Source organism: Phenylobacterium sp. (genome assembly GCF_041913825.1).
Classification (GTDB): domain Bacteria; phylum Pseudomonadota; class Alphaproteobacteria; order Caulobacterales; family Caulobacteraceae; genus Phenylobacterium.
Window position 1 is genome coordinate 1 of record NZ_JAYSEO010000012.1, and the last position, 110,619, is coordinate 110,619.

The 110,619-nt window shown below is 71.2% G+C and carries 110 protein-coding genes and 5 tRNA genes (1 of these 115 only partly in view); 64 read left to right on the forward strand and 51 right to left on the reverse strand.

Features of this window, described 5'->3' with window-relative positions; genetic code table 11:
- Positions 1-750: sodium/proton-translocating pyrophosphatase (locus ACE3Q8_RS11645; RefSeq protein ID WP_374470440.1), on the forward strand; the 750-nt coding region annotated here is incomplete at its 5' end.
- Between the two features lie 78 nt (positions 751-828).
- Here the strand turns inward: ACE3Q8_RS11645 and ACE3Q8_RS11650 are convergent.
- Positions 829-1,314: an outer membrane protein assembly factor BamE gene (locus ACE3Q8_RS11650; RefSeq protein ID WP_374470441.1), complete on the reverse strand. Its 486-nt coding sequence runs from the start codon at positions 1,312-1,314 to the stop codon at positions 829-831.
- Between the two features lie 106 nt (positions 1,315-1,420).
- Here ACE3Q8_RS11650 and ACE3Q8_RS11655 point away from each other — a divergent pair, with 106 nt between their 5' ends.
- From ACE3Q8_RS11655 to ACE3Q8_RS11680, 6 genes are all read left to right on the forward strand, one after another.
- Entirely contained in the window at positions 1,421-1,948 is a 528-nt protein-coding gene (locus ACE3Q8_RS11655) for a ubiquinol-cytochrome C chaperone family protein (RefSeq protein ID WP_374470442.1), read from the forward strand.
- A complete protein-coding gene (locus ACE3Q8_RS11660; RefSeq protein ID WP_374470443.1) occupies positions 1,945-2,466 on the forward strand; it encodes a DUF177 domain-containing protein in 522 nt (173 codons plus the stop codon). Before ACE3Q8_RS11655 ends, ACE3Q8_RS11660 begins: the two co-directional genes overlap by 4 nt.
- Before the next feature lie 78 nt (positions 2,467-2,544).
- A complete protein-coding gene (gene plsX, locus ACE3Q8_RS11665) occupies positions 2,545-3,603 on the forward strand; it encodes a phosphate acyltransferase PlsX (protein WP_374470444.1) in 1,059 nt (352 codons plus the stop codon).
- Complete coding sequence (locus tag ACE3Q8_RS11670; protein ID WP_374470445.1) at positions 3,604-4,584, forward strand: beta-ketoacyl-ACP synthase III; 981 nt, start codon at positions 3,604-3,606, stop codon at positions 4,582-4,584.
- Between the two features lie 103 nt (positions 4,585-4,687).
- On the forward strand, positions 4,688-4,990 hold the full coding sequence (locus ACE3Q8_RS11675; RefSeq protein WP_374470446.1) for an integration host factor subunit alpha: 303 nt from the start codon (positions 4,688-4,690) through the stop codon (positions 4,988-4,990).
- 31 nt (positions 4,991-5,021) lie between these two features.
- A complete protein-coding gene (locus ACE3Q8_RS11680) occupies positions 5,022-5,438 on the forward strand; it encodes a MerR family transcriptional regulator (RefSeq protein WP_374470447.1) in 417 nt (138 codons plus the stop codon).
- Positions 5,439-5,617: 179 nt separating this feature from the next.
- On the opposite strand, the gene ACE3Q8_RS11685 is transcribed toward ACE3Q8_RS11680, so the two are convergent.
- Together ACE3Q8_RS11685 and ACE3Q8_RS11690 are read right to left on the reverse strand one after the other, a co-directional pair.
- Positions 5,618-5,694 (reverse strand) — tRNA-Pro (locus ACE3Q8_RS11685).
- Between the two features lie 87 nt (positions 5,695-5,781).
- Positions 5,782-5,985, reverse strand: coding sequence for a DUF2842 domain-containing protein (locus ACE3Q8_RS11690; RefSeq protein WP_374470448.1), 204 nt, complete (start codon positions 5,983-5,985; stop codon positions 5,782-5,784).
- Between the two features lie 97 nt (positions 5,986-6,082).
- Here ACE3Q8_RS11690 and ACE3Q8_RS11695 point away from each other — a divergent pair, with 97 nt between their 5' ends.
- The 4 genes from ACE3Q8_RS11695 (at position 6,083) to argC (ending at position 9,302) form a co-directional block, all read left to right on the forward strand.
- Positions 6,083-7,114 (forward strand): COX15/CtaA family protein, encoded by a 1,032-nt coding sequence (locus ACE3Q8_RS11695; RefSeq protein ID WP_374470449.1) that lies wholly within the window; start codon positions 6,083-6,085, stop codon positions 7,112-7,114.
- 164 nt (positions 7,115-7,278) lie between these two features.
- Positions 7,279-7,752, forward strand: a complete 474-nt coding sequence (gene rplM, locus ACE3Q8_RS11700) for a 50S ribosomal protein L13 (RefSeq protein WP_374470608.1) — start codon at positions 7,279-7,281, stop codon at positions 7,750-7,752.
- Positions 7,752-8,243 (forward strand): 30S ribosomal protein S9, encoded by a 492-nt coding sequence (gene rpsI / locus ACE3Q8_RS11705; protein WP_374470450.1) that lies wholly within the window; start codon positions 7,752-7,754, stop codon positions 8,241-8,243. The genes rplM and rpsI overlap by 1 nt, the downstream gene beginning before the upstream one ends.
- 78 nt (positions 8,244-8,321) lie before the next feature.
- Positions 8,322-9,302 carry an N-acetyl-gamma-glutamyl-phosphate reductase gene (argC, locus tag ACE3Q8_RS11710; protein ID WP_374470451.1) on the forward strand — a complete coding sequence of 327 codons (981 nt, stop codon included), beginning with the start codon at positions 8,322-8,324 and terminating at the stop codon, positions 9,300-9,302.
- On the opposite strand, the gene ACE3Q8_RS11715 is transcribed toward argC, so the two are convergent.
- On the reverse strand, positions 9,299-11,515 hold the full coding sequence (locus ACE3Q8_RS11715) for a DPP IV N-terminal domain-containing protein (RefSeq protein WP_374470452.1): 2,217 nt from the start codon (positions 11,513-11,515) through the stop codon (positions 9,299-9,301). The two genes, argC and ACE3Q8_RS11715, sit on opposite strands and share 4 nt — an antisense overlap.
- Positions 11,516-11,605: 90 nt before the next feature.
- Here ACE3Q8_RS11715 and msrB point away from each other — a divergent pair, with 90 nt between their 5' ends.
- Entirely contained in the window at positions 11,606-12,094 is a 489-nt protein-coding gene (gene msrB / locus ACE3Q8_RS11720) for a peptide-methionine (R)-S-oxide reductase MsrB (RefSeq protein ID WP_374470453.1), read from the forward strand.
- On the opposite strand, the gene ACE3Q8_RS11725 is transcribed toward msrB, so the two are convergent.
- Genes ACE3Q8_RS11725 through ACE3Q8_RS11735 form a run of 3 tightly spaced genes read right to left on the reverse strand, consistent with a single transcriptional unit; the run spans position 12,091 to position 13,771 of the window.
- Positions 12,091-12,870, reverse strand: a complete 780-nt coding sequence (locus ACE3Q8_RS11725) for a GIN domain-containing protein (protein ID WP_374470454.1) — start codon at positions 12,868-12,870, stop codon at positions 12,091-12,093. The two genes, msrB and ACE3Q8_RS11725, sit on opposite strands and share 4 nt — an antisense overlap.
- Positions 12,867-13,448: a DUF1700 domain-containing protein gene (locus ACE3Q8_RS11730; protein WP_374470455.1), complete on the reverse strand. Its 582-nt coding sequence runs from the start codon at positions 13,446-13,448 to the stop codon at positions 12,867-12,869. Before ACE3Q8_RS11730 ends, ACE3Q8_RS11725 begins: the two co-directional genes overlap by 4 nt.
- On the reverse strand, positions 13,445-13,771 hold the full coding sequence (locus tag ACE3Q8_RS11735) for a PadR family transcriptional regulator (RefSeq protein WP_374470456.1): 327 nt from the start codon (positions 13,769-13,771) through the stop codon (positions 13,445-13,447). Before ACE3Q8_RS11735 ends, ACE3Q8_RS11730 begins: the two co-directional genes overlap by 4 nt.
- A 100-nt stretch (positions 13,772-13,871) precedes the next feature.
- Here ACE3Q8_RS11735 and ACE3Q8_RS11740 point away from each other — a divergent pair, with 100 nt between their 5' ends.
- Positions 13,872-14,642 carry a hypothetical protein gene (locus ACE3Q8_RS11740; protein ID WP_374470457.1) on the forward strand — a complete coding sequence of 257 codons (771 nt, stop codon included), beginning with the start codon at positions 13,872-13,874 and terminating at the stop codon, positions 14,640-14,642.
- A gap of 139 nt (positions 14,643-14,781) precedes the next feature.
- Here the strand turns inward: ACE3Q8_RS11740 and phaC are convergent, their stop codons facing one another.
- Positions 14,782-16,791: a class I poly(R)-hydroxyalkanoic acid synthase gene (gene phaC / locus ACE3Q8_RS11745; protein WP_374470458.1), complete on the reverse strand. Its 2,010-nt coding sequence runs from the start codon at positions 16,789-16,791 to the stop codon at positions 14,782-14,784.
- 135 nt (positions 16,792-16,926) lie between these two features.
- On the opposite strand from phaC, the gene ACE3Q8_RS11750 reads away from it, so the two are divergent.
- The 12 genes from ACE3Q8_RS11750 (at position 16,927) to ACE3Q8_RS11805 (ending at position 25,238) form a co-directional block, all read left to right on the forward strand.
- Positions 16,927-17,325, forward strand: a complete 399-nt coding sequence (locus ACE3Q8_RS11750) for a hypothetical protein (protein ID WP_374470459.1) — start codon at positions 16,927-16,929, stop codon at positions 17,323-17,325.
- Positions 17,326-17,446: 121 nt separating this feature from the next.
- Entirely contained in the window at positions 17,447-18,667 is a 1,221-nt protein-coding gene (locus ACE3Q8_RS11755) for an LL-diaminopimelate aminotransferase (protein WP_374470460.1), read from the forward strand.
- A complete protein-coding gene (locus ACE3Q8_RS11760) occupies positions 18,664-19,947 on the forward strand; it encodes a homoserine dehydrogenase (RefSeq protein ID WP_374470461.1) in 1,284 nt (427 codons plus the stop codon). The genes ACE3Q8_RS11755 and ACE3Q8_RS11760 overlap by 4 nt, the downstream gene beginning before the upstream one ends.
- A gap of 44 nt (positions 19,948-19,991) precedes the next feature.
- Positions 19,992-20,945, forward strand: a complete 954-nt coding sequence (glpX, locus tag ACE3Q8_RS11765; RefSeq protein WP_374470462.1) for a class II fructose-bisphosphatase — start codon at positions 19,992-19,994, stop codon at positions 20,943-20,945.
- Positions 20,946-21,043: 98 nt separating this feature from the next.
- Entirely contained in the window at positions 21,044-22,846 is a 1,803-nt protein-coding gene (gene recJ, locus ACE3Q8_RS11770) for a single-stranded-DNA-specific exonuclease RecJ (protein WP_374470463.1), read from the forward strand.
- A gap of 61 nt (positions 22,847-22,907) precedes the next feature.
- Positions 22,908-22,982 (forward strand) — tRNA-Glu (locus ACE3Q8_RS11775).
- Positions 22,983-23,128: 146 nt separating this feature from the next.
- Entirely contained in the window at positions 23,129-23,722 is a 594-nt protein-coding gene (locus ACE3Q8_RS11780) for a cold-shock protein (RefSeq protein ID WP_374470464.1), read from the forward strand.
- Between the two features lie 22 nt (positions 23,723-23,744).
- Positions 23,745-24,257, forward strand: a complete 513-nt coding sequence (locus ACE3Q8_RS11785) for a DUF192 domain-containing protein (RefSeq protein ID WP_374470465.1) — start codon at positions 23,745-23,747, stop codon at positions 24,255-24,257.
- Entirely contained in the window at positions 24,250-24,669 is a 420-nt protein-coding gene (locus ACE3Q8_RS11790) for a PaaI family thioesterase (RefSeq protein ID WP_374470466.1), read from the forward strand. Before ACE3Q8_RS11785 ends, ACE3Q8_RS11790 begins: the two co-directional genes overlap by 8 nt.
- 66 nt (positions 24,670-24,735) lie before the next feature.
- Positions 24,736-24,812, forward strand: a tRNA-Pro gene (locus ACE3Q8_RS11795).
- A gap of 29 nt (positions 24,813-24,841) precedes the next feature.
- The gene (locus ACE3Q8_RS11800; protein WP_374470609.1) at positions 24,842-25,150 is read left to right on the forward strand and encodes an ETC complex I subunit; all 309 of its coding nucleotides are present in this window, start codon (positions 24,842-24,844) and stop codon (positions 25,148-25,150) included.
- An 11-nt stretch (positions 25,151-25,161) separates the two neighbouring features.
- Positions 25,162-25,238, forward strand: a tRNA-Arg gene (locus tag ACE3Q8_RS11805).
- Between the two features lie 5 nt (positions 25,239-25,243).
- Here ACE3Q8_RS11805 and ACE3Q8_RS11810 read toward each other — a convergent pair.
- The 4 genes from ACE3Q8_RS11810 to metC all read right to left on the reverse strand — a co-directional run bounded on the left by ACE3Q8_RS11810 (position 25,244) and on the right by metC (position 29,293).
- Positions 25,244-26,119 (reverse strand): haloacid dehalogenase-like hydrolase, encoded by an 876-nt coding sequence (locus ACE3Q8_RS11810; protein WP_374470467.1) that lies wholly within the window; start codon positions 26,117-26,119, stop codon positions 25,244-25,246.
- Between the two features lie 65 nt (positions 26,120-26,184).
- The gene (locus ACE3Q8_RS11815) at positions 26,185-27,045 is read right to left on the reverse strand and encodes a kinase (protein ID WP_374470468.1); all 861 of its coding nucleotides are present in this window, start codon (positions 27,043-27,045) and stop codon (positions 26,185-26,187) included.
- A gap of 23 nt (positions 27,046-27,068) precedes the next feature.
- Positions 27,069-28,076 (reverse strand): SDR family oxidoreductase, encoded by a 1,008-nt coding sequence (locus tag ACE3Q8_RS11820; RefSeq protein ID WP_374470469.1) that lies wholly within the window; start codon positions 28,074-28,076, stop codon positions 27,069-27,071.
- Positions 28,077-28,132: 56 nt separating this feature from the next.
- The gene (metC, locus tag ACE3Q8_RS11825; protein WP_374470470.1) at positions 28,133-29,293 is read right to left on the reverse strand and encodes a cystathionine beta-lyase; all 1,161 of its coding nucleotides are present in this window, start codon (positions 29,291-29,293) and stop codon (positions 28,133-28,135) included.
- An 82-nt stretch (positions 29,294-29,375) separates the two neighbouring features.
- Between metC and ACE3Q8_RS11830 the strand changes: the two genes are divergently transcribed.
- A complete protein-coding gene (locus ACE3Q8_RS11830; RefSeq protein WP_374470471.1) occupies positions 29,376-30,473 on the forward strand; it encodes an amino acid ABC transporter substrate-binding protein in 1,098 nt (365 codons plus the stop codon).
- Here ACE3Q8_RS11830 and ACE3Q8_RS11835 read toward each other — a convergent pair.
- From ACE3Q8_RS11835 to ACE3Q8_RS11850, 4 genes are read right to left on the reverse strand one after another with little or no spacing between them, the layout of a single operon-like run.
- Complete coding sequence (locus ACE3Q8_RS11835; RefSeq protein ID WP_374470472.1) at positions 30,470-31,012, reverse strand: GNAT family N-acetyltransferase; 543 nt, start codon at positions 31,010-31,012, stop codon at positions 30,470-30,472. The two genes, ACE3Q8_RS11830 and ACE3Q8_RS11835, sit on opposite strands and share 4 nt — an antisense overlap.
- A complete protein-coding gene (gene sseA, locus ACE3Q8_RS11840; RefSeq protein ID WP_374470473.1) occupies positions 30,970-31,803 on the reverse strand; it encodes a 3-mercaptopyruvate sulfurtransferase in 834 nt (277 codons plus the stop codon). Before sseA ends, ACE3Q8_RS11835 begins: the two co-directional genes overlap by 43 nt.
- Positions 31,800-32,801, reverse strand: coding sequence for a cysteine synthase A (locus tag ACE3Q8_RS11845; RefSeq protein ID WP_374470474.1), 1,002 nt, complete (start codon positions 32,799-32,801; stop codon positions 31,800-31,802). Before ACE3Q8_RS11845 ends, sseA begins: the two co-directional genes overlap by 4 nt.
- A 43-nt stretch (positions 32,802-32,844) precedes the next feature.
- Positions 32,845-34,101: a class I SAM-dependent methyltransferase gene (locus ACE3Q8_RS11850; RefSeq protein WP_374470475.1), complete on the reverse strand. Its 1,257-nt coding sequence runs from the start codon at positions 34,099-34,101 to the stop codon at positions 32,845-32,847.
- A 162-nt stretch (positions 34,102-34,263) separates the two neighbouring features.
- Between ACE3Q8_RS11850 and kdsA the strand changes: the two genes are divergently transcribed.
- Genes kdsA through ACE3Q8_RS11880 form a run of 6 tightly spaced genes read left to right on the forward strand, consistent with a single transcriptional unit; the run spans position 34,264 to position 40,282 of the window.
- Entirely contained in the window at positions 34,264-35,121 is an 858-nt protein-coding gene (kdsA, locus tag ACE3Q8_RS11855) for a 3-deoxy-8-phosphooctulonate synthase (protein ID WP_374470476.1), read from the forward strand.
- Between the two features lie 33 nt (positions 35,122-35,154).
- On the forward strand, positions 35,155-36,639 hold the full coding sequence (gene rfaE2, locus ACE3Q8_RS11860; protein ID WP_374470477.1) for a D-glycero-beta-D-manno-heptose 1-phosphate adenylyltransferase: 1,485 nt from the start codon (positions 35,155-35,157) through the stop codon (positions 36,637-36,639).
- Positions 36,636-37,637: an ADP-glyceromanno-heptose 6-epimerase gene (rfaD, locus tag ACE3Q8_RS11865; RefSeq protein ID WP_374470478.1), complete on the forward strand. Its 1,002-nt coding sequence runs from the start codon at positions 36,636-36,638 to the stop codon at positions 37,635-37,637. Before rfaE2 ends, rfaD begins: the two co-directional genes overlap by 4 nt.
- A gap of 3 nt (positions 37,638-37,640) precedes the next feature.
- Positions 37,641-38,741, forward strand: a complete 1,101-nt coding sequence (locus ACE3Q8_RS11870; protein WP_374470479.1) for a DUF3089 domain-containing protein — start codon at positions 37,641-37,643, stop codon at positions 38,739-38,741.
- 56 nt (positions 38,742-38,797) lie between these two features.
- A complete protein-coding gene (locus tag ACE3Q8_RS11875; protein ID WP_374470480.1) occupies positions 38,798-39,220 on the forward strand; it encodes a DUF305 domain-containing protein in 423 nt (140 codons plus the stop codon).
- 60 nt (positions 39,221-39,280) lie between these two features.
- Positions 39,281-40,282, forward strand: a complete 1,002-nt coding sequence (locus ACE3Q8_RS11880; protein ID WP_374470481.1) for an NADP-dependent oxidoreductase — start codon at positions 39,281-39,283, stop codon at positions 40,280-40,282.
- On the opposite strand, the gene recG is transcribed toward ACE3Q8_RS11880, so the two are convergent.
- The gene (gene recG, locus ACE3Q8_RS11885; RefSeq protein WP_374470482.1) at positions 40,279-42,354 is read right to left on the reverse strand and encodes an ATP-dependent DNA helicase RecG; all 2,076 of its coding nucleotides are present in this window, start codon (positions 42,352-42,354) and stop codon (positions 40,279-40,281) included. The genes ACE3Q8_RS11880 and recG overlap by 4 nt on opposite strands.
- A gap of 39 nt (positions 42,355-42,393) precedes the next feature.
- Positions 42,394-43,419, reverse strand: coding sequence for an LD-carboxypeptidase (locus ACE3Q8_RS11890; RefSeq protein WP_374470483.1), 1,026 nt, complete (start codon positions 43,417-43,419; stop codon positions 42,394-42,396).
- Between the two features lie 94 nt (positions 43,420-43,513).
- Here ACE3Q8_RS11890 and ACE3Q8_RS11895 point away from each other — a divergent pair, with 94 nt between their 5' ends.
- The 3 genes from ACE3Q8_RS11895 to ACE3Q8_RS11905 are packed head-to-tail and all read left to right on the forward strand — an operon-like array spanning position 43,514 to position 47,679.
- Positions 43,514-43,804, forward strand: a complete 291-nt coding sequence (locus ACE3Q8_RS11895) for a succinate dehydrogenase assembly factor 2 (RefSeq protein WP_374470484.1) — start codon at positions 43,514-43,516, stop codon at positions 43,802-43,804.
- Between the two features lie 13 nt (positions 43,805-43,817).
- Positions 43,818-47,285, forward strand: a complete 3,468-nt coding sequence (gene mfd / locus ACE3Q8_RS11900) for a transcription-repair coupling factor (protein WP_374470610.1) — start codon at positions 43,818-43,820, stop codon at positions 47,283-47,285.
- Positions 47,286-47,322: 37 nt separating this feature from the next.
- Positions 47,323-47,679 (forward strand): hypothetical protein, encoded by a 357-nt coding sequence (locus tag ACE3Q8_RS11905; protein WP_374470485.1) that lies wholly within the window; start codon positions 47,323-47,325, stop codon positions 47,677-47,679.
- Here the strand turns inward: ACE3Q8_RS11905 and ACE3Q8_RS11910 are convergent.
- Both ACE3Q8_RS11910 and ACE3Q8_RS11915 read right to left on the reverse strand, forming a co-directional pair.
- A complete protein-coding gene (locus tag ACE3Q8_RS11910; protein WP_374470486.1) occupies positions 47,676-48,176 on the reverse strand; it encodes a hypothetical protein in 501 nt (166 codons plus the stop codon). The genes ACE3Q8_RS11905 and ACE3Q8_RS11910 overlap by 4 nt on opposite strands.
- Positions 48,176-49,504, reverse strand: coding sequence for a diguanylate cyclase domain-containing protein (locus tag ACE3Q8_RS11915; RefSeq protein WP_374470487.1), 1,329 nt, complete (start codon positions 49,502-49,504; stop codon positions 48,176-48,178). The genes ACE3Q8_RS11910 and ACE3Q8_RS11915 overlap by 1 nt, the downstream gene beginning before the upstream one ends.
- A 122-nt stretch (positions 49,505-49,626) precedes the next feature.
- Between ACE3Q8_RS11915 and ACE3Q8_RS11920 the strand changes: the two genes are divergently transcribed.
- From ACE3Q8_RS11920 to ACE3Q8_RS11930, 3 genes are all read left to right on the forward strand, one after another.
- Positions 49,627-50,403 carry an SDR family NAD(P)-dependent oxidoreductase gene (locus ACE3Q8_RS11920; RefSeq protein WP_374470488.1) on the forward strand — a complete coding sequence of 259 codons (777 nt, stop codon included), beginning with the start codon at positions 49,627-49,629 and terminating at the stop codon, positions 50,401-50,403.
- Positions 50,404-50,461: 58 nt separating this feature from the next.
- On the forward strand, positions 50,462-51,607 hold the full coding sequence (locus ACE3Q8_RS11925; protein ID WP_374470489.1) for a CaiB/BaiF CoA transferase family protein: 1,146 nt from the start codon (positions 50,462-50,464) through the stop codon (positions 51,605-51,607).
- A gap of 200 nt (positions 51,608-51,807) precedes the next feature.
- Positions 51,808-52,710, forward strand: coding sequence for a YihY/virulence factor BrkB family protein (locus ACE3Q8_RS11930; protein ID WP_374470490.1), 903 nt, complete (start codon positions 51,808-51,810; stop codon positions 52,708-52,710).
- On the opposite strand, the gene ACE3Q8_RS11935 is transcribed toward ACE3Q8_RS11930, so the two are convergent.
- A complete protein-coding gene (locus ACE3Q8_RS11935) occupies positions 52,707-52,937 on the reverse strand; it encodes a sulfurtransferase TusA family protein (RefSeq protein ID WP_374470491.1) in 231 nt (76 codons plus the stop codon). The genes ACE3Q8_RS11930 and ACE3Q8_RS11935 overlap by 4 nt on opposite strands.
- 86 nt (positions 52,938-53,023) lie before the next feature.
- Here ACE3Q8_RS11935 and ACE3Q8_RS11940 point away from each other — a divergent pair, with 86 nt between their 5' ends.
- A complete protein-coding gene (locus ACE3Q8_RS11940) occupies positions 53,024-54,466 on the forward strand; it encodes an MFS transporter (RefSeq protein WP_374470492.1) in 1,443 nt (480 codons plus the stop codon).
- Positions 54,467-54,528: 62 nt separating this feature from the next.
- Here ACE3Q8_RS11940 and ACE3Q8_RS11945 read toward each other — a convergent pair whose 3' ends face one another.
- Both ACE3Q8_RS11945 and ACE3Q8_RS11950 read right to left on the reverse strand, forming a co-directional pair.
- Positions 54,529-54,942 (reverse strand): hypothetical protein, encoded by a 414-nt coding sequence (locus ACE3Q8_RS11945; protein WP_374470493.1) that lies wholly within the window; start codon positions 54,940-54,942, stop codon positions 54,529-54,531.
- Positions 54,943-55,060: 118 nt separating this feature from the next.
- Positions 55,061-55,318: a hypothetical protein gene (locus tag ACE3Q8_RS11950; RefSeq protein WP_374470494.1), complete on the reverse strand. Its 258-nt coding sequence runs from the start codon at positions 55,316-55,318 to the stop codon at positions 55,061-55,063.
- A gap of 144 nt (positions 55,319-55,462) precedes the next feature.
- Here ACE3Q8_RS11950 and ACE3Q8_RS11955 point away from each other — a divergent pair, with 144 nt between their 5' ends.
- The 5 genes from ACE3Q8_RS11955 to ACE3Q8_RS11975 all read left to right on the forward strand — a co-directional run bounded on the left by ACE3Q8_RS11955 (position 55,463) and on the right by ACE3Q8_RS11975 (position 59,865).
- On the forward strand, positions 55,463-56,572 hold the full coding sequence (locus ACE3Q8_RS11955) for an S-(hydroxymethyl)glutathione dehydrogenase/class III alcohol dehydrogenase (RefSeq protein WP_374470495.1): 1,110 nt from the start codon (positions 55,463-55,465) through the stop codon (positions 56,570-56,572).
- Positions 56,569-57,405 (forward strand): S-formylglutathione hydrolase, encoded by an 837-nt coding sequence (gene fghA / locus ACE3Q8_RS11960; RefSeq protein ID WP_374470496.1) that lies wholly within the window; start codon positions 56,569-56,571, stop codon positions 57,403-57,405. Before ACE3Q8_RS11955 ends, fghA begins: the two co-directional genes overlap by 4 nt.
- 5 nt (positions 57,406-57,410) lie before the next feature.
- Positions 57,411-57,941 carry an MOSC domain-containing protein gene (locus ACE3Q8_RS11965; protein WP_374470611.1) on the forward strand — a complete coding sequence of 177 codons (531 nt, stop codon included), beginning with the start codon at positions 57,411-57,413 and terminating at the stop codon, positions 57,939-57,941.
- A 119-nt stretch (positions 57,942-58,060) separates the two neighbouring features.
- Positions 58,061-58,423: a hypothetical protein gene (locus ACE3Q8_RS11970; protein ID WP_374470497.1), complete on the forward strand. Its 363-nt coding sequence runs from the start codon at positions 58,061-58,063 to the stop codon at positions 58,421-58,423.
- Between the two features lie 179 nt (positions 58,424-58,602).
- Positions 58,603-59,865, forward strand: coding sequence for a L,D-transpeptidase family protein (locus ACE3Q8_RS11975; RefSeq protein ID WP_374470498.1), 1,263 nt, complete (start codon positions 58,603-58,605; stop codon positions 59,863-59,865).
- A gap of 10 nt (positions 59,866-59,875) precedes the next feature.
- Here ACE3Q8_RS11975 and ACE3Q8_RS11980 read toward each other — a convergent pair whose 3' ends face one another.
- The gene (locus ACE3Q8_RS11980) at positions 59,876-62,350 is read right to left on the reverse strand and encodes a TonB-dependent receptor (protein WP_374470499.1); all 2,475 of its coding nucleotides are present in this window, start codon (positions 62,348-62,350) and stop codon (positions 59,876-59,878) included.
- 333 nt (positions 62,351-62,683) lie between these two features.
- Here ACE3Q8_RS11980 and ACE3Q8_RS11985 point away from each other — a divergent pair, with 333 nt between their 5' ends.
- Positions 62,684-63,433, forward strand: coding sequence for an NTP transferase domain-containing protein (locus tag ACE3Q8_RS11985; RefSeq protein ID WP_374470500.1), 750 nt, complete (start codon positions 62,684-62,686; stop codon positions 63,431-63,433).
- Here ACE3Q8_RS11985 and ACE3Q8_RS11990 read toward each other — a convergent pair.
- From ACE3Q8_RS11990 to ACE3Q8_RS12015, 6 genes are all read right to left on the reverse strand, one after another.
- Complete coding sequence (locus ACE3Q8_RS11990) at positions 63,430-64,182, reverse strand: NTP transferase domain-containing protein (RefSeq protein ID WP_374470501.1); 753 nt, start codon at positions 64,180-64,182, stop codon at positions 63,430-63,432. The genes ACE3Q8_RS11985 and ACE3Q8_RS11990 overlap by 4 nt on opposite strands.
- On the reverse strand, positions 64,179-65,321 hold the full coding sequence (locus tag ACE3Q8_RS11995) for a dATP pyrophosphohydrolase (protein WP_374470502.1): 1,143 nt from the start codon (positions 65,319-65,321) through the stop codon (positions 64,179-64,181). The genes ACE3Q8_RS11990 and ACE3Q8_RS11995 overlap by 4 nt, the downstream gene beginning before the upstream one ends.
- The gene (locus ACE3Q8_RS12000) at positions 65,321-66,373 is read right to left on the reverse strand and encodes an LptF/LptG family permease (protein WP_374470612.1); all 1,053 of its coding nucleotides are present in this window, start codon (positions 66,371-66,373) and stop codon (positions 65,321-65,323) included. The genes ACE3Q8_RS11995 and ACE3Q8_RS12000 overlap by 1 nt, the downstream gene beginning before the upstream one ends.
- A 2-nt stretch (positions 66,374-66,375) precedes the next feature.
- A complete protein-coding gene (locus tag ACE3Q8_RS12005) occupies positions 66,376-67,575 on the reverse strand; it encodes an LptF/LptG family permease (protein WP_374470503.1) in 1,200 nt (399 codons plus the stop codon).
- Positions 67,576-67,583: 8 nt separating this feature from the next.
- A complete protein-coding gene (locus tag ACE3Q8_RS12010) occupies positions 67,584-68,021 on the reverse strand; it encodes an HIT family protein (RefSeq protein ID WP_374470504.1) in 438 nt (145 codons plus the stop codon).
- An 80-nt stretch (positions 68,022-68,101) separates the two neighbouring features.
- Complete coding sequence (locus tag ACE3Q8_RS12015) at positions 68,102-69,001, reverse strand: metallophosphoesterase (RefSeq protein ID WP_374470505.1); 900 nt, start codon at positions 68,999-69,001, stop codon at positions 68,102-68,104.
- 71 nt (positions 69,002-69,072) lie between these two features.
- Here ACE3Q8_RS12015 and ACE3Q8_RS12020 point away from each other — a divergent pair, with 71 nt between their 5' ends.
- From ACE3Q8_RS12020 to ACE3Q8_RS12030, 3 genes are read left to right on the forward strand one after another with little or no spacing between them, the layout of a single operon-like run.
- Positions 69,073-70,194 carry a CDP-alcohol phosphatidyltransferase family protein gene (locus ACE3Q8_RS12020; protein ID WP_374470506.1) on the forward strand — a complete coding sequence of 374 codons (1,122 nt, stop codon included), beginning with the start codon at positions 69,073-69,075 and terminating at the stop codon, positions 70,192-70,194.
- A complete protein-coding gene (locus tag ACE3Q8_RS12025) occupies positions 70,194-71,102 on the forward strand; it encodes a diacylglycerol kinase family protein (protein ID WP_374470507.1) in 909 nt (302 codons plus the stop codon). The genes ACE3Q8_RS12020 and ACE3Q8_RS12025 overlap by 1 nt, the downstream gene beginning before the upstream one ends.
- A complete protein-coding gene (locus ACE3Q8_RS12030; protein ID WP_374470508.1) occupies positions 71,099-72,010 on the forward strand; it encodes a hypothetical protein in 912 nt (303 codons plus the stop codon). Before ACE3Q8_RS12025 ends, ACE3Q8_RS12030 begins: the two co-directional genes overlap by 4 nt.
- A gap of 13 nt (positions 72,011-72,023) precedes the next feature.
- On the opposite strand, the gene ACE3Q8_RS12035 is transcribed toward ACE3Q8_RS12030, so the two are convergent.
- From ACE3Q8_RS12035 to ACE3Q8_RS12060, 6 genes are all read right to left on the reverse strand, one after another.
- Positions 72,024-73,238 carry an aminotransferase class I/II-fold pyridoxal phosphate-dependent enzyme gene (locus tag ACE3Q8_RS12035; RefSeq protein WP_374470509.1) on the reverse strand — a complete coding sequence of 405 codons (1,215 nt, stop codon included), beginning with the start codon at positions 73,236-73,238 and terminating at the stop codon, positions 72,024-72,026.
- Between the two features lie 12 nt (positions 73,239-73,250).
- A complete protein-coding gene (locus ACE3Q8_RS12040; protein WP_374470510.1) occupies positions 73,251-73,499 on the reverse strand; it encodes an acyl carrier protein in 249 nt (82 codons plus the stop codon).
- An 85-nt stretch (positions 73,500-73,584) separates the two neighbouring features.
- Positions 73,585-74,523, reverse strand: coding sequence for an NAD-dependent epimerase/dehydratase family protein (locus ACE3Q8_RS12045; protein ID WP_374470511.1), 939 nt, complete (start codon positions 74,521-74,523; stop codon positions 73,585-73,587).
- A gap of 2 nt (positions 74,524-74,525) precedes the next feature.
- Entirely contained in the window at positions 74,526-76,232 is a 1,707-nt protein-coding gene (locus tag ACE3Q8_RS12050; RefSeq protein WP_374470512.1) for a fatty acyl-AMP ligase, read from the reverse strand.
- Entirely contained in the window at positions 76,229-77,599 is a 1,371-nt protein-coding gene (locus tag ACE3Q8_RS12055; protein WP_374470513.1) for a lipopolysaccharide biosynthesis protein, read from the reverse strand. The genes ACE3Q8_RS12050 and ACE3Q8_RS12055 overlap by 4 nt, the downstream gene beginning before the upstream one ends.
- A 70-nt stretch (positions 77,600-77,669) precedes the next feature.
- Positions 77,670-78,197, reverse strand: coding sequence for a hypothetical protein (locus tag ACE3Q8_RS12060; RefSeq protein ID WP_374470514.1), 528 nt, complete (start codon positions 78,195-78,197; stop codon positions 77,670-77,672).
- A gap of 154 nt (positions 78,198-78,351) precedes the next feature.
- On the opposite strand from ACE3Q8_RS12060, the gene ACE3Q8_RS12065 reads away from it, so the two are divergent.
- Complete coding sequence (locus tag ACE3Q8_RS12065; RefSeq protein ID WP_374470515.1) at positions 78,352-78,999, forward strand: hypothetical protein; 648 nt, start codon at positions 78,352-78,354, stop codon at positions 78,997-78,999.
- Here ACE3Q8_RS12065 and ACE3Q8_RS12070 read toward each other — a convergent pair.
- Together ACE3Q8_RS12070 and ACE3Q8_RS12075 are read right to left on the reverse strand one after the other, a co-directional pair.
- Positions 78,912-79,664 carry a 2OG-Fe(II) oxygenase family protein gene (locus ACE3Q8_RS12070; RefSeq protein WP_374470516.1) on the reverse strand — a complete coding sequence of 251 codons (753 nt, stop codon included), beginning with the start codon at positions 79,662-79,664 and terminating at the stop codon, positions 78,912-78,914. The genes ACE3Q8_RS12065 and ACE3Q8_RS12070 overlap by 88 nt on opposite strands.
- A 2-nt stretch (positions 79,665-79,666) precedes the next feature.
- Positions 79,667-80,386 carry a 2OG-Fe(II) oxygenase family protein gene (locus ACE3Q8_RS12075; RefSeq protein WP_374470517.1) on the reverse strand — a complete coding sequence of 240 codons (720 nt, stop codon included), beginning with the start codon at positions 80,384-80,386 and terminating at the stop codon, positions 79,667-79,669.
- Positions 80,387-80,655: 269 nt separating this feature from the next.
- On the opposite strand from ACE3Q8_RS12075, the gene ACE3Q8_RS12080 reads away from it, so the two are divergent.
- Positions 80,656-83,589 (forward strand): TonB-dependent receptor plug domain-containing protein, encoded by a 2,934-nt coding sequence (locus ACE3Q8_RS12080; RefSeq protein WP_374470518.1) that lies wholly within the window; start codon positions 80,656-80,658, stop codon positions 83,587-83,589.
- Positions 83,590-83,670: 81 nt separating this feature from the next.
- Here the strand turns inward: ACE3Q8_RS12080 and ACE3Q8_RS12085 are convergent.
- Positions 83,671-83,760, reverse strand: a tRNA-Ser gene (locus ACE3Q8_RS12085).
- Positions 83,761-83,890: 130 nt separating this feature from the next.
- Between ACE3Q8_RS12085 and ACE3Q8_RS12090 the strand changes: the two genes are divergently transcribed.
- The 12 genes from ACE3Q8_RS12090 (at position 83,891) to mazG (ending at position 93,234) form a co-directional block, all read left to right on the forward strand.
- Positions 83,891-84,430, forward strand: coding sequence for a septal ring lytic transglycosylase RlpA family protein (locus ACE3Q8_RS12090; protein WP_374470519.1), 540 nt, complete (start codon positions 83,891-83,893; stop codon positions 84,428-84,430).
- A 40-nt stretch (positions 84,431-84,470) separates the two neighbouring features.
- Positions 84,471-85,106 carry a dTMP kinase gene (gene tmk, locus ACE3Q8_RS12095; RefSeq protein ID WP_374470520.1) on the forward strand — a complete coding sequence of 212 codons (636 nt, stop codon included), beginning with the start codon at positions 84,471-84,473 and terminating at the stop codon, positions 85,104-85,106.
- Entirely contained in the window at positions 85,099-86,094 is a 996-nt protein-coding gene (locus ACE3Q8_RS12100; RefSeq protein ID WP_374470521.1) for a DNA polymerase III subunit delta', read from the forward strand. Before tmk ends, ACE3Q8_RS12100 begins: the two co-directional genes overlap by 8 nt.
- Before the next feature lie 21 nt (positions 86,095-86,115).
- Positions 86,116-86,892 (forward strand): TatD family hydrolase, encoded by a 777-nt coding sequence (locus tag ACE3Q8_RS12105; RefSeq protein ID WP_374470522.1) that lies wholly within the window; start codon positions 86,116-86,118, stop codon positions 86,890-86,892.
- Complete coding sequence (locus tag ACE3Q8_RS12110; protein WP_374470523.1) at positions 86,889-87,713, forward strand: MBL fold metallo-hydrolase; 825 nt, start codon at positions 86,889-86,891, stop codon at positions 87,711-87,713. Before ACE3Q8_RS12105 ends, ACE3Q8_RS12110 begins: the two co-directional genes overlap by 4 nt.
- Complete coding sequence (locus tag ACE3Q8_RS12115; RefSeq protein ID WP_374470524.1) at positions 87,710-88,330, forward strand: phosphoribosylglycinamide formyltransferase; 621 nt, start codon at positions 87,710-87,712, stop codon at positions 88,328-88,330. Before ACE3Q8_RS12110 ends, ACE3Q8_RS12115 begins: the two co-directional genes overlap by 4 nt.
- A gap of 9 nt (positions 88,331-88,339) precedes the next feature.
- Positions 88,340-88,723, forward strand: a complete 384-nt coding sequence (locus ACE3Q8_RS12120) for a putative quinol monooxygenase (protein ID WP_374470525.1) — start codon at positions 88,340-88,342, stop codon at positions 88,721-88,723.
- A gap of 88 nt (positions 88,724-88,811) precedes the next feature.
- Entirely contained in the window at positions 88,812-89,999 is a 1,188-nt protein-coding gene (locus tag ACE3Q8_RS12125; RefSeq protein WP_374470526.1) for a glycosyltransferase family 4 protein, read from the forward strand.
- Positions 90,000-90,088: 89 nt separating this feature from the next.
- Positions 90,089-90,742, forward strand: coding sequence for a helix-turn-helix domain-containing protein (locus ACE3Q8_RS12130; RefSeq protein ID WP_374470527.1), 654 nt, complete (start codon positions 90,089-90,091; stop codon positions 90,740-90,742).
- Positions 90,743-90,798: 56 nt separating this feature from the next.
- On the forward strand, positions 90,799-91,674 hold the full coding sequence (locus tag ACE3Q8_RS12135; protein WP_374470528.1) for a universal stress protein: 876 nt from the start codon (positions 90,799-90,801) through the stop codon (positions 91,672-91,674).
- A 164-nt stretch (positions 91,675-91,838) separates the two neighbouring features.
- Complete coding sequence (locus ACE3Q8_RS12140; protein WP_374470529.1) at positions 91,839-92,327, forward strand: hypothetical protein; 489 nt, start codon at positions 91,839-91,841, stop codon at positions 92,325-92,327.
- A 94-nt stretch (positions 92,328-92,421) separates the two neighbouring features.
- Positions 92,422-93,234: a nucleoside triphosphate pyrophosphohydrolase gene (gene mazG / locus ACE3Q8_RS12145; protein WP_374470530.1), complete on the forward strand. Its 813-nt coding sequence runs from the start codon at positions 92,422-92,424 to the stop codon at positions 93,232-93,234.
- Between the two features lie 4 nt (positions 93,235-93,238).
- Here the strand turns inward: mazG and ACE3Q8_RS12150 are convergent, their stop codons facing one another.
- The 9 genes from ACE3Q8_RS12150 to dusB all read right to left on the reverse strand — a co-directional run bounded on the left by ACE3Q8_RS12150 (position 93,239) and on the right by dusB (position 105,206).
- The gene (locus ACE3Q8_RS12150) at positions 93,239-95,362 is read right to left on the reverse strand and encodes a histidine kinase dimerization/phosphoacceptor domain -containing protein (protein WP_374470531.1); all 2,124 of its coding nucleotides are present in this window, start codon (positions 95,360-95,362) and stop codon (positions 93,239-93,241) included.
- An 81-nt stretch (positions 95,363-95,443) separates the two neighbouring features.
- Positions 95,444-96,766: a GTPase HflX gene (gene hflX / locus ACE3Q8_RS12155; protein ID WP_374470532.1), complete on the reverse strand. Its 1,323-nt coding sequence runs from the start codon at positions 96,764-96,766 to the stop codon at positions 95,444-95,446.
- On the reverse strand, positions 96,763-97,008 hold the full coding sequence (hfq, locus tag ACE3Q8_RS12160) for an RNA chaperone Hfq (protein ID WP_332050126.1): 246 nt from the start codon (positions 97,006-97,008) through the stop codon (positions 96,763-96,765). The genes hflX and hfq overlap by 4 nt, the downstream gene beginning before the upstream one ends.
- A gap of 103 nt (positions 97,009-97,111) precedes the next feature.
- Complete coding sequence (locus ACE3Q8_RS12165; protein ID WP_374470533.1) at positions 97,112-97,975, reverse strand: D-amino-acid transaminase; 864 nt, start codon at positions 97,973-97,975, stop codon at positions 97,112-97,114.
- Complete coding sequence (locus ACE3Q8_RS12170; RefSeq protein ID WP_374470534.1) at positions 97,975-99,363, reverse strand: sigma-54-dependent transcriptional regulator; 1,389 nt, start codon at positions 99,361-99,363, stop codon at positions 97,975-97,977. Before ACE3Q8_RS12170 ends, ACE3Q8_RS12165 begins: the two co-directional genes overlap by 1 nt.
- Positions 99,364-99,371: 8 nt before the next feature.
- Complete coding sequence (locus tag ACE3Q8_RS12175) at positions 99,372-101,591, reverse strand: ATP-binding protein (protein ID WP_374470535.1); 2,220 nt, start codon at positions 101,589-101,591, stop codon at positions 99,372-99,374.
- A gap of 77 nt (positions 101,592-101,668) precedes the next feature.
- Positions 101,669-103,090, reverse strand: a complete 1,422-nt coding sequence (gene ntrC, locus ACE3Q8_RS12180) for a nitrogen regulation protein NR(I) (RefSeq protein ID WP_374470536.1) — start codon at positions 103,088-103,090, stop codon at positions 101,669-101,671.
- Positions 103,087-104,205 carry a nitrogen regulation protein NR(II) gene (locus tag ACE3Q8_RS12185; protein WP_374470537.1) on the reverse strand — a complete coding sequence of 373 codons (1,119 nt, stop codon included), beginning with the start codon at positions 104,203-104,205 and terminating at the stop codon, positions 103,087-103,089. The genes ntrC and ACE3Q8_RS12185 overlap by 4 nt, the downstream gene beginning before the upstream one ends.
- A complete protein-coding gene (dusB, locus tag ACE3Q8_RS12190) occupies positions 104,202-105,206 on the reverse strand; it encodes a tRNA dihydrouridine synthase DusB (RefSeq protein ID WP_374470538.1) in 1,005 nt (334 codons plus the stop codon). The genes ACE3Q8_RS12185 and dusB overlap by 4 nt, the downstream gene beginning before the upstream one ends.
- Positions 105,207-105,305: 99 nt before the next feature.
- Here dusB and ACE3Q8_RS12195 point away from each other — a divergent pair, with 99 nt between their 5' ends.
- Positions 105,306-106,451, forward strand: coding sequence for a bifunctional 2-C-methyl-D-erythritol 4-phosphate cytidylyltransferase/2-C-methyl-D-erythritol 2,4-cyclodiphosphate synthase (locus tag ACE3Q8_RS12195; RefSeq protein ID WP_374470539.1), 1,146 nt, complete (start codon positions 105,306-105,308; stop codon positions 106,449-106,451).
- A gap of 54 nt (positions 106,452-106,505) precedes the next feature.
- Here the strand turns inward: ACE3Q8_RS12195 and ACE3Q8_RS12200 are convergent, their stop codons facing one another.
- Positions 106,506-108,791 (reverse strand): spermidine synthase, encoded by a 2,286-nt coding sequence (locus ACE3Q8_RS12200; protein WP_374470540.1) that lies wholly within the window; start codon positions 108,789-108,791, stop codon positions 106,506-106,508.
- Positions 108,792-108,880: 89 nt separating this feature from the next.
- On the opposite strand from ACE3Q8_RS12200, the gene ACE3Q8_RS12205 reads away from it, so the two are divergent.
- On the forward strand, positions 108,881-109,372 hold the full coding sequence (locus tag ACE3Q8_RS12205; RefSeq protein ID WP_374470541.1) for a CinA family protein: 492 nt from the start codon (positions 108,881-108,883) through the stop codon (positions 109,370-109,372).
- A gap of 98 nt (positions 109,373-109,470) precedes the next feature.
- Here the strand turns inward: ACE3Q8_RS12205 and ACE3Q8_RS12210 are convergent, their stop codons facing one another.
- Positions 109,471-109,959: a type II toxin-antitoxin system RatA family toxin gene (locus ACE3Q8_RS12210; protein WP_374470542.1), complete on the reverse strand. Its 489-nt coding sequence runs from the start codon at positions 109,957-109,959 to the stop codon at positions 109,471-109,473.
- A gap of 10 nt (positions 109,960-109,969) precedes the next feature.
- Positions 109,970-110,619, reverse strand: partial view of a lipoyl synthase gene (gene lipA / locus ACE3Q8_RS12215; RefSeq protein ID WP_374470543.1) — the 3' portion only. The gene runs 313 nt beyond the window's last position; the window shows 650 of its 963 coding nt (coding positions 314-963); its start codon lies beyond the right edge, outside the window; its stop codon occupies positions 109,970-109,972.

Genomic DNA, 110,619 nt, shown 5'->3' on the forward strand with positions numbered 1-110,619 from the left:
GCGGTCGGCAACACCACCAAGGCGGTGACCAAGGGCTATGCCATCGGCTCGGCCGGCCTCGGCGCGCTGGTGCTCTTCGCGGCCTATACCGAGGACCTGAAGTTCTTCTCGGCCAACGCCGCGCCGGGGTCGTTCTTCGAGGACGTGGGCACGGTCGCCTTCGACCTCTCCAACCCCTACGTGGTGGTCGGGCTGCTGTTCGGCGGCCTGCTGCCGTTCCTGTTCGGCGGCCTCTCCATGACCGCGGTCGGCCGGGCGGCGGAAGCCGTGGTCGCCGAGGTCCGGCGGCAGTTCAAGGAGAACCCGGGCATCATGACCGGGGAGGTGAAGCCGGAGTACGGCCGGGCGGTGGACATCCTCACCCGCGCCGCCATCCGCGAGATGATCGTGCCGAGCCTGCTGCCGGTGGTCACGCCGGTGCTGCTGTTCTTCCTGATCAACGCCATCGCCGGCAAGGCCGACGCCTTCGCGGCGCTCGGCGCCATGCTCATGGGCGTCATCGTCACAGGCCTCTTCGTGGCCATCTCGATGACCTCCGGCGGCGGCGCCTGGGACAACGCCAAGAAGCTGATCGAAGAAGGCCACTTCGGCGGCAAGGGGTCCGACGCCCACAAGGCGGCGGTCACCGGCGACACGGTCGGCGATCCCTACAAGGACACGGCGGGACCTGCGGTGAACCCGATGATCAAGATCACCAACATCGTGGCCCTGCTGCTGCTGGCGGTCCTGGCCCACGGCGCGATCGGCTGATCGCGACCTTTCCGGCAACGGAAAACGCCCCGGAGAGCGATCTCCGGGGCGTTGTTCTTTTCAGGAGGGGCTGAAGCCCTAGCGGCGGTCGCCCGGCCGGGTGCCGGGGACGCCCTCGTCGTCGCGCGGCAGCATGCCGCCGCGGCCGACGGTGCCCAGGAGCTGCTCGAGCACGGTCATCTCGCGCCCGCGCGTCGGGGTCTCGCGGTTGTTGTAGGCGATCACCTTGCCGTCCTTGAGCGTGTAGTGGTTCACGCTCTCCACCGCCTCGGTCTCCTTGTTGAAGGTGATGGCGGTGACGTTGCGGGCGGTCACCTGCGGCCGGCGGAAGGCGACCCGCTGCTTCACCTGGTTCATGTAGAACCAGACGTTCGGGTCGAAGGTGGAGGTGGCCGACGGCGAGCCCAGCTTGCCGCGCACGGTGGACTTGGTGTCGGTGCCGACCACCACGTCCTTGGGGTCCGATTCGATGGCCTGGAAGCCGGAGTAGGTGGTGATGGGCGCGCAGGCGGCCGTGGTCAGCAGACCGAGGGCGACGGCGGCGAAGGCGGCGCGGCGAAACATGTTCGGACGGGACCCGTTGCTTGTTCGAGGCTTTGACCTATCTGTCGCCGCCCACTAGTTCAACGGCTGCTTTAGCCGCGCCCCTGGGGCGAAATCGAGGCCGCGCATGCTCCAGCGCCTGTTCCGACCAAGACCTGCCCGGGAGATGGGGCGCGCGCTCTACGCCGCCGCCGTGTCCCAGTCGCGCACGCCTGCGCTCTACGAGCGCCTCGGCGCGCCTGACACCGTGGAGGGCCGATTCGAGGTCTACAGCCTCCACGTCGTGCTCCTGCTCGACCGGCTGCAGGGGCAGGGCGAGGCCGCTGCCGAGACCTCGCAGGCGGTGTTCGACACCTTCGTGAAGTCGCTGGACGACGCGCTGCGCGAGATGGGCGTCGGCGACCTCTCGGTGGGCAAGAAGATGCGCAAGCTCGGCGAGGCCTTCTTCGGCCGGGTGAAGAACTACCATGCCGCCTTCGGCAGGCTGCCGGACGCCGCCGACCTCGAGGCGGTGATCGCCCGGACCGTCTACGCAGAGGCCGACGCCGCCCACGCGCCGGCCATGGCGCGCTACGCCGTCGCCCAGCGCGAGGCGCTCGCCGCCCAGCCGCTGGAGCGGCTTCTGAAGGGCGAGGTGGAGTGGACGCAGCCATGACCGCAGACTGGACCAGGCCGCTCCGCCTGCACGAGCTCGCCCGCGGGCCGGTCACCGTCGACCTCGCGCCCGACGCCGACCAGCGCGCCAAGGTGGCCAAGGACCTCGGGCTGGAGAGCCTGCCGGCGCTCACCGCCACGGTCACCGTGAAGCCCTGGCTGGACGGCGTCGAGGTGACCGGCCGGTTCAGGGCCGTGGTCGAGCAGGTCTGCTCGGTGACCCTCGACCCCTTCGAGCAGCCCCTGGAAGGCGAGATCGCCGTGAAGGCCGTGCCGGCCGGCAGCCCCAACGCCGCCACCGGCGAGGGCGGGGAGGTGGAGCTCGACCCCGACGCCGAGGATCCGCCCGACGTGCTGCAGGCCGACTCCGTGGACGTCGCCGGCTACGTCGTGGAGCACCTGGCGCTGGAGATCGACCCGTTCCCGCGCAGGCCCGGGGCCGAGTTCGCCTACACGCCGCCCGTGGAGGAGGAATCCCCCTTCGCGGTGTTGAAGAAGCTGAAAGAACCCAAGGGCTAGACGGCCTCGTTTGCAACGCAGGAGCCGGGGGCGGTATCGTTCACAACGATTCCGCGCGGCCCAGGGACCAGGCGCCATTTGACTCAATCGCTGGTGATCTCGATCGACGCCATGGGCGGAGACCACGGCCCGTCCGTGGTGGCGCCCGGCGTGGCCAGGGCCATGGGCGTGCTGCCCGAGAAGGTCCGCTTCCTGCTGCACGGCGACGAGGCCGCGGTGCGCGCCGAGCTGTCGCGCTGCAAGGTCGCGTCCGACCGGGTGGAGGTGCGCCACACCGACAAGGTCGTCGCCATGGACGAGAAGCCCGCCCAGGCGCTCCGCCGGGCCAAGGGCACGTCCATGTGGAACGCCGTCGAGGCGGTCCGAGAGGGCGAGGCGATCGCCGCCGTCTCCTGCGGCAACACCGGCGCCCTTATGGCCATCTCCAAGCTGATCCTGCGGATGCGGGCTGACCTGGAGCGGCCGGCGCTGGTCGCCGGCATCCCGACGCCGCGCGGCGTGACCACCTTCCTCGACGTGGGCGCCAACGTCGACTGCGACGCCGAGCGGCTGGTGGAGTTCGCCATCATGGGGGAGGCCTACCACCGGGCGGTGCACAAGGCGGCCCGGCCGACGGTGGGCATCCTCAACGTCGGCTCCGAGGACATGAAGGGCCACGAGGAGGTCCGCGAGGCCCACCGGGTGCTGCGCGAGGGCGGCCTCGACCTGGCCTACAAGGGCTTCGTCGAGGGCGACGACATCACCAAGGGCGCCGTCGACGTGGTGGTCACCGACGGCTTCACCGGCAACGTGGCCCTGAAGGCCATGGAAGGCGCCGCGCGGTTCATGACCGCCGAGCTGAAGGGCGCGCTGACCGGCGGCCCGCTGGCCATGGCCGGGGCCTTGCTGGCCCAGGGTTCGCTGCGCCGCTTCCGCGACCGGATGAGCCCGCCGGGCGCCGCCCCGCTGCTCGGCCTGAACGGCATCGTGCTGAAGTGCCACGGCGGCGCCGCGCCCAAGGACATCTCCGAGGCGCTCCGTGTCGCACTGGATCTCGCCCAAAGCGACTTCGCCGCCGAGATCGAACGGAATATGACGAGGCTGCCTGCCGCGCTCGCCGACGCGAGCCCGGCGCCAGCCGCCGATGGAGCCGCCTGAGTGCCCAAGGTCCTGCGTAGCGTCGTGACGGCCGTGGGCGGCTACCTGCCCGAACAGGTGGTCACCAACGACGAGCTGGCGAAGGTGGTCGACACTTCCGACGAGTGGATCCGCGAGCGCACCGGCATCGAGCAGCGCCACAAGGTGCGCGACGACCAGCCGGTCTCCGACCTCGCCGTGGCCGCCGCCCGCCAGGCGCTAGAGCGCGCCGGTCGCACCGCCGCCGACGTCGACCTGATCGTCGTCGCCACCACCACGCCGGACCTGACCTTCCCCGCCACCGCCGCCATCGTGCAGCGCAAGCTGGGCTGTCCCGTGGGCATCGCCTTCGACGTCCAGGCGGTGTGCTCGGGCTTCGTCTACGCCCTGTCCGTGGCCGACGGCTTCGTCGCCCGCGGCCGCTCGAAGTGCGCCCTGGTGATCGGGGCTGACGCCATGACCCGGTTGATGGACTGGACCGACCGCGGCACCTGCGTGCTGTTCGGCGACGGGGCAGGCGCCGTGGTGGTCGAGCCCATGGAAGGCGAGGGGACCCCGGACGACCGCGGCCTGATCGGCTTCGCCTTGCGCTGCGACGGGACCAAGCAGGATCTGCTCTACGTCGACGGCGGCGCCTCCACCGACGGCCGCATCGGCCATCTGCGGATGCAGGGTAACCAGGTGTTCCGCCACGCCGTGGTGAACATTTCCGAGGCGATCAACGCCGCGGCCGCCGACGCCGGCGTCGACGTCTCCACCGTCGACTGGTTCATCCCGCACCAGGCCAACCTGCGCATCCTGCAGGGCGTGGCCCACCGCTGCGGCATCGATGAGGACAAGGTGGTCACCACGGTCATGCGCCACGCCAACACCTCGGCCGCCTCGATCCCGCTGGCGATGAACGCGGCGGTGGAGGACGGGCGCATCCGGCCGGGCCAGCTCCTGCTGATGGAAGCCATGGGCGGCGGCCTGACCTGGGGCGCCTGCGTGGTGCGGCTTTAGCGGCGGTCCTTAACCGCGTCACACAATCTGGGCCTTGAAGTCCTTGACGGGACAAGACTATCAAAAGGCCATGAACAGCATCGCTGCGGGAAACGGGGTAAGGATGAAGGGCGCGACGGTGACCCGGGCCGACCTGTGCGAGGCGGTCCATGAAGAGGTTGGCCTGACACGCCAAGATTGCAGCGAGCTGGTCGAGCGCGTCCTCGAGCTGATGTGCCAGGCCCTCGAGAAGGGCGAGCAGGTCAAGCTGTCGGGCTTCGGCGTCTTCCAGGTCCGCGCCAAGCGCGCCCGCATGGGGCGCAATCCCAAGACCGGCGAGCCGGCCGCCATCGAGCCGCGCCGCGTCATCGGCTTCCGCGCCTCGCAGGTGATGAAGGCGCGGGTCGACCGCGCCCTCTCCCAGTGATCATGGCCGCGGTGAGGACCGCGTAAGGCTCATGGCCAAGGGCCCGGAAGCCTTTCGGACAATCTCCGAGGCGGCCGACGAGCTGAACGTGCCGCAGCATGTGCTGCGGTTCTGGGAAACCAAGTTCTCCTTCATCCGGCCCATGAAGCGGGCCGGAGGGCGGCGGTTCTACCGGCCGCAGGACATTGCCGTGCTCAAGGGCGTGCGCCGCCTGCTGCACGACGAGGGCTACACCATCAAGGGCGTCCAGCGCCTCCACCGCGAGCAGGGCGTCCGCCGCCTGGTCTCGGCCGGGGAGGGCGAGCGCGTCGACGCGCCGGCTCCGCAGGACGCCGAGGCGGCCCAAGGCGCTCACGAAGTCTCCGACGCCGCCCGCAGCCGCCTGGCCGCCACCCTCGGCGAACTGGAAGCCATCAAGGCCAGGCTGGACGGGCTGCTGCGCGGCTAGTCTCTCAACCCATCGGTCGCCATCGCCGGATTGTCCCGGCCGGCATGGACGCCGCCGCCTCTTGGGTCGCGCCGGCGTCGGCGCGCATCCCTCGCGGACGCCGAGCTCATGGATCACCGGGACAAGCCCGGCGACGACGATCGCCCTGGAAATGGAAGGATAATCTCGCCGCCGGCCGATGGTCGGAGCGGCGGGATTCGAACCCACGACCCCTTGACCCCCAGTCAAGTGCGCTACCAGGCTGCGCTACGCTCCGCAGGCCGGTCGGCGAGGCGCGCCTTATAGGCAGGGCCGGGGCGGCGCGGCAATCCCCAAACCGCCGCAATCCCCAACCGGCGCAGGCTCAGCGCCCGCTGTTCATCCAGCGGAACAGGGGCAGGATCGGCACGCCCCACAGCACGCCGGCCAGGACATAGTAGACGAGCTGGGCGGCCCAGTGCCTCGGCACGTGGTCGCCGATCGTGGCGACGAGCGCGATGTAGGCCACCATGAACGCCAGCAGGGCGAACAGGCCGACGAGCTTCCGGGCGCGGGCGGTTTCGAGCATGTGCGCCTCATATCCGTCGCCGGGCGTGGACGGAACCGCCGTTTCCGGCTAGCAGGCCCGCCCAAGTTCAGCCTGAAAGCGGCGCAATTTCGGCTCCATGACCTCGTTCCTGCGTTCCGACCGGTCCCAGGCGGTCGCCATCTGGCTCTTCGCCGTCGCCGCCCTCGTGCTGGCGATGGTGGTGGTCGGCGGGGCGACCCGGCTGACCGACTCCGGCCTCTCGATCACCGAGTGGCGGCCGGTCACCGGCGCCGTGCCGCCGCTCTCCGAGGCCGACTGGCGCCAGGAGTTCGCCGAGTACCAGCGGATCCCGCAGTACCAGCAGGTCAACCGCGGCATGAGCCTCGGCGAGTTCAAGGAGATCTACTGGTGGGAGTGGGGCCACCGGCTGCTCGGCCGGATCGTGGGCCTGGCCTTCTTCGTCCCCTTCCTGGCCTTCGCCATTCGCCGGCAGATCCCGAGCCGGCTCTACATCCGGCTCGCCGTGCTGTTCGTGCTGGGCGGTCTGCAGGGCGCCATCGGCTGGTGGATGGTGGCGAGCGGGCTCTCCGAGCGCGTCTCGGTGGCGCCGGAGCGGCTGATGGTCCACCTGGGCCTCGCCTTCGCCCTCCTGGGGGCGCTCGTCTGGACGGCGCTGGACGCCTGGGCCGGCTGGGCCCGCCAGACCCTGCCGAGCCCCTGGGGCCGGCGGGCGCTGCTGCTGATGGGGCTGATCTTCTTCCAGATCCTGCTGGGCGCGCTGGTCGCCGGCAACGACGCCGGCTTCGTCTACAACGACTTCCCGCTGTTCGCCGGCAAGCTGTGGCCGGAGGACTACCTGGGCGACGGTCTCTGGGCGACGCTGGCCCACAGCCAGGGCGCGGTGCAGGCCCACCACCGGATCGTCGCCTATGTGCTCACCGTGGTGGCGGTGCTGATCGGCTGGAGCGCCTGGCGCTCGCGCTACCTCGCCCGGGAATCCAAGCTGCTGGCGCTCGCCACCGCCGGCGTCGTCGTCGCCCAGGCGCTGCTCGGGATCGCCACCCTCATGGCCCGGGTGCCCATCGGGCTCGGCATCGCCCACCAGCTCCTGGCGGCGGTCGCCCTTTGCCTTTCGGTGGCGTTCGCCTGGCGGGTGCGCCGCATTTAGCGCGGTATTATGATACCGCGATTGCTAAGTCACTGAAACGACGGATAAATCCGGTGAGGGCGCGATTTTGCGGCTGTTGACTTTGCCGCTGGGCTCGCGCATATGCGCCGCCTCACGTCGGGGCGCGTAACGGTCCCGCGCAAACTACGGATCGCACCCTCATGCTGAAGAGCACCACGGCTTCGCTGAAGCCGGCCGAGGTCGAGAAGAAGTGGATCGTGATCGACGCCCAGGACGCCGTGGTCGGCCGCCTGGCTTCGTTCATCGCCATGCGTCTTCGCGGCAAGCATCGGCCCGACTACACCCCGCACGTCGACTGCGGCGACTTCGTCGTCGTCGTCAACGCCGACAAGGTGAAGTTCACCGGCAAGAAGCTCTCCGACAAGATCTTCTACTGGCACACCGGCCACCCGGGCGGCGTGAAGCAGCGCACCGCCGGCCAGATCCTCGGCGGCAAGTATCCCGAGCGCGTGCTCGAGAAGGCTGTCGAGCGCATGCTGCCCAAGGAAAGCCCGCTGGCCCGCAAGCAGATGACGCACCTGCGCATCTACACGGGCGCGGAGCATCCGCACGAGGCCCAGAACCCCGAGACCATCGCGTTCGCCGACCTGAACGCCAAGAACGTGCGGAGCGCGTAATGAGCGAAGCCAACACGACCGAAGCCACCGGCTTCGACGCCCTGAAGGGCCTCGGCACGCAGGCCGGCGAGGAAGCCGCCGTCCGCGAGCCGAAGATCGACGCCCAGGGCCGCGCCTATGCGACCGGCAAGCGGAAGAACGCCATCGCCCGCGTCTGGATCAAGCCGGGCAAGGGCCAGATCACCATCAACGGCCGCGACCAGGCGATCTACTTCGCCCGCCCGGTGCTGCGCATGATGATCGCCCAGCCGTTCGAACTCTCGGACCGCAGCGGCCAGTTCGACGTGATCTGCACCGTGGAAGGCTCCGGCCTTTCCGGCCAGGCCGGCGCCGTCCGTCACGCGATCTCCAAGGCCCTGACCAACTACGAGCCCGGCCTGCGCGCCGTGCTCAAGCCGCACGGCCTGCTGACCCGCGACCCGCGCGTCGTCGAGCGGAAGAAGTACGGCAAGGCCAAGGCCCGCCGCAGCTTCCAGTTCTCGAAGCGCTAAGTCTCGCGCGGCCTACGCACGAGTTTGGAGGGCGCTTCGGGAGACCGGAGCGCCCTTTCTCTTTGTCCGGAGTCCACCATGGCCCACACGGTCTTCATCGACGGCGAAGCCGGCACCACCGGCCTGCAGATCCGCGAGCGGCTGGAGCGCCGCACAGACCTCGAGATCGTTTCGATCGATCCCGAGCGCCGCAAGGATCCGGAGGCCCGCCGCGAGCTGCTGAACGCGGTCGACGCCGTGGTGCTCTGCCTGCCGGACGACGCCGCGCTGGAGGCGGTGGAGATGATCACCTCGCCGCGGGTGCGGGTGGTGGACGCCTCCACCGCGCACCGGACGGCGCGCGCCTGGGCCTACGGTTTCCCGGAGATGGACAAGGGCCAGCGCGACCAGATCCGTCGGGCGCTGCGCGTCTCCAATCCCGGCTGCTATCCGACGGGCTTCATCGGCCTCGTGCGGCCGCTCGTTGAGGCGGGGCTGATCCCGGCCGACTTCCCGCTCACCGTCAACGCGGTCTCCGGCTACTCCGGCGGCGGCAAGGGCCTGATCGCCGAGTTCGAGTCCGCGCCGCCCCCGCCCGGCACGAACGACGCCTTCCGCACCTACGGCCTGACGCTCGCCCACAAGCACGTGCCCGAGATGCAGATGCACGGCGGCCTGACCCATCCGCCACTGTTCGCGCCGGCGGTCGGCCGCTACGCCCAGGGCATGCTGGTGGACGTGCCGCTGCAGCTCTGGGCGCTGCCCGGCAAGCCGGGTCCGGCCGATCTGCACGTGGCGCTCGAGGCCGCCTACGCCGGCGAGCGGTTCGTCGAGGTGGCGAGCGGCGCGGAGTGCGCCGAGCTCCAGAAGGCCCGCGCCGGCGCGGCGGGCTACGTCGCGGCCCTCGACCCGGAGGCGCTGAACGGCACCAACCGGATGCGCCTGTTCGTGTTCGGCTCGGCCGACGGCCGCCAGGCCCGCCTGGTCGCCCAGCTCGACAACCTGGGGAAGGGGGCCTCTGGCGCCGCCGTCCAGAACCTCAACCTGATGCTCGGGCTCGACGAGGGCGCGGGGCTTTAGTCCGCGCCCTTCAGCTTGCGGTCGAAGAAGTCGAGGGTGGTCCGCAGGCGGTGCAGGCGGTTCGTCGGGGTCCAGCCGCCCCGGTGGCGCAGGCCCGGATAGACCATGGTCTCGAACGGCTTGCCCTGCGCCTGCAGGGCGTAGAGCACCCGCGTGGTGTGGTCGAAGGTGACGTTGTCGTCGGCCATGCCATGGGTGATCATGAGGGCGCCGGGCTTCAGGTTCCCGAGCCTCGGCAGCACGTCGGACGCCTTGTAGCCCGCCGCGTTGTCGGCCGGCGTGCCCATGTACCGCTCGGTGTAGTGGGTGTCGTAGAGCGTCCAGTCCGTCACCGGCGCGCCCGAGACGCCGGCCTTGAACGGTGTGTCCGGGGCGGTCAGCAGCAGCAGGGTCATGTAGCCGCCATAGGACCAGCCGGTGACGCCGATCCGGCCGGCGTCCACGTAGGGCAGGGTCTGCAGGTAGCGGGCGCCGGCGAGCTGGTCGTCCACCTCGATCTGGCCGAGCCGCCGGTCGATGGCCGTCTTGAACTTCACCGAGCGGAAGGGCGTGCCGCGGTTGTCCAGCCGGAACAGGATGTAGCCCGCCTCGAGGTAGAGCAGGTCCTCCGGCTCGCTCCAGCCCTTGATGGTCCGCGACGAGCCCGGCCCCCCGTAGACCTGCACGATCACCGGATACGTCTTGCTGGGGGCGAAGCCCGGCGGCGTGCGCATGGACCAGACCAGCGGCTGGCCGTCGGCGGCCTTGATGGTCCCGTACTGCGTGGCCGCGTAGCGGCCGGCGTAGGGCGCGAAGGGGTGGCCCGCGTCCAGCCGGTTCTCCTCGATCCAGCGGACGAACCGGCCGTCGGCGGCGTAGAGGCCGGTGCGCGGCGGCGTCACCGGGTCGGCGTAGGTCCCGACGAAGGCGCCCGACTTGCCGACCGTCGCGGTCCACCAGCCGCCGGCCGGGGTCAGCGCCACGGGCTCGGCGGGCTTGCGGTAGCTGACCCGGTAGAGCCGCCGCTCGTTCGGGGCGTCGCGGGTGGCGGAGAACACCACCACGCCCTGGGCCTCGTCCACCGCCTCGATCTTGTCCACCGGCCAGTCGCCGCGGGTCACCTGGCGGACCAGCCGGCCGTCGCGGTCGTGCAGGTAGAGGTGGCGGAAGCCGGACCGCTCCGAGCTCCAGAGGAAGCCGCCGTCTTTGAGCGGCTTGAAGTCGTCGGTGAGGTCCACCCAGTGCGGGCTGGTCTCGGTGAGGATCGTCCGCGCCGCGCCGGTCGCCGGGTCCACGGCCAGCAGGTCGAGGCGGCGCTGGTCGCGCGTCTGGCGCTGGACGTAGAGCGTGCGCCCGTCCTTCGCCCAGGCCACCCGCGCCAGGTAGACGTCCGGGTCGGCGCCGAGGTCGACCTTCGTCCGCCGGCCGCTCGCCACGTCCTGCACATAGAGCTCGACCCGGGCGTTCGGGCGCCCGACGCGCGGATAGCGCTGGGCGACGATGGTCGCGCCGGCGGCGCCCACCTCCGGCCGGTCCACCACGTCGACGCCGGACTGGTCCACGAGCGCGACGGCGACCCGCGCGTCGTCCGGGCTCCACCAGTAGCCGGTGGAGCGGTCCATCTCCTCCTGGGCGATGAACTCGGCGGTCCCCCAGCTCTTCAGCTCTGTCCCGCCCTCGGTGAGCGCCCGCTCGGGCCCGCCGCCGGTCGGCGTCACATAGAGGTTGTCGTCGCGGACGTAGGAGACGAAGCCGCCCTTCGGCGAGACCTTGGCGTCGATCTCGTCGCCGGGCGTGCGGGTGAGCTGGCGGGCCTGGCCGCTGGCCGGCTCGTAGAGCCACAGGTCGCCCTCCACGGGCGCCAGCACGAAGCGGCCCTGTTCGTCCCAGTCGTATTCGATGACCCCGCGGGTCTTCACCCCGGCGCGCTCCCGCCGGGCCTTCTCGGCCTCGGAGAGCTCGCGGCCGTCCGGCGCGAGCTTGCGCCCGTCCAGCAGCATGCGCGGCGCGCCGCCGGCCGTGTCGGCGGCCCACAGGTCGGTGATCGTCAGGTCGTCGGCCCGGTCCTTGAGGTAGGTCACCGTCCGCCCGTCGGGCGAGAACTTCACGCCCCGCGCGCGCGGTCCGGAGAGGTCGGGACTGGCGAACACCCGCTCGGCGGTCAGGGCCGTGGTCTGGGCGAGGGCAGGGGCGGCGCAGAGCGTGGCGGCGAGCGCCGCGGCGAGGGTCTTCATGCCCCTTGTTGAACAGGCCGGCCGCCGGAAGGCAATCCGCCGGCGAACGCCGGGCTTGCATCCGGCCCGTGGCGGGCCACTTCATTCCGTATGGAAACCCTCGACCGCCGCCGCTTCCTGCTGATGTCGGCCCTGGCCTGCGCCGCGCCGGCCGCGCCCGCGCTCGCCGCCAACGACCGCTACGCCGCCTCGCCCTACCGCAGGCTCACCGACGCCGACTGGAAGAGGCGCCTGTCCCCCGACGCCTACCGGGTGCTCCGGCACGAAGCCACCGAGCGGCCGGGCTCCAGCCCGCTGAACCACGAGAAGCGCCGCGGGACCTTCCACTGCGCCGGCTGCGGCCTCGCGATGTTCAAGTCCGACTTCAAGTTCGAGAGCGGCACCGGCTGGCCGAGCTTCTTCCGGGTGCTGCCGGGGGCCATCGGCACCAAGGTGGACAACACCCTCGGCATGCGCCGGACCGAGTACCACTGCGCCCAGTGCCTCGGCCACCACGGCCACCTGTTCCCCGACGGGCCGAAGCCCACCGGCCTGCGCTACTGCAACAACGGCCTGGCGCTGACCTTCCGGCCAGCCTAGGTCGCGGCCGCCGGCGCCTCGGCCGGCTCCTGCCGCACCGTGCCGGACCCGGAGATGTCCGAGGTCACCCGGGCCGGGCGGGTCAGCAGGGTGATGTCGCCCGAGCCCGAGATGTCCAGGTCTGCGGCCTCGGTGGGCGCGATGCGGGCTTCGCCGGAGCCGGAGATGTCCACCTTCGCCTCGACCGTCTTGAGAGCGCCCAGGTCGGCCTCGCCCGAGCCCGAGATGTCCAGCTCCAGCGCGCGGGCCTCGCCGCGGGCCTCGACCTCGGAATCGCCCGACAGCTCCAGGGCCAGCCGGTCCTGCCGGTAGTCGTTGATGGTGAGCTGGTCCGAGCCGCTGAGGCGGAAGCGGGTGACGCCCGGCGCGGTCATGACGATCTGCAGCCGCCCGCGGCCGTGCCGGAAGCCGTCGTACGAGATCCGCCCGTCGTCGCCGATCTCCACCCGCTCCACGGCCCGCTGCGGACCGGTGATGGTGAGTTTCGCAGGGCCGGGGGCCTGGGTGTAGACCACGTCGGCCGCCACATCGAGGTCGAGGGTGTCCGCGCCCGTCCAGGCGAGCTCGCGGGTCGTCTGCGGCCCGAGCGCGCCGTCGCCCATCCCGTCATGGCGGCCGTGCCGCCCGTGCCGGTCGTGGTCATCCCAGTCCCAGTCCCAGGAGCTCCAGGCGCCGCGGGCGATCGCCTCGGGCCCGCCGATGGCCACGGCCGTGGAGAGGGTCACCACGGAGAGCAGGAAGCCGGCTCCGGCGATCATCAGGAGGGGGCGGATCATGGCGCGACTCCCTGGGGTTGCGGTTCGAGCGCCGGCTTGAGCAGCCGGTAGTGCAGACGCCCGTACCAGACGAGCGCGTTCATCAGGCCGATCACCACGATGGTCAGCAGCGCGCCGACCGAGGCCGCGCCCGACATCATGCCGATGCCGGCGAGCATGGCGGCCACCGGTCCGCCCGGCGGATCGGTGAATGGGCCGAGGGCGAAGACGCCGCCGCCGACGAAGAACACCGCGATCACCGCGATGCCGATGCCGAAGATGGCGCCGCCGATCCCCATCAGGAGCGGCAGGAGGAAGATGATGTCGATGGCCCCCAGGCCGAGCAGGGCGAGGATGGCCCCGCCGGCGGAGGAGGGGTTCCGCTCCTGCTCCCAACGGCGCAGGCCGTGTTCGGCGCGCAGCTCGCGGGCCAGCCGGCTCGGGTCGCCGAGCGCCTCGGCCACGTCCGCCTCGCTGCGGCCGGCGGCGGCGCCGTCGGCGAAGTGGGTCTCGTAGTCGGCCACGATGTCGGCGATGGTGTGGGCCGGTAGGCCCGCCAGTCCCTCACGTAGCCTCGCCAGGAACGCCTGACGGGTCATTGCGCCTCTCCCAGGATGTCTTCGACGGCGCCGGAGAAGGATCTCCAGGCCGCCTTCTGTGAAGCCAGGCTGCGCGTCCCGGCCTCGGTGAGCCGATAGTACTTCCGCGGCGGACCGGCCGACGATTCGACGAGGTAGGTCTCCACCAGGCCGTCGGTCTGCAGGCGCCGCATGAGCGGGTAGATGGTGCCTTCGCCCATGCCGATGGCGTCGGCCAGGCGGCTGGCGATTTCGTAGGCGTAGCTGTCGTGCTGCGAGAGCAGCGCCAGCACGCAGAGCTCGAGAGCTCCCTTCTTCAGCTGGATTTCGATGGCTTCGGGCACGAGCGCCTCCTCGCGATCTAGATATCGCAAGGTAGCGTGTCACGCAAGGTAGTGGGCGTTACAAGTTAGTAAGCTTGCGCGGAACGGCTAAGCTCGCCGGATGAGGATCTGGCTCGCGCTCTTCGCCCTGCTGCTGGTGGCCGGCTGCGCCCGTCCGCCGCTCGACCCGGCCGCCGACCGCCTGGCGCGCGACTTCCATGGGGCGGTGCGCTCGGGCGACTGGGCCCGCGTCGAAGCCGTGCTCGCGCCCGACTTCGCCCACACCTCCGACCGGCGCGCCAGCTTCGAGCAGGTCCGCCGCGCCCTGCCGGCGGGCCAGCCCCGCGAGGCGCGGGTCGTGGGATGGTCCAAGGGGCAGGGCGGGGTGCTCTCGGCCCTCCACCTCTACCGGTTCGGCGACAGCGACGTGGTGGTTCAGACCACGCTCCGGCCAGAAGGGGCGAGGCTGAAGGTCGCCGGCTTCGTCGCCAACCGCCTGCCGCCGGGCCAACTGGAGGCCAACCGCTTCACCTTCGCCGGCAAGAGCGCCCGGCACTACGGGTTCCTGGTCTCGGCCTTCCTCAGCCCCCTGGTCATGGTGGCGGTGGCCGCCATGGCGGCCATGGCGCGCGGCCTGCGCTTCAAGCTCGCCTGGATGGCGCTTGCCCTGGTGGGCGTGGGCCAGGCCTGGTTCAACTGGACCACGGGGGAGGGCGGCTTCACCTTCGCCCAGCTCAGCCTGGTCAACGTCGGCTTCGGCCGCGCCACGGACATCTCCCCCTGGATCATCCGCTTCTCGGCGCCCGCCGGCGCCCTGCTGGTGCTCGCACGGCTGCTGACTCTCAGGGACGCCGTCCTCTCCCCCGCGCCGAAGGCCGAGGGGAGAGGGTAGGGAGGGCGGCTCGGCCCCTCCGGCCACCGCCGTCCGATTGAGGGCCCTCGGCAGCGAGGGGTGGCGGGCCTGCGCCGCACCACCCACTCTCGGTCGCTCCCCCGCGCTGCGCGTCGGGGGGGAGGAGTTCAGCGCGCGATCAGCTCTTCACCTTCACATACTCGCCCGGCGCGTCGCCCAGCGGCTTCAGCGGCCCCTTGGCCGGGTCGCGGGCCGGGACCATGCCGCCCGACTTGGCCTTCAGCCACGCCGCCCAGTGCGGCCACCACGAGCCCGGCGCCTCCTTGGCCTGCGCCTGCCAGTCCTCCAGCCTCGCGGGCAGCTCGTCGGAGGTCCAGTGCTGGTACTTCTTGGCGGCCGGAGCGTTGATCACGCCGGCGATGTGGCCCGAGCCCGCCATGGTGAAGGTCACCGGCCCCCCGAACAGCTTGGCGCTCTTGTAGACCGAACGGGCCGGGGCGATGTGGTCCTCCTTGGACGACTGCATGTAGATCGGGATCTTCACATCGCCGAGGCTGAGCTTCACCCCGTCCAGCGTCAGCTCGCCCTTGGACAGCGCGTTCTCGCCGTAGAACTTGCGCAGGTAGAACATGTGCAGGGTCTTGGGCATCCGCGTCTGGTCGGAGTTCCAGAACAGCAGGTCGAACGGCTTGGGCTCGCGGCCCAGCAGGTAGTTGTTCACGAAGAACGACCAGATCAGGTCGTTGGCGCGCAGCATGTTGAAGGTGTCGGCCATGGCCTGGCCGGAGAGGACGCCGCCGCCCTCGTCCATCTTCTGCTCGAGGGTCTTCAGCCACTCCTCGTTGGTGAACAGCAGGAGGTCGCCGGCTTCCGAAAAGTCGTGCTGGGCGGCGAAGAAGGTGGCCGAGGCGATCGGCTGCACGCCCTTGGCGGCCATGTGCGCCAGGCTCGCGCCCAGCAGTGTCCCGCCGATGCAGTAGCCGACGGTGTTCACGTGCGGCACGCCGCACTGCTCCATGGCCGCGGCCGTCCCGGCGTAGATCCCCTCGCGCATGTAGTCTTCGAAGGTCTTGGTCGAGAGGCTGGCGTCGGGGTTCACCCACGAGGCCACGAACACGGTGAAGCCCTGGTCGGCGAGCCAGCGGATCATCGAGTTCTCGGGCCGCAGGTCCAGGATGTAGAACTTGTTGATCCAGGGCGGGAAGATCACCAGCGGGATCTCGTGCGCCTGCTCGGTCGTCGGGCTGTACTGGATCAGCTCGATGATCTCGTTGCGGAACACGACCTTGCCGGGCGCGGTGGCGACGTTCTCGCCGATCCGGAACATCTCGTAGTCGGTCTGGGCGATGGCGAGCTGGCCCCCGCCGCGCTCCAGGTCCGCGGCGAAATTCTCGATGCCGCGCACCAGGCTCTCGCCGCCCGAGGCCATCAACTCGCGCAGCGCGGCCGGGTTGGACGTCAGGAAGTTCGACGGCGAGAAGGCGTCCGTCAGCATCTTCATGAAGAACTCGGCCCGACGCTTCTCCATCGGGTCCACGCCCTCCACCTGGCCCACCAGGCTGTTCAGCCAGTCGGAGGTGATCAGGTAGGACTGCTTGATCGCGTCGAAGGCGGGATTGTCCGTCCACTCCGGGTCGGCGAAGCGCTTGTCGCCCTTGGGCGGGGCCGCCACCGGCGCGGCGGTGCCGTCGTGCAGTCGCCGGGCGGTCGCCTGCCAGAGGTCCATGTAGCGGGTGAAGAGGTCGGCCTGGGCCCGCATCAGCTTGTCGGGCTGGGCGGCGAGGCGGCCCATCACCTCGGTCAGCGCGGGGCCGACATGGAACGGGTCCGGCGTCAGGGCGGGCGGGCGCTCGGCGTTGCGCAGCGCCATCTCGGCGAGCACGCCCTGCGCCGCCACCGCCGCGCGGGCGAGGTTAGCCGACAGCTTCTCGAGCTGGCCGCGCTGTTCGGCGGTGAGGGCGGCGAGGTCGAAGCCCCCGGCGGCGGGCCCGGGCGGCGGAGCGGCGGGCTGGGCCGGCGCGGCCTCGGGTGTCGCCGCGGCGACGGGCGCCTCGGTGGCGGCGATCTCGGCCGAGACGTCCTCGGGCAGCGGCGGCTTCTCGAAGGTCGCGGGCTCCGCCGACTTGACGGCGCCGCCCTTGGCTTTCCCGCCCCTCGGGCTGCTGGGATCGACCGTCTGCTCGCTCATCTGGCGTTTCCTTCCCGCGGCGAAGGCTCTGCGCCCTTCCACCGCTTCCGATCATCGCATAAGACCTTAGCGGAGATGACTCCGCTCGCCCGTCTTTTTCTGAACGCCGTTCCAAGCTCCACGGCTGCGCGCCTCGTGGCTTGCGCCGGCGCGGGCGCGCTGCTCAGCGGCTGCGTCGGCGACGTCTTCTCCGACGCCAAGGTGGATCCGGCTTCGCCCGTGGCTGGCGAGGTGGCGAAGCTCACCCGCGCGGACGGCGACTACCCGAGCTTCCGGGAGATCCCGGCGCCGCCGAAGGACGTACGTCCGAAGCGGCTCTACGGCCAGGCGGCCGATGAGATCGAGCAGTCCCGTGCGGCGCTGGAGCGCGACACCGCCCCCTCGAGCTGGACCCTGCAGAACACCGATACCTTCGCCGCCGGCGCCCGCCGCGCGGCCGGTCCGGACGACGCGCCGGCTCCCGCCCGGGGGACCGAAGCTTTCGCGGAAGAGCTCCGTCAGCGAGCTACACCGCCCCCGCCGCCCAAGAACTAGGGCCTGCGGGGGCAAATTCTTCCAAACCATGGCTTGGCGGACTCCGGCCCGGAGTCTATCCATGCCGCGTCCTCAGCTCCCGGATAGCCGCACTGGGCAGCCCGCGGCCAAGAGCTTCGCAATGACCCCCGAGTTCCACCGTATCCGTCGCCTCCCGCCCTACGTCCTCGAGGAGGTGAACCGCATCAAGGCCCGCCTGCGCGCGCAGGGGACCGACATCATCGACTTCGGCATGGGCAATCCCGACATGCCGACGCCGAAGCACATCGTCGAGAAGATGATCGAGACCGCCCGCGACCCGAAGGCCGGGCGCTATTCGGCCTCGAAGGGCATCCCCGGCCTGCGCAAGGCCATGGCCGGCTACTACGGCCGCCGGTTCGGCGTGAAGCTGAACCCCGACACCGAGGTGATCGCCACCCTCGGCTCCAAGGAAGGCTTCGCCAACCTCGCCCAGGCGCTGACCGCGCCCGGGGACGTCATCGTCTGCCCGAACCCGGCCTATCCGATCCACGCCTATGGCTTCATCATGGCCGGCGGGGTGATCCGCCACGTGCCGGCGCACTCCCCCGAGGAGTACCTGGCCGGCGTCAGCCGGGCGGTGAAGCACTCCGCTCCGCCGCCGACCGTGCTGATCCTGTCCTATCCGTCGAACCCGACGGCCCAGTGCGTCGACCTCGACTTCTATAAGGACGCCATCGCGCTCGCGAAGAAGCACGACATGCTGGTGATCTCCGACATCGCCTACTCGGAGATCTACTTTGACGACAACCCGCCGCCGTCGGTCCTGCAGGTGGAGGGCGCCAAGGACATCGCCGTCGAGGTCAATTCGCTCTCCAAGACCTACGCCATGGCCGGCTGGCGCGTCGGGATGGTTGTCGGCAACGAGCGGATCTGCGCGGCCCTGGCGCGCGTGAAGTCCTACCTCGACTACGGCGCCTACACCCCGATCCAGGTGGCGGCGGCCACGGCGCTCAACGGCCCGCAGGACTGCGTCGACGAGATCCGGGCGATCTATAAGGCCCGCCGCGACTGCCTGGTGGAATCCATGCGCCGGGCCGGCTGGGACATCCCGGCGCCGCCCGCGTCCATGTTCGCCTGGGCCCCTGTCCCCGAGAAGTTCAAGGAGGCCGGCAGCCTGCTGTTCTCCAAGCTGCTGGTGGAGGAGGCCGGTGTCGCCGTCGCCCCCGGCGTCGGCTTCGGCGAGTATGGCGAGGGCTACGTCCGCGTCGGCCTCGTGGAGAACGAGCAGCGCATCCGGCAGGCGGCGCGCAACGTGAAGAAGTTCCTGGCCAACGCCGACCAGATCCTGGCGCGGGCCCACAACACTCTGGCGGCTCAATGAAAGACTGGCGTATCGGCGTCGCGGGCCTGGGCACGGTCGGCGCGGGCCTTCTCAATTTCCTCGCCGAGCGGCCGGGGTTCGCGCCGGCCGGCGGCCGGGCGGTGGTCACCGGCGTCTCGGCGCGTTCGCGGTCCCGGCCGCGGCCGTTCGACATCTCGAACCTGCCCTGGTTCGACGATCCCGTGGCGCTCGCCGCCTCGCCGGAGACCGACATCTTCGTGGAGCTGGTGGGCGGCTCCGACGGCCCGGCCAAGGCCGCCGTCGAGGCCGCGCTCAACGCCGGCAAGCCCGTGGTCACCGCCAACAAGGCGCTGATCGCCGAGCATGGCGCGGAGCTCGCCGCGCTTGCCGAGTCCAAGGGCGCGCCGCTGCTGTTCGAGGCGGCGGTGATGGGCGGCACGCCGGCGGTGAAGATGGTCCGCGAGGCCCTGGTCGGCGACGACCTGAAGTCGGTGGCCGGCATCCTCAACGGCACCTGCAACTTCATCCTGACCGAGATGGAGGCCACCGGCCGGTCGTTCGCCGAGGTGCTCGCCGAGGCCCAGCGCATGGGCTACGCCGAGGCCGATCCGACCATGGACATCGGCGGCTTCGACGCCGCCCACAAGATCTCCATCCTGGCGGCGCTGGCCTTCGGCTGCGCCCCCAACTACGCCGCCGCCGAGATCGAGGGCATCGACCAGGTCGACCTGCTCGACATCCGCATGGCCAAGGACCTGGGCTACCGGATCAAGCTGGTGGCCTCCGCCGAGCGCTCCGGCGACGGCGTGCTGGTCCGCGTTCACCCCTCGCTCGCGCCGCTGAATCACCCGCTGGCCCAGGCCGGGGGGGCGCTCAACGCGCTGTTCATCGAGGGGACCCGGGTCGGGCGGATCTTCGTGCAGGGACCGGGGGCGGGGGCGGGCCCGACCGCCGCCGCCGTGGCCGCCGACATCGCCGACGTGATGACCGGCGCGGTCCGCCCCGTGTTCCAGGCGCCGGCGGGGACGCTGGCGCCGTTCACGCCGGTCGATCCGTCGAAGACCACCGGCCGGGCCTACCTGCGCTTCCTCGTGAAGGACGAGCCGGGCGTCATCGCCGCCGTGTCCGAGACCCTGGCCGAGGCGGGCGTCTCCATCGAGAGCTTCCTGCAGAAGCCGGTGGAGGACGCCGGCGGCGTGCCGATCGTGCTCACGACCCATTCGGTGGCGGAATCGGTGCTGATGGCGGCGGTGGAGCGCATCGCGGAGCTGCCGGCGGTGCTCGAACGGCCAAGGCTGTTGCGAATCGCGCGTATCTGAGCCGGCGTGCTAAACCCCTCGGCGGGTTGGAGACGCAAAGAACAATGACGAACCAGGTCCTGGACCGCGGGCTGGTGCTCGACGCGGTCCGCGTCACCGAGGCCGCCGCCATCGCCGCCTGGCGACTGGTCGGCCGGGGCGACGAGATGGCCGCCGACCAGGCCGCCGTCGACGCCATGCGCACGGCGCTCAACGAGATCGACATCGACGGCGAGATCGTGATCGGCGAGGGCGAGCGCGACGAGGCCCCGATGCTCTACATCGGCGAGAAGGTCGGCCGCGGCGGCAAGCTGAAGATCGACATCGCGCTGGACCCCCTCGAGGGGACGACGCTGACGGCCAAGGCCATGCCCAACGCGCTGGCCGTGATGGCCTGGGCGCCAAAGGGGACCCTGCTGCACGCGCCCGACACCTACATGGACAAGATCGCCTGCGGGCCGGGATATCCGGCCGGGGTGATCGACCTCGACCGCACGCCGGCCGAGAACGTCCAGACCCTGGCTGACGCCAAGGGCGTCACGCCGGACCAGATCACCGTCTGCGTTCTGGACCGTCCGCGGCACGCCGAGATCATCGGCTCCCTGCGCGAGATCGGCGCCCGCGTGCACCTGATCGGCGACGGCGACATCGCCGGCGTCATCAACACCGCCGACCCGGCGACCGGCATCGACCTCTATCTGGGCTCCGGCGGCGCGCCCGAGGGCGTGCTGGCCTGCGCGGCCCTGAAGTGCGTCGGGGGCCAGTTCCAGGGCCGGCTGCTGTTCCGCAATCCGGACGAGCGGGCGCGCGCCCAGCGGCTCGGCGTCACCGACTTCGACAAGAAATACGACCTGCACGAGATGGTGCAGGCGGACGCGATCTTCGCCGCCACCGGCGTGACCAGCGGCGCGCTGCTCGACGGCGTGCGGCTGGAGGCCGGCTTCGTCCACACCCACACGCTGGTCATGAACTCCGCCACCCACACGGTGCGCGAGGTGCGGATGAAGCGGCCGGCCTGAGGTCTGCGTCCGTTTCTGACAGGCCCTGCGGCTACCCGTCGGCTGGCGACTCAGCCCTCGGTCGGCGGATACTGGCCGCCAGCGGACAGGAGACAGGCTTGGCGGACGGCAGCGGCCCCATCGGATTCCTCGGCGTCACCCGGTCGCTCTCGGGCCGCCGCTGGCGCGAGCGCGCCGCCGACGCCGACGTGGTCCGCCGCCATCAGCTCAGTCTCGGCCTCTCGGAGCCGCTGGCCCGCGCGCTCGCCGCCCGGGGCGTGGGCGACGGGCAGGGCGAGACCTACCTGAACCCGACGCTGAAGGCGCTCTTTCCCGATCCCTCCAGCTTCGCCGACATGGACCGCGCCGCCGCGGTCCTCGTGGACGCGCTCGAGCGCAAGCGGCCGATGGTCGTCTTCGCCGACTACGACGTGGACGGCGCCTCTTCGGCGGCCCAGCTCGTCCGCTGGTGCCGGGCCATGGGTTACGATCTGCCGATCTACGTCCCCGACCGGATCACCGAGGGCTATGGCCCGTCGCCCGCCGCCTTCCGCCGCCTGAAGGCCGAGGGCGCGGAGCTCGTCGTCACCGTCGACTGCGGCGCGGCCGCTCACGATGCGCTCGCCTGCGCCGCCGAGATCGGCCTCGACGTGGTCGTCATCGACCACCACCTCATGCGTGGCGAGGAGATCCCCAAGGTCGCCGCCCTGGTGAACCCCAACCGCCACGACTGCGGATCGGGGCAGGGGCATCTGGCGGCCGCCGGCGTGACCTTCGTCCTCCTGGCCGCCCTGAACCGCGAGGCCCGCCGCCGCGGCCTGTTCAACGAGAGCCTCGCCGAGCCGGACCTGCGCCAGTGGCTCGACCTCGCCGCCATGGGCGCCATCTGCGACGTCACCCAGCTCGTGGGCTTCAACCGCGCCATCGCGGCCCAGGGCCTGAAGGTCATGAGCCAGTGGCGCAACCCGGGCCTCAAGGCCCTCATGGATCTCGCCAAGGGCTCCGGCCCGGCCTCCACCTTCCATGTGGGCTTCCTGCTCGGCCCCCGGATCAACGCCGGCGGCCGCATCGGCCGCTCGGATCTTGGCGCCCGGCTCCTCTCAGGTGACGAACCCGAAGAAGTCCTCGCCCTGGCCGCCGAACTCGACGCCCTGAACGCCTCCCGCAAGGAGGTCGAGCGCGAGGTGATCGAGGCCGCCGTGACGCTCATCGAGCGCGGCATGAACGTCGATGACGAGGCCTGCATCCTGGTCGCCGCCGACGACTGGCACCCCGGTGTCATCGGCATCGCCGCCGGCCGGCTGCGCGAGCGCTACCGCAAGCCGGTGATCGTCGTCGGCGTCGACCGGGCCGCAAACGTGGGCAAGGGCTCCGGCCGCTCGCAGCCGGGCGTGAACCTTGGCCGTGCGGTCCAGGCGGCCTTCGACGAGGGGCTGCTGCTGGCCGGCGGCGGCCACGCGATGGCGGCGGGCCTGTCCGTCCGGCCCGACACGATTCCCGAGCTCCGCGCCTTCCTGAACGCGCGCCTGGCCGCCGAATCGGAGGCCGCCGCGGCCGACGACTGCCTGGACGTGGACGCCCTGGTCACCACCTCTGGGTGCACCCGGGCGCTCTGGCAGGACTTCCAGCGGCTGGCCCCGTTCGGGCCCGGCAATCCCGAGCCGCTGTTCGCGGCCGCCAACGTCCGTGTCGAACGGCCCATGGCGCTGCGCGGCGGCCACGTCCGCTGCACCCTGGCCGATTCGTCGGGCGGGAAGCTCAAGGCCGTGGCCTGGCGGGTGGAGGACACCGAAGCCGGCCGCCGCCTCCTCGCCGAAGGGGGCGCGATCCACGTCGTCGGCCGTCTGAAGGCGGACGATTGGCAGGGCCGGGAAGGGGTCGAATTCGAGATCGAGGATATCTCTGACCCTCGACGCACATGATCTTGCGAAGGGGGCTTGCAGGCCCGGAACAAGGCTTATATAGACCCGGCCTCGCGACCGCGGTCCCTTCGTCTATCGGTTAGGACGTCAGGTTTTCAACCTGAAGAGAGGGGTTCGACTCCCCTAGGGACTGCCATCGCTCCTCCCCAAAATGAGCACGAATTCCCGCCTGGCGGGCGCCCCGCGCGCAGATTCACGTTGACGCCGCCCCGATTAGGCGAACAGTGTTATAGTTGGCTCCAATCCATGTTCGGATGGGGGGTATCGGGGCCGAGGGGCGAAATGGCTGGCTTAGAGTTCGAACAGGTGGACGTGCAGGCGGTGGCCGTGCGGATCACCGGCCGCGTCAAATGGTTCGATGCGGGCAAGGGTTATGGCTTCATCGTCCCGGACGATCCCAGCCAGACCGATTTGAAGGACGTGCTGCTGCACGTCACCTCCCTTCGGAGTTCCGGCCGAGACAGCGCGCTCGAGGGTTCGGCCATCACCTGCGACGTGGTCCGCCGGCCCAAGGGCTGGCAGGTGGCCGAGGTGGTGGAGATCGACGAGAGCTGCGCGCCGCCGCCTGGCGAGCGGCGGGTCCGTGACGAGCACCGGCGGGACGGCTTCGGAGGCGGCGGGCTGATGAGCCGCGCGCCGCGCCGCCCGGTGCAGGCCACCGGCCCGCTGGAGCGCGCCAAGGTGAAGTGGTTCAACCGGACGAAAGGCTACGGCTTCGTCGTCCGCGACGCCGAGCCGGGCGACATCTTCGTGCACATCGAGACCCTGCGCCGCTCGGGCATGGAAGACCTCCAGCCGGGCGACGACGTCATGGTCCGGTTCGCCGAAGGCCCGAAGGGACTTGTTGTCGCCGAGATCGAGTCCACTCTAGGCTGACCCGAACCCCGGAGTCGCTTTCTTGCTGAAGTTCACCGTTGGCCGGCGCGCCTTGGCGGCGCTGGCCCTTTCGCTCGTGCTGGCGCCCGCCGCCCAGGCTCAGGACATCCCGCGCCAGGATCCGGCCCGCTGCAAGGCTCAACCCGAGATCACGCCCCTCCAGCCGCTGCAGATCGTCACCCAGCGCGGCCGCGCGAGCTTCCAGGTGGAGGTGGCCGCGACGGAGAAGCAGCGCCAGTACGGCATGATGTGCCGCAAGAGCATGGCTCCGGACCGGGGGATGCTGTTCGCCTTCTCCCGGCCGCAGGAGATGGCCTTCTGGATGCGCAACACGCTCATCCCGCTGGACATCATCTACATCCGGCCGAACGGCGTGGTGCTTTCCGTCGTCGCCAACGCCCGTCCGCTGGACGAGAGCCTGCTGCCGTCCAACGGCGTGGCCATCGCGGCGCTCGAGATCCCCGGCGGCCGCGCGGCCCAGCTCGGCATCCTGCCGGGCGACCGGGTGATCCACCGGATGTTCACGGGTGGCTGAGGAGCAGATCCCCGAGCCGCCACCGGGGTTCGTGCTGTCGGAAGGCCGAGGCGCCTTCTCCAGCCACAATGGACCCTACTTCCACCGGCCGACCGACGACGGCTCCGTCGAACAGGCGTTCTTCGCGCTCAAGCGGCACACCAACGGCGTCGGCATTGTCCATGGCGGCATGTTGTCCGCCTTCATGGACGGCGTCCTGGCCGGCGCGGTCTGGCGGGGCGCGCGCCGCCGCGCGGTGACCATCCACCTGTCCATCGACTTCCTGCACATGGCGCGCGCCGGCGAGTGGATCGTGGGGGAGGGGCGGCTCACCCGCGCCACGCGCGATGTGGCCTTCGCGGAAGGGCGGGCCTACGTCGGCGGCACGGACGTGGTCCGCGCGTCCGGCGTGTTCAAGCTGATGGGCGGTTAGCCGCCGCGCCGCCTTCGCGTTTGCGGAAAGCCGAAAACGCCCATATTGCAGGGGCGCCGGCGTTTCCGGGGCGTAGCGCAGCCTGGTAGCGCATCTGCTTTGGGAGCAGAGGGTCGTGTGTTCGAATCACACCGCCCCGACCACGCCGGCCGATTGGAGTTTCGAGGACCACATGCTCGCGCGCATCTTCCGCCCGTCCAAGACCGCCATGCAGTCGGGCAAGCAGAAGACCTATGACTGGGTCCTGGAGTTCGAGCCCAGCGCGGCGCGGCGACCCGATCCGCTGATGGGCTGGACGCAGACCAGCGACACGGCCTCCAGCCAGGTCCGGCTGACCTTCGACACCAAGGAGGACGCGGTCCGCTACGCCGAGAGACACGGCATCGCCTTCCAGCTCATCGACCCGAAGCCGGCCAAGAAGATCATCAAGGCCTACGCCGACAACTTCGCATTTGGCCGGAAGATCCCCTGGACGCACTGACCCTCGAGTTCGCGCCCTTAGCTCAACCGGATAGAGCATCCGCCTTCTAAGCGGACGGTTGCAGGTTCGAGTCCTGCAGGGCGCGCCAGGAGGTCAGAGCGGCAGCTTCGGCTGGGTCTCGGCGTCGGGCCAGCGGACCAGGGTCGGCAGGTGGGCGCGCGCGGCCATTTCGGTCAGCATCGCCTGCGCGAGCTGGTCGAGCGGCGCACCCTCCCGGTAATCGCCCGGCCCCGCCAGATGCGCGCGGCCGTCCTTGCGCAGGTCTACCGCCGCCCGCTCCGTGAAGGGATTGCCCTCCTCGTAGACAGCGACCGCATAGCCGCCCTGGTCGGTCACCAGCCGCATGGTCGGCACGTCGGTGAAGCCGTCGCCGAAGAAGGCGATGCGGTCGAAGGGGACGGGGCGCTCGTCCTTTTCCTGCGCGCGGTTGATGGCGTAGTTGTCCCACTCCTCCAGCGTCCACTTGTTGATCCGGAAGAGGTACTGGGTCTTGGACGTGTAGTTGACGCCCAGCGCCACCCCGATCGCTTCCTCGTTCTCGTCGAACATGAAGGCCGAGGCGTAGATCCGCTCGAAGTGCCGGGCGATTGGCGAGCCCTCGATTAGCTCGCGATTGCCGGACGAGATGATGAAGTGGTGCAGGTCGAGGCCGAGGTCCGCCGCCCGCCGGTTCTGCCGCTCGAACCAGTCCTCGACGCCGGGGAAGAGCTGCAGGCCCGCGCCGCGGCGGCGCCAGCTCTCCAGCGACAGCTCCAGGCCTTTCTCCCGGGCCTTGGCCAGCATCATGTGCATGTAGGCGAGGATGGTGTCGCCGCGCTGCTGCTTGGCGAGCTCGTCCACCGCCCGCCAGAACTCGGCCCGGTCCATCCCGAGCTCTTCGGGGATGAAAGCGTGGTTCTGCATGAAGCCGGGCGCGAGCGTGCCGTCGAAGTCGTAGGCGAAGACCACCCGGGGCCGTTCGGTGTTCATGCGCATTGCGTCCGTCTTGAGGAGGCCGGGTTCTACGCCAAGCCCGCGTCGGACGCGAGCCGGCCCTAGCGCTCGCCGACCGGCTGGCGATCCTCGTCGAGCTGGACGGTCCAGTCGGCGCGGGCCGGCATCTCGGAGAGAATCCAGCGGGTCAGCCGCTCGTAGTGGGCGACGAAGCGCTCGATCTCCGCGTCCGCCATCCCCTGGCCCGTCCGCTCGCGCAGCTTGCGCTCCTGCTCGGTGCGCCAGGTCCGCACGACCTCGAAGCTGGGCGCGGCCAGCAAGGTCAGGCTGTTCACGCGGGCGAACAGCTCCTGGTAGGGGCCGTCGAGCTGGTCGTTGATCCAGGTGCGCCAGCGGCCGTCAGGGTCCTCGTTGCGCTCCAGATCGTTCACCGGCGTCGCCAGCGCCGCCTGCCCCTGGGCGCGGGCGCCCACGCACCATCCTTCGAAGATCACCACGTCGACCGGCGTCGCCACCGTCTCCCAGCGCCCCCGCCGGGTCCGGTTGTCCGCCGCCTTGTCGAAGGTGGGCAGCATGACCCGGCCCGGGGCGCGGAGCTGGTCGAGCGTCGCGCCCGCCATGGCCACGTCATGGGTGCCCGGAGGACCGCGGACGGCCAGCAGCGGGTGGACGTCCTTGGCGAGCTGCAGGCGGGCGGCCTTCGGCAGGTAGAAGTCGTCCAGCGACAGGGCGACGGCGGTGAGGCCACGCGCCTCCAGCAGGCGGGCGGTGGCCCGGGCGATGGTCGACTTGCCCGAGCCCTGCGCGCCGCAAAGTCCGAGCGTCGCCGTGCGCCGGCGGACCTGCCGCAGCCGGGCCGCCCGGTCGGCGAGCGGCCGGCAGATCCACTCCACCGTCGTGCGGAAGCTGTCGGGCAGGCCCTCGTCGGCCAGGAACCCGTCGAGCCAGTGGTCGTCGCGCAAGCCGCCTCCTCTTCGGAGGCCGCCTAGCCTCCGCTGTACCCGCCCAGGATCGGCAGGATCTCGCCGGTGATGTAGCTGGAGGTCTGCGGCGAAGCCAGGAAGACCACGGCCGGGGCGATCTCCTCCGGCTGCGCCGGCCGCTTCATCTGGGTGCTCTGGCCGAAACTGGCGATCGATTCGGCGTCCTTGTCGGCTGGGTTGAGGGGCGTCCAGACCGGCCCCGGCGCCACCACGTTCACCCGGATGCCCTTCGGGATCAGGTGGGTGGATAGCGAGCGGGCGAAGGCGTGGATGCCGCCCTTGGTCATCGAGTAGTCCAGCAGGTCCTTGTTGCCCATGATGCCGGTCACCGAGCCGACCATCACGATGGACGAGCCGGGCTTCATGTGCGGCACGGCCGCCTTGGCCATGAAGAAGTAGCCGTAGAGGTTGGTCTTCAGCGTGCGGTCGAAGTGCTCGAGCGATAGCTCCGACAGGTCGTTGACGTGCTCCTGGAAGGCGGCGTTGTTGACCAGCACGTCCAGCTTGCCGAGCTCGGAGACGGTCTTCTTCACGGCGGCCTCGGCGTAGTCGGGCTCGGCCACATCGCCCGGAATCAGGATTGCGCGGCGGCCTTCCTTCTCCACGGCCTGGCGGGTGACCTCGGCGTCCTCGTGCTCGTTCAGATAGGCGATGGCCACGTCCGCGCCTTCCCGGGCGAACAGCACCGCCACCGAGCGGCCGATCCCGGAATCGGCGCCGGTCACCAGCGCCACCTTGCCCTCGAGCTTGCCGGAGCCCTTGTAGAAGGGCGCGTCCCACATCGGCTGCAGCTCGAGGTCGGCCTCGAGGCCGGGCTTCTCGAGGTGCTGCTTGGGCAGGGGGCCTGCGGGATACTCCCGGGCGCCGGCCTGCATAGGCTTGTCCTCGTCCTCGTCCTCGCCGCTACCGAAGGAGCGTTCCTCCGCGGCGTCGATCTCCTTCTGGATCTTGCGTTCCTGCTCGGCGGCGCGTTCCGCCTGTTCCTCGAAACGGTCGGTGTTCTCGCTCATGACCAGGGTCCCTCTGTCGTTCAGGCGGGGCAATCCCTGGCGGGCGGCGGAGGTTCCTAGCGGACGGCCTCGTAGGCGGCGAAGCCACGCGACAGGTCCGCGATCAGGTCCTCGGTGTTCTCCAGCCCGATGTGCAGTCGGATGAGCGGGCCGCCGTAGTCGCGCGGGAACTTCCGCGTCCGGAGCTGCGGATCGCAGGAGATCGCCAGGCTCTCGAACCCGCCCCAGGAGAAGCCGAGCCCGAACACCTTCAGCGCGTCCAGGAAGGCGTTCGCCGCCGCTTCCGGCGCGGGCTGCAGGGCGAATGCGAAGAGGCCGCAGCCGCCGCGGTAGTCGCGTGCGAACAGCTCGTACCCAGGCGCACCGGGCAGGGCCGGGTGGTAGACCGCGGCCACCTCGGGCCTCGCCTTCAGCCAATGGGCGAGGCGCAGCGCGCCCTCGCCGTGCCGCGCCAGCCGGGTGGGCAGGGTGCGCAGGCCGCGGAGCATCTGGTAGGCGTCCTCCCCCGGCACCGCCCAGCCCAGGTGCAGGACGCCGTCGTCGAGCAGCCGCACCAGTTTCGGGTCTCGCGCCGCGGCCGAGCCCATGAACACGTCCGAGTGGCCGCCCACGTACTTGGTAAGGGCCTGGATCGAGATGTCCACGCCGTGCTCGAGCGGCTTGTAGAGGTAGCCCGCGCCCCAGGTGTTGTCGGTGGCTGTCAGGATGCCGCGCGCGCGGGCGAGCTCGGCGATCCGGGCCTGATCCTGCATCTCGAAGGTGAGCGAGCCGGGGCTCTCCAGGAGGATCAGCCGGGTGGCGTCGGTGGCCAGGTCGAGCAGCGCCTCGGGCTCGAGGTCGGGCTCGTAGTAGGTGGTGCTGACCCGGAAGCGCTTGAGCACCTGGTCGCAGAACCGGCGGGTGGGCTTGTAGATGGCGTCGCTGACCAGCACCTCGTCGCCGGCCTTGAGCACCGCCAGCAGGGCGCCGGCCAGGGCGGCGAGGCCGGACGGATAGAGCGCCACGCCCACGGCGCCTTCCATCGTGGCCAGCGCATCCTGCAGGGCGGCCTGGGCGGCAAGCCCCTGGCGGCCGTAGGTGACATGGTTGTCGTCGTCGTAGAGCGCCTCGGCATTGGGCAGCAGGACGGTGGAGCCCTTCTGGACGGGCGGCCCAACCGTCTTCACGAGCTTCGCGGGGCCGGCGCCGGCGCGGATCAGGCGGGTTTCGTCGTCCATGCGGGGTTGCGGCCCAAGGCTGCGCTGGCGAAAGTGCCGGGGGCACATAGAGCCCCATCGGTTTCCGGATCAAGGAGCAGGGATGATCAGGCGCCTCGCGGCGATGGCGATGGTTGGACTCTGCCTCAGCGCCTGCGAACGGCAGGCGGAGGCGCCCCCGCCGAAGCCGCCCCCGCAGGCCAAGGCGCCGGTGAGCACCCTCGACTATCATCCGGCCGAGAGCCCGACCCTCGAGACCGTGCGTCAGCGGGGCTGGGTCGCCTGCGGGGTCCACCCCGGCCTGCCGGGCTTCGCCTTTCCGGACGCGCGCGGCGTCTGGCGCGGCTTCGACGTGGACGTCTGCCGCGCGGTGGCGGCGGCGACCCTGGGCGACGCCGGCAAGGTGCGGTTCATTCCGATCCCGGCGCAGGACCGGTTCAGCGCGCTGCAGAAGGGCCAGATCGACCTGCTGTCGCGCAACACGAGCTGGACCTACGCGCGCGACGCCGGGCTCGGCCTCGATTTCGCGGCGGTCACCTATTACGACGGCCAGGGCTTCCTGGCGCCCAGGTCGCTCGGCGTGGCGAGCGCCGAGGAGCTGTCCGGAGCACGGATCTGCGTTCAGGCCGGCACCGCCAGCGAGGCCAACCTCGTGGAGTGGTTCAACCTGCGCGGCCTGCGCTTCCGGCCCGTGGTTGCGGCCACCGAGGACGAGGCCCGCCGCCTCTACGAGGAAGAGGCCTGTGACGTGTTCAGCGCCGACATCTCGGCGCTCGCCGCCTCCCGCTCCGTGCTGAGCAATCCCGGCGCGCACGTCATCCTGCCCAACGTGATTTCCAAGGAGCCGCTCGGTCCGGTGGTCCGCCAGACAGACCCTGCCTGGACCGACATCGTCCGCTGGACGGTCCATGCGACCGTGCTGGCCGAGGAGCTCGGGCTCACCTCGCGCACGGTGGAAGCCGCGCGCGAGACGGCGAGCGATCCGCAGACGCGGCGTCTGCTGGGCGTCGAGGGCGAACTCGGCCCGCTGCTGGGCCTCTCGGACGACTGGGCCTTCCAGGTGATCCGCCAGGTCGGGGCCTATCACGAGATCTTCCGCCGTGACGTGGGCGCCGACTCCGCGCTCAACCTCGACCGAGGCCTCAATGCCCTGTGGAGCGCGCCGAAGCCCGGGCTGATGTACGCCCCGCCGATGCGCTAGAGCGCGAGTTCCATAGCCACACGGTCGGGCAGACCGCGCGCTGCCTCCCGCGCCAGGATCGCCCTCAGATCCTCGGGCATGTCGTCGCCCAGCGGCCGGAACCCGAAGGACGTGTAGAACGGCGCATTCCAGGCGATGTTGGAGAAGGTGGTGAGCGTCAGGCGGGCGACGCCTTCGCGCCGGGCCCAGGCGATCACCGCCCCCATCATCCGTCGGCCCAGCCCGCGGCCCTGCTGGTCCTGCATGACGTCGAACTCGTCGATGTGCAGCCGATCCCCTTCGCGGGTCGCCGCCAGGAACCCCACCGGACCATCGCCGTCGTCGGCGACCCACAGCGTTCCCGCCTCCAGCGCCGGCCGCCACGTGTCGACAGGGCCGAGCTGGCTGATCAGCTCGAAGTAGGGGACCTCCAGCGCGCGGAAGGCCTGCGCCGCCGACTGCTCGATGACCGGCAGCCGGGGAAGGTCGTCCTCGCGGGCGAAGCGGATCTGGATGGTCAGGCTCCCGTCACCACCTCGGTGTCGCTCCGGCCACCCCATTCGGCCCAGGAGCCGTCGTAGACCGGGACGTCGTCGCGTCCCAGCCGGGCCAGGGCCAGGGCGACGCCCGCGGCGGTGACCCCGGAGCCGCAGGTCGTGACGATCGGCCGGTCGAGGTCGACGCCCGCATTCCGGAACGCCTCGGCGAGCTCCGCCTGCGACTTGAACGTGCCGTCGGGGTTCACCAGCCCGCCGAACGGCACATTACGGGCGCCCGGCATGTGACCTGACCTGAGACCCGGCCGCGGCTCCGGCGCCTCGCCCCGGAAGCGCGGCGCGGGCCGGGCGTCCACGAGTTGCGCCGCCGCGCCCGCCAGCAGTTCGCGCACGGCCTCGAGGTCGCGCACGAGGGCGGGTTCGCGCCGCGGCTCGACGACGCTGGCGGGCGGCGACACGGCCCCTGTCTCCACCGGCCGGCCTTCGGCGCGCCACTTCTTCAGCCCGCCGTCCAGGACCCGCGGTGGAGGGAAGCCCATGGCCCGGAGCGTCCACCAGACGCGGGGGGCCGAGAACACGCCCTGGGCGTCGTAGACCACGATCGGCCGCTCGCGTGTGAGCCCCAGCGCGCCGGCGGCGCGGGCGAAAGCCTCCGGAGAGGGCAGCATGTGCGGCAGGCCGGTGGACCTGTCGGCCACCTCGTCGATATCGAAGAACACCGCACCCGGGATGTGGGCGGCCGCATAGCTTTCGCGCCCGACGCCTTCGCCGGGCAGGAACCAGGTGGCGTCGACGACCTGCACCTTGTCGAGGTGCTCGGCCAGCCAGGCCGTGGAGACGAAGGGGTCGGTCATTCGAGCCAGGTGGGCACGGGCAGGCCCTTCTCCGTGAGGAAGGCCGGGTTGTAGACCTTCGACTGATAGCGTTGCCCGTGGTCGCACAGCACCGTCACGATGGTGTGGCCGGGTCCCAGATCCTTGGCCATGCGGATCGCGCCGGCGACGTTCACCCCGGTGGAGCCGCCCATCACCAGGCCCTCGTGCTCCACGAGGTCGTAGATGGCCAGCAGCATCTCCTCGTCCGAAATCCGGTAAGCCCGGTCGATCTTCAGGCCTTCCAGGTTGGCGGTGATCCGCCCCTGGCCGATGCCCTCGCTGATCGAGCTGCCCTCCGACTTCAGCTCACCGTCCGTGTAGTAGGCGTAGAGCGCCGCGCCGTGCGGGTCGGCGAGGCCGATGCAGACGTCGGGCTTCTCGGCCCGGAGCGCCTCGGCGACTCCAGCGAGGGTGCCGCCGGAACCAACGGCGCAGATGAAGCCGTCCACCTTGCCCTCGGTCTGGCGCCAGATCTCTGGTCCGGTGCCATGGACGTGCGCCTGCCGGTTGGCGACGTTGTCGAACTGGTTGGCCCAGACCGCGCCGTTCGGCTCGGCCGCATCAAGTTCTTCCGCCAAGCGGCCGGAATACTTCACATAGTTGTTTGGATTCGCATACGGGACCGCGTCCACCTCCACCAACTCGGCGCCGTAGAGCCGGATGGCGTCCTTTTTCTCCTGGCTCTGGGTGCGCGGGATCACGATCGTGCACTTGTAGCCCAGCGCCTTGCCGACCATGGCCAGGCCGATGCCGGTGTTGCCGGCCGTGCCTTCGACAATCCGCCCGCCGGGCCGCAGGCGGCCGCTCTTCTCCGCGTCGCGGATGATCCACAGCGCCGCGCGGTCCTTCACCGACTGCCCGGGGTTCATGAACTCGGCCTTGGCGAGAATCTCGCAGCCGGTGGCCTCGCTCGCGCGGTTCAGGCGGATGAGGGGCGTGTTTCCGATCGCGTCCAGGACGCTGCTGGCGACTTGCATGGCCGCTACTTAAGCGCCGCGCGCCCGCCCGAACAGGGGGCGGCTACGGCCGGGCGAGGGCGAGTTGCACGACATTGGTCCGGCCGGTGCGGAATCCCGCCTCGCAGTAGCTGAGGTAGAAGCGCCAGAGCTTCCGGAACCGCTCGTCGAAGCCCAGCCGGCGCACGTCGTCCCAGGCGCTCTCGAACCGCTCCCCCCAGGTCGCCAGGGTGTCGGCGTAGTGCTGGCCGAAGCGGCTGACGCCGGCCCAGGCGAGGCCGGCCCGCTCGGTCTCCTCCTTCAGGCGCTGCTCGGAGGGCAGCATCCCGCCCGGGAAGATGTACTTCTGGATGAAGTCGGCCCGCTTGCGGTAGCGGTCGAAGACGTCGTCGCGGATGGTGATGATCTGCAGGCCCGCCCGTCCGCCGGGCGCCAGCCGCTCCCGGATGGTCCCGAAGTAGGTGGGCCAGTAGCGTTCGCCGACCGCCTCGAACATCTCGATGGAGGCGACTCGGTCGAAAGAGCCCTCGACGTCGCGGTAGTCGATGAGCCGGATGTCCGCCCGCTCGGCGAGGCCCTGCTCGAACATCCTCCGGCGGGCGAAGGCGTACTGCTCCTGAGAAATGGTGATGCCGGTGACCTTCGCGCCGACCTCTCGCGCCGCGTACTCCGCGAACCCGCCCCAGCCGCAGCCGATCTCGAGCACCTGCTGCCCCGGGCGCAGCTCCATGCTCTCGGCCAGCGTGCGGTACTTGTTCCGCTGCGCCTCGGAGAGCGGCTGGCCCGGGCGTTCGAAGCGCGCGGAGGAGTAGGTCATGCTGGGGTCGAGCCAGCGGGCGTAGAAGGCGTTGCCCAGGTCGTAGTGCGCGTGGATGTTCCGGCGGGAGCCGGCCCGGCTGTTGCGGTTCAGCGCGTGCTGCAGGCGATGGACGAGGTTCATCAGGGCCCCGCCGCTGATCACCCGCTTCAGCCGTTCGGCGTTCAGCGCGAAGACCGTCAGCAGCGCCGAGAGGTCCGGCGTGTCCCACTCGCCCGCCATATAGCCCTCGGCGAAGCCGATATCGCCGGCCGCGATGACCCGGCGCATGAACCGGAAGTCGCGGACCAGCAGGGTGGCCGCCGGCCCGGGTTCGCGACCGCGCAGCACCAGCTCACGGCCGCTGGGAAGCACGAAGGTCAGGCCGCCCACCTGCCAGTCCTTAGCGATCAGCCGAAGGGCGAAGCGAAACGGCGCCGGCGCGCCGCGCAGCTCCGGCAGCCGGTGGAAGGCGCGCGCATCCTTGGCGAGCGCCGTCAGCGAGGTCTCATGGGCCAGGCTCATGGTGAACGTCCCCGATCTCCGGCCTTGACCATAACATCGATCATCGAACGCGGTAGCGGCTGATTCGCGGGCGGTCCAGGCGCCGGGGGCGGCGCTATTGCGACTTGTGGCGGCGGGCCTTGCGGGCCACTTAGCGGCCAACGCAGCCATGGGACCAAGTTCGTGACCCAGCCCAACGCCGTCATCGAGATCAAGACCGCCGCCCGCACCGTGCGGATCGGCAACGCCGAACGCCTGACGGTCATCGCGGGGCCGTGCCAGATGGAGAGCCGGCAGCATGCGCTGGAGACCGCGCACGCGCTGAAGGAGATCGCGGACCGGCTGGGGCTCGGCCTGATCTACAAGACCTCCTTCGACAAGGCGAACCGCACGTCGGTGAACACCGCCCGGGGCATGGGCCTGCGGGAGGCGCTGCCGGTGTTCGCCGAGATCCGCGAGGTCACCGGCCTGCCGACCCTGACCGACGTCCACGAGAACGAGCAGTGCGCCGAGGCCGCCGAGGCGGTGGACGTGCTGCAGATCCCGGCCTTCCTGTCGCGGCAGACCGACCTGCTGCTCGCCGCCGGCCGTACGGGCAAGGCGGTCAATGTGAAGAAGGGCCAGTTCCTGGCGCCCTGGGACATGAAGAACGTCGTCTCCAAGGTGCTGAGCACCGGCAACCCCAATGTGATGGCCTGCGAGCGAGGCGTCTCGTTCGGCTACAACACCCTGGTGTCGGACATGCGCGCCCTGCCCATCATGGGCGAGATCGGCTGTCCCGTGGTGTTCGACGCGACCCATTCGGTGCAGCAGCCGGGCGGACAGGGGACGACCTCTGGCGGCCAGCGCGAGTTCGTGCCGATCCTCGCGCGGGCGGCCGTCGCCGTGGGCGTGGCCTGCGTCTTCATGGAGACCCACCCGGACCCCGACAACGCCCCGTCGGACGGGCCCAACATGGTGCCGATGAGCCAGTTCGAGCGGCTGATGGGCGAGCTGCTCGAGTACGACGCGCTCACCAAGCGGCGCCTCGCCGCGGCTTGACCGCCCACCCGACGCGCCGCACACGCTAGACCGATGGACCTTTCCGCCCTCCAGCACCTCCTGGGGCTCGCGCCCGGACGCCGGGTCGTCTGCGTCGGCGACGTCATGGTGGACCGCTTCGTCTATGGCGACGTCAGTCGGATCTCGCCGGAAGCGCCGATCCCGGTCCTGGCGCGTACGCGCGAGAACGTCATGCTGGGGGCGGCCGGCAACGTGGCCCGGAACGTCGCGGCCCTGGGCGGCTCGGTGTCGCTGGTCGGCCTGATCGGCGGCGACGGCGAAGGGCACGAAGCCATGCGGCTGGTGGGCGAGGAGGCCGACATCGAGGGTTACCTCGTGACGGATCCCAGCCGGCCGACCACCCTGAAGACCCGCTATGTCTCCGGCCAGCAGCAGCTCCTGCGGGTCGACCTGGAGGAAAGCCGGCCGGTGGAAGGCGATTGCGAGCAGCGGCTCGTGCGCACAATCCGCGACGCCGCCCACGGCGCGGGCGTGATCCTGCTGTCCGACTACGGAAAGGGCGTGGTCACCGATGCGGTGATCGCCGCCTGCCGCGAGGCCGCCGCGTCGAGCGGCGCGAAGCTGGTGGTGGACTCCAAGGCCAGGTCGTTCGCCCGCTACGGCGCCGTCGACCTGATCAAGCCGAACGCTCTGGAACTCGCGCACGCTACCGACCGGCCGACCGGCACGGACGCCGAGGTTGAGGCCGCGCTCGCGCATGCGCTCGGGCTGTGGGAGGCCAGGGCGGTTCTGGTCACCCGCGCGGCCAAGGGGATCTCGCTGGCCGTCCGCGGCGAGCCCGTGCGGCACTTCCCGACCGCGTCGCGCGAGGTGTTCGACGTCTCGGGGGCCGGCGACACGACGCTCGCCGCGCTCGGCCTGGCGCTGGCCGCCGAAGCCAGCCTGGAGGAGGCCATCGCCTTCGCCCAGCTCGCCGCCGGCGTGGCCGTGGGTAAGGTGGGCACCGCCACGGTCAGCCCCGAGGAGCTGGTGGAAGCGGCGATCACCGCCCATCTCGCGCCGGCCGAGGCCAAGGTTGCCACCCTGCAGAGAATGGTCGACGAGGTCGCCCGCTGGCGGGCCAAGGGGCTTCGGGTCGGCTTCACCAACGGCTGCTTCGACATCCTGCACAAGGGCCATGTGGCCTACCTCGGCCAGGCGCGGGCCTGGTGCGACCGGCTGATCGTCGGGCTGAACTCCGACGCCTCCGTGCGGGCGCTGAAGGGCGACGGGCGGCCGGTCAATGATCTGGAGAGCCGCGCCCTTGTGCTGGCCGGCCTGGGCAGCGTGGATCTCGTGGTGCCGTTCGAGGAGCAGACGCCGCTGAAGCTGATCGAGGCCGCGCGGCCAGACGTGCTGATCAAGGGGGCGGACTACAGCGAGGACCAGGTGGTCGGCGCCAAGGAGGTCAGGTCCTGGGGCGGAGAGGTGAGGCTCGCCGAGATCGTCGAGGGCTACTCTACCACGGCGGCGATCCGGCGCATGAGCCGCCCGGCCTCTGACAAGGAGCAGGCATGACCCGCCGCATCGCCTTCGTGACCGGCGGCGCCGGCTTCATTGGCTCGAACATCGTCGCCCGGCTCGCCGAGGACCCGTCGCTGGACGTGGTGGTCTGCGACCGCCTCCGCGAGGCCGACCTCGGCAAGTGGCGCAACATCGCCAAGCACCCGATCGGCGACTTCGTGGCGCCGGAGGCGATGTTCGACTGGCTGGAGAAGCGCTGGCGCGACGTGGAGCTTGTGGTCCACATGGCGGCCGTGTCGTCGACCACCGAGCCGGACGCGGACAAGATCATCCATTCCAACTTCACGCTCAGCCGGGACCTGTTCCGCTGGTGCGCCGACCGGCAGCGCCGGTTCGTCTACGCCTCCTCGGCGGCGACCTACGGGGCGGGCGAGCAGGGGTTCGCCGACGACGACAGCTACGAGGCGCTCAGCCGGCTGCGGCCGCTCAACACCTACGGCTGGTCCAAGGCGCTGTTCGACGCCTTTGCGGCGCGCCAGGCCGCTCGGGACTACGCCCCGCCGCAGTGGGTGGGCCTGAAGTTCTTCAACGTCTACGGGCCGAACGAGGAGCACAAGCACGCGATGAAGTCCGTCGCGTCGCAGATCTGGCCGAAGGTCCGCGAGGGCCACGCCGTGCAGCTCTTCAAGAGCTACCGCGCCGACGTGCCGGACGGCGGGCAGAAGCGCGACTTCGTCTATGTGCGCGACGCCGCCGACGTGACCCGCTGGCTCTATGAGAACCCGCAGGTGAACGGCGTCTACAACCTGGGCTCCGGCCAGGCGCGCAGCTTCGAGGACATGGCCCGGCAGGTGTTCGCCGCAGCCGGCAAGAACGCGCAGATCGAGTACACGCCGATGCCGCCGGCGATCCGGGACAAGTACCAGTACTTCACCGAGGCCCGGATGGAGCGGCTGATGCAGGCGGGCTATCCGAAGCCGATGACGCCGCTGGAGGAGGGGATCGCCGACTACGTCGGGACCTATCTCTCCCAGCCCGACCCCTACCGCTGACGCATGGCCGGGTCGCTGCCGCGCCGCACCCGGTGGCTCGCCGTCTTCGTGGTCCTGGCGACGCTGATCCTCGGCGTGGCGACCGGCGTCTTCTGGGAGGACCTGCGACGCACCGCGCTCGATCCCAAGGTGCCGTTCCAGACCTACGACCCGCCACCGGCCCCGAACTACGCCGACCGCGCCGCCTGGTGGCTGATGCCGGCCGATCCGGACGCGCCCGCCCGCGCCGAGCCTCCCGTCGACGTCTTCTTCGTCGCGCCGACGCTCTACGACGGGGGCGAGCACTGGAATGCGCCGGTCGACGACGCCGACGCGGCCGAGCTCTTCCGTCGGCGCATGGCGCCCAACTATGCGGGGCCGTTCGTCCGGATCGGACGGATCTTCGCCCCACGCTACCGGCACGCCAGCCTCTACAGCCTGCTCACCCTTCGCGAGGACGCCCGTGAGGCGCGCCGCTTCGCCTACGGCGACGTGGCCCAGGCTTTCCGCACCTATGTCGCACGTCACAATCGCGGCCGGCCGTTCATCATCGTCGGGGTGGAGCAGGGCGGCACGCTCGCCGCACGCCTGCTGATGGAGGAGGTCGCCCTGGATCCGGAGCTCCGCGGCCGGCTGGTGGCGGCCTACCTGCAGGAGACCGTGGTCCCCGCCGATGCGCCGCCGCTGCCGCCGTGCGAGGGCCCGGGCCAGACCGGATGCCTGGCCGCCTGGGCAAGCGTCTCGAGCGGGGACGCCGAACGGGCTCGGGTCCTGCTCGACCGGGCGCTGGTCTGGACGCCCGGCGGCGAGCTGGAGAACCTGCGCGGGCGGCCCGCGCTCTGCTTCAACCCGATCCTCAGCGCGACGACCGACGAGCCGGCGCCGGCCCGCCTGCACCGCGGGGCGGCGAACGCCACCGACCTCGAGTGGGGCGCGCGCCCGGCCTTCATGGCGCGGCAGGTGTCGGCCCGTTGCGAGGGCGGCGTGCTACGGGTCTCGGTCCCGAGGTCGGCGGCGCTGAAGCGGACCGGCTCCTGGGCCGACCGGCGCAAGGCCCCGGGATTCAACCTGTTCTACGCGGATCTGGAAGCCGATGCGAAAGGCCGGGTGGACGCGCTGCCCTGAGGCGGGAACCCGGCCGCGGGCGCACGGTTGGAGTCCGGCACACCGGAGGTCCAGCCATGACCAGGAACATCCTGACGAGTCTGCTCGCGGTCGCCGCGCTCGGATTCGGCGGCGCCGCGCTCGCCCAGGCGCAGTCGCACCAGCACGGCCAGCATGGCCAGCACGCCGGCGGGCAGATGCCCGGCGGCATGATGATGAAGGGCGACATGTCGATGTACGGCGGTCCCGCCGGGCAGGCCAACATGCAGGCCATGCACGACATGCATCAGGCCATGATGGGCGCCACCGACCGAGATCCTGATCGCGCCTTCGCCAAGATGATGATCGAGCACCACAAGGGCGGCATCGCCATGGCCGAGATCCAGGCCCGCCACGGCGACGACGCCGAGCTCAGGCGCATGGCGCAGAAGACCATCGAGATGCAGCGCCGCGAGATCGCGGAGTTGCAGCGTTGGCTCGAGCGACACGGCGGCCGCTGATCTTGGCTTCTCGGCCTTGAGCCGCCATGGTCGCCCCTTCCTGATGCAAGGAGGCGCGCCGTGCCCGAGACCAACCGCCAGATCGTGCTCGACCAACTGCCGCAGGGGCGGCTCGCGCCGGAGCATTTCCGCCTGACCGAAGGCGCCCGCCCCACCGCAGGCGAGGGCGAGGCGCTGGTCCGCACCCGCTACATCTCCCTCGACGCGGCGAACCGCGCCTGGATGCAGGGAGCGACCTACCGCTCGGCGCTGGCGGCGGGCCAGGTCATGGCCGGCGGCGCGCTCGCCGAGGTGGTGGAGGCCAACGGCGGCGACCTCGCGCCCGGCGACCTCGTGTTCGCCGACACCGGCTGGCAGGACTACGCCGTGCTTCCGGCCAACCGGCTCTCGAAGCTGCCGAAGCTCGAGCCGATGACCCACCTCCTCAGCGTCTACGGCGTCGCCGGCCTGACCGCCTACTTCGGCCTGCTGGAATGCGGCCGGCCCAAGGCCGGCGAGACGGTGGTGGTTTCGGCGGCGGCCGGCTCGGTGGGTTCGATCGTCGGCCAGATCGCCAAGCTGAAGGGCTGCCGTGTCGTCGGCGTCGCCGGCGGCGAGGAGAAGGGCCGCTGGCTGGTGGACGAGCTCGGGTTCGACGCGGCGGTGGACTACAAGGCCGGAAACCTCCGCCAGCAGTTCCGCGAGGCTCTGCCCAACGGCATCGATGTCTATTTCGACAACGTGGGCGGCGAGGTGTTCGAGGCCTGCCTGTTCGCCATGAACAACTTCGGCCGGATCGCCTGCTGCGGCGCGGTCTCGCAGTACGACGGCGCTGCGCCCCAGCACGGCCCCCGCGGCGTGCCGGGCCTGATCGTCACCAAGCGGCTGACGCTGCGGGGCTTCATCGTCTCGGACTTCGACGACCAGCGCGACCAGGCGCTCAAGGACCTGCAGCAGTGGGTCGCCGAGGGCAGGCTGAAGGTCCAGGAGGATGTGATCGACGGCTTCGAGAAGCTGCCGGAAGCCCTCGTCGGCCTGCTGCACGGCGAGAACCGCGGCAAGCGCATGGTGAAGGTCGCCTAGCCCGCGGCCTTCAGGGCCATCCCGGCCTTCCAGTCGAACAGCTCCTGCAGGACCCGCAGGGCGCGGCCGCGCTCGGAGGCGAGCTCCGGATCCCGGGCCATGATCATCCGCGCGTCGTCGCCGGCGGCGGCGATCAGGTCGCGGTGCACGATCGGATCGGCGAAGACATAGTCGGGGAAGCCGGACTGGCGCAGGCCGAGCGCGTCGCCGCCGCCGCGGAGCTCCAGGTCGGTCTCGGCGATCACGAAGCCGTCGTCGGTGCGCCGCAGGATGTCGAGCCGCTTCTGGGCCGTCTCGGACAGTGGCGCGTCGTACAGCAGGACGCAGGCGCTCTCGCGCCGCCCGCGGCCCACCCGCCCGCGAAGCTGGTGGAGCTGCGCCAGGCCGAACCGCTCGGAATGCTCGATGACCATGATGGTGGCGTTGGGCACGTTCACGCCCACCTCGACCACCGTGGTGGCCACCAGCACTGACAGTTTGCCGTCGGCGAACTCGGCCATCACCGCATCCTTGGCCTGCGGCGTCATCTTGCCGTGGATGAGGCCCACACTCGGGCCGATCCGCTCGCGCAGCTCCTCCGCGCGGGTCTCGGCGGCCTTGAGGTCGACCACCTCGGACTCGGAGACGAGCGGGCAGATCCAGAAGGCCTGGGCGCCGGCGCCCACCGCTTCGCGGAGCCGGCCCTCCACCTCGTCGATGCGGCCCATGGGCACCGCGCGGGTGGCGACCGGCGTGCGGCCCGGCGGCTTCTCGTCGATCCGGCTGACGTCAAGGTCACCGAAAACGGTGAGTTCGAGCGTCCGCGGAATGGGCGTCGCCGACATGGCGAGCAGGTGAACGGCCTGGCCCTTGGCCTGCAGCCGCTGGCGCTCGGCCACGCCGAACCGGTGCTGTTCGTCGATCACCGCCATCTGAAGCCGCTGAAAGGCGACGTCGTCCTGGAACAGGGCGTGCGTGCCCACCGCCACCTGCACGGCGCCGCTCGCCAGCGCCCGGAGCTTTTCGGCCCGCCCCGCGCCCTTGTCGCGCCCGGTCAGCAGGATCACGCCGATCCCGTGGTCGGTCAGCGGCCCGGCGATGGTCTCGTAGTGCTGGCGGGCGAGGATCTCGGTGGGCGCCATCAGGGCTGTCTGGCCGCCCGCCGCCGCCACGTCGGCCATGGCGCACATGGCCACGACCGTCTTGCCCGAGCCCACGTCGCCCTGGATCAGCCGGCTCATCCGCTCCCCGGCCGCCAGGTCCCGGCGGATCTCACCCAGTGCGCGCTCCTGGGCGCCGGTAAAGGCGAAGGGCAGATCGGCGCGGATCCGCTCGGCGATGTCGCTGGCCGGGATCTTCGCCGCCGCGTCCCGGCGGCGCTCGGCCCGGCGCTGGGCCATCGCGAGCTGGTGGGCGAGCAACTCGTCGAACGCCAGCCGGCGCTGGTGCGACGCCAGCGGCGACAGGTCGGCCTCGCTCTCCGGCGCATGCAGCCGCGCCAGCGCGAGGCGCCAGGCGGGGAAGCGCTCGCGCTCCACCCAGGCGGCGTCCTGCCATTCCGGCAGCTCCGGCGCCCGCTCCAGCGCCTCCAGGACGAAGGTTCGCACGCGCCGCGCCGGCAGACCCTCGGTCGCGGGGTAGATGGGTTCGAGCTCCGGGATCTCGTCGGCCTTGCCGGGCTCGACCATGTAGTCGGGGTGGACCATCTGGCGGCCGAACTTCTGGTCCTCGACCTTGCCGGACACGATCCGCTTGGCTCCCACTGGGTGGCGCCGCTCGAGCTGGTCGGCGAAGCGGCCGAAGAAGACCAGTGTCATGTAACCCGTATGGTCGGAGACCCTGACGCGCCACGGCTGGGCGTTGGACCTGGGCCGCTCGTGCGCGTCGATGGTGACCTCGAAGGTCATGACCTGGCCGTCCACCGCGGTCGCCAGCTCGGCCGGGGTGCGTACGACGATGGAGTGCGGCTTCAGGAACAGCACGTCGCGCACGATCGGCCCGGCAAGGCGCTCCAGCAGGGGCGCCACGCGCGGACCCACCCCCTTCAGCGAGGTGACGGGCGCATAGAGCGGGAACAGAATCTCCGGCCGCATCGGGGGAATATAGCGTGAACGGCGGCCCCGTCTCGCCGGCTAGGCCGTGACGCCAGGCTCGAGGACGGTGAGGGTCCTGCCCGTGGCGTCCAGCCGGGCGGACGCGCCGATCGGCAGGGTGAGCTGGTCCGTGGTATGGCCGATCGGCAGGCCCGCGAAGACCGGGATCTTCAGGTCTCCAAGGAGGTGGTCGAAGACCTCGTTCAGCGTGTAGGGCGAGGCGTCCAGCGGCCCCTCGCACCGGGCGCACGCTCCCACCAGGATCCCCGCCGCGGCCTGCAGCTTGCCCGCGTGGCGCAGGTTCAGCAGCATGCGGGCGATGGAGTAGGGCGCCTCCTCGACGTCCTCGAAGAAGAAGATGGCCCCGCGGGTGTCGATCTCCCACGGCGTTCCCATGGCCGCCGCGATCATCGAAAGGTTGCCGCCCACCAGAGGCCCGGTGGCCGTGCCGGGGGTGATCGTTTGGAGCGGATAGGTCGGGCGCAGCGGGTTCGCTTCCGCCGGAGTGGGCAGCACCCCGAGCGGCTCGGGGGACATCACGGCGCGGCGCAGCGCCTGCAGGGAGTAGTCGGAGAAGCCGGTCAGGGCGGCCATGCGGCCGTGGAAGGTGGAGAGGCCGGACCGCTTCTGGATCGCCAGTTGCAGGAGGGTGGTGTCGCTGAAGCCGACCAGGACCTTGGGATTGCGCCGGATCAGCCCGTAGTCGACCCGGTCGACGATCTCGCTGACGCCGTAGCCGCCACGGCCGCTGAAGACACCCTTGATCGTCGGATCGGAGAACGCCCGGTGCAGCTCGTCCAGGCGCAGCCGCACGGAAGCCGCATAGTCCCGTGGCCGGTTGAGGAACCCGGGATAGACCACCGGCGTCAGTTCCAGAGCCTCGACGACGGCCCGCGCACGGGTCTCCGCCGCGGGGTCGTGGAGCGCCGTGCTCGGGTTCACGAGCGCCACCCGGTCGCCGGGCCGCAGCATGGCCGGGCGGAGCAGGGGGCCCCTGGGCTGAGCGGCGGCCGAGCCCGCCAGCGCTGCCGCGCCGGTCGCCGCCAGGAATGCGCGTCTGTCCATGAACCGAGTCCCTCCCGCGCCCCATGGATAGCGGCTCGGGGCGGCGGGCGCATCTGGCGCCGGTGTCACGTGCGCTCTATATGGCGACCCTCTCATGACGACCGACGACGCACGGCTGAAGAAGCTGAAATTCCGCGCCTGGCGGCGCGGCTTCCGGGAAGCGGACCTGATCCTCGGGCCGTTCGCGGACAACCATGTCCACACGTTCAGCGAGGACGAGCTGGACCGGTTCGAGCGGCTGCTCGAGCAGCCGGATCAGGACCTCTACGCCTGGATTATCGGGACGCTGCCGACACCGCCTGAGTTCGACGACGAGATCATGAACCGGATCAAGGCGTTCCGCTTCGAACTTAACGACGTGCGGGGTGACGACCGTGGCGGCTGACGGCGCGCGGCCGGTGAGCGCCGCCGAACTCCGCCGGGTCGCCGACGATCCCGGCCGCCTGGACCTGGTGGGCGCCCCGGAAGGCTTCGACGCGATGGTCATGGCCGACATCGTCAAGGCCCGGAAGGGCCTGACGGTGTTCGTCGCCCGCGACGCCGCGCGCATCTCGGCCTTCGTGGACGCCTTCCGCTTCTTCGCCGAACAGGTGGAGGTGCTGACCTTCCCGGCCTGGGACTGTCTGCCCTACGACCGGATCGGCCCTTCGGCCGGCGTCTCGGCGCAGCGGATGACGACCCTGGCGCGGCTGGCGGACGGCTTCGATCCCAAGAAGCCGGCCCTATTGGTCACCTCGGTCCCGGCGCTGATCCAGCGCGTGCCGCCGCTCTCCGTGGTCAAGGGCGCGAGCTATTCCGCCAGCGTCGGCAACATCGTCGAGATCGCCGACCTCGAACGCTACTTCGCCATCAATGGCTATCAGCGCGCCTCCACCGTCTCCGAGCGCGGCGAGTTCGCCATCCGCGGCGGCGTGATCGACGTCTTCCCGCCCTCGGCCGAGGAGCCGGTGCGCCTCGACCTGTTCGGCGATACGCTGGAGAGCATCCGCGGGTTCGATCCGGAGACCCAGCGCTCAACCCGCCAGCTCAAGGACGTGAGCCTGCTGCCGGTCAGCGAGGCGCTGCTGGACAAGGACGCCATCAGCCGCTTCCGCACGGGCTACCTGGAGAGCTTCGGCGCCCCCGGCGACGACCCGCTTTATGCCGCCATCTCCGAGGGCGGGCGCCGCGCCGGCATGGAGCACTACCTGCCGCTGTTCTACCCGGGCATGGCGACGCTGTTCGACTACCTGCCCGCCGACGCGCTGGTGGCGCTCGACCACCTCGCCCGCGAGGCGCGCGAGGAGCGGATGGCGCTGATCGAGGACGCCTACGACGCCCGCGTGCAGGCCGAGCGGCGGATGCACTACCATCCCCTGGAGCCGACCCGCCTCTACCTTGACGGCGACGAGTGGAACGAGCGTCTCGCGCGCCGGCCGACCCGCCGCTTCTCCGCCTTCAACGAGGCCGAGGGCGAGGTGGTGGTCGACATGGGCGCCCGGGCCGGGCGCAACTTCTCGGCCGAGCGAAAAATGGACTCGGTGAACCTCTTCGAGGCCACCGCGGATCACGCCAAGGCGCTCGCCGGGCAGGGGAAGCGCGTGCTGTTCGCCTCCTGGTCCGAGGGCTCCTCCGAGCGTCTGGGCTCCATGCTGGCGGACCATGGCCTGAAGGACGCGCCGTTCGCCGCCTACTGGGACGCGGCGAAGGCCGCCGACCCGAAGAAGCCGCAACGTGTGGTCCTGCCGCTCGAGGCGGGCTTCGAGACCGACAGCCTCGCGGTCATCTCCGAGACCGACATCCTGGGCGACCGGCTGGCGCGCCCGAAGCGCCGCCGCCGCGCGTCCAACTTCCTGGCCGAGGCCTCGTCCCTGACGCCGGGCGACCTCGTGGTGCACATCGACCACGGCATCGGCCGCTACGAGGGCCTGAAGACCCTCGACGTGCAGGGCGCGCCGCACGACACGCTCGAGCTGCAGTACGGCGGCGAGGCCAAGCTCTACCTGCCGGTGGAGAACATCGACCTGCTCACCCGCTACGGGGCGGACTCCGAGGGCGTGCAGCTCGACAAGCTGGGCGGCGCCGCCTGGCAGGCCCGCCGCGCCCGCGCCAAGGAACGCCTGCGCGAAATGGCCGAGGGCCTGATCCGCATCGCCGCCGAGCGGGCCACCAAGCAGACCGACGCCGTCGATCCGCCGCAGGGCGTCTTCGACGAGTTCTGCGCGCGCTTCCCGTACGAGGAGACCGAGGACCAGTTGCTGGCCATCGGCGACGTGCTGGAGGACCTGTCCGCCGGCAAGCCCATGGACCGGCTGATCTGCGGCGACGTGGGCTTCGGCAAGACCGAGGTGGCGCTGCGCGCCGCCTTCGTGGTGGCCATGAGCGGCCATCAGGTGGCCGTGGTCGCGCCGACCACCCTGCTGGCCCGCCAGCACTTCAAGACCTTCTCCGAGCGGTTCGAGGGCTGGCCCGTGAAGGTGCGGCGCCTGTCCCGCCTGGTGCCCGGCAAGGAGGCGGCCGAGACCCGCGAGGGCCTGAAGAAGGGCGAGGTGGAGATCGTCGTCGGCACCCACGCGGTGCTGTCGAAGCAGGTGGAGTTCAAGAACCTCGGCCTCGTGATCGTCGACGAGGAGCAGCACTTCGGGGTGAAGCACAAGGAGAAGCTCAAGGAGCTTCGCGCCGACGTGCACATGCTCACGCTGACGGCGACGCCGATCCCACGGACGCTGCAGATGTCGCTGTCCGGCATCCGGGAGATGTCGATCATCGCCACGCCGCCGGTCGACCGCCTGGCGGTGCGGACCTACATCACGCCTTGGGATCCAGTGGTCATCCGCGAGGCCCTGCTGCGCGAGAAGTACCGTGGCGGCCAGGCCTATTACGTGGCTCCCCGCATCGCCGACCTGCCGGAGCTGGAGCGCTACCTGCGCGAGCAGGTGCCCGAGGTGAAGTTCGTGGTCGGCCACGGCCAGATGTCGCCGACCCAGCTCGAGGAGGTGATGACCGCCTTCTACGACGGCCAGTACGACGTGCTGCTGTCGACCACCATCGTGGAGAGCGGCCTCGACATCCCGACGGCCAACACCCTGATCATTCACCGCGCCGACATGTTCGGCCTGGCCCAGCTCTACCAGCTCCGTGGCCGGGTGGGGCGGTCGAAGAGCCGCGCCTACGCCTACATGACCACGCCGGCCGAGAAGCAGATCACGCTCTCGGCGGAGAAGCGGCTGAAGGTGCTGCAGTCGCTGGACAGCCTGGGCGCGGGGTTCCAGCTCGCCAGCCACGACCTCGATATCCGCGGCGGCGGCAACCTGCTCGGCGAGGAACAGTCCGGCCACATCAAGGAGATCGGCGTCGAGCTCTACCAGCAGATGCTCGAGGACGCGGTCAACGAGCTGAAGACCCGCGCCGGCGCCGAGGGGCTGGAGCACGACCGGGGCTGGTCGCCGCAGATCAACACCGGCGCGGCCGTGCTCATCCCCGAGGAGTACGTTCCGGACCTCAACGTCCGCCTGGCGCTCTACCGGCGCCTGTCCGAAGCCGAGAAGGCGGCGGACCGTGAGGCGCTCGCCGCCGAGCTCATCGACCGGTTCGGGCCCCTGCCACCCGAGGCGGGCCAGCTCCTGAAGGTGGTCGCCATCAAGGGCCTCTGCCGCCAGGCGAACGTCGCCAAGATCGATGTGGGCCCGAAGGGCGCCGTGGTCAGCTTCCGCAACGACGAGTTCCGCAATCCGGGCGGGCTGATCCAGTTCGTGGCCAAGAACCAGGTCGCCTGGCGCTTGCGCCCCGACCACAAGGTCGTGGTGAAGGGCGAGTGGGAGACCCCGGAGCAGCGGCTGAACGCGGCCGAAAAGGTGCTGACCGAGCTAGCCAAGCTGGCGGCCTGAGCCCAAGCTGGGGGCCGCAGCTTCAAGGGGTTTATCCGTGTTCAGATGTTCGGCCGCCACCGCGGCCTTGCTCGTGGCGCTCGCCGCCGGCGCTCCGGCGCGGGCCCAGGAAACCCCCGCCACCACCGGCGACCTGAAGTGCGCCCTGGTCGGCTTCGCCCTGGCCACCTCCGAGCGGAAGGAGGAGCAGCAGGCCGGCCTGATGCTGGCGTTCTACTACTACGGCCGGCTGTCGGCGGCCCCCGGGGTGCAGGTGGAGAAGCGGCTGAAGGAGGTCGCGGACGCCATGACGGACGAGGCCTTCGTCAAGGAGAGCACGCGCTGCGGCGACGAACTCGCCCAGGTCGGCGAGTCCATGCAACGCTTCGGCGAATCGATGGGCCGCAAGCCCTAGGCCGCGCGGCGCAGCAGCCTGCGGCCGCGCAGCCACATCTCGACGCCTCGCGCGCTGACCAGGCCCACAGCCATCAGCAGGAAGGCGTCGGCCACCTCCGTCGTGCTCACTTGCAGGGCCGCGGCGTTCTCCGCCAGCACCTCGCGAAGCCCGATCCGGGCGGCCACCAGGGCCAGCACCGCCATCAGGCCGAACGGGGAGAGCTGGCTGATCAGCGTCCCCGCCGCGCCGGCCCGGATCTGCGTGTGCGACGCGATCCACCAGCCGAGCGCGGCGCCGACCGCCAGCGACAGAGCGTAGATCGCCACGAGCAGCGGCCGTGGCGGCCCTTCCGGCGCGATCGCCAGCAGCGTCGCGCCGAGAACGAGCGCCGGGCCCATCCACAGACGCCCGGGCCGCAGCGGCCGCGCGCGGGCGCTCATCGCCACGAGTAGGCTCAGCAGCGCGGCGGCGAACAGCACCATCCAGAGCGGCAGGCCGAGCACCGGCGTCTGCATCAGCCGGCCTTGCGGCCCTGGGCGCGGGAAGCGGCCTCCTCGAGGGCGCGGCCCACGGTCTCGGGCGCGCCGACCTCCGCCACCCCGATGTCGAAATCGACCACGAACGGCGGCTTGCCGTCGCCGGCCTCGAAGGCGGTGCAGCCGATCACCGCGCTGATCCGCTCGCCGGCGGCGCGGGCGGCGGCATGGCCCGACGCGGGGAGGGCGAGGGCGAAGACCTCGGGCGCTAGGCGCGCGGCGGTATCCTCCACCCGCACCAGCCGGCCGATCATGGAGCCGATCTGCGGCACAGCCCGGTCGAGCCATCCGCCGGCCCGGGCCGCGGTGACCTCGGCCTTCTCGGCGACCTTCAGGACGCAGACGCTGAGCGGCCGGTTGCGCAGGCGCGACGCCTGGGCCAGTCGCGCCAGGTGGGCGGCGAACAGGTCGCGGGTGAAGAGGCCGGTGGCGGCGTCCATCAGGCCCGAGCTGCGCGCCTGCTCCAGCGCCTGGCGCACGGCCACGCCGCGGCGATAGCTGCGCGCCAGCTCGACCACCCGCTTGGCCGTCTCGCTCTCCGGCGTCTCGGGCGAGGCCACGTCGGAGAGGCCGCGATGGTAGGCCTCGGCGATGGTCACCGGCGCTTCGCGCTGCATGTAGAGCAGGGCCGGCGTATGGTAGAGCCGCGTGTTCCGGCGCAGGCCCGCGGCGATCGACATCGCCTCCTGCGGGTTCTCTCCCGCCCACAGCACCACCGCGTCGAAGGCTCGCTCGTGCAGGTAGTCGAAGGCCGTGTAGGCTGTGAAGGCGCCGACCACATCGGCCCCGTTGCGCTTCAGCGCGTTGGAGAGCGCCAGGAACTGCGGCGCCGGCTCGCCGATGGCGAGCACCCGGAACGGGCTGGTGTCGACCTCGGGCAGCTCCAGCGGACGGCCGCGCTCGGCGAAGGTCTCCTGCCGGAGATCGAACTCCTCCTCCGAGACCGCCACCCGGACCAGGGTCTCCAGCCGCATGGCCGCCTGGGCCGGATGCAGCGGCGCGGCCAGGGTGAGGTCGAAGCCGTGCGCCGCCAAGGTCGGATCCGGCTCGCCGATGGCCACCACGGGCAGCTTGCGCGGCGCGCAGGCGGCCTGCAGCCGGTGGGCCAGGGCGACGAACTCCTCGCCGCCGCGCAGGTCGATGATCGCCGCCTCGATCTGCAGGTCGGTGAGACTCGCCACCGCGGAATAGGGGCCGCGCGCCGTCACCGTGCGCCAGCCGAGCCGGTCCAGCCCGTCCGCGAGGGGGCCGGCCAGCACGTCGTCGCGCGCAACGATCAGGACCCGCGCCTGGACGCCTGCCGCCATATCCCCCATTCCCTGACGTAGCCCGGCTGCGTGCTAAGCACGGAATCGCGGCCGGGCGAATAGGGAGAATAGCCCCGCGCCTGTGGGTTGTGACAGCGGCGACGGGTCGCGGAGGGAAGCAGATGTCGGGAAGTCTTGCGGGACAGGTGGCCGTGGTGACCGGCGCGTCGGGTGGGCTGGGCGAGCACTTCGCCCGTCTGCTGGCGCGGGAAGGGGCGGCGGTGGCGCTCACCGCCCGTCGCCTCGAGAAGGTGCAGGCGCTTGCCGAGGAGCTGAACGCCGCCGGCGGCCGCGCGCTGGCCCTGCGGCTCGACGTGGCCGACGCGGCCGCCATCGCGCCCGTTTTCCAAGAGGCGGAGGCCGCGCTGGGCCCCATCGGCGTCCTGGTCAACAACGCCGGCGTGGGCGGCGAGGGCCTCGCCCTGGATCTCTCGGTCGAAGCCTTCGACAACACCTTCGCCGTCAACGTTCGCGGGACCTTCTTCGCCGCCCAGGCCGCGGCGCGGCGGATGATCGCCTCCGGCGTCGCGGAGCGTGGCGAGGCCCGGATCGTGAACATCGCATCGATCGCCAGCCACACCGTCCTGCCGGGACTCTCGGCCTACTGCGGCTCCAAGGCCGCCGTGGCCATGCTGACGAAGAGCCTGGCGCGCGAATGGGCGCGCCGCGGCATCGCGGTGAATGCGCTGTGCCCCGGCTACATCGAGACCGACATCAACGCCGACTGGTGGCCGACGGAAGGCGGGCAGAAGCAGCTCAGGGGCTTTCCGCGCCGCCGGCTGATGGACGCCTCCGACCTGGACGCCGCCTTCCTGATGCTGGTGGGTCCGGCGGCCCGGGCGATCACCGGCAGCGTGGTCACGGTGGACGATGGCCAGTCCCTGCCCGGCGGCGGCTGAGCCCTTGGCTGACCAAGGGTCATCGCCGCTAGATTCCGCGCCAAAGGGAGTGAGACGCATGGGCCAGGGGCCGCTTTCCGGTGTGAAGATCGTCGAGTTCGCGGGCATCGGCCCGGGACCGTTCTGCGGCATGCTGCTCAGCGACCTGGGCGCCGACGTCGTCCGCATCGACCGCAAAGGCGGCCGCGGCGGCGCGCCGTCGGATATCACCGCCCGCGGACGCCGCTCCGTCGCCCTCGACCTCAAGACCCCGGCGGCGGTCGAGACCTGCCTGAAGCTGATGGAGCAGGCCGACGGAATCATCGAGGGCTTCCGGCCGGGCGTGATGGAGCGCCTGGGCCTCGGGCCCGACGTGGCGCTCGCCCGCAACCCGAAGCTGGTCTACGGCCGCATGACCGGCTGGGGCCAGACGGGGCCCTACGCCCAGGCCGCCGGCCACGACATGAACTACATCGCCATCACCGGCGCGCTCCACGCCATCGGCACCAAGGACAAGCCGGTCCCGCCGCTCAACCTGGTGGGCGACTTCGGCGGCGGTGCGCTCTATCTCGCCTTCGGCCTGCTGGCGGGCATCGTCCACGCCCGTGCGACGGGCAAGGGCCAGGTGGTGGACTGCGCCATGAGCGACGGCGCCGCCTCGCTGATGGCCATGTTCTACGGCTTCAAGGCGTCGGGCATGTGGCAGGACGAGCGCAGGGCCAACATGCTCGACGGCGGCGCCCACTTCTACGACACCTACCAGTGCGCCGACGGCAAGTGGGTCTCCATCGGCTCCATCGAGCCGCAGTTTTACGCGCTCCTGCTGGAGAAGACCGGGATCAGCGATCCCGACTTCCAGGCGCAGATGGACCGTCGCGCCTGGCCGGCGCTGCACGACAAGCTCGCTGCGGTGATCGCCACCAGGACCCGGGACGAGTGGACCGAGATAATGGGCGGCACCGACGTCTGCTTCGCCCCGGTCCTGGATCTGGACGAGGCGCCGAAGCATCCCCACAACGTCGCCCGCGAGACCTTCGTCGAGCTGGCGGGCGTCACGCAACCCGCGCCGGCGCCGCGGTTCTCGGCGACGCCCGGCAAGATCCAGGGACCACCGCCGGCCGTCGGCGCGCACGATCGGCAGGCGTTGCTGGACTGGGGCTTCACCGGCCCGGAGATCGACCGGCTCGCCGATGCAGGCGCCATCGCCGACACGCGGGTTTCCTGAAAGCTCCATTCAGGTTGGGTTCAGCCGCCGGGCCATAGAACCGATCCCAGGTTGGGTGTCGCGCTCTCCCGTCCCTCGAAGCGGCGCCCGGCCTGATGGAACGACACGCCCATCGGCGGCGCGCCACCCCTGAACAGGTGGCGCGCCGTTTCCATATGGGCGCTTGCCAGACTCTCGCCGCTTCGCCAGCCTCCGCCCGGATGTCTCCCCGCCAGCCCGCAAGCCGTCCGCGAGACGCCGACTGGGATCCGGTCCACTGGCTGCGGGTCGGCCTGCTCACCCTCGGAAAGGCGTTGGCGCGGCTGTGGGGCCGTGACGTGATGCTCTACACGGGCGGCGCCTCCTTCTTCGTCATGCTCGCGATCTTCCCGGCGCTGGCGATCGGCATGGGCCTCTACAGCCTGCTCTCCGACCCGGCGCAGGCCGCCCAGCAGGGCGCCGCGGTGGCCAAGCTGATGCCGGCGGCGGCCCGGATGATCTTCCAGTCCGAGCTCATGCGCCTGTCGCACGCCCCCATGGAGACGGTGTCGTTCCAGAGCGGCGTCGCCCTGCTGATCGGCGGCTACGCCGCGCACCGCGGCTTCAAGGCGCTGCTCGCCGGGCTGTCGTTCATCCACGACGAGGACGAGCCGCGGGGGTTCGTGGGCTTCAACCTGCTCGCCCTGGCCGTGCTGGTCGCCACCTTCGTGGCGCTCGGGATCTTGTCGGCGGTGTTCTTCGGCTTCCGGATCCTGGGCGAGAGCTTCGAACTGCGGCCGCTGCGCGGCGTGCCCTGGCTCTACAGCGAGTGGACCTGGGCGAGCCTCGGCATGACGCTTGGCATGACCCTGATCTATCGCTGGGCCATGTCGCGCCGGCCGGTGGATTGGCGCGCCTCGCTGCTCGGCGGGGCGGCGGCCGCGGCGCTCTGCATCTTCGCGTCCTGGGGGCTCGGCATCTATGTCGAGCAGATCGCCCACCTGGGCGCCACCTACGGCTCGGTCGCCACCGTGGTGATCTTCCTGATCTGGCTGTCGTGGAACGTGAACGCGGTCTTCTTCGGCGGCGCGCTGGCGACGGAGGTCGAGGTGGCCATCGACACCCACGCCGGCCGGATGCGCTAGCCCTTCACCACCAGGAAGCTGAGCGCGCCCGCGTCCTCGCCGCGCTCGGCCAGCTCGTAGCCGGCCTCGCGGGCGAAGTGCGGCACGTCGATCCGCGCCAGCGGGTCGTCGGCCAGCAGGCGCACCCGCGCGCCCGCCGGCGCCTGCTCCAGCGCGCGGCGCAGGCGAAGGGTCGGCACCGGACAGCGGTGCCCGCGGGCGTCCACCAGGATATCTTCGGTCCGCATGGCCGGCGCATACAACGGCCGCGCGCGGGACCCAAGCTTCGCCTTCGTGCGTTGTGGCCGCACGCCAACGAGAACAAGGGGAGGGGATGCACGCCGATCGGCAGGTCTTCACGACCGACGTGCCCGCCAGGCTCGACCGTCTGCCCTGGAGCCGTTTCCACTGGCTGGTGGTGGCGGCGCTCGGGATCACCTGGATCCTCGACGGCCTCGAGGTCACCCTCGTCGGCTCGCTGTCGCCCGCGATCGCCGGGCCAGACGGCCTGCGCCTCAGCGCCGAGCAGATCGGACTGGCCGGCAGCGCCTACATCCTGGGCGCGGTCGTGGGCGCCCTGGTCTTCGGCCGGCTCACCGACGCCTTCGGCCGCAAGCGGCTCTTCACCGTCACGGTGCTGGTCTACATGCTGGCGACCGTCGCCACCGGCTTCTCCTGGGACTTCTGGTCCTTCCTGCTGTTCCGCTTCCTCACCGGCGCGGGGATCGGCGGCGAGTACGGGGCGGTCAATTCGGCAATCCAGGAGCTGATCCCGGCCCGGCGGCGGGGCTACACCGACCTGGCCATCAACGGGAGCTTCTGGGTCGGCGCCGCCCTCGGCGCCATGGGGTCGTTGGTCGTCCTCGATCCCGCGATCGTCGACCAGGATCTCGGCTGGCGGCTCGCCTTCGTGATCGGCGGCTGCCTGGCGCTGATCGTCATCTGGATCCGTCGCTACATCCCCGAGAGCCCGCGCTGGCTGATGACCCACGGCCGTGCCGATGAGGCCGAGCGCGTGGTGCGCGAGATCGAGCAACGGGTGGAGCGCTACACGGCCATGCCGCCGATCTTCGCCCCGCACCCGACCATCCGGCTGGTCCACCGCGAGCGCACCACCTGGCGCGAGCTGGGCGTCGCGCTCTTCCGCACCTATCCCAGGCGCACGATCCTCGGCCTGGTGCTCATGGCCACGCAGGCCTTCTGCTACAACGCGATCTTCTTCACCTACGCCCTGATCCTGACCCGGTTCTACGACATCCCGCCGCAGAACATCGGCTGGTTCATGCTGCCGTTCGCGCTGGGCAACTTCACGGGCCCGCTGCTGCTCGGGCGCTTGTTCGACAGCATCGGCCGCAAGCCGATGATCGCCGCCACCTACGGCCTGGCCGGCGCGCTGCTCTGCCTGACCGGCTGGCTGTTCGCGCAAGGGGCGCTCACCGCCGAGACCCAGACCCTGGCCTGGACGGTGATCTTCTTCTTCGCCTCGGCGGGCGCGAGCGCCGCCTATCTGACGGTGGGCGAGCTCTTCCCCCTGGAGCTGCGCGCCCTGACCATCTCGCTGTTCTACGCCATCGGCACCCTGCTGGGCGGCGTCGCCGGCCCGTGGCTGTTCGGCCTGCTGATCGACACCGGCGAGCGGAGCCAGATCCTGCTCGGCTATCTCCTGGGCGGCGTGCTCATGCTCGTCGCCGCGGCGACCACCCTCGTGCTGGGGGTCCGCGCCGAGAAGAAGCCGCTGGAGAGCGTCGCCCCGCCGCTTTCCCTGGCCGAGGACTGAAGCGCACAGCAAAACGCGGGCCCGGCCGCGCCGGACCCGCGTCTCTGCGTCGCCGAGAAGGCTTACGGCGTGGTGCTGCCGCCCGTCGTGCCCGTGCCACCGGTCGTGCCGCCGGTCGTGCCCGTGCCGCCGGTGGTACCGCCCGTGGCGCCGGTCCCGCCCGTCGTGCCGGTCGTGCCGGTGCCGCCCATGGCGCCGCCGGAGGTGGCGCCCATCGAGCCGGAGTTCATGCCCGCGCCGGCCGCGCCCGAGCTGGTGGCGGCGTTCGGATCGGTGGTCATCGCACCGGCGCCCGTGGTGTCGGTGGCCGTGCCGGTCGCGGCCATGCCGGCGTCGCCTGTGGTTCCCGTGCCACCCGCCGCGGCGGTGGCGTCGGTCGTAGCGCCGCCTTCGTTGCCGCCGCCGCCGCCGCAGGCGGTGAGAGCGAGCGCGGCGCTGGTCATGAGCGCGGCAGCGCCCAGGGTGCGGAGTTTCATTGGATCAGGTCTCCCTCAGGTCCGGTGCGGCCGCGATGGCCGCCCGGCATCACGAACCGCGGGAGAGGAGCTCGGTTCCGAAAATGTGATCGGCTGAAATATTAGCTTTCACAAATGCTTAGCCGGCACGCCGCATCGGCCAGTAGCGCCGGTGCGCCTTCACCATCGCCCAGCCCTCCCGGGTCAGGACGAAGGCGTGCGGCGAGCCGCGCCAGCCGTTCATCACCGCCGTGGTGCCGGCCCGCTGGAGCAGCCGGCGGCCGCAGAGCCTGAGACAGATGCCCAGCACCACCGGGTCCTTGTCGATAAGCGGCGCCTCGAGCGCCTGCATCAGGACGTGCCGTTCGTCGGCGGTGAGTTCGGGGCCGGGCTGCATGTAGCCCCTAACGCCCACCTGCCCGCCGCGTTGCGCGCTCCCGTAAGGGGGCGGCAAATCACGTTCCGGCGAGCGCACGGGGCCTTCCCTTTCCGGCCCGCATCTGGAATTCCTCCCGCCACCTGATCCGAGGAGACGCCTCCCATGAAGACCCGCGCCGCCGTGGCGTTCGAAGCCAAGAAGCCGCTGGAGATCGTGGAACTGGACCTGGAAGGCCCCAGGGCCGGCGAGGTGATGGTCGAGATCAAGGCGACGGGGGTCTGCCACACCGACGCCTACACCCTCGACGGCTTCGACTCGGAAGGGATCTTCCCCTCGATCCTGGGGCACGAGGGCGCGGGCGTGGTGGTCGAGGTCGGCCCGGGCGTCACCAGCGTCCAGCCCGGCGACCACGTCATCCCGCTCTACACGCCCGAATGCCGGCAGTGCAAAAGCTGCCTGTCGCGCAAGACCAACCTGTGCACCGCGATCCGCGCGACCCAGGGCAAGGGCCTGATGCCCGACGGGACCAGCCGGTTCTCGTACAAGGGCCAGACCATCTACCACTACATGGGCTGCTCCACATTCTCGAACTACACCGTCCTGCCGGAGATCGCGGTCGCCAGGATCCGCAAGGACGCCCCCTTCGAGACCGCCTGCTACGTGGGCTGCGGCGTCACCACCGGCGTCGGCGCGGTGGTCAACACCGCCCATGTGGAGCCGGGCGCGCGCTGCATCGTCTTCGGCCTGGGCGGCATCGGCCTCAACGTCATCCAGGGCCTGAAGATGGTCGGGGCGAGTCAGATCGTCGGTGTCGACATCAACCCGGATCGCGAGGAGTGGGGCCGCCGGTTCGGCATGACCGACTTCGTGAACCCGAAGCAGGTGTCGGGCGACCTCGTCCAGCACCTGGTGGCGCTCACCGACGGCGGCGCCGACTATACCTTCGACGCCACGGGCAACACCGAGGTCATGCGCCAGGCGCTGGAGGCCTGCCACCGCGGCTGGGGCGAGAGCATCATCATCGGCGTGGCCGAGGCGGGGAAGGAGATCGCCACCCGGCCGTTCCAGCTGGTCACCGGCCGGGTCTGGAAAGGCACGGCCTTCGGCGGTGCGCGCGGCCGCACCGACACGCCCAAGATCGTCGACTGGTACATGGACGGGAAGATCGAGATCGATCCGATGATCACCCACAAGCTCAGCCTGGACGAGATCAACAAGGCCTTCGACCTGATGCATGCCGGCGAGAGCATCCGCAGCGTGGTGGTCTATTGAGCCTCGAGACCGTCTCCACGACGAAGGCCTTCGGCGGCGTCCAGGGCGTCTACCGGCATCAGAGCCGCGAGACCGGCACGCCGATGGTCTTCAGCGTCTTCGTCCCGCCGCAGGCCTCGGAGGGTCCGCGCCCGGTTGTCTGGTACCTCTCGGGCCTGACCTGCACCCACGCCAACGTCACCGAGAAGGGTGAATTCCGACGGGCCTGCGCCGAGCTTGGCTTGATCTTCGTCGCGCCGGACACCAGCCCGCGCGGCGAGGGCGTGCCCGACGACCCCGCCTACGACTTCGGCCAGGGCGCCGGCTTCTACGTCGACGCCACGGAGGATCCTTGGGCCCGGCACTTCCGAATGGAGAGCTACGTCGTCTCCGAACTGCCGGAGGTGATCGCGGCGAACTTCCCCGCGGACATGGCCCGGCAGGGACTGACCGGCCACTCCATGGGCGGCCACGGCGCACTGACGCTCGCGCTCAAGAACCCCGGCCGCTGGACGAGCGTCTCGGCCTTTGCGCCGATCTGCTCGCCCATGCGCTGCGCGTGGGGCGAGAAGGCGCTCGGTGGCTACCTCGGCCCCGACCGGCAGGCCTGGCGCCGCTACGACGCCACGGCGCTGATCGAGGACGGCGCCCGGGTCCCCGAGCTACTCGTCGACCAGGGCGAGGCCGACAGCTTCCTGCAGGACCAGCTCCGCCCCGAGCTTCTGGAGGCCGCCTGCCGGGACGCCGGCATCCCGCTGACCCTGCGCCTGCAGCCGGGCTACGACCACAGCTATTACTTCATCTCGACGTTCATGGCGGACCACCTCGCGTGGCACGCGGAGCGGCTCGGTTGAGCGGTGTGGTCGTGGCGGTCAGCGCCAAGCGAAGCCACGGCCCCGACAAGAAGAATCAGTTGCTCGTCCGCCTGATCGAGGGGCAGGGCGTGGAAGGCGACGCCCACTGCGGCGCACGCGTGAAGCACCGCAGCCGGGCCCGATTCAACCCGGGCCTGCCGAACCTTCGCCAGGTGCACCTGATCCACGAGGAGCTGCTGGACGAGCTGAACGCCAAGGGCTTCGGAGTCGCGCCGGGCTACCTCGGCGAGAACGTCACCACCCGCGGGGTCGACCTGCTGGGCCTGCCGCGGGGCGCGCGCCTTCGGCTCGGGAGCGAGGCGGTGGTCGAGGTCACCGGCCTGCGCAACCCCTGCATTCAGCTCGAGCGGCTGCAGGCCGGCCTGATGCAGGCCTGCCTGGAGGATCGCGACGGAAGGCTCGTGCGCAAGGCGGGCGTCATGGCCGTCGTGCTGGCCGGCGGCGAGGTGAGGGGCGGGGACGCCGTCGTGATCGACCTGCCCGATGGTCCGCACGAGCCGCTGAAGCCGGTCTAACCGAGCGGCGCCTTCCCGGGGCGCAACCCGCTTGCCATTTGTGGGCCGGCGGAACGTCGATAGCCGACCGTGGTTCCCCTACCGCTTCACCAAGCACTTCTCGGCCAGGGAGACCAACAATGAACAGGAAGATCGCTGTCCTGGGCGCCGCCTCCGCGCTGCTTCTGGGAACCGTCGCCGTCGCGCAGACCTCGGGCGGGGCGGGCGGAAGCACCGGCGCCACCGGCGCGACCGGCAGCTCGAGCATGGGCCAGACCGGCGCCACCGGCGGCTCGAACATGGGCTCCACGAGCGGCTCGAGCATGGGCGCCACCGGCGGCTCGACGATGGGCTCCGGCAGCGCCGCGGGCGCGAGCGGCTCGGACGTGGGGTCGACCAGCGGCGCCACGGGCGGTGACACTGGCGCCACCGGCGCCGGCGACTACAGCTCCGACGCTGCGGCCCAAGGGACCGACACCATGATGGCCGGGGAACGCGGCTGAGGCAGAAGACCGAGGGCCCCGCGTCCCAGCGGAGCCTGGAGCGGCTGGTCGGGATCGTTTTCCTGGCCAGTTGCTTCGCCGCCGCAGCCACCTTCGGACCGCCGGTCGCCCAGGCCGCGCGGGCGAAGGCCGTTCAGGTCCGCGACGCGCCGGTGACGGAGCGGCTGGCGGACGCGGTCGTGCGCCTGCCAGCCGACGACGCCGATCTCGCCGCCTTCTACCGCGCGCGCGGCCACCGTCCCCTGTGGAGCACGGGCGACGGCCTGCGCCCCGAGGCGCGCAGCGTGCTCGCGCTGGTGCGCTCGGCCGCGGATGACGGCCTGGACCCCGCCCGCTACGCGCCCGACGCGCTGGCGGTCCGGCTCGCCTCCGCGGAGCGGGGAGATCCCGCCGCCCTCGCGGAGGCGGAACTGGCCCTCTCGCGCGCCTACGCCCGCTACGCCGTCGACCTGAGGACGCCCCTCGAGGCGGCCCGGCTGGCCTGGAGCGATCCGCGCCTGGGTCTCGCCCCGCCCTCGAAGCGCCAGGCGCTTGACGCCGCGGCCGCCGCGCCTGCCCTTGCGGCCCACCTCGCCGAAGTGCGCCGGTCGAACCCGATCTACGAGCATCTCCGCGCCGCGCTCGCCCAACAGCGCCGCGTCGCCGAGCCCGACCCTACGCAGGAAGCCCTGCTGCGCGCCAACCTCGAGCGCGCCCGCGCCCTGCCGCGCGACCTCGGCCGTCGCTTCATCCTGGTGGACGCCCCCGCGGGCCGCCTGTGGGCCTTCGAGGACGGGCGGCTGCACGACACCATGTCGGTCGTCATCGGGAAGAAGACGGCCGAGACTCCCCAGATGGCCGGCCTCATCCGCTACGCGGTCTACAATCCCTACTGGAACATCCCGGTGGACCTGGCCCGGTACACCTACGCCCCGCAGGCGCTGCGCAGCGGCCCCGCCGCGCTGGACGCGCTCGGGATCGAGGTGCTGTCCGGTTGGACGCCGGAGGCCCATGTGGTCCCCACCGGCAGCGTGGACTGGCAAGCGGTCCGCAACGGCCAGGTCAAGGCGCGCCTGCGGATGCGGCCCTCGCCCTGGAACCTGATGGGCGGGGTCAAGCTGATGCTGCCCAACAAGCTGGGAATCTACCTGCACGACACGCCGGACCGGGCCGCCTTCGCCCGCGACCTGCGGCTGGTCAGCAACGGCTGCGTGCGGCTGGAGGACGCCCACCGGCTGGCCGACTGGCTGCTGCAGGGGGCGGCGGCCGGCGAGGGGACCGAGGCGCGCGTGGACCTCGCCGAGCCTGTGCCCGTCTACATCACCTACTTCACCCTCTCGCCCGCGCCGGACGGCAAGGTCGTGAAGCGTCCGGACCCCTACGGCCGCGACCCGGCGCTCCTTCAGGCGATCGCCCAAAAGAAAACGGCCCGGATCGCTCCGGGCCGCTCCCAAGTCTCCTGAAGCCCGGAGACTAGTACTTGAAGCGCAGCGTCGCGCCGACGGTGCGCGGGGCGCCGAGGAACGCGTTGTAGACGCTGACGGCGTCGTTGTTCTCGTCCACCTGATAGGGGCCGTTGAAGCCGACCTGCAGGTAGTCCTTGTCGAACAGGTTGTTGGCCCACAGCTCGACGGTCCACGCTTCGTCCTGAGCGCCCAGACCCACGCGCGCGTTCACCAGCACCATGGCGTCCTGCTCCTTGGAGGGGTGCAGGTCGGAGCCGGTGTTGTACCGCGAGGTGTACTTGGCGGAGACGTTGGTCTTCAGCTTCAGGCCATCGAACACGTCACGCTCGTAGGTGCCCGCCAGCGAGCCCGACCAGCGCGGCGCGAACGACAGTTGCGCGCCCGGCAGGCGGCGCAGGCTGTTGAAGCGCGTCGGGTTGATCAGGTCCGAGGCCGTGAACGGCTGGATCTCGGTCTCGGCGTAGGTCACGCCGCCCTGGAAGGTCAGGCCCTCGATCTGCGGGACGTAGATGAAGTCCAGGTCCACGCCGCGCGAGACCACCTCGGGGATGGTCTCCACCACGAAGGCGGTGCCCACGAAGGTGTTGAGCTGGAAGTCCTTGAACTCCTGGTAGAAGGCCGCGGCGTTCAGCAGCAGGCTGTTGCCGAACCAGCTCGTCTTGGCGCCGATCTCGTAGGAGTCGACGAACTCGCCCTTGAACGAGGTGTCCGGGTCGGCCGTGAAGTTGGGCCGGCCGCCGGCCACGACGATCTGCTGCTCGCGGTCGAGGTTGAAGCCGCCCGCCTTGTAGCCGCGCGAGTAGGACGCGTAGGTCATGATGTCCGGCGACCAGCGGTACGACAGCTTCGCCGTGCCCGACCACTCCTCTTCGGTCCGCTCCTGGATGGAGAGGCCGAGGTCGTCGAAGTCGTTGTTCTGGCCGTTCAGGCAGAGGCCGCCGACGATGGTCGTGGCCTGGGCCGCGCCCACCGCGCCGGCCAGCGCGCCGAACGCCGCCTCGCCCTGGTCGCAGGAGGCGCCGGTCGTGTTGTAGTCGGTGACCAGTTGCTTCTCGTCGCGGGTCCAGCGCACGCCCACCGTCAGCTCGAGCGCGTCGGTGATCGCGAACGAGTTGTTGGTGAACAGGGCGAAGGTCTTGCCGTCCTGGTTGTAGCGGTCGTCGCTGCCCGTGCCCGGCTGCCAGATGGCCGCCGGCGTCAGGCCGATCAGGGCCGGAGCGCCGCCGAGCACGCGGCTCGCGAAGTAGGGGTAGTAGTCCGCGCCGAAGCGCAGGACCGCCCGGCTGTTCAGGTCTTCCTTGGCGAAGAAGCCGCCGACCAGCCAGTTCAGGCGGTTGTCCACCGCCTGGCCGGCCAGGCGCAGCTCCTGCGAGAACTGGGTGAACTCGATGTAGTTCGAGCCGTCCGCCGGGCGGTAGACCAGGTCGGCCGAGGTGAAGTCGGCGTCCTGGCCGGTCTCGGCGCGCCAGTCACGCACGGCGGTGACCGAGGTCAGCGTGATGTCGGGGGTGATGTCCCAGTTGGCTTCCGCCGACAGGCCCATGTCCTCGACGCGCTGGGCGGTCGAGCGGTTGGCGTAGCCCACGCGGTCGAACGGCGTGCTCGTCAGATCGAGCGAGCCCGGGCGCACCTGGTTGACGAAGTTGCCGCGGCTGTTGGCGGCCTGGCCGACGAACAGTTGGGTGCCGACGCAGCAGTCCTCGTCGCGCTTGGTGTAGTCGCCGATGATCCGGACGTTGAGGTCCGAGGTCGGCTCCCACAGCAGTTGGCCGCGCAGGGTGTAGAAGTTCTGGTTGTTGTCGTCGTGCGAGCCGCGCGGGCCCTGGCCGGTGACGATGTCCTGATAGCCGTCGCGGGCGCGCGCCGCGGCGAAGATCCGGCCGGACAGGGTGTCGGTCAGCGGGCCGCTGAGGGCGCCGGTGAAGCCGAACTGGCCGTGGTTGCCGACGGTCGCTTCCGACTCGGCGGTCAGCTCGCGGGTCGGGCCGGCGGTGATGATGTTGATGACGCCGGCCGAGGTGTTCTTGCCGAACAGGGTGCCTTGCGGGCCCTTCAGCACCTCGATGCGGGTCACTTCGCCCAGGTCGCCGAAGCTGACGCCGTTCCGCGGACGATAAACGCCGTCGATGACGATGCCGACCGAGGACTCCAGGCCCGGGTTGTCGCCCACGGTGCCGACGCCGCGGACGCGGGCGGTCACGTAGGTCTCGTTCGAGGTGGAGGTGACCGTCAGACCCGGGGTCAGCACGGTCAGTTCGCGGATGTCGCGGACGCCGGCGTCGCGCATCAGCTCGCCGGAGACCGAGGTCACCACGATCGGCACGTCCTGCAGGCTCTGCTCACGCTTTTGCGCGGTGACGACGATTTCCTCGACGGCGCGGTCGCCGGCGGTCGTCTCTTCCTGCGCGTGGGCCGCCGAAACGCCGGCCGCGAACAGCACGGGCGCCAGGGCCGCGCTGCGAAGAAGCTTGTTGATTCTCATCTAGATCCTCCCGAGCCGCCGGCGAGGAGAGTCGCCAGCGCCAGCTCAAAGTGCGCGGCGTCTAAGGGGTCGCTCGCGCGCGCACAAACGACGCGTCGCCTCCGGCGTCGGGTTGGATTCCGCTGTGGCGCCGCTGCCACGGATTGGCCGGCCATGGGAGCGTTCCCGCCGGGATCCGGCCATTTTTGACAGAATGGCGATCATCGAACCCGATGTGCGGGCCGGCCCGGGGCGGACGACGAGAACCGGCGCCTGCGACAACCTCTGCCGGATGCGCCCCGCAGCCTGCGCCGGGCCTTCCCGCCACGGGGAACTTCTGCGAGGGAGAGCGCCATGTCTTCCGTGACTCGCGCCATCATCCTCAGCGCCGGACAGGGCAAGCGGCTGCTGCCGCTGACCACCTCGCGCCCCAAGTGCCTGATCGAGCTGTCGGGCAAGACCCTGCTGCGCTGGCAGCTCGAGGGCCTGCAGGCCGCGGGCGTCCAGGAGATCACCGTCGTCACCGGCTTCAAGGCCGAGGCGGTGGACGCCGAGATCGCCGGGCTGGACCTCCCGGGCCTTGAGGTCGCGACCCTGTTCAACCCGTTCTTCGACGTGGCCGACAACCTGGCCTCCTGCTGGATGGCCAAGGCGCTGTTCGACCGCGACCTCTTGCTGCTGAACGGCGACACCCTCTTCGAGCCGGCGATCGCCCAGCGCCTGGTGGCCGCGCCGCCGGCGGAGATCACCGTCACCGTCGACCGGAAGGACGCCTACGACGCCGACGATATGAAGGTGCTGGAGGAGGGCGGGCGGCTGAAGTCCATCGGCAAGGTCATCACCGAGTACAACGCCGAGTCGATCGGCTTCCTGCGCTTCTCGCCGGCCGGCGGCGCCCGCTTCGTGGCCGCCATCGACGCGGTGATCCGCTCGCCCGGCGGGCTGAAGCGCTGGTACCTCAGCGCCATCGACGAGATCGCCCGCGAGAGCGGCGCGGTCACCGTCCAGTCGATCGAGGGGCTGGAGTGGGGGGAGATGGACTTCCCGGCCGACTACGAATCGAACCTCGCGCTCACCGCCGGCTGGGTCGCGCGCGCGGACTAGACCTCGCCCAGCACGCCGCGGACCAGCGCCAGGTCCGCGGGCTTGTCGACATCAACCGCCGCCAGGCCGAACGGCGAGGCGACCGCCGCGGCCCGCACCCGGGCGATCCGGCCGAGCCGCGCGACGGCCGCCGTCAGCGTCAGGCGACGCAGCAGGAAGGACAGCAGGATCCCCGGGCCGAGGATCGCCGCCATCCGCCACGGCCGCTTGCGCTCGGCTTCCAACCGCTTCCAGAAGTCGATGGCCCGCAGCGCGTCGGGCGCGCGCAGCCAGAAGAGGTTGCAGCCGGACCACCAGCCGTCCGCCAGCTTCAGGTAGGTCCGCCGGGTCGCCGGCGCGGCCGCCTCCACCACCTCGCGGCGGGCGAGCAGGGCGCAGATGTCGGCGTCGGCGGGCGCGTCCGCCAGGAAGCGCCGCACCCAGTCGGGTTCCAGCAGGGCATGGTCCGAGGTGGTCACCAGCAGCGGGAAACCCATTGCCTTCGCGCCCTGTTCGACGCTGAGGCTCGGGCCCCCGGCCGCCTCCAGCACCTCGGCGCCCAGCGCCTCCGCCGCCACCCGCACGTGCGGGTCGTTGGCAGACACCGCGATCCGCTCGGCGCCCGCGGCGCGCAGCGCCTCGACCACGCGCGCCAGCATGGTGCGGCCCTGGAGGATGATAAGCGCCTTGTGCGGCACGCCGGCGGCCTCGGCCACCGGATCCGCGCCGCCGCGGGATCCCGCCAGGACGAGCGCGTTGAAGGCGCTCACCCCAACGCCTTCTCGTAGATGCGGTAGGTCTTGTAGACCTCGGCGCCGGCCGCCTGGAGGATGTGGTTCATGGCCCGGTTGTCCTCCAGGATCCACGACAGCTCGGCGCGCTGGTAGCCCAGCCGCCGGGCCGCGCTGGCCCCGGCGTCCATGAGCAGGAAGGGCAGCAGCGTGCCGCGCGCCGTGGCGGCGAACTTCCGACGCACGCCCATCAGCGGCACCCGCGCGGTCTTCAGCCCCTTCACCTTCAGACGCCACAGCAGCTTGGCCCAGCCGAACGGCAGCAGCTTGCCGTCGAGGTCGCGAATCGCCTCGTTCACGTTGGGCAGGAAGACGATGAAGCCGGCCGGCTCGCCGTCGATCTCGGCGAACCAGGTCAGCCGCCTGTCGATCACCGGCTTCAGCGCCTTGGCGAGCTGGGCGGTTTCGGCCTCGGTCGTGGGCGTGAAGCCCCAGTTGTCGGCCCAGGCGTCGTTGAGGATCTGGGTGAGGTCGCGGACCTCCTCCTCGTAACGGGACATGTCCAGTTCGCGCACCACCACGCCCTCCGGCGGCCCACGGCGGATGCGGTTCAGGATCCGGTCGGGCAGGTCGTGCGTGGTGTCGGCCAGGTAGGCGTAGACGTCGCGGGCCTTGGCGTAGCCCAGCGCCTCGATCCGGCCGCCCACATACGCCGGGTCGTGGCCCATCATCACCATCGGCGGGGTGTCGTGCCCGTCCACGAGCAGGCCGACCTCCTCGTTGATGGACAGGTTGAACGGCCCGAGCGCCCGGTCGCGGCCCCGGTCCCGCAGCCAGCCTTCCGCGGCGGCGAACAGGGCGGCGAAGACCGCGGGGTCGTCCTCAGCCGCGATCATGCCGAAGTGGCCGGCGCGGCCCATGGCCTGCGGCATCAGGGCGTCGATCTGGGCGCTGATCCGGCCCACGTCGCGGCCGTCGCGCACGGCGAGCCAGAGCTGAACCTCTGCGTGGGCGAAGAACGGGTTGGTCTTGGGGGAGAGGGCCTCCCGCCGCTCCATCAGCAGCGGAGCGATGTAGTTCGGGTCGTGCCGGTTCAGCCGCATGGGCAGGCGAACGAACCGGTCCAGCTCGTCCGGCGTGGTGACCGGGACGATGGCGATGCCCCCCCGAGCGTCCATCATCCCTCCAGGTTGAGCAGCGCCGTCATCGCGCCGGCCGCGAACAGCACCGGCGCCGCCCAGGCGGCGAACCAGGCGGGGGCCAGGCCGCTCTCGCCGATCGCCGTGAACACCCCATCCACGACCAGGAACAGCAGCCCGGCCGCGAGGCAGACGACCAGGGTCACCCCGCCCCGGCCGCTGCGGAAGTTGGCGAGCGCCACCGGCACGGCCAGCAGCAGCATGACCACGCAGCCGAGCGGATCGGCCAGGAAGCGCTGGAGCTGGGTCTCGTAGTAGCTGCGCGGCCGCACAGAGCCGGTGCCCTCGAGCGCCGCCACCGCCACGCCGGGGCTGAGCTGGGCGCCGGAGAACAGGGCCTGCACGTCCGACGGCGCGAGCTCGCTGCGCCAGAGCATCTGCCGGGCGGTGGCCGTCTGCACCTCGCCCGGCGCCACGGTGCGCACCTGCGGCGCGTCCAGCACCCAGGCGCCGTCGCGGTGCACGGCGTTGGCGGCATGGATCGTCTGGATGAGCTGCCCGTCCGCCGTCCGGCGGTAGATGGTGATGTCGTCCAGGCGCTCGGCGCCGCTTGGGGAGGGGGTGGCGATGACGATGTCGGTCCCCACGCGGAAGGTCCGCGGCTCGGCCGCCTGCCGATCGGCCGCGGGAGCGGTGTCCTGCCACCACGTCGCCAGGGTGCGGTCGGTCGCCGGCGCCACGAGCGTGCTCATCAGGAGTTGGGCGAGCATCATCGCCCCGGCCAGCGGCAGCGCCATGGCCGTGACCCGGTACCCCGACATGCCGGCCGCCCGCATCGCCGTGACCTCGCTGTTGCGGGCGAGGCGGGTGAAGCCGAACAGGGCGCCGGCCAGGACCGCAAGCGGCGCCGACTGCTCCACCAGGCGCGGCAGCCGCAGCAGGCTGTAGTAGGCGACGCCGCCGGCCCCGAGCTGGCGCTCGACGATGTCCGTCGTGACGTCGAGCAGGTCGAGCACCTGCAGCACGCCGACGAGCACCAGCAGGGCCGCCAGGATCTGGAACCCGACGACCTTGGCGATGTGCTTGGTCATGGTCACGCCGGAGCCCTCCGGCGCATCTTCATCTTCTTGCGAGCCCGGGCGATCCAGTCGGCCACGTGCTCCACCATGACCGTGGCCGGCGTCTCGCCCGGGCGCTTGCGGCTGGTGAAGAAGGTGGCCGCGCAGACGGCGGTGAACAGCACGAACGGCCCGCCGACGCTCAGCACCGCCGGCGCCTTGCCGCTTGCGGCGAGCCCCTGGCCGAATTGCAGGAGCTGGTTGAAAGTGAGCAGCAGAAGCCCGGCGATGACCATGCCGGGGGCCGCGCCCCGGCGCTTGGTGGCGAGGCCGAGCGGCAGGGCGAGCAGCGGCAGCAGCGGCAGGGACAGTGCGCGGCTCAGCCTGGCCAGGAACTCGGCGATCAGGGTTTCGCGCGGGATCAATGAATCCGGCCGCCGGGCCTCGGTGACCAGCTCGTTGAGCGTCAGCTCGCGCTCGTCGCCGCCGCGCGCCCGCAGCAGCCGCGCGGCCCCCGCCAGGGGCACGCGCAGGCTGAAGGTGTCGAAGCTCAGCACCTGGGGATCCCCCCGCCGGTCCGTCCCGAGCTGCAGGCCGCGCTCCAGCGTCAGGGTGGCGCTCTCGCCGTCCGCGTTGGTGCGGAGCTGGCCCATGCGGGCGGTCATCACCTGTTCGCGGCCGTGCTCGTCGATCTGGCGGATGAAGACGCCCGTCAGCCGCCGCCCGGCCGCGTCTGCGAAGTTGGTGGTCATGGTGAGCTTGTCGTTGGGCGAGACGATCATCCCGCCCTGGACGGTGCCGCTCCACCCGGCGTTCTCCGCGGCGTGCAGCACGGCCCGGTAGGCGTAGCGCGAGTAGGGCTGCAGATAGCCGAACAGCACCAGGCTGAGGCACATCAGCACGAGGCCGAGGCCCAGATAGGGCACGACGATGCGGCTGAACGAGATCCCGCTCGCCAGCAGGGCGTCGATCTCGGAGTCCTGGTTCAGCCGCGTGATCACCACGAACAGCGCGATGAAGAACGCCGCCGGCAGGGTCAGTCCGAGGTAGTGCGGGACGAGGTTGGCGGTCAGTTCGGTGAGGAAGCCGAAGCGGTTGCTGCTGCCGGACAGCACGTCCAGCAAGCGCAGCACCCGCTCGAGCAGCAGCCCGGTCAGCGTCACCAGGATGGCCCCCACCAGCGGCCACAGCATGAGCTTCAGGGCGTAGCGGTCGATGAGGCGCAAGCGATCCACCGTGCGGGTCAGGCGCCGGCCCAGCGGCCGGCGAGCTCCGCGGCGAGGGCCGCCGCCTGGGCGTCGTCGAGGGCCACGTGGTCGGCGAGGCTCGGCTGGCCCGGCCAGCCGGCGTCCGCGAAGGTCCGGCCGCCGTGCTCGCGCGCACCTTCGTAGCGGGGGATCACGTGGAAGTGGACGTCGCGGTCCACCATCATCAGCATCAGGTAGTTGATCCGCGCGTAGCCCACGAAGTCGGTGAGCAGGCGCTCGATCCCGTCCACCGCGGTCTTCAGGTCCGAGAACGCCGCGGGGCTCAGCTCGGAGAAGGCCCCGGCCGCGTCCTTGCACACGAGCACCAGCGAGCCGAGCGTCGGCTGCTGCGGGCGCACGAGCACCAGCCAGTGCGCGGTTTCCGCGACCAGGGTGCTGGGGTGGCCGAATTTCTGGGCGGTGGGGTTGGTCATCTTCCGTGGGGACAGGCCGCTGGCGCTGTCTGGTCCATCATAGGGAGGGGGGTGACGCGATGAAAGCCCGAATGGCGGCGTCAGCGCCGGGCCGGCGAGGTCAAGGCGTAGGCGCCCAGGTCCTCGAACGTACCCTCCGGCGTCACGCCCCGGGCGGCCACCCGCGTGGTGAAGCCCTCGCCGTCTCGCGAGATCGCCAGCTCGTGCCAGCGCGCCGGCTCGCTGTGCCGGCCCGGCGCGGCCGAGGCCGAGGGCACGCCCAGCACCGGGATAGGCCCGCCGCGGCCCGGCACGCGGGTCACCAGCGATTCGTGCGCGTGGCCGTGCAGGACGAGCTCGGCGCCCTCGCGCGCCAGGACCTCGCGGAGGGCCGCGGCGTCGGTGAGGGACTTGCGCGCGGAGACGGCGCCCTCGGCGATGGGATGGTGCAGCATGACGAGGCGGTACAGGCCCGCGTCGCGCAGGGTGCGGAGGATTTCGCCCAGCCGGCCGATCTGCGCCTCGCCGAGCCGGCCCTGCGCCAGGTGAAGCGCGGTCGGCACGGCCGAACTGAGATTGACCAGCGCCACCGGGCCGCGGATCCGCACCTTCGGGAAGGCCTCGGCCGGATCGTCGCCCAGCCAGGCGCCCCAGGCGGCCAGCGGATCGCCGGCCCGAGCGCCGATCAGGGCGTCGTGGTTGCCGGGGCTCAGGGTGACGTCGGCGGCGGCGCCCAGGCCGCCCAGCCAGGCGGTCGCGGCCGCGTACTCCTCGAGCGTCGAGAAGTTGGTCAGGTCCCCGGTCAGCACGATGTGGTCGGGGCGGCGCGCCTGCACGTCGGCAACCAGCGCGTCCAGCACCTCGGGCCGGTGGGTCCGGCGCTTGCGCCGCCAGGCGAAGCGGCTCAGCGCCCGCTTGGAGAGCGCATCGCGCACGCCCAGCTTCATGGCCGGGGGCGGCAGGTGCGGGTCCGAAAAATGGGCGAGGCGAAGCTGCGACAAGGGGGTTCGAAGGGATTCTGGCCGACGGGGTGCAATCTGGCTATCAAGTCGCGCGAATTTGCAAAGGGGTGGTGGCGGTTTTGAGCGAGCAGGCAGCAGGCGGGCGTCCCCTGGGGATCGTCGTGGGCAGCGGCGCCGCCCGGATCTGGGGCATGACGGGAGCCGAGCGGCTGCGCCGCATGTTCGTGCGCGCCGGGCTGGAGCCCGCAGGCGCCGCAGACCCGGGCCGCGCGGCCGTGATCGCCCGTGGCGACTGGGTGATCGACGAATCGCTGCTGAAGGCCGTGGCCCAGCGGCCGGCCACTGTGCTGGTCGCGCCGGGCGGCGTGCCGGTGGCGGCGCACGCGGCGGCCGGGCAGGGGCCGGCGGTGGCCGAGCTGATGGCGGCCGGCGCCGCGCCCGCCGGGCTGAAGGTGCTGGATCCCGAGGCCCTCTCCTACAACGAGGCCCTTCGGAAGAAGGAGCCGCCGGTTCTCGAGCCGCTCACCGAGGCCAATGTCCGGGCCGTGGAGGCCCGCACCTTCCAGGGCTCGTACAAGGGCGTCACCGACATCGTCACCAAGTACGCTTGGCCGCTTCCGGCGCGGATCGTCACCCGCTGGTGCGCGCTGGCGAGGATGACGCCCAACCAGGTGACCTTCGTTGGCTTCCTGCTGGTGCTCGCCGCCTTCTGGCTGTTCTGGGTCGGAGAGTACGGATGGGGCCTGGTCTGCGCCTGGATCATGACCTTCCTCGACACGGTCGACGGCAAGCTCGCCCGGGTGACGCTGACCTCGTCCAAGTTCGGCAACATCTTCGACCACGGCATCGACCTCATCCACCCGCCGTTCTGGTGGTGGGCCTGGTACGTGGGCCTGCAGCAGACCGGGCAGCTTCCGCCGGACGCCGGCCTGATGCTCGGGATCATCCTGATCGGCTACTGGGTGCAGCGGGGGATCGAGGGCGTGTTCATGCGCCGCTTCGGCTTCCACGTGCACTCCTGGCGGCCGTTCGACAGCTTCTTCCGGCTGATCACCGCGCGCCGGAACCCGAACCTGCTGATCCTGACCCCCGCCACCCTGCTGGGCGCGCCCGGCTATGGCTTCTGGCTCATGGGCGCCTGGACGGCGATCTCGCTGGCCGTCCACGTGGTGCAGCTCGCCAAGGCTTTCATGACGCCGCGCGACCAGGTCGTCTCCTGGCTCTCGCGCTGATGCGCGCCGGCGTCATCCGCAATCCGAAGAGCTACCGCAACCGGCGCAGCATGGAGTGGGCGCAGGCGCCCGAGGGCACCCTGTTCGCCAAGCCGCGGACCAAGGAGGCCCTGAGCCAGGCGCTGGCGGAGTTCGCCGCCAACGGCGTCGGCCTGGTGGTGGTGGACGGCGGCGACGGCACCATCCGCGACGTGCTCACCCGCATCCCAGCGGCCTTCGGCGCCCGCCACCCGCAGCTTGCCGTCGTGCCCTCGGGCAAGACCAATGTGCTGGCCGAGGATCTCGGCGTGCCGCCCGACTGGACGGTGGAGGCGGCCCTGCGGCGCGCGCTGCAGCCCGATGCGGCGCGCGTGCTCCGTCCCTGCGTGGAGGTGGTGCGGCGTGACGGCTCGGAGCTGCGGCGCGGCTTCATCTTCGGCACGGGCGCCTATGTCCGGGCGACGCGGCTCGCCCAATCCACGCACCGGATGGGCGCGTTCGGCACGCTAGCCGTGGCGCTGACGCTCGCGGCCTCGGTCGTGCAGAGCGTCGCGGGCCGATCCGACCGCGGCTGGCGGGCCGGCGAGCCGATCCGCCTGCGGCTGGCGGGAGAGCCCGTCTCCGGCCAGGCCCGCTTCCTCGTCATCGCCTCCACGCTGGAGAAGCTGCCGCTCGGCCTGAAGCCGTTCGGTCCCGAGCGCCCCGGGCTCAAGGCCCTGGCCATCGAAGCGCCGCCGCGCCGGCTGATGGCCGCCATGCCGCCGCTGTGGAAGGGAGAGGCGCCCGGCTGGCTGGAGACGGCCGGCTACGTGCGCCGGGACGGCGCGCTCGAGCTCGCCTTCGACGGCGAGTACGTCCTGGACGGCGAGGCCTATCCCGCGGGCGACCTGCTGGTCCGGCCGGGGCCCACGCTGGAGTTCGTCACGTGAGCGGCCTGGACGCGCGGGTGGCGCGGGAGCTGGCCGCCACGACGCCGGCGGCGGTGGACGAATTCGCCGAGGCGCTGGCTCGCGTGCCGGGCGCTCAGGCGGTGCTCTACTACGGCTCCACGCTCCGGACCGGCGACCTTTCGGGCCTGCTGGACTTCTACGTCCTGACCGATGGGCCGCACCGCACCGGCCTGCGCGGCGCGGTCGAGCGCCGGCTGTGGCCCGAGGTCAGCTATCGCGAGGTCGAGACCTCGGCCGGTGTCCTGCGCGGCAAGGTCGCCACCCTGCCGCTCGCGACCTTCCGGCGCGCCGCCGAAGGCGCGACGCTCGACACCACCATCTGGGCGCGTTTCGTCCAGCCGGCCGCGCTGGTCTGGCGCCGCGACGCGGCCACCGAAGGCGAGGTGCGAGCCGCCGTCCGCGCCGCGGTGACGACGGCGTCGGCCTATGCCGCCGCACTGGGGCCCGCGCAGGGGCCGCCGCTGGCGTTCTGGCGGGCGCTGTTCCGCCAGACCTACAAGGCGGAGTTCCGGGTGGAGGACGCCGGCCGCGCCGACGAGCTGCTGAAGGTCGCGCCCGACCGCTGGGCGGCGCTGCTGGAGCCCGCCTGGACAGCGCAGGGGCTGCCGTTCGAGCGGACCGGCGACGAGCTGCGGCCGCGCATGGACCCCGCGTCGCGGGCCGAGCTGGAGCGCCGCTGGCGGGCCCGGCGGCGGGCCGGTCGGCCCCTGAACCTGGCGCGGATCGCCAAGGCGGCGTTCACCTTCGACGGCGCGGCGCGTTACGCGGCCTGGAAGATCGAGCGGCACACAGGCCTGGCCATCGAGGTCACCCCGTTCCGCGAGCGCCACCCGCTCCTGGCGGCGCCCGGGGTGCTCTGGAAGCTGTGGCGGCGGAAGCGGGCCTAGGCGCGCGAGGCGCCTAGCCGAGGGCCCGCTGCTCGGTGGAGATCAGGCCGATCTGCTTGCCGACCATCTCGAACACGGCCAGCACCTCGTCGATCTGCTCGAAGGTGTGCGCGGCGCTGACGCTGGAGCGCAGCAGCGGCCGGTTGTCGGGCGTGGCCGGCGGCATGGCGAGGTTTAGGTAGACCCCGTTGGCCAGCAGCGCGTTCCAGGCGGTCAGCGCCGTCGGCAGGTCGGGCATCACCGCGGCGACGATGGGGCTGACGGTGTCGCCGGTCGTGAAGCCCAGCGCGCGCAGACCGTCGAACAGCCGCTTGGAATTGGCCTGCAGCCGCGTGCGCAGCGCCGGCTCCTCCTCGACACGCTTCAGCGCGGCGAGCGTGGAGGCGACCACCGCCGGGGGCAGGGAGGCCGTGAACATGTAGGGGCGGGAGACCACCCGCAGGATGTCGAAGGCGTCGTCGTCGGAGACGCAGAAGCCGCCGATGGCGCCCAGGCTCTTTGAGAAGGTGCCGACGATGTAGTCCACGTCGGCCTCGACGCCGGCGGCCTCCGCCAGGCCCCGGCCCTTGTCGCCGAGCACGCCCATGGAGTGGGCCTCGTCAACCAGCAGGTAGGCGCCCATTTCGCGCTTCACCGCGACGATCTCCTTCAGCGGAGCCACGTCGCCCATCATCGAATAGATGCCTTCGACGACGATCAGCCGCTCGCCCGGCGCGTCCTTCAGGCGGCGCAGGCGCTTGTAGAGGTCCTCGGGGTCGTTGTGCCGGAAGCGGATCACTTCCGAGTGGCCGAGCCGGGCGCCGTCGTAGATCGAGGCGTGGCTGTCGGCGTCCAGGATCAGGTGGTCGCCCCGGCCGACGAGGGCCGAAAGCACGCCGAGGTTGGCCTGGTAGCCGGTCGTGAACACCATGGCGTGCTCACGGCCGTAGAACTTGGCCAGCTCCTTCTCCATCGCCAGGTGGCCGCCGAAGCTGCCGTTGGCGATGCGCGAGCCGGTCGTGCCGGTGCCCCAGGTCCGCACGGCCTCGGCGGACGCGTCGATGCAGTCGGGATCGAAGGTCAGGCCGAGATAGTTGTTGGTGCCGAGCAGGATCACCCGCCGGTCGTTGAGCTCGGCCTCGGTGGGCGAGCGCACGGCGTCGAATCGAACGTTGAAGGGATCCGCGCCCAGGCTGCGGATACCCTCATAGGCCTGGCTGTAGCCAAGGTGCTTGTCGAGCAGTCCCATTCGATTGTCGCCTTACGCCCGCAGCTCGGTAATCAGAGCGCTGAGGTCCCCGATCGTCTGGATATCCGCAAGACGATCGAGTGGGATCGAAATATCGAACCGGTCCTCGAGCTCCATCACGATGTTCATCAGAGCCAGGGAATCGACCGACAGGTCGCGAGCGATGTCGGTATCGTCCTGCAGGCGCACACTTCTACCGAGCACGGTAGTCACCGCGCGCTCGATTTCACGCACCGTAAGATCGGTGACGACTTCGGCCATGCTTACGCCTGCCCCCTCTGGCAAGGTCCCTAGCGCGGTAGCTAATCACGAAGACGCGGCATTTCCACCGTTTGTAACGTCGCGGTCACAAAATCTTCGGAAGCCAGCCAACTGCGCGGTACCACGCCGCCGTGTGCGCCAGACCGCGCCAAAGGTCAAACCTTGAAGGCGGCAGATCGGGCGCGAGCTCGTGCGGCGCGACGCCCCAGTCGGGGTGCAGGAACTCCCGCGCCTTGCCTGGCGTGAAGATGGGCGCCTCGCCCGCCAGCCTCTGCAGCACGCTCAGCGCCGCCGCCGCCTGGACCGCGACGGCGGGTGCGCGGACGAGTCGCGGCCGACCGCCGGCCACCTCGGCCGCCGCCTGCATGATCTCGCGCCAGCCGTAGCCCTCCGGGCGCGAATCGCTGAGCGCATAGGTGGCGCCTGACGCCGCTCGCTCCGCCAGCGTCGCCACCTGCCGGGCGGCGTCCTCCACGTGCACGAGCGCGGTGCGCGCGTCCTCGGCGAACACCGGCAGCACGGGGCTGGTCGCCGCCGCCTTGAACAGCGGCAGGATCTCCCGGTCGCCAGGCCCGTAGATGGCCGGGGGGCGGACCACGGTCAGGCGCGCGCCGGCGACGGCGCGGGCGGCGTCCTCGCCGGCCCGCTTGCTCGCGGCATAGGGGGAGAGCTGCGGCTCGCGCGCCGCCAGGCTGGAGACCAGCAGCAGGCGTGACTCGCCGGCCGCCTCGGCGACCCGGGCCGCGCCGTCGCGGTTCACGCGCAGGAAGTCGGCCGGGCTTCGCGCCTTCACCAGCCCCGCGGCGTGGATCACCACCTCGGCCCCGCGGGAAAGCGCGCGGAGCGCCGACTCGTCGGCGAGGTCGCCCACCACCACCTCGGGTTCGAACCCGCGCCAGAGCGGGTCCACCGGGTCTCGACGGGTGAGGATGCGCACGCGCCAGCCGCGATCGGCCAGCTCGCGGGCCAGGTGGCGGCCGAGGAAGCCGGTGGCGCCGGTCAGCGCGGCGACGCCCCGCGTCACCGTCAGGCGGGCTCGACCGAATGGAAGGCGCCGGCGAGGTAGAGCGTGCGGGCCTTGGAGCGGCTGAGCTTGCCCGACGAGGTCTGGGGCAGGGCGTGAGCCCCCACCAGCTCGACACGGGCCTCCACGGCGTGCCGGGCGCGAAGCACCGCGGCGACGTCGTCGGTCAGCGCCTGGCGCACCTCGGGGTCGCTGGAGCGGGCCTGGACCAGCACCACGATCTCGTCGTCGCCGTCGCGCTCGACGGCGAAGGCCGCCACGTCGCCGCTGCGCAGCCGCTCGACCTCGGCCTCGGCGGTCCACTCCAGGTCCTGCGGCCAGATGTTGCGGCCGTTCAGCAGGATCAGGTCCTTGGCGCGGCCGGTGGGCGTGAAGGCGCCCTCGGCCAGGAAGCCGAGGTCGCCGGTGTCCAGCCAGCCGTCGGCGTCGAGCACGGCGGCGGTGGCCTCGGGCTGGTTCAGATAGCCGGTCATGATGCTGGGGCCGCGGACGAACACCCGGCCCACCCGGCCTTCCGGCAGCGGCCGCCCATCCGTCCCGCGGACCTCCAGCTCGTGGTGCGGCAGTACGGGGCCGCAGCTCACGAACTCCCGCGCCCGGCGTCCGGCGGCGGGGGCCACCACGCCCTCGTTCTCCATGCGCTCCACGTCCACGGTCGTGGAGGTGACGCCGCGCCCGAGCGGGGCCATGGTCAGCGCCAGGGTGGCCTCGGCCATGCCGTAGCTGGCGACAAAGGCCTCGGCCCGGAAGCCCACCTCGGCGAAGCGCTCGGCGAAGGCGCGGAGCGGGCCCGGGCGGACCATGTCGCCGCCGCTGCCGGCGATCCGCCAGCCGGAGAGATCGTAGGCCGAGATGTCGGCGGTGTCGGCGCGCCGCGCGCAGAGCTCGTAGCCGAAGGTCGGGCTGTAGCTGATCGTCCCGCCGTTCTTGGTGATCAGGTCTAGCCAGATGAGCGGCCGGCGCACGAAGGCCGCCGTGGGCAGCAGGTCGACCGTCATCTGGCTGGCCAGGGGGCTCAGCAGGAAGCCGATCAGGCCCATGTCGTGATAGAGCGGCAACCAGGAGACCGCCCGGTCCTTGGGCTGCACCTGCAGGCCGTCGCGGGTGATCGCCAGCGCATTGGCCATCAGCGCCTTGTGCGTCACGAGCACGCCGGTGGGATTGCGCGTGCTGCCTGAGGAAAACTGCACGTAGCAGGCGTCGTCCGGGCCGATCGGCGGCAGCTCGGCGTCGCCGTCCGGCAGCTCGGTCGAGGGGACGGGGGCGCGCAGGCCGGCCTCGGCGGCGGCTTCGCCCAGCCACGGCAGCAGGCTCTCGGGCCCGAACACCGCCTTGGCGCCGGCCGACGACAGCAGCCGCGCGATCTGCTCGATCCAGGCCTGGCGGCCGGCCAGCGGCGCGGGCAGGGGGAGCGGCGCGGGAATCAGGCCGGCGTACTGGCAGGCGAAGAACAGCCGCACGAACTCTGCGTCTGTGTCGGCCACCAGCCCCACCCGCTCACCGCGAGCCAGGCCCGACGCCAGCAGCCGGCGCGCCAGCGCCTGGGCTTCGTCGCGCAGGGTGGCGTAGGGCAGGGCGAGCGCCAGCTTGCCGCGCTGGTCGTACAGGTTCACGCCGGTCAGGCGGGTGGCGGCGAACTCGAGGGCCTCGATCAGGGTCGAGAAGCCGAGGCGGAGCTCGCGGTCGGGATCGGTCGGTGTCGGAGTCACGGTTCGTCTTTCGCGCCGGGGGCTGAGTCCCCGCAAGCGGCTTGTTGGCCGCGCCGCCCTCGCGGGCGCCGCAGCAGCATCCCCAAGTTACCCAGCGCCATGGCGGCGGCGGCGGCTACGAGGCCGATGGCCGCACCCCGCGCCCCCCACTGCTCCACGAGGAAGGTGAGGCACGCCAGGAACGCCAGGCTGACCACCAGGCGCACCCGGAGCGCGGCGCCGGGGCGCCCCTGTGACACGAGCATGGGCTCCAGGGGAAGGGCGAAGATGGCGATCGCGGCTGCGGCCACCTGCCAGGTCATCAGCTCGGCGGCCGGCGCGAAGGCCTGGCCCATGACGAGGGTCAGCAGCGGCTTGCCGGCGAAGGCGGCCACCGCGACAATCACGAAGCTGAAGCCGCCGGTCAGCAGGCCGACCTGCAGGGCGAGCTTCGCCATCTCGGCCTCGCCCGCGGCCACGCGCAGCCGCGCGAGCTCGGGATAGAGCGCCGGCGTCAGCAGCTTGGCGGGTTTGGCGATCGCGTCGGCGACCTGCCGGCCCAGCCGCCAGAAGCCGGCCTGGGCCGGTCCAACCAGGGCGCCCACCACCAGGGTGACCACGTGGGTGAAGGCCACGTCGAGGGTGGTGTTGAGGTTGGTGGACCAGGCGAAGCGCCAGACGCCGGGCAGGCCCTCCGCCAGCGGCCCGCGCCAGGCGAAGCCGTCCAGCAGCCCCCGGCGGCGCAGCTCCGCCAGCGAGGCGGCGGCCAGATAGACGAAGCCCACGCCCGTGCCGACGCCCCACACCAGGAGGTAGACCCACAGCGGCGCCTTGACCGCCCACGCCGCGCCGCAGCCCACCAGCCGCACCAGCGACACCACCGCCGCCTGGCCCGCCAGCACGTCGAAGCGGTCGAACAGGCGCAGAAGGCCGAGCGGGGTCGCCGAGACCATGAAGGCGGCGGAGAGCACATAGGCCGCCGCAGCCGGAGCCTGATCGGTCCCCCAGCCCAGCCGCCCCGCGAACAGGAAGGCCCCGGCGACCCCCAGCACGACGCCCACCAGGGCGCTGCCGGCGTCCAGCACGACCGTCAGCCGCAGCACCTGCTGGAAGCGGCGGACCTCGCCGGCCTGCAGCGGTCCCGCGCCGTAGTGGATCAGCGTCTGCCAGGACTGGAACTTCACCACCTCGCCCAGGAACTGGGCGAAGGCGTGGATCAGCACCAGCACACCGAAGGCGGTGGCGCCCAGGCCGCGGGCGGCCACGGCCAGGTAGGCCAGGCTCAGCACCGCGTTCACCGATCGGCCGCCCAGCAGCTTGCCGGCGTTCACCACCACGCGGCGAAGCGCGGTGGGCCGGGGCGGGTCCTGGACGGCGTCTGGGCTCATGGTGAGGCGGAAAGTGGGGGGAATCTCCGCCGCGCGCCACCGCCGGCGGAGCCGCAGCCTCCCGACCCGGCTAGTCGCTGCGCTTGGCGCGGACGCCGCGTTGGCCGTCCACCTTCAGGAAATAGCTGCCGAACGCCGCCTTTCGGATCTCCACCGGCTGGCCCTTGCGGGGGGCGGGCGAGAGGGCCTCGTCGTCGATCTGGCGCCACGTCGCCCCGTCGACGAGAACGATCGTCCAGCGTCCGAAGGCGTCGCGCTGCGCCTGGCCGATGACGCCGGTGACGCTGTCCAGCGGCTCGGCCGCCGCGCCGCCGCGGTCGAAGATGCTCAGCGTCGGCAGGTTCAGCCCGAAGGCGCTGCGCTGCACCGCCTGGGCCTCCTGGCGCTCGACGATGATCACCTCGCCGGTGTCGACCGCCTTGACGAGGGCCGCGTAGGCCGCGTCGTAGCAGGCCGCCCGCGCCGCGGCCTCGCCCAGGCCGCTGCATGCCGCCAGCCCCTGGAGCGAGCGGACCGGCGGTTCGGCCGCGGCGGCCGGCTGCGCCGCGAACCCCAGCACCACGCCGGCAGCCCAGAAAAGCGGCGTTCTCCTGCTCATCGCGCGTCCCCTCTGCTCCCGTGGCGGCGTTTTACCGGGCAACCGGGCATCCGGACCCGCGCCAATACAGCGCAGCTTGTTTTCTGGCGCGCGGGATGGAAATAGACCATTGTTCGGTGACCGCGGATTGGGGCCGCGGTGGGGGAAGACAAACGTGGGCTACGCTGTTGCCGTCGGGGGGCGGCCAGACGAAGCGGTCTCGTGGGAGGCCGCGACCATCGACATGCTGCTCGAGGAGCTGGAGCGGCTGGGGCCACGCGCCAGCGGCGGTCCGTTGAGCGTGCCGAAGCGGATCGCCGCCTTGGCGCTGTACGCCCGCGCCACCAGCGGCGCGGACCAGGACGTGGCCCTCCAGGCGGTGGCGCGGCAGCTCGGCCAGCGCCTCTCCACCACCCCGTCGGGGCTGAAGAAGGCGGTCTCCGAGGCGAGGGCGATCCTGCAGTTCGGGCTGCGCCACGACGGCTTCGTCGAACCCGTCAACGACGCGCCGACGCCGCTGCTGCACGCCATCGCCGCCGCCCTGGACAGCGTCAATGTCCGCGAGGTGACCAAGGCCCGGGCCAGCGTCTACCGCGGCTATCGCGGAGGGCGGCGGCACGGCGGACCGCCGTTCCAGACTCTGCGGGCGGTCCAGGGCCTCGTGGAGCGGGCCCAGAAGGGCGCGCCGGAGGCCGAGGCGGAGCTCGACGAGATCCGCACCCTGCTGCTCGCGCTTCAGGACCGTCCGCCGCCCGAACCCGTGGCGTGCGGCGGGTCGTCCCGCAGCCAGCCGGTGATCGTCAGGCGGGGCGTGGCCGCGTAGGGCGCCACCGCGGCGACGGAGTGCGGCAGCGGCACCCGGAACAGCGTCAGCACGTTGAACCGGGGCGCGAAGCCGCGGGCCACGTCGCCCGCCGCGGTGTGGAACAGGAGCTGCCCGCCCCAGTCCGGGCGCCAGCTGCGCGTCAGGCCCAGGGTGTAGGCGGCGCGTCGCTCGCCTACGCCGCGGTCGTCGTGCTGGGTGAGGAAGTGGCCGGGCCGGTAGAGCGTCGCCTGCGCATCCACCTTCACAACCGGCTCGCCCGTCACCGCCCGGACGAAGTCCATGAAGGCGGGGCTGTTCAGGAACTCCGTCACCCGGTGCAGGGGATGGCCGGGATCGCGCCCGTCCAGGTAGGCGTCGATCATCGGATAGACGAGATAGACGTAGGCGAAGCCCGTGGCCGCCCGGCGGACGACGGCCTCGAGTTCCGCGTGCAGCTCGGCCTGTGGGCGCCTGGCGAGCTCCGCCTGCGGCAGGATCACGTGCCGCCCTCCGGCGTCGGAATAGACCAGCGACCAGGCCGTCCCGCGCTCCAGCACCGCGGCGAGGTCTTCGGCCACCGCGTCGGGCAGCACGCCCTCGATCTGCACCACGCCGTCCCGGGCGTAAGCCGCGGCATAGGCCTCCGGCCGCAAGCCGGGCCGGAGGGCAGGGGGCGCACGCATCCTCAGCCCTTCTCGCGCACGAACCAGCCGGTCAGCGACAGCCGCGGCTGGGCGGCATAGGCGGCCACCGGCGCCACCGAATGCGGCCGCGGCACCCTGAAGACGGTGAGCGTGTTGAACCGCGGGATGAAGCCCTGCTCCACGTCGCCGCGGTCGTCGTGGAACAGCAGTTGGCCGCCCCAGTCGGCCCGCCAGCCGCGGGTGAACCCCAGGGTGAAGGCCGCCACCCGGTCGTCGCTCCGGTGCCGGTCGTCGTGCAGGGTGAGGAAGTCGCCGCGCCGGTAGTGCGACGCCTGGACCCGGACGCCATCCACCGCGCAGCCGGTGATCGCCGCGCCCACGTCCAGGAAGGCGCGGCTTTGCAGGAACTCCGTCACCCGCGCGATCGGCGCCCCCGGCGCCCGCGCATATTCGTCCTGCAGCGCATAGGTCTGGTGCAGGTAGGCGAAGCCGCCCGCCGCCCGCCGCAGGACGTCCTGCAGGAAGTCCCTGACCTTCTGTTCCCCGAAGCGGCGCACCACCTCGTCCGAGATGATCAGCGTCTCGCCGTTCTCGTCCGGCGCGGCGAGCACGTAGGGCAGACCGGCGAGCAGCCCCACGACGGCGTCTGCGGCCTCGGGCTCCAGGAAGTCGTGGGCCTGGATCACGCCTGCCTGGGCGAAGCCGCCGGCCAGGTCCTCGGGCCGGAGGTCGGCGCGGATTCGGATGTCTGCGAGGGGCAATGGAACGCACTCCTGGACGGCTCTTGCAGCGTAACCTTCGTAACCGGTTACGTGCGTAACCTACGGTAATTGCTTAGAAAACGTGACCTGAAAGTTACAGTGTTATCACATTGCGCGATAGCTGCGTCACGCTCGCATCACACTGGTTGACGGGCCACAAGCTTGACCGCAGCGACAGGGGCAGAGCTCGCCAAAGGGGTTGGCGAGGGGGGGAGCCGAAGGGCCGCGCGAGCGCGCGGCGCCGCCGTGCGCCCATACGGGAGTTGTCCATGTCCATGAACTCGTCCACACGGAGTCGCCTGCTGGCCTCCTCCGTGCTCGGCGCCATGCTGATCGCCGCGCCGGCCGTCGCGCAGGAAGCGGTCGAAGAGATCGTCGTCACCGGGTCGCGGATCGCCCGCCAGGACCTGACCTCGGTCAGCCCGGTCGCCACCGTCGGCGCTGAGGAACTCGCCCAGTCCGGCGTCGTGAACACCGAGAACCTGATCAACACGCTGCCCCAGGCGGTGCCGGGCATCTCGTCCAACGTGAACAACGGCAACGGCGGCTTCTCGACCGTCAACCTGCGCGGCCTCGGCTCGATCCGCACCCTGGTGCTGGTGGACGGCAAGCGCCAGACGCCGACCTCGCAGTCCGGCCAGGTGGACATCAACCTGATCCCGCCGGCCCTGATCGAGCGCCTGGAAGTGGTGTCGGGCGGCGCCTCGGCGGTCTACGGCTCGGACGCCATCGCCGGGGTCGTGAACTTCATCCTGAAGCGCGACTTCGAAGGCTTCGAGTTCCGCGCCGGCTACTCCACGACCGACGAGGGCGACGCGCCGGTCTACTCGGCCGACCTCACCATGGGGGCCAACATCGACGGCGGCCGCGGTAACGTCGTGCTCAGCCTCGGCTACAACAAGCGCGAGCCGATGTTCCAGGGCGACAGCCCGCAGGACAAGCTGCACATCTCGCTCGGCGAGCCGCCGGCCACGGCGGCGAACCGGGCGCTGATCTTCTCCGGCTCCGGCTCCGAGGAGTTCGGGCGCGTGGGCGGCTTCGCGCCGGGCCGCTCGGTGCTCGGCAACGCCGCAAACACCGCGCTGTTCCTGACCAACGGCGACGTCCGCCTCTACGCGGGCGCGCCCGACACCTACAACTTCGCGCCGGTGAACTACCTGCAGACGCCGCAGGAGCGCTACTCGGTGACGGCCATGGGCCGGTACGACATCACCGACACCATCGAGGCCTTCGCCAAGGGCAACTTCGTCAACAGCCAGGTCACGACCCAGCTCGCCCCGACGCCGATCGGCAACCGGATCTTCCGGTTCACCCTCGACAACAACCCGTTCCTGACGGCGGCCGCGAAGCAGACGCTGAACAGCCTGGGTTCCACCACGCCCTACACCATCGCGCCGGGCACCGCGCCCTACACGGCGGGCACCTTCACCGACGTGGACACCGACGGTGACGGCATCTTCGACACCGTCACCGGCACCTTCAACCGCCGCCTGACGGAAGTCGGCCCGCGGATCTCCGAGTTCAACTTCTTCGGCTTCCAGTTGCAGGCGGGCCTGCGCGGCAAGCTCGACTTCGTGAACGGCCAGTGGGAGACCTTCCTCCAGTACGGCAACACCCACGGCGCCAACTCGCTGCTCGGCGACACCAGCCTGGCGCGCATCCAGCAGGGCCTGCTGCTGAACGCCGCCGGCACCGCCTGCCAGGACCCGTCGAACGGCTGCGTGCCGATCAACCTGTTCGGCCGCGGCAACATCAGCGCGGCGGCGGCGAACTTCATCAGCACGCGCATCAACTCGTCGCAGGACTACCAGCAGATCGTCGCCTCCGGCTTCGTCAGCGGCGACACCTCGAACTTCTTCTCCCTGCCGGCTGGCGGCGTGGGCTTCGCCCTCGGCGCCGAGTACCGCTCCGACGAGTTCGACTTCCGCCCCAGCCAGGACCTGGCCACGGGCAACCTGACCGGCTTCAACGCCTCGCCGCCGGTCAGCGGCTACTTCGACGTCTATGAGCTCTACGGCGAAGCCGTGGTGCCGGTGCTGAAGGACCTGCCGTTCGTCGAGTCCCTGAACCTGGAACTGGCCGGCCGGATCTCCGACTACTCGTCGCAGACCAAGCTCGCCAAGACCTATAAGGTGGCCGGCGACTGGCAGATGTTCGAGGACCTGCGGCTGCGCGCGTCCTACAACCGCGCCGTCCGCGCCCCGTCCGTCGGCGAGCTGTTCCGGCCGCAGAGCAACAGCTTCCCGACCGCCACCGACCCGTGCTCGTTCCAGGGTCCCGCCCGGACCAACGCCCAGGTCCGCGCCGCCTGCATCGCCTCCGGCGTGCCGGCCAACCTCGTCGGCGTGATCCAGGCCAACCAGCAGACCCAGACGCTGTCGGGCGGCAACCCGGACCTCGAGCCGGAAGTGGCCGACACCTACAGCGCCGGCCTGGTCTACTCGCCGACCTTCGTGCCCGGCCTGTCGGTGACGGTCGACTACTTCGACATCCGCATCAAGGACCTGATCAACAGCTTCGGCGGCTCGACGGCCAACGTCATGTCCGTCTGCTACGGTCCGATCGTCGGCGGCAACCCGAACTCGCCCTACTGCCAGGCGATCACCCGCCTCGCCAACGGTTCGATCCAGAACGTTTCGCTGCTCGACCTCAACGTCGCCAAGCTCGAGACCCAGGGCCTGGACATCGCGGCCAGCTACCGGTTCGAGGTCCAGGACCTCGGCCTGCCGGACCTCGGCTCGGTCGGCGTGCGGATGCTCTACACCAACACCTGGAAGCACACCTTCACGGCCGACGAGATCTCGCAACCGCTGAAGTGCGCCGATCGGTTCGGCACCCGCTGCAACGCCAGCACGGCGCCCGGCGGGGTTGGTATCATCCCGCGCCACAAGCTGCACACCGTGGTCAACTGGGACTACGGCCAGTGGGGCGTGAACGTGGTGTGGAACCACCTGGACGACGTGACCGACGACAACCCGGGCGTGGCCTACATCGTCGAGAAGATCGGCGCGAAGAACTACGTCGACCTGTCGGTGGACTGGGACGCGACCGAGAACGTCTCGTTCACGGCCGGCGTCCGCAACCTGACGCAGGAGAGCTATCCGGTGCTCGGCGGCAACGCTTCGCCGTCCAACAGCGGCTATCCGGCGACCTACGACGTGATGGGCCGCGTGCTCTTCGTGAACGCGAGCCTGCGCTACTAGGACCCCCGGGTCTGAAGACGTGAGCCTTCTGGGGCGCTGCGGCGACGCGGCGCCCCTTTTCTTTGCCGCCGCAGCCTGCGCTGGCGGACAGGGTGGGATTCGAACCCACGGTGGGCGTGAACCCACGGCGGTTTTCAAGACCGCTGCCTTAAACCACTCGGCCACCTGTCCGGACGCGGGCCTCTTAGCAGCACCGGGCCGGCGGCTCCACCGGCGTGGCGCTTAACCGCAGGGCAAGTTTCCTAAGGCACGCTTAACCATGCCTCCATTCGGGGGGCGAGCCGCACGTGGGGGCGTCGCCATGGACATCAACAGCATCCTGCGCGCAGGCGCCGTGCTGGCGGCCGCCGCGTCGCTGGCCGCCTGCGCCGGCGGGCCCCGCTATGCGGCCAGCCCGGACGGGGCGTCGCGCCCGCCGAAGAATCCGCCGCCCACCGCCAGGCGGGGCGGCGTCTGGAAGCCGTATCAGGTGAACGGCAAGTGGTACGTGCCGCACGAGCAGCCGGACTACGACGAGGTGGGCGTCGCCTCCTGGTACGGCGGCCACCACCAGGGGAAGCCCACCGCCAACGGCGAGCGCTTCGACAAGGCGGCGATCACCGCGGCCCACAAGACCCTGCCGCTGCCCTCCGTTGTGGAGGTGACCAACCTCGACAACGGCAAGCGGATCCGGGTGCGGGTCAACGACCGCGGGCCGTTCGTGGACGGCCGGATCATCGACCTGTCGCAGGAGGCGGCGCGCCGCCTGGGGTTCGAGGGCAGGGGCCTGGCCCGGGTGCGGGTGCGCTACGTGGGGGAGGCCGGCATCCAGACCGCCACGCTCGAGGCCAGGGCGGACTAGCGACGCTGGACATCCGCCGCGAACCGGACAATTTGGTCCGGTGGCACGTGGTCGTTTTATAACCATCGAGGGCGGTGAGGGCGCTGGGAAGACAACTCAGCTCCGACGCCTGCTCGCTCGCCTGCAACGTGAAGGTCACGAGGTGGTGGCGACCCGTGAGCCGGGGGGCTCCCCAGGAGCTGAGAGCATTAGAGAGTTGGTGCTCAACGGCTCAGCTGACCGCTGGAGTGCCGTCACTGAGACCTTGCTGATGTATGCCGCCCGCCGTGATCACATCGAGAGGGTCATCCGTCCAGCTCTCGAGCGCGGGGCTTGGGTTATCTGTGACCGCTTCGCCGATTCGACGTTGGCGTATCAAGGAGCCGCAGGGGGTGCGGACATTAGGCTCATCGAATCATTGGAATTCCACGTACTGGAAGACACTCGGCCGGATCTGACGCTCGTCTTTGATATCCCTTCGCACCTCGGGCTCGAGCGAGCTCACGCGCGGGCGGGCGGTGAGATGCGGTTCGAATCGAAAGGTATCGAATTCCACGAGCGGCTTCGCGAGGGATTCCTAAACATCGCTGAAGGAGATCCAAAGCGGTGTGCAGTCATCGATGCGCGCGGGACTGTGGACCAGGTTGAGTCAGAGGTCTGGGCCACGGTCGCCGACCGTCTGCCCGTCCATGCCTGAGGTCGCCCACCCGCGCGAGGTCTATGACCTCGAGGGTCAGCCCGCCGCCGAGGAGGCCTTCGAGGCCGCCCGCGGGCGGGGACGCCTGCACCATGCCTGGCTGCTGACCGGCCCCGAGGGCGTCGGCAAGGCCACCTTCGCCTACCGCGCCGCCCGGCGGCTGCTGGGCGCCCCGGCCGATCCCCGCCACGGGATCCTCGGCGCCGATCCCGAGCATCCGGTCAGCCGCCAGGTCGCGGCCCGCTCGCACCCGGACATCCTGGTCCTGGAGCGCGAGGGTCCCGACGGCAAGCCGCGGAAGGTCATCCCGGTGGACGACGTCCGCCGGCTCGCCGAGTTCTTCTCCAAGTCGCCGGCCAGCGCGCCGCACCGGGTGGCCATCGTCGACGCGGCCGACGACCTGAACGTCAACGCCGCCAACGCCCTGCTGAAGACTCTCGAGGAGCCGCCGCCGCGCGGGGTCCTGATGATGGTCTCCCATTCGCCGGGCCGGCTGCTCCCGACCATCCGCTCCCGCTGCCGGAGGCTCGCCTTTAAGCCCTTCGAGCTGGAGGAGGCCGCGGCCTTCGTCCGCGCTCGCCTGGACGTCAATCCCGAGGAGGCGCTCCGGCTGGCCCGGATGGCCGGGGGCGCGCCGGGAAAGGCCCTGGCGCTGGCGGCGGGCGACGCGCTCGCGATGGATGACGCCGCCCGCCACCTGCTCGGCGAGCTGCCGCGGGTGGACGAGGCCTTCGCGCTGTCGCTGGCCGACCGCTTCAAGGGCGGGGAGGGGCAGGCGCAGTTCAACCTGCTGCTGGAGCGGCTGGCCGAGCGTGTGCACACCCTGGCGCTGGACCGCACCCGCCAGGGGATCGGCCCGCTTGATCACTGGGCCCAGGCGTGGGAGACGCTCCAGCGCCTGCCGCGGGAGGTCGAGGGCCTGAACCTCGATCGCACGGACGCGCTATTCACCGCGCTTCGCGAGCTCCGTCAGGCCGCGAGAGCCTGAGCGGCGAGACCCGAACACCCGATGCTGATCGACAGCCACGTCAACCTGCACGCCCCTCAGTTCGACGAGGACCGCGAGGCGGTCATCAGCCGCGCTCTGGCGGCCGGCGTGCGCCTGATGGTCAACATCTCGGACAAGGTCTCGAACTTCGAAAAAGTGCGGCACGTGGCGCAGCACCCCGACATCTGGTGCACCGTGGGCACCCACCCGCACGAAGCCAAGGAGGATCCCGACCTCGCGCCCGAGCGGCTGGTCGAGCTGGCGCGCGATCCACGGGTGGTCGGCATCGGCGAGTGCGGCCTCGACTTCCACTACGACCTCAGCCCCCGGGACGTGCAGGCCAGGGTGTTCCGCGCCCACGTGGCCGCCGCGCGCGAGACCGGCCTGCCACTGGTGGTCCACACCCGCGAAGCCGACGAGGTGATGGGCGCGATACTCGAGGAGGAGTACGCCCGCGGGCCCTTTCGCCTGCTCATGCACTGCTACACCTCGGGCGCCGAGCTCGCCCGGCGGGCCGCGGCGCTGGGCGCCTGGTTCTCGGTCTCCGGCATCGCCACCTTCAAGGCCGCCGAGGACGTGCGCGAGGTGATCCGCGAAATGCCCGCCGACCGGATCATCGTCGAGACCGACTGCCCCTACCTGGCGCCCGCGCCCTACCGCGGCCGGCGCAACGAGCCCGCCATGCTGCCGCACGTGCTGGCCAAGCTCGCCGAGATCCGCGGCTGGGAGCTGAAGGACGCCGAGCGCCGCACCGAAGACGCCTTCTTCGCCCTGTTCGACCGGATCCCCCGCCCGTGAGCGGCGTGCTGGAGTTCACCATCCTGGGCTCCGGCTCCTCGGGCGGCGTTCCGCGGGCCGACGGCGACTGGGGCGCCTGCGACCCCGCCAATCCGAAGAACCTCCGCTCGCGCTGCTCCATGCTGGTGCGCCGCCTCGGCGCCGCGCCCGAGCAGGAGACGACTCTGATCGTCGACACCTCGCCGGACCTGCGCATCCAGACGGCCATGTCCGGCGCCAAGCGCATGGACGCCGTGCTGCTCACACACGACCACGCCGACCAGATGCACGGCCTGGACGACGTGCGCGCCTTCTTCCTGCGCCAGCGGGCGCGGATCCCGGTATGGATGGACCCGCCGACCACCGAAAGCGCCCTGCTGCGCTTCGGCTACGCGTTCGAAGGGCAGGGGGGCTACCCCGCCATCTGCGACGCGCGCGCCCTGCCGCCGCACGGCGAGGCCTGGTCTGTCGCGGGGCCGTCCGGAGCGATCCCGGTGGTCACCTTCGACCAGGACCACGGCGAAATCCGCTCGGTGGGCTACCGGTTCGGCGACGTGGCCTATTCCAGCGACGTGGTGGACCTCGACGACGCCGCCTTCGCGGCGCTGCGTGACCTGGACGTCTGGATCGTCGACGCGCTCCGCTACCGGCCACACCCGACCCACGCCCACCTGGAGCGCACCCTGGAATGGATCGCCCGCGCGCGGCCGCGGCGCGCCATCCTCACCAACCTGCACATCGACCTCGACTACGAGGCGCTGCGGAAGGACCTGCCCGAGGGGGTGGAGCCGGCCTACGACGGGCTGCGCTTCGAACATGAGCTGCGGGCGGAATTCACGTGATCTCTCAAGGGCTCAAGCTGGGTTTCCTCGCGTCCGCCAACGGTAGCAGCGCGCGCGCGATCGTTAACGCGATCAGGGCAGGGCAGCTCACCGCGGACGCCCGGCTGCTGGTCAGCAACAACCGGAAGGCCGTGGCGCTGGAGTGGGCCCGCGAGGCCGGCCTGGCGGCGCTGTGTATCCCGACCCAGGCCGATCCCGAGGGCTCCGACGAGGCCCTGGCGGCCGAGATGGCGGCCCACGGCGTGGAGCTGATCGTCATGTCTGGCTATCTGCGCAGGCTCGGTCCGGCGACGCTTCGCCGGTATCGTGGACGGGTCCTCAACATCCATCCCGGGCCGCTGCCGGCTTTCGGCGGCCACGGCATGTACGGCCGGCGCGTCCACGAGGCGGTGATCGCCGCCGGCGTCCCGGAGAGCGGCGTCTGTATCCATCTGGTGGACGAGGAATATGACCGGGGCCCGGTGATCGCGCGTCGCAGCGTGGAGGTGCTGGCCGGCGATACGGCCGAGACGCTGGAGGCGCGCGTGACGGCGCTGGAGCCGGCGTTCTTCGTGGAGACGCTGCGGCGGATCGAGGCCGGCGAGCTGACGCTCCCGGAGCCGGCGGTTAACGGCTAGGCTCGCCGCATGGAGATCGCACGGCGGGAATTCGTGGCGGGCGCGGCGGCGGTGGCGGCCGTCGGCGGCGCGGCCGAAGCGCGGGAGACGAAGGCCATGTACGGGCTGATCGGAAAGATGCTGGCCAAGCCGGGCCAGCGCGACGCCTTGGTGGCGATCCTGATGGACGGGACCGGCGCCATGCCGGGCTGCCGGAGCTATGTCATCGCGCGCGACCCGACGAACGCCGACGCCATCTGGATCACCGAGGTGTGGGACAGCCAGGCCAGTCATCAGGCCTCGCTGCAGCTTCCGGCCGTGCAGCAGGCGATCGCCAAGGCCCGCCCGATCATCGCCGGCTTCGGCGAGCGCTTCGAAACGGAACCCGTCGGGGGCCACGGCCTCGCCACCTGATATTTCCGATAATCTTCCTTAGGCGAGGAATGTCTGGCCCAGGCCCAGCGCCCTCTCGCCCCACGGAATGGCGCAGCCGAGGGAGCGGATGCGGCGCAGGATCTTCATCCACTGGGGACTCTCCAGCTTCTTCGGCTTCGGCGTCTACGGGCTGAACCTGACGCTGGCCTGGGCGCGAGACCCCGATCTCGAGCCGGTGACGGTCGCGCGCTTCGATCCGCGGCAGATCCAGCTCGACCCGCTGCGGATGCACGCCCTGCAGCCGGTTCTCGCCACATCGGCCGCCTTGGCCCGGTTGATGCGCGCCCAGGCGCCGCCGGGAGAGACCATCGCCCTCAACGCACCGGTCCTCGTCAGCGACCTCGGCGGCGCGCTGGCGCCCAACGACGGGCCGCTGGTGGGCCATCCCACCATCGCCGTGCCGTTCCTCGAGGACGCCGCCATGGCCGACGACCTCGTGGCGAGCGCCAACCGCCACGCCCTGGTGGTGGCCGGCTCGGACTGGAACGCTCGTCTGCTGCGGGCGCATGGCGTCGAGCGGGTGACGACGGTGCTGCAGGGCGTGGATCCCACCCTGTTCCACCCTGCCCCGCGCGCCGGCGTCCTGGCCGACCGGTTCACCGTGTTCAGCGGCGGCAAGCTCGAGCGACGGAAGGGTCAGGATCTCGTCCTGGCGGCGTTCCGCCGCTTCGCGGCCGGCCGCCCGGATGCGCTCCTCGTGACGGCCTGGCATTCGCCATGGCCGCGCTTGGCCCGCACCCTGGACGACAGCGGGCTCGTGGCGCCCGTCCGCTTCGCCGCCAACGGACAGGTCGACGTCGCCGCCTGGGCGGCCACCAGCAACGTCCCGGCCGGCCAGGTGCTGGACCTCGGCGCCATTCCGAACGCCGCCCTGCCGCCCGTGCTGCGGGAGATGGATGTCGCCCTGTTCCCCAACCGGGCCGAGGGCGGCACCAACCTGGTCGCCATGGAGGCCATGGCCTGCGGCGTGCCGGTCGTTCTATCGGCCAACACCGGCCACCTCGACCTTATCGACGGCGACAACGCCTATGTGCTGGAGACCCAGGCGATCGTCGCGGGTCAGGAAGGCCCGCCCGGCGTCGGCGGATGGGGCGAGAGCGAGGTGGACGAGATCGTCGAGCGCCTGGAGCAGGCCTACCTCGACCGGGAGGACGCCCGGCGGCGGGGCCAGGCGGGCGCCCGCAAGCTCGCCGGGCTCACCTGGAACCGGTCCGCCGCGGCCCTGAAGGCGGAGGTCCTGGGCGCCTGCGGCTGAGGCGCCTCCGTAGCGCTACTTAGGTGTGCGACCGGAATATCGTTAAGGGCGCAACGGGGGGAACGTGGCTCAACCGGAAGGAGCGCCCGATGACCCTGGCCTATCCGCTGAGCGACCCCCGCACCGAAGTTCCCGCCGCCAGCCTGACCGGTGTGATGGACCGGCTCGGGGTGCAGATGCGCTTCGCGCGCAACGCCGAGATCTATGCCCAGGACGACGAGGTGGAGCACCTCTACCGGCTGGTCTCCGGCTGCGTGCGCACCGTCCGGCTCACCAGCGACGGCCGCCGCCAACTCGGCGACTTCTATTATCCCGGGGACCTCTTCGGACTGGAGCCCGGACCCGACCACCGCTTCTCGGCCGAGGCCCTGAGCGAATGCACCGTGCAGGTCGTCCGCCGCAGCGCCGTGCGCGCCTCGGCCGGCGACGCCGAACTCGACCGGGCGATCCTGACGGCCACGCACCGGGAGCTCCAGCGCACCCAGAACCACCTGATGCTGCTGGCGCGAAAGTCGGCCCGCGGCAAGGTGGCCGCCTTCCTGCTCGCCCACGCCGAAGCCGCCGAGCAGGACCGCGTCGAGCTGCTCATGGGCCGGCAGGACATGGCCGACTACCTCGGCCTGACCATCGAGACGGTGTCGCGCACGCTCACCCAGTTGCAGGACGCCTCTGTCGTCGAATTCCCTTCCACCCGCCGCTTCTCGGTGAAGCGCTGGGAGACCCTCGAACGCCTGGCCGAGTAGGCCGCCGCCTGGGCGGCCCAGGCGTTCGCGGCCGCGCATCCTTCGGGAGACACGAGATGCCTGTGCAGCAAGACACCGATCCCCGGGCCCGCGACCGCGTCGGCCACGACTACCGCACCCTGCTCGTCCATGTGCAGCCGGGCCTCGCGGGCGCCCACCGCGTCGAGCTCGCCGCCGGCCTCGCCCGGCGCTTCGGCGCGCGGCTCGTCGGCCTCGGCGCCGAGACCTACGAGCCGATCTCCATGCTGGACCCCTACTCCGGCCAGCTCGTCGCCGAGATGTACCAGCAGCTCGCCCGCCAGGTGAAGGCGGACCTCGCCAATGCCGAAACCGCCTTCCGCCGGGACGCCGCCGGGGCGGACCTCGAGTGGCGCGTCGTCGACCTGACCCCGGTGAAGGCGCTCGCCCAGGCCGCCCGCGCCGCCGACCTGATCGTGGTCACCGCCGACGAGGGCAAGAGCGGCGACATCTACAACACCGCCGATCCCAGCGAGGTGATCCTCACGGCCGGCCGGCCCGTGCTGGTCGCCCCGCCGGGCGACGGACATCTTCGGGCCGACAAGATCCTGGTCGCCTGGAAGGACACCCGCGAGGCCCGCCGCGCGGTGGCCGACGCCCTGCCCTTCCTCACCCGCGCCGAGGACGTCCTGGTGCTGGCGATCAGCGGCGACGAAGGCGCCGAGGCCGCCCGCGCCGCGGTGGAGGACGTCGCCGAGGCGCTGCGCCGGCACGGCGCGCCCGCCCGGTCCGCGGTCACCGGCGCGCCCGACGCCAGCGTCGCCGACGAGCTGAACGCCGAGGCCGCGGCCATGGGCGCCGACCTGATCGTCGCCGGGGCCTACGGCCACAGCCGGACCGTGGAGTGGGTCCTGGGCGGCGCCACCCGCGCCCTGATGCGGCGGCCGCAGCGCTATCTGCTGCTCAGCCATTGAGCCGGGCGGCGCTGGCGCAGACGCCCGCGCCGGTCGAAAAGGTTCAGCACCGTCAACATCTTACCGGGGGGCCGCGGGCGACCTATATTGGCTCCGAAGACGCCGCGTGACGGGCGCCGCGTCCTGTGGTTTAGTTATTACTGTACATCATTGGGAGTCACCCCATGCGAACCCTCGCCCTCGCCGCCGCCGCGCTGATCGCCAGCGGCTCCGCGGCGCTGGCCGCGCCCGCCAGCGTCACCGTCAACCTGAGCCCCGAGCTGCAGAAGAAGGCGGAGAAGACCTACGGCGTGAAGGACGTCGAACGGCTCCGCGAGGAGCTGCGCACCGACGTGGAGCGCCAGCTCGCCCGCACCGGCGCCTACGACGACGCCCGGATCGAGCTGACCCTCGTGGACGCCGTCCCGAACCGGCCGACCTTCAAGCAGCTCGGCGACACGCCCGGCCTCTCCATGCAGAGCTTCGGCATCGGCGGGGCCCGGATCGAGGGCCAGGCCGTCGCCGCCGACGGCCGGGTCACCCCGCTGAGCTATAGCTGGTACGAGACCGACATCCGCAACACCTGGTCGAACTGGGTGTGGACCGACGCCGAGCACGCTTTCGAGCGGTTCGCACGCCGGCTCAGCACCGGGCAGACCCTGGCCAGCCGCTGACGCTGGCGGCCCGGTCCAACTTGCGTCCCACGACGGCGCGCGGTCTCATGGCCGCGCGCCGTTTCCGTTTCCGCGCGCCCTCCAGGATTTCCAGATGACCTCCTCCGCCCCGTCCGGCGACCTGCGGCCCATCGACCGCCTGCTGGCGATCATGGCCAGGCTGCGCGATCCCCAGACCGGCTGTCCGTGGGACGTGGAGCAGACCTTCGCCACCATCGCGCCTTACACGGTGGAAGAGGCGTACGAGGTGGCGGACGCCATCGAGCGCCAGGACCTCCACGACCTGAAGGAGGAGCTGGGCGACCTCCTGCTGCAGGTGGTCTTCCATTCGCGGATGGCCGAGGAACAGGGCGCCTTCGGCTTCGAGGACGTGGCCCGGGCCATCAACGACAAGATGATCCGCCGCCACCCGCATGTGTTCGGCGAGGAGAGCTACGCCTCGCTCTCCGACCAGAAGGCCGGCTGGGAAGAGCTGAAGGCGGCCGAGCGCGAGAAGAAGGGCAAGGCCGAAAGCCTGCTCGACGACGTGCCGGCGGGCCTTCCCGCCCTCACCCGGGCCGTGAAGCTCTCCAAGCGCGCCGCCCGCGTCGGCTTCGTCTGGCCCTCGGTGGCCGAGGTGTTGGAGAAGCTGGACGAGGAGGTCCAGGAGCTGAAGGCGGAGATCGCCGCCGGCGCCGTCGAGAAGGCCCGCGACGAGATGGGCGACGTGCTGTTCGTGGTCGCCAACCTCGCCCGCACCCTGGACGTCGACCCGGAGGACGCGCTGCGCGGGACCAACGCCAAATTCGTGCGCCGCTTCCGCTTCATCGAGGCCAGGCTCGCCGAGCGCGGCAGGACGCCCGACCAGTCGGACCTCGCGGAGATGGACGCCCTCTGGGACGAGGCCAAGGCCGCCGAGAAGGGCTGAGGCCTCACGCCTCGGGTTCGCTGATCGGACAGGTCACGATCACCCGGTGGCCCGGGGCGTTGTCCGCCTCCTCCAGCCGGCCGGAGAGCCGTTCCACCATCGCGGCCATCATCCGGCTGCCGAAGCCGGAGCCGGTCCGCGCCTTGCCCGCCCCGCGGTCGGCGACGATGAGGCGCAACTGGCTGCGGTGCTGTTCGAGCGCGATGCTCACCGGCCCCGGTCCGCCGCCGTAGGCGTACTTGCTCGCATTGATGACCAGCTCGGTGACCACCAGGCCGAGCGTGATCGCCCGGTCGGCGGGCGCCAGAACCGGCGCGAGGTCGAGGGTGAGCTGATTCCTCCAGGCCGGGTCGATGGACGCCGCCAGCTCGGCCAGCAGGTCCTCGATGTAGCGGGCGAGGTCCACCGTCTCGATGCGCTCGTCGGAGTAGAGCCGCCGGTGCACCAGGGCCACGGCCGAGATGCGCCGCCGGGCCTCCTGCAACTGCTCGGCCGCCGGGCCGTCGCCGGAGTCGCGGGCCTGCAGGTGCAGGAAGGCCGAGACGAGCTGCAGGCTGTTCTGCACCCGGTGGCTGACCTCCTTCATGAGCAGGTCCTTCTGGGCCAGCAGGCGCTGGTTGGCCGCGTTGGTGGCGGTCAGTTCGCGGTTCAGCGCCCGCACGCGCCGGGCCTGCCGCTCCTCCTGGATCGCACGCGCGACCCGGGCGGCGGCCTCCACCTCCTCGAGCGTCCAGGCCTCCGCGCGGCCGCGGACCGTCTCGGCCCAGTCCTCGAACGAGGCCCGGGGCGTCAGCACCTCCCCCGGCGCCAGGTTCACCGCCTTGTGCGGATTGCCGGCCCAGTTCACCACCTCCACCTGCTCCGGCCGGAACCACATCAGGGTGACCGGCTCCTCGCCCTCCAGGGTTACGGCCACCAGGCCGCTGGCGACGTCGCTGTAGGCGGCCGCGGCGGCGAAGCGCGCCGACAGGCCCGACGTTGCGAACGGCTGGCCCGTGGTGTGCGTCCGGATCCATTCGCCGAGCGCCACCACCTCCGCCTCCGCCGGCGCGCGGCCGGCGACGAAGGCGCGCCCGCCCTGCACGGCGGCGAAGCCGGTGGCCTGCAGCATCTTCAGGAGGTCGGCGACCGCCGGCTCCAGCAGGCTCGCGAGATCGGCCTCGGGTCCGAGCTTTCCGATCACCAGGTCCTCGGAGGCGCGCAGCCGAATCCGCTGCCGGTACTGCTCGGCCTCCTCCTTGGCGCGCACCTGGCGGCCCAGGGCGCCGGCCAGGGCGTCGCAGGCCATCCGGACCTCCTTCGACATCAGCCGCGGCTCCGGGTGGTGGCAGGCCACCAGACCCCAGAGCACCCCGTCCTTGACGATCGACACCGAGGCGGAGGCCCCGACGCCCATGTTCCTCAGGTACTGCACGTGCACCGGCGAGACGCTGCGCAGCACGGAATCGCTGAGGTCCAGCCCCTGGAGCCCCGCCGCGGCCGGCCGCAATGGCGCGGGCGCATAGCTGACGTCGGGGATGCTGCGGACGCGGTTTCGCACATAGAGCGCCCGCGCCTGCCGGGGGATGTCGGTGGCCGGGAAGTGGTGGTTCAGGAACGAGCCCAGGCCCGGCGCCAGCGCCTCGGCCACCACCACGCCGGCCTCGTCGTCCAGGAACCGGTAGAGCATCACCCGGGCGAAGCCGGTGATCTCCTGGAAGACCGCCGCGGCGCGCTGGCAGAGCTCCTGCAGGCTGCTCGCCCGCTCGAACCCGGCCGCCGCGCCGCTCAGCCGCGCCAGGACGGCGACGGCGGAGCTGGGGGCGTCCGTGCGGGGCTCCAGCTCCACGACGATCCGGTCGCCGGACCGGTGGCAGCTCGCGTCGAACACCTCCTCGCAGCCGGGCACGGCGTCCAGCGGCTCGCGGTCGGCGTCGAGGCTCCAGCCCAGCAGCGCGTCCAGATCGCGGCCCAGCCAGTCGGCCGCCAGTCGACCCTCCAGGTCGCCTGCCCCGCCGACCACGCGGCGCGTGGCCGCGTCGGCGACGAGCATCAGGCCGTGAGGCTGGATGGCGCCTGGGACGTGGATCGGTTCTCGGTCGCACGCGGTAAGGTCGAGGTCGGCGTCGCGACCGGGATCAATCGTCAATCAGGCAACCGGGGCTGGGCGTCTGCGGGCGGCGCAGACGCGCCAGAACCTCAAATGCTTAAGCCGGCGCGAGGTTCGGGCCTAGTGGCCGCGAACCTCGGCCAGGGGAAAGAGCTGCTCGAACTGGCCGAGCGCCTGTGGCGTCAGGCTGACGGCCAGGCGGACGCTGCCGTCCTTGCCGTCGTTGCGCTCGATCACCCGGCCATGCCGGTACAGCCAGGCGATCGCCGCGCCCTCTCCGGCCGGGGCGTAGACGTCCACCGGCGGCGCCTCGTCCACCAGGCCGGAGACCTCCCGGAGCAGCACGTCGCAGCCCTCGCCGGTCGCGGCCGAGACCAGCACGGCCGGCGGATGCGAGCGCTTGGCGTCGCCCATCGCCTGGACCCGGGCCTCCTCCGGCAGGAGGTCGACCTTGTTCCACACCTCGAGGATGCGGCGCTCGTCCATGTCGACGCCCAGCCGTTCCAGCACGGTTCGGACGTCCTGGGCCTGGGCGTCGGTCTCCTCGCTCGCGATGTCGCGCACATGCAGCACCACGTCGGCTTCGCGCACTTCCTCCAGTGTGGCGCGGAAAGCCTCCACCAGTTCGTGCGGCAGGTCGGAGATGAAGCCCACGGTGTCGGACAGGATCGCCGGGCGGCCATCGGGCAGCTTCAGCATCCGGAGCGTCGGGTCGAGGGTGGCGAACAGCATGTCCTCGGCCACCACCTCCGCCTGGGTCAGGCGGTTGAACAGCGTCGACTTGCCGGCGTTGGTGTAGCCCACCAGCGCCACGGTCGGGTACGGCACGCGCTTGCGCGCCGACCGCTGCAGGGTGCGCGTGCGGCGGACCTCGGCCAGCTCTCGCTTGAGCTTGCCGATCTTCTCCGCCAGCAGCCGGCGGTCGGTCTCGATCTGGGTTTCGCCCGGGCCGCCCATGACGCCGAAGCCGCCGCGCTGGCGCTCCAGGTGGGTCCAGGTGCGCACGAGCCGCGAGCGCTCGTAGGTCAGGCGGGCCAGCTCCACCTGCAGGCGGCCCTCGCGGGTCCGCGCGCGGCGGGCGAAGATCTCGAGGATCAGGCCGGTGCGGTCGATGACCTTCACCTGCCAGGCCTTCTCGAGATTGCGTTGCTGGACCGGCGTCAGGCTGTCGTCCACCACGGCCACGTCCGCGCCCACCGCCTCGATCAGGTGGCCGATCTCGGTCACCTTGCCGGACCCGAACAGGGTGGCGGGGGTCAGCTTGCGCAGCGGCGCGATGGCGGTCTCGCGGACCTCGAGGTCAAGGGCGAGCGCCAGGCCCACGGCCTCGTCGAGACGCGTCTCGGCGTCGCGCGCGAAGCCGCGGCCTTCACGGTCCGGATGGATGACGACGGCGCCCTGCACGGGCGCCTGGCGGTCAACGAACTTGGAGGAGGAACTCAATCTTGCTCGTCTTCGGCCGGCTCGTACAGCTGCACAGGCTGAGCCGGCATGATGGTGGAGATCGCGTGCTTGTAGACGAGCTGGGATTGCCCGTCCCGACGGAGCAGAACGCAGAAGTTGTCGAACCAGCTCACCACGCCCTGAAGCTTGACACCGTTCACCAGGAAGATGGTCAGCGGCGTCTTGGACTTGCGCACGCTGTTGAGGAAGGTGTCCTGCAGGTTCTGTTTCTTGTCGCTCATTGGCTTTTCGCCTCTTTTTTCATTACGGGCGGCCACGCGCCGCCCACACACGCAAAGTCACGCTGGCCCGAAATTGCGGCAGCCGCAATCGCGAAGGCGATCTTCAGATCGCCGTCGCCCTGGCGCGCTCGATATAGAGACGCCGGAGCCGCATCGCCACCGGCCCGACCCCACCTTTTCCCACCGGCTTTCCGTCCACCGCGATCACCGGCAGGACGAGGCTGCCGGCCCCGGTAATGAAGGCCTCGCTGGCCTGGGTGGCCTCCTCGGGCGTGAACGGACGCTCGTCCACTTCGAGGCCGGCGTCGCGGATCACGTCCATCAGGGTGAGCCGGGTCACGCCACGCAGGATGTTGGCGTTGGTGTCGCGCGTGCGCAGCCGGCCGTCCTGACCTACGATCCAGGCGTTGGACGAGGCCCCCTCGGTGACGAAGCCCAGTTCGTCCACGAACCAGGCCTCCCCGGCGCCGGCCTCGCGGGCCTTCTGCTTGGCCATGGCGTTGGGCAGCAGGCCCACCGTCTTGATGTCGCAACGGCCCCAGCGGTTCTCCGGCGTGGTGACGACGGTGATCCCCTTGGCCGCCTTCGCCTCCACCGCCGTGCGGTCCAGCGCCTTGGCGGTGATTACGACCGCTGGGCGCACCGGCGGGTTGGGGAAGGCGTGGTCGCGCGGCGCGACGCCCCGGCTGACCTGCAAATACAGGAGCCCGTCGCGGACCCGGTTGCGCCGGACCGCCTCGCGCAGCACGACCGTGAGCGCCGCCCGGCTCATGGGCATGGCGATCGAAAGCTCCGACAGGCTGCGCTCCAGGCGCACGAAGTGCCCCTCGGCGTCGGCCAGCTTGCCATCGAACAGCGCCCAGACCTCGTAGACCGCGTCGGCGAGTTGGTAGCCGCGGTCCTCGATGTGCACGTAGGCGTCGCGGTGCGGGACGAACCGCCCGTTCACATACGCGATGCGGCCCATCAGACGCCTTCTTCCTCGAGCTGACGGCCGGAGAGGCCGAGCGACTTCAGCTTGCGGTGCAGGGCCGAGCGCTCCATGCCGATGAAGGCCGCCGTGCGCGAGATGTTTCCGGAGAAGCGGAGCATCTGGGCGTTCAGGTACTCCCGCTCGAACACCTCGCGCGCCTCGCGCAGCGGCAGGGCGATGATCCGCTCGGCGCCGATCGCCGAGGGCTGGTCGTTCACCGTCGCCTCGGCCGGCAGCATCTCCGCCGTGATCGGCTCGGACGGCGCGCCCGAGGCCAGGATCAGCATCCGCTCCACGTTGTTGCGGAGCTGGCGCAGGTTGCCCGGCCAGGCGCGCACCTGCAGGGTCGCCAGGGCGTCGTCGGCCAGCGTCCGGCGCGGCATGCCCGTGGCCTCGCAGATCCGCTGGATGAAGTAGTCAACCAGCTCCGGGATGTCCTCCCGCCGCTCGGCCAGGCCCGGTACATTGACCGGCACCACGTTCAGCCGGTGGAACAGGTCCTCGCGGAACCGGCCGGCGGCGATCTCCTCCCGCAGGTCGCGCGAGGTGGAGGAGACCACCCGGACGTCCACCTGCACGTCGCTGTCGCCGCCTACCCGACGGAAGCGCTGCTCCACCAGCACCCGCAGGATCCGGCTTTGGGTCTCGCGGGGCATGTCCGCCACCTCGTCGAGGTAGAGGGTGCCGGAGTGCGCGCGCTCGAAGACGCCGATCTTGGCCGGCCGGCCGCCCTCGCCTTCCTCGCCAAACAGCTCCACGTCCATGCGTTCGGGCGTCATACCGGCGGCGCTGATGGCCACGAACTCGTTGCGGGTCCGCGGGCTGGCGGCGTGGATCAGCCGGGCCACCGTCTCCTTGCCGGACCCGGGCGGCCCGGAGATCAGCACCCGGCTGTTGGCCGGGGCGAGCTTGGCGATCATCTGGCGGAGCTGCTGGGCCGCGACCGAGCGGCCGATCAGCCCCTCGGGCGTGATCGCCTGGGCGCGCAGGCGTCGGTTCTCCCGCCGCAAGTTGGCTGCCTCCAGCGCCCGCTCGATCACCAGCAGCAGCCGGTCGGACTTGAACGGCTTCTCCAGGAAGTCGTAGGCGCCGCGCTTGATCGCGCTGACCGCGGTCTCGATATTCCCGTGCCCGGAGATCATCACCACGGGCAGGTCGGGGTCGAGCGCCTTGACCATGTCCAGCAGCTCGAGCCCGTCCATGCCGCCGCCCGACATCCAGATGTCGAGGATCAGCAGGGCGGGCTTTCGCGCCCGGATGGCGGCGAGCGCCGATTCGGAGTCGTTGGCGGTGCGGACGGCATAGCCCTCGTCCGTCAGGATGCCCGCCACCAGCTCGCGGATATCGGCCTCGTCGTCGACCACAAGAACGTCAGACGCCATCGTTCACCTCACGCCGTCACGGCCTCGGCGGCGCTCTTGCCTCGCACCCGCGCGCTCGCCGGCAGCCGCAGGATGGCCAGAGCCCCCTGCCCGCCGCGCGCGTCGGTGAGCTCCAGCTCGCCGCCGTGGTCTTCCATAATCCGCTTCACGATCGCGAGGCCGAGGCCGGTGCCCTTCTCGCGGGTCGTCACATAGGGCTCGGTCAGCCGGTCGCGGTCCTTGGCCGGCAGGCCCAGGCCGTTGTCCTCGACCTCGAACGCCACGCCGGCCTCGTCGGAGATCAGCCTGGCGGTGATCACGCCCTCGGCCTTCGGCGTGCGCGCCTTGTGCGCGGCGATCGCCTCCGAGGCGTTCTTCAGCACGTTCGTCAGCGCCTGGGCCAGCATCCGGCCGTCGGCCAGCACCACAACCTCGGGCACCGGGTCCGCCAGCTCCACCTTCAGGTCCGGGCTGGCCACCCGCTGGGCGAACACCGCCGCCCGGATCAGCTCGGCCGCGTCCTGCTCCGCGAACTTCGGCGCCGGCATCCGGGCGAAGGCGGAGAATTCGTCCACCATCCGGCCGATGTCGCCCACCTGCCGGACGATGGTGTCGGTGCAGCGGTCGAAGGTCTCGAGCTCGGCCTCGGCGATGTCCTTCCGGTACTTCTTCCGAAGCCGCTCGGCCGAGAGCTGGATCGGCGTCAGCGGGTTCTTGATCTCGTGGGCGATGCGGCGCGCGACGTCGCGCCAGGCGGCGTTGCGCTGGGCGGTCACCAGCCGGGTGATGTCGTCGAAGGTGAGCACCGGCCCGTCGTCGGAGTGGCTGGCCCGCACCCGCAGGCGGCGCGTCTCGCGGCCGCGGGTGACGTCCACCTCCTCCTCGGCGCCGCCGCGGCCGGCCGTCTCCACCACGGCGGCGATCTCCGGCGCGACGTCCTTCAGCTTGCGGCCGCGGCCGTGGTCGCCCGGCAGGTCGAGCAGCAGGGCGGCCTGCCTGTTGGCCGCCGAGATGCGGCCCTTGGCGTCGAGGCCGATGACCCCGGCGCTCACCTCGGCCAGGACCGTCTCGATGAACTGCCGCCGCCGCTCGGCTTCGCGGCCGGCGCGCCGCAGCGCCTCCTGCTGCACCTGAAGATCGTGCGTCATGCTGTTGAACGCGCGGGACAACACCGCGATCTCCTCGGGATCGCTGTCGGCGTCGACGCGGGCGCTGAGGTCGCCGCCGGCCACCTTGCCGGCCGCCTGCACCAGCCGCGCCACCGGCCCGGAGATGGCGTTGGCCGCGCCCAGGCCAAGCCACACCGCGCCCACGAGCACCAGCAGCGCCGTCTCCGAATAGGAGAGCGCGAAGATCGCCTGGATCCGCTGCCGGTTCTGCGCCGCCTCGCGGTAGCTGACCAGCGAGGCCTCCGCCTCCAGCAGGTGATTGATGATGCCCTTCTCCACCGGGTGGGCGATGTAGAGGTAGGCGTCCGGATAGGCGGTGAGCCGGTAGACCGCCCGCATCAGGTCCGGCGAGTCGAACGCCGGCACCGAGATGTCGCCTTCGTCGGCGGCGCGGAAGCTGGATTCCGGGGGGATCACGAAGGCCGGCGCGTCGGCGCTCTCGGCGCGGGCGAGCACCCGGCCCTCGCGGTCGATCAGGTAGGCGGAGGGGAAGGCGTGGTAGGCCGCCTGCTCCGCGAGGTAGTGGCTGAACGCCACCGGGCTCTCCTGCAGGCCCGGCGCGGCGCGGTTCAGGTCCGCCCCCATCAGGCTCACGTGGTCGCCGATGTAGCGCTTCTGGTCCTCGACGTAGGAGCGGGCCACCGTGGCCGAGTTCTCCACCACGGTCTGCACCCGCTGGCCCAGCCAGTTGTCGACGCCGCGGTTGACCAGCACGCCGTAGAACAGCGCCACCACCACGGCCGGAGCGACGGCCGCGAGCGCGAACAAGGTGACGAATCGCAGGTGCAGCCGGGCGCCGGCGTCGCTCTCGCGGGCGTTCAGCAGAGCCGTGAAGCGCAGGGCCACGATGGTGGTGATCGCCAGGATCAGCACCAGGTTCAGCGACAGCACGGTGAGGATGAGCTGGCTCGCCGGCCCGAGCGGCCCGGTCTCCGGCGGCGAGGCGGCCAGCAGGATGGCGACGCCGGTCAGCGCGGCGGCCACGCCATAGCTGACGCCCAGCACCAGGCGGGAGTTCAGCGCCCGCCAGACCCGGGCGGCGGTCTCGCTCTCTCGGATCTGGTCAGCCAGCAACGCCATTGCGTCGGGAGCCTACGGACCTGTGCTCCAAACGCAACAGCGATGTTGTGCATTTGCGGCAGAGCCGCATTCGGTCGTCAGCGGCGGCCGCGGCTCATCTCCACGCCCAGGTCCTGGATCTTCTTGCGCAGCGTGTTGCGGTTGAGGCCCAGCACCTCGGCGGCGCGCACCTGGTTGCCGCGCGTGGCCGCCAGGGTGAGCTGGATCAGCGGCCGCTCCACCTCCTCCAGCACCCGGTCGTAGAGCCCCGGCGGCGGCAGACCGTCCGGCTGGTCGGCGAAGTAGGTGGCGAGCTTGCGCTCCACGAGCTGGGCCAGCGTCGCGGGGCCCTCCTGCCCCTCGACGACCGGCTGCTGGTCGGCGAGCTCGCGCTCGACGATGCGGGCGGTGATCAGGTCCTCGGCGTAGAGGGCGCAGATCCGCCGGACCAGGTTCTCCAGCTCGCGGACGTTGCCCGGCCAGGAATGCAGCTTCAGCCGCTCCAGCGCGCCGGCGTCGATGGTCTTGGCCGGCAGGCCCTCGCGGTTGGCCCGCAGCAGGAAGGCGCGGGCGAGGTCCGGGATGTCGTCGGCCCGGTCGCGCAGCGGCGGCAGGCGCACGGGGGCGACGTTCAGGCGGAAGTAGAGGTCTTCGCGGAACAGCCCCTGCTGGATCAGCGCGCGCAGGTCGCGGTTGGTGGCCGCGATGATCCGCACGTTCGGCCGCCGGCCGGTCTTCGGGTTCAGCGCCGGCTCGGAGCCGTCGATCACCCGCAGCAGCCGCGTCTGGGCGTCCAGCGGCATGTCGCCGATCTCGTCCAGGAACAGGGTGCCGCCGTCGGCCTCCACGAGCTTGCCGTAGTCGCCGTCCTCCTTGCCGAACAGCTCGGCCTCGACGCGCTCGCGCGGCACGGCGGCGAGGTTGATGACCACGAACTTGCCGTCGCGGCGGCGGCCCATGTCGTGCAGGGCGCGGGCCACCAGCTCCTTGCCGGTGCCGCTCTCGCCGAGAATCAGCACCGTCAGGTCCGCGCCGACCAGCCGCGCGATGGTCCGGTAGACGTCCTGCATCGGGCCCGAGCGGCCGATCAGCGGCAGCCGGTCGTCGCGCACGGCGCGGGCCTGGGCCTTCGAGGCCTCCACGTCGGCCGGCTTGGCCAGCGCGCGGCGCGCCGCCGATGTCATGTCGTCCAGGTCGAAGGGCTTGGGCACATAGTCGAAGGCCCCCACCTCCGCCGCATTGACCGCGGTGATCAGGTTGTTCTGCGCGCTCATCACGATGACCGGCAGCTTCGGCCGCTCCTTCTTGATGCGCGGCAGGACGTCGAAGACGTTCTCGTCGGGCATGACGACGTCGGTGACCACCAGGTCCCCTTCCCCGTCCGACACCCACTTCAGCAGCGTCGTGGCGTTCCCGGTGGCCCGCACCTGGTAGCCCAGGCGGGTGAACGCCTGCGACAGCACCAGCCGGATCGAGGAATCGTCGTCGGCGATCAGGATCTTCTTCGCGGCCGCGTTCATGCCCTGACGTCCTCTTCGGTGGCGATGGGAAGCAGCACCCGGAACATCGTCCGCCCGGGCTCGGATTCGAAATCGATCAGGCCGCCATGGCCGGCGACCAGCTTGGCGACCAGCGCCAGGCCGAGGCCCGCGCCGTTGGCCTTGGTGGTGACGAACGGCTGGAACAGGTGCTCGCGCAGGTGCGGCGGCACGCCCGGCCCGTTGTCGATGATGCGCACCTCCAGCGGCGCGCCGCGGGCCGGCTGGCCCTTCACCGCCCGCACCCGCACGCCGTGCCGGTAGGCGGTCGTGATGCACAGCTCGCCGCGCCCGTCGCCGCGCGCATGCGCGGCCTCGGCGGCGTTCTTCACCAGGTTCAGGAACACCTGGATGAGCTGGTCCTCGTCGCCCAGAACCGGCGGCAGGGACGGGTCGTACTGCTCGCGCAGCACCAGACCGTCGGCGACGCCGTTGGCCGCCAGCGCGCGCACCCGGTCGAGGATCTGGTGGATGTTCAGCGGGGTTAGCGACGGCAGGTGGTCGTCCGAGAACGCCTCCATCCGCTCCACCAGCCGGCGCACCCGGTCCGTCTCGTCGACGATGAGCTGGGCCAGCGGCGCGTCCTCGGCCTTGGCGCCCGCCTTCAGGAGTTGCGCCGCCCCGCGGATCCCGGCCAGCGGGTTCTTGATCTCGTGGGCCAGCATCCGGCCGAGGCCGACGATGGAGCGCAGCCCCGCCGCCTCCGCCGTGCCGCGCTCCGTGCCGAGTCCGGCCTTCACCGACAGGGTCAGCAGCACCGAGCCGTCGCCCAGCGGGGCGGCCGCGCCGTCGGCCTCGAACGGCGGCAGGCCGAACAGGCTGATCTGCACGCCGCGCTCGCGCACGCGGGCGTCTTCCTCGATGGCCCGGTTGAGCAGCGAGACCAGCGCTGAGCCCGGCGGCAGCGCCGCCCGGAAACGCCCGCGGGCCAGGAGGCCCAGCCCCTGTCCGAACAGGGCCTCGGCCGCCTCGTTCACCGCCACCAGGGCGCCTTCGGAGTCCACCACCATGGAGGGGTCCGGGGAGAGCTCGAAGGCCGCCGCCTTCAGCGCGTCTGCGTCCGGGCCCCCCGCCCGGGTTCGCGTCTTTCCTGTCATGCCGCCAGCCTGTCCGGAGTTCGCCAGAGGGCGGTCAGCCCCCGCTCCACTTCGTGCGCGTCCTCGATGCGGCAGAGCGCCGCCCTCGCTTCTCGCCTGGCCTGCGCGAACGCGGGCCAGGGGGCGTTTTCGATGTAGGCGGCCAGGTGCTTGCGGAAGATCCGCAGGCCCAGGCGCTCGCCGTAGAACTCCAGGCTGTCGCGGAAGTGGTCCAGCGCGATCGCCAGCCGGGCGTCGACATCCGGCTCGGCGAAGGGCCGACCGTCCAGGGCGGCCTCGATCTGCGCCGCCACCCACGGCTTGCCGTAGACCCCGCGCCCGACCATCACCGCATCGGCGCCCGACGCCGCCAGCGCCTGCTTGGCCGTGTCGCCGTCGACGATGTCTCCGTTGACGATCACCGGGATCGACACCGCCGCCTTCACCGGCGCCACCTCGGCCCAGCGCGCCTCGCCCTTGTAGAACTGGCTGCGCGTGCGGGCGTGCACCGTCACGGCCGCCGCCCCGATCGCCTGGGCCTTGGCGGCGAGCTCCGGCGCGTTCTTCGAAGACTCGTCCCAGCCCAGGCGCATCTTCACCGTGACGGGTACGTCCACCGCCTCCACTGCGGCCTCCACGAGGCGGCAGGCCAGGTCCGGCTCGCGCATCAGGGCCGACCCCGACAGGACGCCGGTGACCTCCTTGGCCGGGCAGCCGAAGTTCAGGTCGACGATCTGGGCGCCGGCCTCGACCGCAAGGCGCGCGCCCTCGGCCACGTGGACCGGGTCGCGGCCGACCAGTTGCACGACCATCAGCGGCAGGCCCTCGCCCACTGCGGCGCGGCGGACGACGTCCGGGCGGCCCTTCGAGAACTCGGCGCAGGCCACCATCTCGGTGGCCACGTAGGCCGCGCCCAGCCGGCTGGCGGCGCGGCGGAACGGCAGGTCCGACACCCCCGTCATCGGCGCGATCCAGGCGCGGCCGGCGACCTCGACAGGACCAATCCTGAGCTTGCTGCTCATTTTTTACTCATCCCCAACGCCTTAGTTTTAGGCACATTGCGCGACGCCGTAAAGCCCCGCGAATCTGGACAAGTTCCCGCCGCGGCCTAAACAGGGCCCATGAGTTTTTCCGCGGTTGTCGTCGCGGCGGGGGCGGGTTTGCGCGCGGGGCCGGGAGAGCCCAAGGCCTGGCGCACGCTCGGATCCAGGCCGATTGTCCGCTGGTCCGTCGAGGGCCTGCTATCCGCCGGCGCGCGCGAGGTGGTGGTGGTCGTCGCCCACGACCGCATGGCCCAGGTGGACGAGGCCCTGGCCGGGCTGGAGGGCTGGAAGGCCGTCACCGGCGGAAGGACCCGCGCGGATTCGGTCCAGGCGGGCCTCGCCGCCATCACCGCCGGCCGCAACCAGCCGGTCCTGGTGCACGACGCCGCCCGCCCGTTCGTCACCCGCGAGCACGTGGACCGGCTGCTCGCCGCCCTCGACCTGGCCGACGGCGCGGTGCCCGCCCTGCCCGTGCCCGACACCCTGAAGCGCGGCGAGGGCCTGATCGACGAGACCGTCCCGCGCGACGGCCTCTGGCGGGCCCAGACGCCCCAGGCCTTCAAGGCGGGCCGGCTGAAGGCCGCCTACCGCCGTTGGCCCGCCGGCGAGGAGCCCACCGATGACGCCGCCGTGGTGGAGCGCGCCGGCGGCCACGTCGCCATGGTGCCCGGCGACCCCATGCTGATGAAGCTGACCTACCCTGAGGACTTCCTCATGGCCGAGCAGCTCGCCGCCTCCCGCCGCATGGTGCGGATGGGCCAGGGGATCGACGCCCACCGGTTCGGCCCGGGCGACGTGGTCTGGCTGTGCGGCATCCGCATCGAGCACGACGTGGGCCTGATCGGCCACTCCGACGCCGACTGCGGCCTGCACGCGCTCACCGACGCGGTGCTCGGCGCCATCGGCGAGGGTGACATCGGCGAGCACTTCCCACCGTCCGACCCGCGCTGGAGGGGCGCCTCGTCGGACCAGTTCCTGATCCACGCCGTGAAGCTCGCCCAGGCCCGCGGCGCCCGCATCCTGAACGCCGACGTGACCCTGATCTGCGAGCGGCCGAAGATCCGCCCGCACCGCGACGCCATGCGCGTCCGCATCGCCGAGCTGCTGGAGATCCCGGTCCATCGGGTCAGCGTCAAGGCCACCACGACGGAGGGCATGGGCTTCACCGGCCGCGAGGAAGGCCTCATGGCCCAGGCCGTCGTCGCCCTCGAGACGCCGCTCTAGCGACGGCCAAGGAACCAGGGACCCCGCGGACGGCGCGGAAGACGTCCCGCGCGCCTAGCGCGGGATCCAGGCGTAGCGTTCCTGCAGCTTCCGCCACAGCGCGCCCGGCACGTTGGTGTAGTCGTCTGTCCAGGGCCGTGTCTGGTTGGGGTCCAGCGCCAGCCAACGCGGGTCGGCGCCATAGGCGGCCACAGCCTGCGGCGTGCGGCCGACCACGATGGCGTCCTCGTCGGCTTCCCAGAAGGCGTCGCCGCCGATCACCCGGCGCTTCTGCAGGTAGCCATGGCCGCCCGCCGCCCGCACCACGGCCTGCGCCGGCCCGAGCAGTTCGAGGTTGCGGTTGGAAAGGTGCAGGATCAGCACCCCGTCCGGCTTCAGCTTCCGCAGGTAGCCCCGCACCGCCTCGACGGTGAGCAGGTGCGTCGGCACGGAGTCCGACGAGAAGGCGTCGATCAGCAGGATGTCGAAGGCCTCGTCCGGCTGCTTGGCCACGGTCAGGCGCGCATCGCCCACCACGTAGTCGATCGGCCCCTGGGCGCACTTGGTGGTGTAGGTGAAGTACTCCGGGTCCGTGGCGATGCGGATCACCAGCGGGTCGATCTCGAAGAAGGTCAGCCGGTCGCCCGGCCGGACGTAGGCCGCCACCGAGCCGGTCCCCAGGCCCACCGCGCCGATGCGCGTCGCCGGCCGCTCGTGCTGCTGGCGGATGAACACCTGACCGATCGGCGTCCCCACGGTGTAGTAGACCATCGGCTGGCAGGCCCACTGCGGGTGCACGGCCTGGGCCCCGTGCAGGGTCGTGCCGTGCGCCAGCATGCGGATCTCGCCGCCCCGCGCCGCGGCCTCGGTCTTCGACAGCGACAGCACGCCGAAGAAGCTGCGCCAGGTCTTGGTGGTGTTCACCCGGTCGGCCACCGCGTCGCCGGCCAGCGAGATCACCGCCACGATGGCGAACAGGAAGAGCGTATGCTTGCGGACCAGGAAGGCCGAGATCACCGCCGCGCACATCAGCACGCGCACCCCGAGCTCGAGGAAGTCGCTCTGGCTGAAATCGCCCACCAGGGCGCGGGTCTCCAGGGTCGGGCCGACGAAGGTCATCAGGATCGGCGCCACGGCCGCCGAGACCACGCCCAGGATCAGCATGGCCCAGCTCCACGGCTCGATCCTGGCCGGGCCCCAGGGCCGCGCGAAGGCCGACAGCGCCAGGACCAGCGGATATTCCCAGACGTTGTTGAAGATCACCGGCGCCACAAAGGCGTTGAAGGCGCCGCCGACCACCCCGCCCACCGAGAGCCACAGGTAGAATTCGGTCAGGTGCGCCGGATCCGGCCGGCGCGCCACCAGCCGCTGGTGGCACATCAGGGCGGTGAGGAAGAAGGCCGCCAGGTGGACCAGGAGCTGCACCAGCAGGTTGGTCGCCTTGTAGGGCAAGAGCGCTGCGCAGCCGGCCAGGGCCGCCGCCTGAAGCACCAGCGTCAGGTCCCAGGGAATCAAGGGTTTGCGCTGGAAAGCTATGATGAAGGTCAGCAGGTAGAGGGCCAGCGGCGCGACCCACAGGAAGGGCGCCGAGGCCACGTCCGTGGTGATGTGGGTGGTGACCCCGAGCATCAGGCTGGACGGGATCGCCGCCAGCGCCACCCAGGCGCCGCGCTCGCGCCAGGAGAGCGGCGCGGCCTTGCGGACCTCCGCCACGTCCGGCGCATGGTCCTGCGCCCGGGCCACCACCAAGGCCAGGCCCGCCATCAGCAGGACGAAGGCGCCGTAGCCCAGGCTCCAGCCGATCCGCTGGCCCAAGACGGTGAAGGCCGGCTCCACCAGGATCGGATAGGCGAGCAGCGCCAGCAGGCTGCCCAGGTTGCTGGCGGCGTAGAGGACGTAGGGCTCCTTCCCTTCCTCCGCACCGATGGTCCGCGCGTGCCAGGCCTGCACTAGCGGCGCGGTGGCCGAGAGGACGGCGAACGGCGCGCCGATCGAGACCGCCAGCACGCCGAGCAGCCAGAGGTTCGGATGCGTCGAGGACGGCTCGCCGACCAGTTCATTGACCCGCAGCGGCAGGGCGAGCGCCGCCGCCAGCAGGACCGCCCCGTGGATCGCCGCCTGCCGGCCCACGGACGGGACCTTCTGCAGCAGGTGGGCGTAGCCGTAGCCGGCCAGCAGGGCGAGCTGGAAGAAGGCCATGCTGGTGTTCCAGACCGACGGGCTGCCGCCCAGCAGGGGCAGAACCAGCTTGGCCACCATCGGCTGCACCAGGAACACCAGGGCGGCGCTGGAGAAGACGGTGATGGCGAACAGAGCCGGGGGCGGTCGGAGGCCGGTCCGGTCGGCCGCGATCGTGGTCATGGACGCTTTCCGCCTTGAATCGGTGACGCTGCCGATGTTGTGGTCTGGCGTTCTTACCAACCAGCCAATTTTCGCGGGGTCGCGCACCGATGTTTTCCCTGGAGATCGTGACGCTGGCCCGCCTGCTGATCGACGAGGCCCGCGAACGGTCGCTGCGGATCGTCACGGCCGAGAGCTGCACCGGCGGCCTGGTGGCCGGCGCCATCTGCTCCGTCGCCGGCGCCTCCGACGTCTTCGAGCGCGGCTTCGTCACCTATTCCAACCGCGCCAAACAGGAGCTGCTGGGGGTGCCCGGCGACCTGATCGCCGACATGGGCGCGGTCTCCGAGCCCGTGGCCCGGATGATGGCCGAGGGCGCCCTGGAGGCCAGCCACGCCCACCTCGCCGTGGCGATCACCGGCATCGCGGGCCCGGGCGGCGGGACGCCCATGAAGCCGGTGGGCACCGTCCACATCGCCACCGCCCGCACCAACCACGGCCTGATGCACCGCCAGGAGCTGTTCGAGGAGGAGACGCGCGAGGGCATCCAGTTCGCCGCCGTCCAGGCCGCCCTCCAGGCGCTGCGCGACCGGATTGCATGACGACAACGCCGCCTCGTCATGGCCGGGCTTGTCCCGGGCAGCGATCGGCTCCGACGAGGGGCAGGAGGCCGGCGATGACGGCCGGGTAGAGGGCTGGCCTAGGCGGTGACGCCGCCCGGACCGGCCGCCGCCGGCGCGGCCTCGCCGTACAGGCTCTTCGCCCGGGCCTCGAAGCAGCCCATCAGGCGATCCACCGCATGGCTGAAGTTCGCCGCCAGAAGGCCCTCCAGCAGGCGGGACTTGAACTGGAAATCGATGTCGAACTCGATGCGGGTGCAGCCGTGCCCGGCGTCGATGAACCGCCAGCGGTTCTCCAGCTTCCGGAAGGGCCCGGACAGCAGGCTGGTATCGATCTGGTGGTTCTTGGCGTCCCGCCGGACGCGGGTGGCGAACCGCTCCTTCAGGAACGAGAAGCCCACCTTCGCCTCGGCGTCCACCGCGTCCACCCCGTCGCTGAGCTGGCGCTGGTTCCAGGTGCGCATCGCGGTCACCCACGGGACGAACTCGGCGTAGCGGCTCACGTCGCCCACGAGGGTGAAGAGCTGCTCGGGCGTGTACGGCAGGAGCTTGGAAACGTGGTGGCGCATGCCGCCGGCCTCAGGCCGCGCTTTCACGGGCCATCCGCGCCGCCTGCAGGCGGGCGAAGTCCTCGCCGGCGTGGTGCGACGAGCGGGTGAGCGGGCTGGACGAGACCATCAGGAACCCCTTGGCCCGGGCGATCTCCTCCAGCGCCCTGAACTCGTCCGGATGGACGAACCGGTCGATGGCGGCGTGCCGGCGGGTGGGCTGCAGGTACTGGCCGATGGTGATGAAGTCGACGCCGGCGGACCGCATGTCGTCCATCACCTGCATGACCTCCTCCTTCGTCTCCCCCAGTCCGACCATGACGCCCGACTTGGTGAACTGGGTCGGATCGCGCTCCTTCACCCGCTCCAGCAGGCGCAGCGAGTGGTAGTAGCGCGCGCCGGGCCGGATCGAGAGGTAGAGCCGCGGCACGGTCTCGAGGTTGTGGTTGAAGACGTCCGGCTTGGCGTCGATCACCAGCTCGGCGGCGCTCGTGGGCTTCCGCAGGAAGTCCGGCGTCAGGATTTCGATGGTGGTGGTGGGCGAGGCCGCTCGGATGGCCCGCACGACTTCGGCGAAGTGGCCCGCGCCGCCGTCGCTGAGGTCGTCGCGGTCCACCGAGGTGATCACGACGTGGGCGAGGCCCATCTTGGCCACGGCCTCGGCCACGCGGGCCGGCTCGG

Coding starts and splice junctions, on each gene's coding strand:
- ACE3Q8_RS11690 (WP_374470448.1), bottom strand. CDS start 5,985: ATGCTCGAAACCGCCCGCGCCCGGAAGCTCGTCGGCCTGTTCGCCCTG.
- ACE3Q8_RS11845 (WP_374470474.1), bottom strand. CDS start 32,801: ATGCAAGTCGCCAGCAGCGTCCTGGACGCGATCGGAAACACGCCCCTC.
- sseA (WP_374470473.1), bottom strand. CDS start 31,803: ATGACCGACCCCTTCGTCTCCACGGCCTGGCTGGCCGAGCACCTCGAC.
- rfaE2 (WP_374470477.1), top strand. CDS start 35,155: ATGGACCTTTCCGCCCTCCAGCACCTCCTGGGGCTCGCGCCCGGACGC.
- ACE3Q8_RS11940 (WP_374470492.1), top strand. CDS start 53,024: ATGCACGCCGATCGGCAGGTCTTCACGACCGACGTGCCCGCCAGGCTC.
- ACE3Q8_RS11850 (WP_374470475.1), bottom strand. CDS start 34,101: ATGAGCCTGGCCCATGAGACCTCGCTGACGGCGCTCGCCAAGGATGCG.
- rfaD (WP_374470478.1), top strand. CDS start 36,636: ATGACCCGCCGCATCGCCTTCGTGACCGGCGGCGCCGGCTTCATTGGC.
- ACE3Q8_RS11660 (WP_374470443.1), top strand. CDS start 1,945: ATGACCGCAGACTGGACCAGGCCGCTCCGCCTGCACGAGCTCGCCCGC.
- ACE3Q8_RS11655 (WP_374470442.1), top strand. CDS start 1,421: ATGCTCCAGCGCCTGTTCCGACCAAGACCTGCCCGGGAGATGGGGCGC.
- ACE3Q8_RS11980 (WP_374470499.1), bottom strand. CDS start 62,350: ATGAGAATCAACAAGCTTCTTCGCAGCGCGGCCCTGGCGCCCGTGCTG.
- ACE3Q8_RS11985 (WP_374470500.1), top strand. CDS start 62,684: ATGTCTTCCGTGACTCGCGCCATCATCCTCAGCGCCGGACAGGGCAAG.
- argC (WP_374470451.1), top strand. CDS start 8,322: ATGGCCCACACGGTCTTCATCGACGGCGAAGCCGGCACCACCGGCCTG.
- ACE3Q8_RS12210 (WP_374470542.1), bottom strand. CDS start 109,959: ATGCGCCACCACGTTTCCAAGCTCCTGCCGTACACGCCCGAGCAGCTC.
- ACE3Q8_RS12135 (WP_374470528.1), top strand. CDS start 90,799: ATGCCTGTGCAGCAAGACACCGATCCCCGGGCCCGCGACCGCGTCGGC.
- ACE3Q8_RS12130 (WP_374470527.1), top strand. CDS start 90,089: ATGACCCTGGCCTATCCGCTGAGCGACCCCCGCACCGAAGTTCCCGCC.
- ACE3Q8_RS11935 (WP_374470491.1), bottom strand. CDS start 52,937: ATGCGGACCGAAGATATCCTGGTGGACGCCCGCGGGCACCGCTGTCCG.
- ACE3Q8_RS12125 (WP_374470526.1), top strand. CDS start 88,812: ATGCGGCGCAGGATCTTCATCCACTGGGGACTCTCCAGCTTCTTCGGC.
- ACE3Q8_RS11870 (WP_374470479.1), top strand. CDS start 37,641: ATGGCCGGGTCGCTGCCGCGCCGCACCCGGTGGCTCGCCGTCTTCGTG.
- ACE3Q8_RS12040 (WP_374470510.1), bottom strand. CDS start 73,499: ATGGCCGAAGTCGTCACCGATCTTACGGTGCGTGAAATCGAGCGCGCG.
- ACE3Q8_RS12170 (WP_374470534.1), bottom strand. CDS start 99,363: ATGGCGTCTGACGTTCTTGTGGTCGACGACGAGGCCGATATCCGCGAG.
- ACE3Q8_RS11715 (WP_374470452.1), bottom strand. CDS start 11,515: ATGAAGACCCTCGCCGCGGCGCTCGCCGCCACGCTCTGCGCCGCCCCT.
- ACE3Q8_RS11760 (WP_374470461.1), top strand. CDS start 18,664: ATGAAAGACTGGCGTATCGGCGTCGCGGGCCTGGGCACGGTCGGCGCG.
- ACE3Q8_RS11680 (WP_374470447.1), top strand. CDS start 5,022: ATGGCCAAGGGCCCGGAAGCCTTTCGGACAATCTCCGAGGCGGCCGAC.
- ACE3Q8_RS12000 (WP_374470612.1), bottom strand. CDS start 66,373: ATGACCAAGCACATCGCCAAGGTCGTCGGGTTCCAGATCCTGGCGGCC.
- ACE3Q8_RS11730 (WP_374470455.1), bottom strand. CDS start 13,448: ATGACCCGTCAGGCGTTCCTGGCGAGGCTACGTGAGGGACTGGCGGGC.
- ACE3Q8_RS12080 (WP_374470518.1), top strand. CDS start 80,656: ATGTCCATGAACTCGTCCACACGGAGTCGCCTGCTGGCCTCCTCCGTG.
- ACE3Q8_RS11810 (WP_374470467.1), bottom strand. CDS start 26,119: ATGAACACCGAACGGCCCCGGGTGGTCTTCGCCTACGACTTCGACGGC.
- rpsI (WP_374470450.1), top strand. CDS start 7,752: ATGAGCGAAGCCAACACGACCGAAGCCACCGGCTTCGACGCCCTGAAG.
- ACE3Q8_RS11955 (WP_374470495.1), top strand. CDS start 55,463: ATGAAGACCCGCGCCGCCGTGGCGTTCGAAGCCAAGAAGCCGCTGGAG.
- ACE3Q8_RS12035 (WP_374470509.1), bottom strand. CDS start 73,238: ATGGGACTGCTCGACAAGCACCTTGGCTACAGCCAGGCCTATGAGGGT.
- ACE3Q8_RS12070 (WP_374470516.1), bottom strand. CDS start 79,664: ATGCGTGCGCCCCCTGCCCTCCGGCCCGGCTTGCGGCCGGAGGCCTAT.
- msrB (WP_374470453.1), top strand. CDS start 11,606: ATGGAAACCCTCGACCGCCGCCGCTTCCTGCTGATGTCGGCCCTGGCC.
- ACE3Q8_RS11945 (WP_374470493.1), bottom strand. CDS start 54,942: ATGAAACTCCGCACCCTGGGCGCTGCCGCGCTCATGACCAGCGCCGCG.
- ACE3Q8_RS11835 (WP_374470472.1), bottom strand. CDS start 31,012: ATGGGGTGGCCGGAGCGACACCGAGGTGGTGACGGGAGCCTGACCATC.
- ACE3Q8_RS11895 (WP_374470484.1), top strand. CDS start 43,514: ATGACGACCGACGACGCACGGCTGAAGAAGCTGAAATTCCGCGCCTGG.
- ACE3Q8_RS11995 (WP_374470502.1), bottom strand. CDS start 65,321: ATGGACGCTCGGGGGGGCATCGCCATCGTCCCGGTCACCACGCCGGAC.
- ACE3Q8_RS11820 (WP_374470469.1), bottom strand. CDS start 28,076: ATGAGCGAGAACACCGACCGTTTCGAGGAACAGGCGGAACGCGCCGCC.
- ACE3Q8_RS12205 (WP_374470541.1), top strand. CDS start 108,881: ATGTTTTCCCTGGAGATCGTGACGCTGGCCCGCCTGCTGATCGACGAG.
- ACE3Q8_RS12175 (WP_374470535.1), bottom strand. CDS start 101,591: ATGGCGTTGCTGGCTGACCAGATCCGAGAGAGCGAGACCGCCGCCCGG.
- mazG (WP_374470530.1), top strand. CDS start 92,422: ATGACCTCCTCCGCCCCGTCCGGCGACCTGCGGCCCATCGACCGCCTG.
- ACE3Q8_RS11915 (WP_374470487.1), bottom strand. CDS start 49,504: ATGGCGGCAGGCGTCCAGGCGCGGGTCCTGATCGTTGCGCGCGACGAC.
- recG (WP_374470482.1), bottom strand. CDS start 42,354: ATGCGGCCGGAGATTCTGTTCCCGCTCTATGCGCCCGTCACCTCGCTG.
- ACE3Q8_RS11800 (WP_374470609.1), top strand. CDS start 24,842: ATGCTCGCGCGCATCTTCCGCCCGTCCAAGACCGCCATGCAGTCGGGC.
- ACE3Q8_RS12010 (WP_374470504.1), bottom strand. CDS start 68,021: ATGACCAACCCCACCGCCCAGAAATTCGGCCACCCCAGCACCCTGGTC.
- ACE3Q8_RS11755 (WP_374470460.1), top strand. CDS start 17,447: ATGACCCCCGAGTTCCACCGTATCCGTCGCCTCCCGCCCTACGTCCTC.
- ACE3Q8_RS12055 (WP_374470513.1), bottom strand. CDS start 77,599: ATGAGCCCAGACGCCGTCCAGGACCCGCCCCGGCCCACCGCGCTTCGC.
- ACE3Q8_RS11830 (WP_374470471.1), top strand. CDS start 29,376: ATGATCAGGCGCCTCGCGGCGATGGCGATGGTTGGACTCTGCCTCAGC.
- ACE3Q8_RS11925 (WP_374470489.1), top strand. CDS start 50,462: ATGGGCCAGGGGCCGCTTTCCGGTGTGAAGATCGTCGAGTTCGCGGGC.
- ntrC (WP_374470536.1), bottom strand. CDS start 103,090: ATGAACGCGGCCGCGAAGAAGATCCTGATCGCCGACGACGATTCCTCG.
- ACE3Q8_RS11675 (WP_374470446.1), top strand. CDS start 4,688: ATGAAGGGCGCGACGGTGACCCGGGCCGACCTGTGCGAGGCGGTCCAT.
- phaC (WP_374470458.1), bottom strand. CDS start 16,791: ATGAGCGAGCAGACGGTCGATCCCAGCAGCCCGAGGGGCGGGAAAGCC.
- ACE3Q8_RS11725 (WP_374470454.1), bottom strand. CDS start 12,870: ATGATCCGCCCCCTCCTGATGATCGCCGGAGCCGGCTTCCTGCTCTCC.
- ACE3Q8_RS12195 (WP_374470539.1), top strand. CDS start 105,306: ATGAGTTTTTCCGCGGTTGTCGTCGCGGCGGGGGCGGGTTTGCGCGCG.
- ACE3Q8_RS11695 (WP_374470449.1), top strand. CDS start 6,083: ATGACCTCGTTCCTGCGTTCCGACCGGTCCCAGGCGGTCGCCATCTGG.
- ACE3Q8_RS11650 (WP_374470441.1), bottom strand. CDS start 1,314: ATGTTTCGCCGCGCCGCCTTCGCCGCCGTCGCCCTCGGTCTGCTGACC.
- ACE3Q8_RS12025 (WP_374470507.1), top strand. CDS start 70,194: ATGCGCGCCGGCGTCATCCGCAATCCGAAGAGCTACCGCAACCGGCGC.
- ACE3Q8_RS11740 (WP_374470457.1), top strand. CDS start 13,872: ATGAGGATCTGGCTCGCGCTCTTCGCCCTGCTGCTGGTGGCCGGCTGC.
- ACE3Q8_RS12140 (WP_374470529.1), top strand. CDS start 91,839: ATGCGAACCCTCGCCCTCGCCGCCGCCGCGCTGATCGCCAGCGGCTCC.
- ACE3Q8_RS12090 (WP_374470519.1), top strand. CDS start 83,891: ATGGACATCAACAGCATCCTGCGCGCAGGCGCCGTGCTGGCGGCCGCC.
- ACE3Q8_RS11950 (WP_374470494.1), bottom strand. CDS start 55,318: ATGCAGCCCGGCCCCGAACTCACCGCCGACGAACGGCACGTCCTGATG.
- ACE3Q8_RS12100 (WP_374470521.1), top strand. CDS start 85,099: ATGCCTGAGGTCGCCCACCCGCGCGAGGTCTATGACCTCGAGGGTCAG.
- ACE3Q8_RS12060 (WP_374470514.1), bottom strand. CDS start 78,197: ATGAGCAGGAGAACGCCGCTTTTCTGGGCTGCCGGCGTGGTGCTGGGG.
- ACE3Q8_RS11875 (WP_374470480.1), top strand. CDS start 38,798: ATGACCAGGAACATCCTGACGAGTCTGCTCGCGGTCGCCGCGCTCGGA.
- ACE3Q8_RS11890 (WP_374470483.1), bottom strand. CDS start 43,419: ATGGACAGACGCGCATTCCTGGCGGCGACCGGCGCGGCAGCGCTGGCG.
- ACE3Q8_RS11780 (WP_374470464.1), top strand. CDS start 23,129: ATGGCTGGCTTAGAGTTCGAACAGGTGGACGTGCAGGCGGTGGCCGTG.
- ACE3Q8_RS12200 (WP_374470540.1), bottom strand. CDS start 108,791: ATGACCACGATCGCGGCCGACCGGACCGGCCTCCGACCGCCCCCGGCT.
- ACE3Q8_RS12105 (WP_374470522.1), top strand. CDS start 86,116: ATGCTGATCGACAGCCACGTCAACCTGCACGCCCCTCAGTTCGACGAG.
- ACE3Q8_RS11920 (WP_374470488.1), top strand. CDS start 49,627: ATGTCGGGAAGTCTTGCGGGACAGGTGGCCGTGGTGACCGGCGCGTCG.
- metC (WP_374470470.1), bottom strand. CDS start 29,293: ATGGACGACGAAACCCGCCTGATCCGCGCCGGCGCCGGCCCCGCGAAG.
- ACE3Q8_RS11970 (WP_374470497.1), top strand. CDS start 58,061: ATGAACAGGAAGATCGCTGTCCTGGGCGCCGCCTCCGCGCTGCTTCTG.
- ACE3Q8_RS12185 (WP_374470537.1), bottom strand. CDS start 104,205: ATGACAGGAAAGACGCGAACCCGGGCGGGGGGCCCGGACGCAGACGCG.
- ACE3Q8_RS11930 (WP_374470490.1), top strand. CDS start 51,808: ATGTCTCCCCGCCAGCCCGCAAGCCGTCCGCGAGACGCCGACTGGGAT.
- ACE3Q8_RS12165 (WP_374470533.1), bottom strand. CDS start 97,975: ATGGGCCGCATCGCGTATGTGAACGGGCGGTTCGTCCCGCACCGCGAC.
- dusB (WP_374470538.1), bottom strand. CDS start 105,206: ATGAGCAGCAAGCTCAGGATTGGTCCTGTCGAGGTCGCCGGCCGCGCC.
- glpX (WP_374470462.1), top strand. CDS start 19,992: ATGACGAACCAGGTCCTGGACCGCGGGCTGGTGCTCGACGCGGTCCGC.
- ACE3Q8_RS12120 (WP_374470525.1), top strand. CDS start 88,340: ATGGAGATCGCACGGCGGGAATTCGTGGCGGGCGCGGCGGCGGTGGCG.
- ACE3Q8_RS11910 (WP_374470486.1), bottom strand. CDS start 48,176: ATGCAGACGCCGGTGCTCGGCCTGCCGCTCTGGATGGTGCTGTTCGCC.
- hfq (WP_332050126.1), bottom strand. CDS start 97,008: ATGAGCGACAAGAAACAGAACCTGCAGGACACCTTCCTCAACAGCGTG.